101 protein-coding genes, 1 rRNA gene, 3 pseudogenes and 1 riboswitch (2 of these 106 running past the window's edge) are annotated in these 100,756 nt (G+C 33.2%); of the genes and pseudogenes, 13 read left to right on the top strand and 92 right to left on the bottom strand.

Annotation, left to right across the window (positions count from 1 at the left end; translation table 11 throughout):
* The 26 genes from NBE98_RS18060 to NBE98_RS17940 form a co-directional block, all read right to left on the bottom strand.
* A 16S ribosomal RNA gene (locus NBE98_RS18060) occupies positions 1-434 on the bottom strand; it reaches 1,069 nt to the left of the window's first position.
* 531 nt (positions 435-965) lie between these two features.
* Positions 966-1,643 carry an SGNH/GDSL hydrolase family protein gene (locus tag NBE98_RS18055; RefSeq protein WP_250816407.1) on the bottom strand — a complete coding sequence of 226 codons (678 nt, stop codon included), beginning with the start codon at positions 1,641-1,643 and terminating at the stop codon, positions 966-968.
* Between the two features lie 66 nt (positions 1,644-1,709).
* Positions 1,710-2,261, bottom strand: coding sequence for a DEAD/DEAH box helicase family protein (locus tag NBE98_RS18050; protein ID WP_250816406.1), 552 nt, complete (start codon positions 2,259-2,261; stop codon positions 1,710-1,712).
* Positions 2,262-2,442: 181 nt separating this feature from the next.
* Positions 2,443-2,703 carry a TfoX/Sxy family protein gene (locus NBE98_RS18045; RefSeq protein ID WP_250816405.1) on the bottom strand — a complete coding sequence of 87 codons (261 nt, stop codon included), beginning with the start codon at positions 2,701-2,703 and terminating at the stop codon, positions 2,443-2,445.
* 34 nt (positions 2,704-2,737) lie between these two features.
* Positions 2,738-3,937: a hypothetical protein gene (locus NBE98_RS18040; RefSeq protein ID WP_250816404.1), complete on the bottom strand. Its 1,200-nt coding sequence runs from the start codon at positions 3,935-3,937 to the stop codon at positions 2,738-2,740.
* Positions 3,938-4,261: 324 nt separating this feature from the next.
* A complete protein-coding gene (locus NBE98_RS18035; protein ID WP_250816403.1) occupies positions 4,262-4,822 on the bottom strand; it encodes a response regulator in 561 nt (186 codons plus the stop codon).
* A 146-nt stretch (positions 4,823-4,968) separates the two neighbouring features.
* A complete protein-coding gene (locus NBE98_RS18030; RefSeq protein WP_250816402.1) occupies positions 4,969-5,457 on the bottom strand; it encodes a GNAT family N-acetyltransferase in 489 nt (162 codons plus the stop codon).
* A 4-nt stretch (positions 5,458-5,461) separates the two neighbouring features.
* Positions 5,462-6,070: an AAA family ATPase gene (locus tag NBE98_RS18025; protein WP_250816401.1), complete on the bottom strand. Its 609-nt coding sequence runs from the start codon at positions 6,068-6,070 to the stop codon at positions 5,462-5,464.
* A 37-nt stretch (positions 6,071-6,107) separates the two neighbouring features.
* Positions 6,108-6,551: a hypothetical protein gene (locus NBE98_RS18020; protein WP_250816400.1), complete on the bottom strand. Its 444-nt coding sequence runs from the start codon at positions 6,549-6,551 to the stop codon at positions 6,108-6,110.
* 139 nt (positions 6,552-6,690) lie between these two features.
* On the bottom strand, positions 6,691-7,893 hold the full coding sequence (locus NBE98_RS18015) for an MFS transporter (protein ID WP_284703658.1): 1,203 nt from the start codon (positions 7,891-7,893) through the stop codon (positions 6,691-6,693).
* Between the two features lie 23 nt (positions 7,894-7,916).
* Complete coding sequence (locus tag NBE98_RS22620) at positions 7,917-8,099, bottom strand: GNAT family N-acetyltransferase (protein WP_432432672.1); 183 nt, start codon at positions 8,097-8,099, stop codon at positions 7,917-7,919.
* A complete protein-coding gene (locus NBE98_RS18010) occupies positions 8,066-8,536 on the bottom strand; it encodes a GNAT family N-acetyltransferase (protein WP_250816399.1) in 471 nt (156 codons plus the stop codon). The genes NBE98_RS22620 and NBE98_RS18010 overlap by 34 nt, the downstream gene beginning before the upstream one ends.
* 94 nt (positions 8,537-8,630) lie before the next feature.
* The gene (locus NBE98_RS18005; protein ID WP_250816398.1) at positions 8,631-9,023 is read right to left on the bottom strand and encodes a hypothetical protein; all 393 of its coding nucleotides are present in this window, start codon (positions 9,021-9,023) and stop codon (positions 8,631-8,633) included.
* Positions 9,024-9,090: 67 nt separating this feature from the next.
* Complete coding sequence (locus NBE98_RS18000; RefSeq protein WP_250816397.1) at positions 9,091-9,780, bottom strand: DinB family protein; 690 nt, start codon at positions 9,778-9,780, stop codon at positions 9,091-9,093.
* Positions 9,781-9,841: 61 nt separating this feature from the next.
* Entirely contained in the window at positions 9,842-10,537 is a 696-nt protein-coding gene (locus NBE98_RS17995) for an MBL fold metallo-hydrolase (protein ID WP_250816396.1), read from the bottom strand.
* Between the two features lie 57 nt (positions 10,538-10,594).
* Complete coding sequence (locus tag NBE98_RS17990; RefSeq protein ID WP_250816395.1) at positions 10,595-11,392, bottom strand: class I SAM-dependent methyltransferase; 798 nt, start codon at positions 11,390-11,392, stop codon at positions 10,595-10,597.
* A 49-nt stretch (positions 11,393-11,441) separates the two neighbouring features.
* On the bottom strand, positions 11,442-12,341 hold the full coding sequence (locus NBE98_RS17985; protein ID WP_250816394.1) for a sugar phosphate isomerase/epimerase: 900 nt from the start codon (positions 12,339-12,341) through the stop codon (positions 11,442-11,444).
* 64 nt (positions 12,342-12,405) lie between these two features.
* A complete protein-coding gene (locus NBE98_RS17980) occupies positions 12,406-12,957 on the bottom strand; it encodes a GNAT family N-acetyltransferase (RefSeq protein ID WP_250816393.1) in 552 nt (183 codons plus the stop codon).
* Positions 12,958-13,019: 62 nt separating this feature from the next.
* Positions 13,020-13,874, bottom strand: coding sequence for a hypothetical protein (locus NBE98_RS17975; protein WP_250816392.1), 855 nt, complete (start codon positions 13,872-13,874; stop codon positions 13,020-13,022).
* A 35-nt stretch (positions 13,875-13,909) separates the two neighbouring features.
* Positions 13,910-15,154: a nuclear transport factor 2 family protein gene (locus NBE98_RS17970; RefSeq protein WP_250816391.1), complete on the bottom strand. Its 1,245-nt coding sequence runs from the start codon at positions 15,152-15,154 to the stop codon at positions 13,910-13,912.
* Between the two features lie 301 nt (positions 15,155-15,455).
* Positions 15,456-16,337: a class I SAM-dependent methyltransferase gene (locus tag NBE98_RS17965; protein ID WP_250816390.1), complete on the bottom strand. Its 882-nt coding sequence runs from the start codon at positions 16,335-16,337 to the stop codon at positions 15,456-15,458.
* A gap of 321 nt (positions 16,338-16,658) precedes the next feature.
* A complete protein-coding gene (locus NBE98_RS17960; protein ID WP_250816389.1) occupies positions 16,659-18,680 on the bottom strand; it encodes a methyl-accepting chemotaxis protein in 2,022 nt (673 codons plus the stop codon).
* A 117-nt stretch (positions 18,681-18,797) separates the two neighbouring features.
* Positions 18,798-19,616, bottom strand: a complete 819-nt coding sequence (locus NBE98_RS17955) for an MBL fold metallo-hydrolase (RefSeq protein WP_250816388.1) — start codon at positions 19,614-19,616, stop codon at positions 18,798-18,800.
* Between the two features lie 129 nt (positions 19,617-19,745).
* Complete coding sequence (gene apgM / locus NBE98_RS17950) at positions 19,746-20,999, bottom strand: 2,3-bisphosphoglycerate-independent phosphoglycerate mutase (protein WP_250816387.1); 1,254 nt, start codon at positions 20,997-20,999, stop codon at positions 19,746-19,748.
* 38 nt (positions 21,000-21,037) lie between these two features.
* Positions 21,038-21,751 carry a hypothetical protein gene (locus NBE98_RS17945; protein WP_250816386.1) on the bottom strand — a complete coding sequence of 238 codons (714 nt, stop codon included), beginning with the start codon at positions 21,749-21,751 and terminating at the stop codon, positions 21,038-21,040.
* Positions 21,752-21,764: 13 nt separating this feature from the next.
* On the bottom strand, positions 21,765-23,234 hold the full coding sequence (locus NBE98_RS17940) for an SLC13 family permease (protein WP_250816385.1): 1,470 nt from the start codon (positions 23,232-23,234) through the stop codon (positions 21,765-21,767).
* Between the two features lie 359 nt (positions 23,235-23,593).
* Between NBE98_RS17940 and NBE98_RS17935 the strand changes: the two genes are divergently transcribed.
* Positions 23,594-24,511, top strand: a complete 918-nt coding sequence (locus NBE98_RS17935; RefSeq protein WP_250816384.1) for a LysR substrate-binding domain-containing protein — start codon at positions 23,594-23,596, stop codon at positions 24,509-24,511.
* A 35-nt stretch (positions 24,512-24,546) separates the two neighbouring features.
* Here the strand turns inward: NBE98_RS17935 and NBE98_RS17930 are convergent, their stop codons facing one another.
* The 11 genes and pseudogenes from NBE98_RS17930 to NBE98_RS17880 all read right to left on the bottom strand — a co-directional run bounded on the left by NBE98_RS17930 (position 24,547) and on the right by NBE98_RS17880 (position 32,120).
* Complete coding sequence (locus tag NBE98_RS17930) at positions 24,547-24,741, bottom strand: alpha/beta-type small acid-soluble spore protein (RefSeq protein ID WP_250816383.1); 195 nt, start codon at positions 24,739-24,741, stop codon at positions 24,547-24,549.
* Between the two features lie 160 nt (positions 24,742-24,901).
* Positions 24,902-25,288, bottom strand: a pseudogene (locus NBE98_RS17925) (HAD family hydrolase); the annotation flags it as partial.
* 33 nt (positions 25,289-25,321) lie between these two features.
* On the bottom strand, positions 25,322-25,534 hold the full coding sequence (locus tag NBE98_RS17920; protein WP_250816381.1) for a hypothetical protein: 213 nt from the start codon (positions 25,532-25,534) through the stop codon (positions 25,322-25,324).
* Positions 25,535-25,596: 62 nt separating this feature from the next.
* Complete coding sequence (locus NBE98_RS17915) at positions 25,597-26,460, bottom strand: alpha/beta fold hydrolase (RefSeq protein ID WP_250816380.1); 864 nt, start codon at positions 26,458-26,460, stop codon at positions 25,597-25,599.
* Between the two features lie 89 nt (positions 26,461-26,549).
* Positions 26,550-27,800, bottom strand: a complete 1,251-nt coding sequence (locus tag NBE98_RS17910) for a serine hydrolase domain-containing protein (protein WP_250816379.1) — start codon at positions 27,798-27,800, stop codon at positions 26,550-26,552.
* Positions 27,801-27,944: 144 nt separating this feature from the next.
* A complete protein-coding gene (locus tag NBE98_RS17905; protein WP_250816378.1) occupies positions 27,945-28,454 on the bottom strand; it encodes a GNAT family N-acetyltransferase in 510 nt (169 codons plus the stop codon).
* A complete protein-coding gene (locus NBE98_RS17900; RefSeq protein ID WP_250816377.1) occupies positions 28,451-29,113 on the bottom strand; it encodes a hypothetical protein in 663 nt (220 codons plus the stop codon). The genes NBE98_RS17905 and NBE98_RS17900 overlap by 4 nt, the downstream gene beginning before the upstream one ends.
* 119 nt (positions 29,114-29,232) lie before the next feature.
* Positions 29,233-29,589, bottom strand: a complete 357-nt coding sequence (locus NBE98_RS17895; RefSeq protein ID WP_250816376.1) for a hypothetical protein — start codon at positions 29,587-29,589, stop codon at positions 29,233-29,235.
* 434 nt (positions 29,590-30,023) lie between these two features.
* On the bottom strand, positions 30,024-30,632 hold the full coding sequence (locus NBE98_RS17890) for a DUF2812 domain-containing protein (protein WP_250816375.1): 609 nt from the start codon (positions 30,630-30,632) through the stop codon (positions 30,024-30,026).
* Positions 30,632-30,955, bottom strand: coding sequence for a PadR family transcriptional regulator (locus tag NBE98_RS17885; RefSeq protein ID WP_250816374.1), 324 nt, complete (start codon positions 30,953-30,955; stop codon positions 30,632-30,634). Before NBE98_RS17885 ends, NBE98_RS17890 begins: the two co-directional genes overlap by 1 nt.
* Before the next feature lie 253 nt (positions 30,956-31,208).
* Positions 31,209-32,120: a metallophosphoesterase family protein gene (locus tag NBE98_RS17880; protein WP_250816373.1), complete on the bottom strand. Its 912-nt coding sequence runs from the start codon at positions 32,118-32,120 to the stop codon at positions 31,209-31,211.
* A 310-nt stretch (positions 32,121-32,430) separates the two neighbouring features.
* Here NBE98_RS17880 and NBE98_RS17875 point away from each other — a divergent pair, with 310 nt between their 5' ends.
* Positions 32,431-33,030: a nitroreductase family protein gene (locus tag NBE98_RS17875; protein ID WP_250816372.1), complete on the top strand. Its 600-nt coding sequence runs from the start codon at positions 32,431-32,433 to the stop codon at positions 33,028-33,030.
* Between the two features lie 140 nt (positions 33,031-33,170).
* On the opposite strand, the gene NBE98_RS17870 is transcribed toward NBE98_RS17875, so the two are convergent.
* The 10 genes from NBE98_RS17870 to NBE98_RS17825 all read right to left on the bottom strand — a co-directional run bounded on the left by NBE98_RS17870 (position 33,171) and on the right by NBE98_RS17825 (position 41,190).
* On the bottom strand, positions 33,171-33,647 hold the full coding sequence (locus NBE98_RS17870) for an NUDIX hydrolase (RefSeq protein ID WP_250816371.1): 477 nt from the start codon (positions 33,645-33,647) through the stop codon (positions 33,171-33,173).
* 68 nt (positions 33,648-33,715) lie between these two features.
* Positions 33,716-34,477 (bottom strand): DeoR/GlpR family DNA-binding transcription regulator, encoded by a 762-nt coding sequence (locus NBE98_RS17865; RefSeq protein WP_250816370.1) that lies wholly within the window; start codon positions 34,475-34,477, stop codon positions 33,716-33,718.
* 277 nt (positions 34,478-34,754) lie between these two features.
* Positions 34,755-35,315, bottom strand: a complete 561-nt coding sequence (locus NBE98_RS17860) for a GNAT family N-acetyltransferase (protein ID WP_250816369.1) — start codon at positions 35,313-35,315, stop codon at positions 34,755-34,757.
* A 35-nt stretch (positions 35,316-35,350) separates the two neighbouring features.
* Positions 35,351-36,352 carry a hypothetical protein gene (locus NBE98_RS17855; RefSeq protein ID WP_250816368.1) on the bottom strand — a complete coding sequence of 334 codons (1,002 nt, stop codon included), beginning with the start codon at positions 36,350-36,352 and terminating at the stop codon, positions 35,351-35,353.
* Between the two features lie 77 nt (positions 36,353-36,429).
* Positions 36,430-37,080: a Vat family streptogramin A O-acetyltransferase gene (locus tag NBE98_RS17850; RefSeq protein ID WP_250816367.1), complete on the bottom strand. Its 651-nt coding sequence runs from the start codon at positions 37,078-37,080 to the stop codon at positions 36,430-36,432.
* A 200-nt stretch (positions 37,081-37,280) separates the two neighbouring features.
* Entirely contained in the window at positions 37,281-37,655 is a 375-nt protein-coding gene (locus NBE98_RS17845) for a cytidine deaminase family protein (protein ID WP_250816366.1), read from the bottom strand.
* Between the two features lie 411 nt (positions 37,656-38,066).
* Complete coding sequence (locus NBE98_RS17840; protein WP_250816365.1) at positions 38,067-38,579, bottom strand: hypothetical protein; 513 nt, start codon at positions 38,577-38,579, stop codon at positions 38,067-38,069.
* Between the two features lie 89 nt (positions 38,580-38,668).
* A complete protein-coding gene (locus tag NBE98_RS17835) occupies positions 38,669-39,640 on the bottom strand; it encodes a phosphotransferase family protein (protein ID WP_250816364.1) in 972 nt (323 codons plus the stop codon).
* Positions 39,641-39,737: 97 nt separating this feature from the next.
* Positions 39,738-40,691 (bottom strand): amidohydrolase family protein, encoded by a 954-nt coding sequence (locus NBE98_RS17830; protein WP_250816363.1) that lies wholly within the window; start codon positions 40,689-40,691, stop codon positions 39,738-39,740.
* A 217-nt stretch (positions 40,692-40,908) separates the two neighbouring features.
* Entirely contained in the window at positions 40,909-41,190 is a 282-nt protein-coding gene (locus NBE98_RS17825) for a P-loop NTPase family protein (RefSeq protein WP_250816362.1), read from the bottom strand.
* Between the two features lie 329 nt (positions 41,191-41,519).
* On the opposite strand from NBE98_RS17825, the gene NBE98_RS17820 reads away from it, so the two are divergent.
* The gene (locus NBE98_RS17820; protein WP_250816361.1) at positions 41,520-41,996 is read left to right on the top strand and encodes a hypothetical protein; all 477 of its coding nucleotides are present in this window, start codon (positions 41,520-41,522) and stop codon (positions 41,994-41,996) included.
* A gap of 126 nt (positions 41,997-42,122) precedes the next feature.
* Here the strand turns inward: NBE98_RS17820 and bglX are convergent, their stop codons facing one another.
* The 6 genes from bglX to NBE98_RS17790 all read right to left on the bottom strand — a co-directional run bounded on the left by bglX (position 42,123) and on the right by NBE98_RS17790 (position 50,086).
* Positions 42,123-44,333, bottom strand: coding sequence for a beta-glucosidase BglX (gene bglX / locus NBE98_RS17815; RefSeq protein ID WP_250816360.1), 2,211 nt, complete (start codon positions 44,331-44,333; stop codon positions 42,123-42,125).
* 19 nt (positions 44,334-44,352) lie between these two features.
* On the bottom strand, positions 44,353-45,312 hold the full coding sequence (locus NBE98_RS17810; protein ID WP_250816359.1) for an acetylxylan esterase: 960 nt from the start codon (positions 45,310-45,312) through the stop codon (positions 44,353-44,355).
* A gap of 44 nt (positions 45,313-45,356) precedes the next feature.
* On the bottom strand, positions 45,357-46,394 hold the full coding sequence (locus NBE98_RS17805) for a LacI family DNA-binding transcriptional regulator (RefSeq protein ID WP_250816358.1): 1,038 nt from the start codon (positions 46,392-46,394) through the stop codon (positions 45,357-45,359).
* 187 nt (positions 46,395-46,581) lie between these two features.
* A complete protein-coding gene (locus NBE98_RS17800) occupies positions 46,582-48,114 on the bottom strand; it encodes an ABC transporter substrate-binding protein (RefSeq protein WP_250816357.1) in 1,533 nt (510 codons plus the stop codon).
* Positions 48,115-48,225: 111 nt separating this feature from the next.
* Positions 48,226-49,131 (bottom strand): carbohydrate ABC transporter permease, encoded by a 906-nt coding sequence (locus tag NBE98_RS17795; RefSeq protein WP_250816356.1) that lies wholly within the window; start codon positions 49,129-49,131, stop codon positions 48,226-48,228.
* Between the two features lie 19 nt (positions 49,132-49,150).
* On the bottom strand, positions 49,151-50,086 hold the full coding sequence (locus NBE98_RS17790; RefSeq protein WP_250816355.1) for an ABC transporter permease: 936 nt from the start codon (positions 50,084-50,086) through the stop codon (positions 49,151-49,153).
* A 425-nt stretch (positions 50,087-50,511) separates the two neighbouring features.
* Here NBE98_RS17790 and NBE98_RS17785 point away from each other — a divergent pair, with 425 nt between their 5' ends.
* Both NBE98_RS17785 and NBE98_RS17780 read left to right on the top strand, forming a co-directional pair.
* Complete coding sequence (locus NBE98_RS17785; RefSeq protein WP_250816354.1) at positions 50,512-53,775, top strand: GH36-type glycosyl hydrolase domain-containing protein; 3,264 nt, start codon at positions 50,512-50,514, stop codon at positions 53,773-53,775.
* Between the two features lie 62 nt (positions 53,776-53,837).
* Positions 53,838-54,671, top strand: coding sequence for an MBL fold metallo-hydrolase (locus NBE98_RS17780; protein WP_250816353.1), 834 nt, complete (start codon positions 53,838-53,840; stop codon positions 54,669-54,671).
* Between the two features lie 166 nt (positions 54,672-54,837).
* Here the strand turns inward: NBE98_RS17780 and NBE98_RS17775 are convergent, their stop codons facing one another.
* From NBE98_RS17775 to NBE98_RS17735, 9 genes and pseudogenes are all read right to left on the bottom strand, one after another.
* Positions 54,838-55,833, bottom strand: a complete 996-nt coding sequence (locus NBE98_RS17775; protein ID WP_250816352.1) for a dipeptidase — start codon at positions 55,831-55,833, stop codon at positions 54,838-54,840.
* Positions 55,834-56,198: 365 nt separating this feature from the next.
* Positions 56,199-56,660, bottom strand: coding sequence for a 6,7-dimethyl-8-ribityllumazine synthase (gene ribH, locus NBE98_RS17770; protein ID WP_250816351.1), 462 nt, complete (start codon positions 56,658-56,660; stop codon positions 56,199-56,201).
* A gap of 118 nt (positions 56,661-56,778) precedes the next feature.
* Positions 56,779-58,002, bottom strand: coding sequence for a bifunctional 3,4-dihydroxy-2-butanone-4-phosphate synthase/GTP cyclohydrolase II (locus tag NBE98_RS17765; protein ID WP_250816350.1), 1,224 nt, complete (start codon positions 58,000-58,002; stop codon positions 56,779-56,781).
* A gap of 20 nt (positions 58,003-58,022) precedes the next feature.
* Complete coding sequence (locus NBE98_RS17760; protein ID WP_250816349.1) at positions 58,023-58,673, bottom strand: riboflavin synthase; 651 nt, start codon at positions 58,671-58,673, stop codon at positions 58,023-58,025.
* 6 nt (positions 58,674-58,679) lie between these two features.
* Positions 58,680-59,780 (bottom strand): bifunctional diaminohydroxyphosphoribosylaminopyrimidine deaminase/5-amino-6-(5-phosphoribosylamino)uracil reductase RibD, encoded by a 1,101-nt coding sequence (gene ribD, locus NBE98_RS17755; RefSeq protein ID WP_250816348.1) that lies wholly within the window; start codon positions 59,778-59,780, stop codon positions 58,680-58,682.
* 135 nt (positions 59,781-59,915) lie between these two features.
* Positions 59,916-60,029: riboswitch (FMN riboswitch) on the bottom strand.
* Positions 60,030-60,093: 64 nt separating this feature from the next.
* The gene (locus tag NBE98_RS17750) at positions 60,094-60,759 is read right to left on the bottom strand and encodes a P-II family nitrogen regulator (protein WP_250816347.1); all 666 of its coding nucleotides are present in this window, start codon (positions 60,757-60,759) and stop codon (positions 60,094-60,096) included.
* Complete coding sequence (locus NBE98_RS17745; protein WP_250816346.1) at positions 60,749-62,242, bottom strand: DUF1538 domain-containing protein; 1,494 nt, start codon at positions 62,240-62,242, stop codon at positions 60,749-60,751. Before NBE98_RS17745 ends, NBE98_RS17750 begins: the two co-directional genes overlap by 11 nt.
* A gap of 289 nt (positions 62,243-62,531) precedes the next feature.
* On the bottom strand, positions 62,532-63,344 hold the full coding sequence (locus tag NBE98_RS17740) for a GGDEF domain-containing protein (protein WP_250816345.1): 813 nt from the start codon (positions 63,342-63,344) through the stop codon (positions 62,532-62,534).
* 210 nt (positions 63,345-63,554) lie between these two features.
* Positions 63,555-64,245 (bottom strand): annotated as a pseudogene (locus NBE98_RS17735) (Crp/Fnr family transcriptional regulator).
* 133 nt (positions 64,246-64,378) lie between these two features.
* On the opposite strand from NBE98_RS17735, the pseudogene NBE98_RS17730 reads away from it, so the two are divergent.
* Positions 64,379-65,071, top strand: a pseudogene (locus NBE98_RS17730) (YjjG family noncanonical pyrimidine nucleotidase).
* Positions 65,072-65,232: 161 nt separating this feature from the next.
* Positions 65,233-66,561 (top strand): DUF4317 domain-containing protein, encoded by a 1,329-nt coding sequence (locus NBE98_RS17725; protein WP_250816344.1) that lies wholly within the window; start codon positions 65,233-65,235, stop codon positions 66,559-66,561.
* Positions 66,562-66,648: 87 nt separating this feature from the next.
* Here the strand turns inward: NBE98_RS17725 and NBE98_RS17720 are convergent, their stop codons facing one another.
* Positions 66,649-67,821 carry an AI-2E family transporter gene (locus NBE98_RS17720; RefSeq protein WP_250816343.1) on the bottom strand — a complete coding sequence of 391 codons (1,173 nt, stop codon included), beginning with the start codon at positions 67,819-67,821 and terminating at the stop codon, positions 66,649-66,651.
* A 141-nt stretch (positions 67,822-67,962) separates the two neighbouring features.
* Between NBE98_RS17720 and NBE98_RS17715 the strand changes: the two genes are divergently transcribed.
* The gene (locus NBE98_RS17715; protein WP_250816342.1) at positions 67,963-69,342 is read left to right on the top strand and encodes an MATE family efflux transporter; all 1,380 of its coding nucleotides are present in this window, start codon (positions 67,963-67,965) and stop codon (positions 69,340-69,342) included.
* Between the two features lie 485 nt (positions 69,343-69,827).
* A complete protein-coding gene (locus tag NBE98_RS17710; RefSeq protein ID WP_250816341.1) occupies positions 69,828-70,511 on the top strand; it encodes a TVP38/TMEM64 family protein in 684 nt (227 codons plus the stop codon).
* A 65-nt stretch (positions 70,512-70,576) separates the two neighbouring features.
* On the opposite strand, the gene NBE98_RS17705 is transcribed toward NBE98_RS17710, so the two are convergent.
* The 10 genes from NBE98_RS17705 to NBE98_RS17660 all read right to left on the bottom strand — a co-directional run bounded on the left by NBE98_RS17705 (position 70,577) and on the right by NBE98_RS17660 (position 81,579).
* Complete coding sequence (locus tag NBE98_RS17705; protein WP_250816340.1) at positions 70,577-72,508, bottom strand: sensor histidine kinase; 1,932 nt, start codon at positions 72,506-72,508, stop codon at positions 70,577-70,579.
* The gene (locus tag NBE98_RS17700; RefSeq protein WP_250816339.1) at positions 72,486-73,175 is read right to left on the bottom strand and encodes a response regulator transcription factor; all 690 of its coding nucleotides are present in this window, start codon (positions 73,173-73,175) and stop codon (positions 72,486-72,488) included. Before NBE98_RS17700 ends, NBE98_RS17705 begins: the two co-directional genes overlap by 23 nt.
* Positions 73,176-73,236: 61 nt before the next feature.
* Entirely contained in the window at positions 73,237-73,800 is a 564-nt protein-coding gene (locus NBE98_RS17695; protein WP_250816338.1) for a hypothetical protein, read from the bottom strand.
* A 292-nt stretch (positions 73,801-74,092) separates the two neighbouring features.
* A complete protein-coding gene (locus NBE98_RS17690) occupies positions 74,093-76,039 on the bottom strand; it encodes an ABC transporter permease (protein ID WP_250816337.1) in 1,947 nt (648 codons plus the stop codon).
* Between the two features lie 27 nt (positions 76,040-76,066).
* A complete protein-coding gene (locus NBE98_RS17685; protein WP_250816336.1) occupies positions 76,067-76,828 on the bottom strand; it encodes an ABC transporter ATP-binding protein in 762 nt (253 codons plus the stop codon).
* Positions 76,829-77,049: 221 nt separating this feature from the next.
* The gene (locus NBE98_RS17680) at positions 77,050-77,283 is read right to left on the bottom strand and encodes a hypothetical protein (protein ID WP_250816335.1); all 234 of its coding nucleotides are present in this window, start codon (positions 77,281-77,283) and stop codon (positions 77,050-77,052) included.
* A gap of 62 nt (positions 77,284-77,345) precedes the next feature.
* A complete protein-coding gene (locus NBE98_RS17675) occupies positions 77,346-78,860 on the bottom strand; it encodes an alpha/beta hydrolase family protein (protein ID WP_250816334.1) in 1,515 nt (504 codons plus the stop codon).
* Positions 78,861-79,120: 260 nt separating this feature from the next.
* Positions 79,121-80,152: a sensor histidine kinase gene (locus tag NBE98_RS17670; protein WP_250816333.1), complete on the bottom strand. Its 1,032-nt coding sequence runs from the start codon at positions 80,150-80,152 to the stop codon at positions 79,121-79,123.
* Positions 80,149-80,823 carry a response regulator transcription factor gene (locus NBE98_RS17665; RefSeq protein WP_250816332.1) on the bottom strand — a complete coding sequence of 225 codons (675 nt, stop codon included), beginning with the start codon at positions 80,821-80,823 and terminating at the stop codon, positions 80,149-80,151. Before NBE98_RS17665 ends, NBE98_RS17670 begins: the two co-directional genes overlap by 4 nt.
* 60 nt (positions 80,824-80,883) lie before the next feature.
* Positions 80,884-81,579: a cyclic nucleotide-binding domain-containing protein gene (locus NBE98_RS17660; protein ID WP_250816331.1), complete on the bottom strand. Its 696-nt coding sequence runs from the start codon at positions 81,577-81,579 to the stop codon at positions 80,884-80,886.
* A gap of 119 nt (positions 81,580-81,698) precedes the next feature.
* Between NBE98_RS17660 and NBE98_RS17655 the strand changes: the two genes are divergently transcribed.
* Positions 81,699-82,121: a DMT family transporter gene (locus tag NBE98_RS17655; RefSeq protein ID WP_250816330.1), complete on the top strand. Its 423-nt coding sequence runs from the start codon at positions 81,699-81,701 to the stop codon at positions 82,119-82,121.
* Between the two features lie 12 nt (positions 82,122-82,133).
* Positions 82,134-82,586: a DMT family transporter gene (locus NBE98_RS17650; protein ID WP_250816329.1), complete on the top strand. Its 453-nt coding sequence runs from the start codon at positions 82,134-82,136 to the stop codon at positions 82,584-82,586.
* 125 nt (positions 82,587-82,711) lie between these two features.
* Here NBE98_RS17650 and helD read toward each other — a convergent pair whose 3' ends face one another.
* From helD to NBE98_RS17620, 6 genes are all read right to left on the bottom strand, one after another.
* Positions 82,712-84,919 carry an RNA polymerase recycling motor HelD gene (gene helD / locus NBE98_RS17645; protein WP_250816328.1) on the bottom strand — a complete coding sequence of 736 codons (2,208 nt, stop codon included), beginning with the start codon at positions 84,917-84,919 and terminating at the stop codon, positions 82,712-82,714.
* Between the two features lie 177 nt (positions 84,920-85,096).
* The gene (locus NBE98_RS17640) at positions 85,097-86,206 is read right to left on the bottom strand and encodes a Ger(x)C family spore germination protein (RefSeq protein ID WP_250816327.1); all 1,110 of its coding nucleotides are present in this window, start codon (positions 86,204-86,206) and stop codon (positions 85,097-85,099) included.
* Positions 86,193-87,287, bottom strand: a complete 1,095-nt coding sequence (locus NBE98_RS17635; protein ID WP_250816326.1) for a GerAB/ArcD/ProY family transporter — start codon at positions 87,285-87,287, stop codon at positions 86,193-86,195. The genes NBE98_RS17640 and NBE98_RS17635 overlap by 14 nt, the downstream gene beginning before the upstream one ends.
* On the bottom strand, positions 87,284-88,777 hold the full coding sequence (locus NBE98_RS17630; RefSeq protein WP_250816325.1) for a spore germination protein: 1,494 nt from the start codon (positions 88,775-88,777) through the stop codon (positions 87,284-87,286). Before NBE98_RS17630 ends, NBE98_RS17635 begins: the two co-directional genes overlap by 4 nt.
* A gap of 92 nt (positions 88,778-88,869) precedes the next feature.
* Positions 88,870-89,724 carry an SDR family oxidoreductase gene (locus NBE98_RS17625; protein ID WP_250816324.1) on the bottom strand — a complete coding sequence of 285 codons (855 nt, stop codon included), beginning with the start codon at positions 89,722-89,724 and terminating at the stop codon, positions 88,870-88,872.
* A gap of 2 nt (positions 89,725-89,726) precedes the next feature.
* Positions 89,727-90,149 (bottom strand): MarR family winged helix-turn-helix transcriptional regulator, encoded by a 423-nt coding sequence (locus tag NBE98_RS17620; RefSeq protein WP_250816323.1) that lies wholly within the window; start codon positions 90,147-90,149, stop codon positions 89,727-89,729.
* Positions 90,150-90,333: 184 nt separating this feature from the next.
* Between NBE98_RS17620 and NBE98_RS17615 the strand changes: the two genes are divergently transcribed.
* A complete protein-coding gene (locus NBE98_RS17615) occupies positions 90,334-91,440 on the top strand; it encodes a cysteine desulfurase family protein (RefSeq protein ID WP_250816322.1) in 1,107 nt (368 codons plus the stop codon).
* Between the two features lie 37 nt (positions 91,441-91,477).
* On the opposite strand, the gene NBE98_RS17610 is transcribed toward NBE98_RS17615, so the two are convergent.
* The 7 genes from NBE98_RS17610 to NBE98_RS17580 form a co-directional block, all read right to left on the bottom strand.
* The gene (locus tag NBE98_RS17610) at positions 91,478-92,419 is read right to left on the bottom strand and encodes an alpha/beta fold hydrolase (RefSeq protein ID WP_250816321.1); all 942 of its coding nucleotides are present in this window, start codon (positions 92,417-92,419) and stop codon (positions 91,478-91,480) included.
* A 56-nt stretch (positions 92,420-92,475) separates the two neighbouring features.
* Positions 92,476-92,991: a ClbS/DfsB family four-helix bundle protein gene (locus NBE98_RS17605; RefSeq protein WP_250816320.1), complete on the bottom strand. Its 516-nt coding sequence runs from the start codon at positions 92,989-92,991 to the stop codon at positions 92,476-92,478.
* An 86-nt stretch (positions 92,992-93,077) separates the two neighbouring features.
* Complete coding sequence (locus NBE98_RS17600; protein WP_250816319.1) at positions 93,078-93,515, bottom strand: NUDIX hydrolase; 438 nt, start codon at positions 93,513-93,515, stop codon at positions 93,078-93,080.
* 108 nt (positions 93,516-93,623) lie between these two features.
* Positions 93,624-93,821 carry a DUF4177 domain-containing protein gene (locus NBE98_RS17595; RefSeq protein WP_250816318.1) on the bottom strand — a complete coding sequence of 66 codons (198 nt, stop codon included), beginning with the start codon at positions 93,819-93,821 and terminating at the stop codon, positions 93,624-93,626.
* A 56-nt stretch (positions 93,822-93,877) separates the two neighbouring features.
* Positions 93,878-94,192 (bottom strand): putative signal transducing protein, encoded by a 315-nt coding sequence (locus tag NBE98_RS17590; RefSeq protein ID WP_250816317.1) that lies wholly within the window; start codon positions 94,190-94,192, stop codon positions 93,878-93,880.
* Between the two features lie 230 nt (positions 94,193-94,422).
* Positions 94,423-94,869: a GNAT family N-acetyltransferase gene (locus NBE98_RS17585; RefSeq protein WP_250816316.1), complete on the bottom strand. Its 447-nt coding sequence runs from the start codon at positions 94,867-94,869 to the stop codon at positions 94,423-94,425.
* Positions 94,870-95,048: 179 nt separating this feature from the next.
* The gene (locus NBE98_RS17580; RefSeq protein ID WP_250816315.1) at positions 95,049-95,267 is read right to left on the bottom strand and encodes a hypothetical protein; all 219 of its coding nucleotides are present in this window, start codon (positions 95,265-95,267) and stop codon (positions 95,049-95,051) included.
* Positions 95,268-95,627: 360 nt separating this feature from the next.
* Here NBE98_RS17580 and NBE98_RS17575 point away from each other — a divergent pair, with 360 nt between their 5' ends.
* Entirely contained in the window at positions 95,628-95,951 is a 324-nt protein-coding gene (locus tag NBE98_RS17575; RefSeq protein WP_250816314.1) for a rhodanese-like domain-containing protein, read from the top strand.
* Positions 95,952-96,002: 51 nt separating this feature from the next.
* Here the strand turns inward: NBE98_RS17575 and NBE98_RS17570 are convergent, their stop codons facing one another.
* From NBE98_RS17570 to NBE98_RS17545, 6 genes are all read right to left on the bottom strand, one after another.
* Entirely contained in the window at positions 96,003-96,392 is a 390-nt protein-coding gene (locus NBE98_RS17570; RefSeq protein WP_250816313.1) for a DUF302 domain-containing protein, read from the bottom strand.
* 275 nt (positions 96,393-96,667) lie between these two features.
* Positions 96,668-97,873 (bottom strand): DUF401 family protein, encoded by a 1,206-nt coding sequence (locus tag NBE98_RS17565; protein ID WP_250816312.1) that lies wholly within the window; start codon positions 97,871-97,873, stop codon positions 96,668-96,670.
* Positions 97,874-97,904: 31 nt separating this feature from the next.
* Positions 97,905-98,132: a winged helix-turn-helix transcriptional regulator gene (locus NBE98_RS17560; RefSeq protein ID WP_432432671.1), complete on the bottom strand. Its 228-nt coding sequence runs from the start codon at positions 98,130-98,132 to the stop codon at positions 97,905-97,907.
* A 507-nt stretch (positions 98,133-98,639) separates the two neighbouring features.
* Complete coding sequence (locus NBE98_RS17555) at positions 98,640-99,356, bottom strand: ABC transporter permease (protein WP_250816311.1); 717 nt, start codon at positions 99,354-99,356, stop codon at positions 98,640-98,642.
* Positions 99,353-100,195, bottom strand: coding sequence for an ABC transporter ATP-binding protein (locus NBE98_RS17550; protein WP_250817617.1), 843 nt, complete (start codon positions 100,193-100,195; stop codon positions 99,353-99,355). Before NBE98_RS17550 ends, NBE98_RS17555 begins: the two co-directional genes overlap by 4 nt.
* Positions 100,195-100,756: the 3' portion of a MerR family transcriptional regulator gene (locus tag NBE98_RS17545; protein ID WP_250816310.1), read on the bottom strand. 230 nt of this gene lie beyond the right edge of the window; 562 of the gene's 792 nt are visible here — the last part of the coding sequence; its start codon lies off the right edge, out of view; its stop codon occupies positions 100,195-100,197. The genes NBE98_RS17550 and NBE98_RS17545 overlap by 1 nt, the downstream gene beginning before the upstream one ends.

The following is a 100,756-nucleotide window of genomic DNA, read 5'->3' as shown; positions in this document are numbered from 1 at the left end:
CAGAAGACAGAGCTTTACAACCCGAAGGCCTTCTTCACTCACGCGGCGTTGCTGCATCAGGCTTTCGCCCATTGTGCAATATTCCCCACTGCTGCCTCCCGTAGGAGTCTGGACCGTGTCTCAGTTCCAATGTGGCCGTTCACCCTCTCAGGCCGGCTACGCATCGTCGCCTTGGTGAGCCGTTACCTCACCAACTAGCTAATGCGCCGCGGGTCCATCTTGTAGCGGATTGCTCCTTTGATACATTCTTCATGCGAAGCATGTATGTTATGCGGTATTAATCTTCCTTTCGGAAGGCTATCCCCCTCTACAAGGCAGGTTACCCACGTGTTACTCACCCGTCCGCCGCTGGGAACCGAAGTTCCCCGCTCGACTTGCATGTGTTAGGCACGCCGCCAGCGTTCGTCCTGAGCCAGGATCAAACTCTCAATTTAAAAGTTTGAATCTTTTAAGCTCATCGCTTACTTATTTTTAGAAGTTTTTCAACTTCAAAAGAATTGCTGGTCATTTACCTTTATATTCTCTGTTTAATTTTCAAAGACCAATTTGTTTGCCGTCATCTGACAGCTTTTATATCTTATCAGCTTCAAGTTGCTTTGTCAACAATCTTCTTGCTGGTAATTTAAAGCAGTTTTTGTTGTTACTCATATAGGATTAACTGCCTCAGGACTTATCATCCTTTGTCGCTTTGTGTCGGCGACAAGGAATATAATATCATGCTATCGCTATAAGTATTTCCATATAAACGCTTTAATACTGCATTAGGTCCTTTAGACTTCTATTACCTTAACTTTTCTTGATATTCCTTCTATTGACACACTAGGATAAGTATCAGATATTAATCACCTAGCCTGATTTATCCTGTACTTGAATATAACACTTGCTGAAAGCTCGTATGAAGGCTAATGCTATATCTAGAAAATAATAATCTTGTTTACTTTTACTTATATTCTTTAAACTTAAAATCATATCTGCATAGTCTCGATTAAATTCTGAAACATCAATCTCTGAACATAATCTGATGGATGCAGCCCATCGTTTCCGCATCCATCGCCATAAATGATGTCATCAATAACTAATTTATTTCTTTCAAGATATTCCATTATATATTTATAATTATCAACCAATGGAATACTTTTGCTTTTTGCAACATCACGCAAAATTTCAACAACTTCATTTGTATGGTAAATTCTATTGGAGTAATACTCATTGCTATGTACGGATGGGTTTGGGGTTAACAAAACTACTATTTTTCCGTCACTAATCAATTCATCAACAATACTTGCACAATTACTCTTTAGCTCTTCCATTCCATTAATGCGTTTACGGTCATTCAATCCAATTAAAAGAAATACTAATTTATCCTCCCTTGAAATCAAATCATCAAGGTGTTTTTTTATCTGATAGGAAAATGCCCCTCCACATCCTTTATTTTCAACAGTAACTGCACTGTAATTTTGCCGTAAATATTTCTCCAATAATCCCCACCAGCTGTTAGGCGCAACTCTTCTAAAAAACTTTGTCCCATCCTCTTCAAATATCATATCCTCGGTTCTATAGCTCATGGAACTACCCGCACCAGCAGCAATACTATCGCCAATGATCTTAATTTTTATACCTTCTGCTAATTTATCCTTATTCATCAGTTTTCCTCTATAATTATAAATTCCTAAATACCTATAATGCAAAAGCTCAACTTATAAAAGCCTTTACAAAACAAAATGCTCCTTTATCATCTGCGCAACAGCTTCTGCTGAAAGATTAGAATTATCAATTTTGATATAATTATCAAAAGTAATTTCGCCATCCTTGCTGACACAGCGATATCTTGCGTCATCATCCATAATTCTTTGATTCGATCTTTCAATATCTCTTTTAGAAGCTTTATTCTTTAGGCGATTCTCTGTAGAATTCCTTTGAAATCTGGTTTCTTGAGACGCAACAAGCTCTACATAATATATATCCGCATTATACTTTCTAAAAATGCTGCATACATGCTCAACATAATCCCAGTCTGATTGCTGATCAAATGCCCACATATATGTAAAAATCAATCCGTAATTTTCTGAAGCAGCAAATTCTTCAAAAATAATCTCTCTCACACGAGATATAGCTTTTCCATTAAAGTATCCGAAAACCTCTAATATAGGTTCAATTGTCATATGATTATGGAACAGCCTCAAATCTGTAATTTTTGTGAGTTCTTGTCCAACAGTCATTTTACCCACTGCAGCATTTCCAATTATAAACACTAATTTCATAAAAGCCCCCCTCTATACTTTGTTTATGAAAAATGATTATCTAATCCTAATACCACTACCAAACTTGCTTTATAGAGCCTTGCCAGTGTTAGTCTTACCACTTCCAGAATTACCTTTTAGTATTATTAGTTTAACAGCGCCCATCCATTACCTACCCCATCTTTTAAAATCAGCTAAATTACTATTTGATTTTATTCCTATTGTAAAAATTCTTTAGCTCTGATTTACATTCCTGTGGCAGCGCTGTTTTATTCACGCCGTGAATAGCACCCTCCAGAGCTAACAACCTATGAATACACGCAGAAGCATCATTTTCTTGTATTTTCAGCCATGCCTGCTGTGAACCTATATTTTTTAATTCCTCATAAGTAAATATGCCTGCCTCATTTAACTGCCTTTCAATTTCTTTCCCTATGTTAGGTAGTTTTGATAATTCTCCCATGATAAAGCTCCCTTCCAAAATATATTTTTTATTATTAGTTCTCAGAAATCGTAACGCTTCTCAAATATCTGCCTTGTCCATCAACATTGATTGGGGTTGCAACAAAGCCTTCTTTGACTAAATATTCGTTGGCAGCTCCAAAAATTTGGTGCCAAACTTCATTTGCTGTTTCTTTTATATCTACCTTATGTCTTATAGGTGTTAGTGTTGATGCATTAACTTCAAAATTGTCAAAGACTTCCTTTACTATAGAAAAAATATTTATAAGAATACTATCTGATATCTCTTTTACAATTGTAGACAATTCAAAATCATAAAATACTGGAACATTCACCAAAATGGTATTATCCTCATCGTTTATTGTGATGTATTCTAATACATTTAAGAACTGTGCAATATCCTTTTGCTTATCTGACAATTCATTATATTGGGTATTACTACTAATGATGTTTTGTATTAGAATACCGCATTCATATGCAATATTTTTGTTCATTTTATCTAAAGCCTTGTTATACAGCTCATTTGCTTTATCAAATGGACTCGCACTATCAATACTTTTCTGTGTTAGCCTAAAAAATCTGAACATATCTTTTCTTAAACCATTTAAATCTCCAAAACTATTAAAAGTAAATCCAGAACTTCTAAAGTTATTGCTGCTGCATAAAATTTTATTGCTGTGCTTTTCCACTACTTTACTATCCTCGTAGGCAACAATAATATAATCCCTAACTCCAGGCTGAAGCTTAGATGCACAAAAGGTATTTCTCTCGGTAAAAAATTCAAAAGCAGTACCATCAAAGATTATATCGCAGATGATATGATATAGTACTCTCTCATAATTATGGTATTTGGAGCATCTTAGTTTTGAAGCTTCCGCATAAAGCATTTCTTTCATATCAATTATTTTTTTGCCAATTACCTCGCCTATGTCATTTATATAGTTTTCTATATCTTTCACATCTTCCTCTAAAAAAACAGGGAATTTAAGCATATATGTATTATCCTTAGTTTCTATAGCATTTATCAATTCAAGATTATTTATAATATTTGTGATAACTTCCTCTTCAATATTTAAAATCTCTGCTATATCAAATTTGGATATAGCAAATGGTTCATTATTTGCAATCAAATAAAGTACTTCTGGTGCGTATTGCTTATTGCATGCATACTCTGGATTATAACTATCATACTCACCAATATCCCCAAAAAAGTAAAAGTTTAATTTTCTATTCATAGCTCTAGCTTCCCCCTAAAATAGTAAGTAAGTTATAAATTTCCATAACGATAGTTTTATCTTATCACAATAACAATTGATCACCAACTCTGAATTCTTAATTTTCTTTCATTTGTTCCTTATCTTTGATGCAGCAGACTGTGCTTCTATGTTAAGAGTATTATAAAAGTCCATCTAGGCATAAAGTCCTCGCAGGGTAAAAAGTTAAATTGTTATATTCTTAAATTTTTATATTGTTAAATTTTTACCTGCGAGAGAAATGCCATTTTAAAATTACAAACTCCATGGCTTATAGTTAACCATGGAGTTTGTATTGCTCTACATTTAAATTATATTTACCTTTTCTATAATTTTATCCGGTAAAAAAGGTTTTGTAATATATGCTGCTGCGCCTAATTCTATTGCAGAATCAATGACTTCTTTATCTGCTACTGCTGAACACATTATTACTTTAGCATTGGGATAAGCTTTCATAACATTCTGAAGCGCTGTCATGCCATTCATACCAGGCATATTGATATCCAAAAATATCAGATCTGCCTTCTTCCTTTTTAGAATATCTAAAAGTTCATTTCCTTCTGCTGCCTCACCAACAATTTCACACCCATTACCAGCTAATATGGCTTTTAGTGAGTTTCTTATAAACTCCACGTCGTCCACTATTATAACTTTCTTTTTGTTCTTATCCCTTCCAAGTAATTCATCAGTTGACACATTAAAAAAGTCAGCAATGGAACATAACATTAAAATGTCAGGCAATGAATTGCCAGTTTCCCATTTTGAAACTGCTGCTACTGATACCCCTAGCTCAGACGCTAACTTTTCCTGCGTCATATCCTTGCTTTTTCTTAATTTATATATTTTTTTACCAATTTCAATATTCATATATGCCTCCATTTCATGATACAATGCCAGCAACTATTTTGTTAAAGAAGCTATCTACTAATATAACTTTATCATTACAACACTATATCTTCAAACGAAGCGTAGTAGAATAATTCAACTGTTAGTTAAAAAAACCTCCGCAAGTTTTACTCATATTTCTTGCTGCTTATCCATTCATACTTTATATCATCAAGATTTTCTTCGTTTTCATGGCCTCTGCCAATAATTTTAAAGCCATTTCTCTCATAAAATCGTTGAGCTTTTTTATTAATCTCGAAAGTATACAATGTTAAGATGCCATTTGAATTCGCTTTTGCAAGCTCCAAAAACTGTTTTCCAATGCCTTTTCCTTGATAATCAGTATGAATATATAATTGATTTATCTCGGTGTCATTAAAGGCTATCATTCCAACAACACTGTTATCAGCATTAGCGGCAAGGTATATTTTGTTATCTTTACTTAATTTGTTATCTTTACTTAAAATGTTATTTAAGAAGAATACATGATCTTCAAAAGAGTGTATTTCCTTTTGTCCTATTGCTGCTTCCTTACTTTGCCTCCACATTCTTACTGTTTCCTCAGCGTAGGCGGAGTCATATTCCATTATCTTGATATCATCTGTAATTTCTCTCATAAATTTATAATCTCCATGAAAATAATCTAACATGCTTGAGTTGAGTTTTAATACGAAAAAGGTTTTTCTTAAATTTCCCCATTTCATCAGGAAGAAGCTTTATATTGGACATCTCAGCAACTTTTTCTACCACTTCATCAATAGACATATTTTCAGTATTTATATGTGTTTGAAAAACTTCACTTGTCAAATTTTCCAAACATCTATCTATTTGTTGTGCTCCCCAGGAGTTATCACGGTCTCCTCTTCTTTTTAATCTTTTAAGCAAGGTTGCTTTTGAAGCCATTAATGTATAGTGTTTAACGATAATTTCCTGGTTTCGCAAATAACCAACTATTTCATTAAAATACTTTGGATTAACAACAGTCATCGGAATAATTAAGATACCCTCATATTTCTCTTCAATATACTTTATAAGTGAAAAATTAAGTTCTCTCCAAACCTCATAATCCTGAAAGTCCTCTTTATTTTTAATACTTGAAGGCATATTCTTTGAAATGAAAAAACCTAAGTTCTCCGGGTCATAAACATAAGAATTTTCAGTCCTCCTCTGTAGTTCAAAAGCCGTTTGTGTTTTACCTGAGCCGAAAGCTCCATTTATCCAAATAATCATAAATTGACCCCTTAAAATTAATTTATCAAACTATGAGTTACATTGTTCTTCGTATTTTTTTATAGACATAAATAACTAGATTTGCAGGAAACATCCGCTGTTTGAACAAAATAATCATTGCCAAAGCAGCTTCAATTAATCCAATGATAAAAAATATTACATGCAAATACACTACCGTATTAAGCATAATACATTGAACAATAATCCAAATAACTAAAGCCCAACCAAAAACACTGCTTACATAGGCATGAAACTTTGCTTTGTACTTAATTATCAAAGCACTAGCAATATTTCCAAGCCCAATCACTGAAAATAGAATAATGCCAGGTATAAGATAATTATTAAAGGGTGAATTTTTTAGAGCATCTGCCGGCATTCCTCCTGGTCCCTGAGGATTCAAAATAGCCATCATTCCTCCGCCAACAGCGCCTACACCAACAAATGCATGTAAGATAAATAATAAACGGTAAATAATTTTCATTCCCTTCCCCTTCCAATCACTTAAATTAAATTTTATCATAATATTTTATTCGTATTTATTACAATTGTGAACTAAATTATAATAAAAGTGTCCAACCCTCTTGTAGTTACCTACTAAGGGGTCAGACACCTTATGTATTTTAAGAGTTTTTCTCATCATCTACACTTCTATTAAGCACTATAATCATAATAAACATAATCAGGAATATACTGGCTGCATAGAAAGGCATAAGGGCATAGCCTATCCGTGAAGCTAAAACTCCAAATAGTGGCGGCATAAATGTGCTTCCTACATATGCGCATGCCATTTGTACCCCCATGATTGACTGTGAATATTGTGCTCCGAAATTTACTGGGGTTTCGTGAAGTAGGCTTGGATAAATTGGTGCACAGCCTATTCCTGTCATTACGAAGCCCATTAGCAAAGTAACCTGTCCAAAAGGCACCATCATCATAATTATTCCAGTTCCTATTAAAACCTCGCCCAAATATATCATTTGTCTGTTGCTTAGCTTAATTGTAATAAATCCTGATAAAAACCTGCCAAAAGTAATGCCAAAATAGAAAAGAGATGCCCACTTTGCTGCTGTTTCTGCTGAAATTCCATGAGACATAACAACATAGCTGCTTCCCCATAAACCTATTGTTGCTTCTATTGCACAATAGCAGAAGAAGGCTATTAAAGCTTGTTTTGCACCTGGCAGCTTCAAAAGTTCTCTTTTACTCAAAACCTTTTGCTCTTGTTCTTTTCCGCCTGATTCATCCTTATTGGAAGTAGAACTATTAAATGATGATACCTTTTTCCAAAGAGGCAAGGTAACAAGCAATATTATAACCAAGGTAAATTGAATAATTGCAACGGTACGATAACCTGATTGGAAGATAGCTCCTCGTTCTAAATAATAGGACATGATAATGGGGCCTGTCATAGCACCAATGCCCCAAAAACAATGAAGCCAGCTCATATGTTTTGCCTTATACTTAAGTGCTACAAAATTATTAAGAGCTGCATCTACTGAGCCTGCCCCAAGACCTAAAGGGATTGCAAAAAGACATAGATGATAGAACTCACCGCTTAATGAAAATCCCAATAGTGCCCCTGCTGTCATAAATACACTAATGGAGGTAACTAGGCCTGTTCCAAATTTTCTAATAACCTTATCACTAAACAAGCTTGATACAATAGTACCTCCGGCTATAATCATGGACACAATCCCAGCATAAGAAATTGGTACTCCCATACTCTGATACATAGACGGCCAAGCTGAACCTAGCAGCGAGTCTGGCAATCCCAAACTTATAAATGCTATATAAATTATGATTAATAAAACTGTCAATATCATTATTCAATCTCCTTTTTTCTAGTTCACCTATCTAATTGTTCTAATTCATAGTAAGAAAAGTTTGAGCCAAAATGCTCTTGTTCCCCTCTATATTTAAATCCTAACTTTTCAATAACCTTACGAGATTTAGCATTGTTAGGATATGCTATTGCAACTAGGCGCTTTAATTTAATCAGTTTGAATAAATATAAACTTCTTCCTGCCACTCATCTATCCATCCATCATATATAAACCCTAATTTAAGCAGCAGATTTTTAGATGGGATATTTTCTTTTTCAACTCCAGCTATTATTGTGCAATCAGGATAACATGCTTTAAGTTTTGGTAATAATGCTTTTAAAACTTCGCTTATATATCCTTGTCTAGAATAAATTGGATTAATAGAATACCCAATAGCAACAGTCTTTTCTTTTTTCACAAGGTACATATCTCCTAAAAGCTTATCTGTGCCTTTATTAACAATAGCAAGCTGGATTCCTCTTTCTATATTTAAAGGAACTAATAATGCTTTTCTATATTCCTCTTTTGTTAAATTTTTAAAACTTTGATACTTCATCCATTGATCATCGTTTCTATAAATCATGAATTCATCTAAATCTTTTTCTTCAAAGCACCTTAATATACATCTATCTGTTTCAAACATTAAATCACCTCATTTGACTAATAACTTCAATGCTAATTACTTTTCTTTTCACCACATATATAGTCCCTTATGAGTGAATTTTTTTCCTCATCACTTAAAGCAACAAAGGAGGTAAAAGATAGATTTTCAATTTCTCTTTCCCCACCATTTTTAGATTATCGTAATGACAACTACTCGACTTGCAATATGGGCATATGGGGCCAATATCTATTCTCATCTCTTGACCTTCAATCATATCTGAACACTTTCCCACAACAGAATGAAAGCAAGTATTTTCATCCAAGCTAGAACCACATTCTTTTAAGAGTTTATCGAAAATGCAGCTTATTTCCTTAAAAGCTAATTCTTCTATTGCATTCAAATATGCAAAAAATAACCCGTTTTCACTTCTAGCAATAAACTGTCCATAGGAGAAATCGCTTAATAATGGAGTGCTGAACTCTGTTCCACACTCGCTGCACTTAGCCTGAAAAAATGCAATTTCCATTAACTCACTTCCTTATATTAATCCATTTCTCCAAGTGCTAACACCACCATTGTTTTTTGTTTACAAACTAGTCCTGTATCTTGTTGTGTTTAAATTTCTTTTTTGCGCTAAACGATTCATTTAAATGAACTACATGGTGCCTCGTTACTGGCATTAAAATAATACCCGATACACTTTTTCTTCCCCAGAAATCTATTAACCAATTTGAAGCTTCAACATCCAATACAGCGCCTTCATTTATAACATGCTGTAATCTATGTTTTTCAAACTTTCGTTTCATATCTCCGTTTGTAAGATTTCTTATTATTTCTTGTGATTTTCTACCTACAGCTATTCTATAATTTTTCAGCTCAAGCATATTTATGTTTTTGCTAAATTCCAGTATTTCGTCGCCTGTCATTGCATTGCCCGTATCAACTATGGTAGAGTTTATCTTCTCTTTCCAGTTTCCTAAAATAAATACCTGCTCATCTCCTGAAACTAACATGTTCATGGTTATGTCTTCTATTCTAGTAGAGTGCCATAAACCGTAAGCAATTGTACGTCCTTTTTCATTTGTTGCTGATCTAAATGTATATTCATCTAAATCTTCCCATAACTCATCCTCAAATGTTTTTATCAACAGTCCTGACATTTCAGAGGAATGAACCATTGAATGCAAGCTTAAAGCTAAAGTTTTACTTTCTTCGATTTTATCTTGTTTTAAGATTATTTCTCTTAATTGCTTTATATCCTTGTTCCAAGGCTTTACATCCATTTCGAGGTCTCCTACACATATATAAAAATTTGTGAATTTGTTTTGCTAAACAATCCTTGTTTTATTGTCTACTAGACATTCCGCCATGATAGCAAATAACAGTATCTGCATCATAGCTTAATAGTTTTAAAATAGATTTATTTGCGCTGTCAATGTCTAAGGTAAACTGAGGATTTGCAATTACTAGCTGATTGTTTTCCAGTGCAGCAGCATCACCAGTTATCATAGTTTTTTTGTTCTTTAAATATAAAGATATATGCCCTGGCGTATGACCTGGGGTATAAATAACTTCACAGCCTCCACACCAATTTAGAATTTCGCCATCATGTACTATCATATCTACTTTAGCAGGCTTAACTTTTCTCAGGATTTCACAAAAAGCCTCTCCAAATTGTTTCTGTTCTTCGTTTAAAGTATTTTGCAGTGCCTCTGCTTGCTCTAGCCGTAATGACTTCTTTTCTCCTGAAATAAATGGAGCTTCAAGTTCGCTGGCAACAACCTTTATATTAGGATATTTCAATTTAAAATCATCCAAAGCCCCCATATGATCATGGTCGTGATGTGTAATTAAAATTTTAGTAAGCAGGTTGCAATCCAAACCTTCTGATTTAATAGCATCCTCAATTAAAGGCATAAATCCGATATATCCGCAATCAATCAGTATCATTTCATCCTCGTCCTTCAAGATAACAGGATGAATAACATCTTCTATATGTCCAAATTTAAATTTTATATTTAAAACAATTATGTCATTCATAAATTACCTCCTCATCATTACATAACAATCACTATTACAATATACAAATAAATTACATTATGGTTTTTGAGCTAAATACAAGTCCATAGTATCATAAATTTGCAGTGTGCCGCCGAACCTATTTATTGCATCTGCAACTCCATTCTCTAATTTAGTTTTAATATCTATAGACAGCGCTATGTGGTCAGAGTAAGTATTCAATAAGGCTATATAACTATCTGCTGTAAAAGTTCGAGTATTATAAAATAATTTTGAATGGCAGTTTTTAAATCCATACTTATTAATTACATCTATTATTTTCTTACAATTACTACTTTCAAATTCAACAGGTTCTTTATCAAAAGGTTTTAATTTCTTATAAATCTTTTGAATTTCAAGATGTAGTGAATAATTAGTGTGATATACAGAGGGGTGATTCCAAAATAAAGCTAAGACACCACCACTTTTCAAAAGCTTAAAAACTTTTGCATAGCCCACTTCTTCTGGAATCCAATGAAAAGCTGTTGCAGAATAAATTAAGTCAAAGGAATTATTATCAGCATGAAAATCTTCAAAAGCAGTGTTGATTACTTCAAAATTATTATAAGCAGCAAATTTTCTCTTTGAGTATTCAGCTAACCTATCACCGAGTTCAATTGCAGTTAGCTTGCAGTTCGTTTGAAGAATCGGCAAGGTGGCAAGTCCTGTTCCAATGCCTATCTCTAGAGCTCGTTTTGATTTGTCTAAATCTGAATACTTGATAATTTCATCAAACAACTCAGGAACATAGGATGGCCTCCATTTATCGTAATTTGCCTCATCTTCGTTAAACGTCAGCCTCAAGTCCGTAGAACTATGATTATTATGTGTTTTCATTTGTATATCCCCCTTTCAAATAATGACTTTATTTATATGCTAAGTAAGATTAGTTTTCTATTATAGAGCTAATCCAAGAATAACAATTATCTAATTCTTCATCACTTATTAAATCCGATTTATGCTCAAACATTATTTTTACATTCTCATTTACTTTTGTAATAACCCTTAAGTAATTTTCAATAGGTGCCCAACCATCTTCCAACTTTAAGCTTGGCAGCGCAGGAAAATGGCTATTTTCTAAGTTGCCAGAAACCTTAACATTCCATAAATGCACTACTTCAGTATACCTTGCAAATCTATTAATAATATCTCTTTCATTAAAATCCGAATCTATTTTACTTTGTAAGTGAAGTCTTCCTGTATCCAAACATAACTTAACTGCTTTGTATTTTTCTAATAAGGTTTCAAGAAACCCCTCTTCACAAACATACCTATTTAATGCATCAAACTCTAATACAGGAATAAAATTATACTCAATACTTTTTTCTGATAACCACGCAAATAAATTTTCACTGTATTTCTCAAACTCTTTAATGGGATAGTCTGCTTCATATGTATATTCACTTTTATCTGCGAATCTCCAGTTAGTCATATTAAAATCATTTTTCAAAATAACTGGTTTAGGGTAATGAAACAAAATATATTCTGGTTTAGCACCCTTATACTTAAGATAGTCTAACTCTTCTTCGATGTGTTTATAAGACTTCCTTCTTATATCTTCATCCAATGATAAAAACTGCGGATCTCTTAAATTAGATATTCCCGCCCTTAGTGGAAAGTGTATGCCAAATTTAATTCCGTTTCTATCAGTTTCATTAATTAGTTTCTCTATGTCTTTTTCATCTTCAAAAAGACAGGCTTCTATTCCATAAAAATCATCTCTATAATCTCTTTTAAATTTTATTTCATCAAATTTTCCATACATGCCAATCATAAAATTTTTCATTGTTTTCACCTCCAATATCAAAACTAATCTAAAAGTTATCTCCACTAGCTTAAATGCTGATTATTCAAATACTCTTTTCACTTAGATAAACTGATTTATCTAGACTATAAAAAAGTTCTGTTACAGTTTTATCACCCAGTGCCTGAACAATTTTATTACGGCTGAATTTATATTTAAAACCACACTTTTCAATTACTCTTTTAGATTTTTCATTAAAATCAAAGTGGCTAGACCATATTAAATCTAAATCAAGATTTTCAAACAGATATCTAATGAAGTATTGCACTGCTTCAGTAGCATAGCCTTTTCCCCAATAATTTGAATTTAACCTATATCCGATGTATCTCTGCTTTAATTCTTTAAGTGCTTCATCAGGGGCATTTTCATCCATTCCAATGGTACCAATGACTTTATTTTCTTCTTTTAGCACGATAGCAAAGGACAAATTTCTGGATATAAACAATTTCAAATTAGCTTTTATTTTCTCAATATCTTTAATAACCGAACATCCAGCACTAGGATTAACTTTTTCATCGGAGTTTAATTCGTACATATCCCTATAGTCCTCTAGTTCCCAGCATCTTATAATAAGCCTGTTAGTCTCAAATATATTCAAAATAATTCCCCCATTTTTAGGTAGCATGTACTGTTTTCATAGCTGCATTAAAATATTCCAGACTACAGCATTAATTTGTAACATCTGTATTGATCTTGAACCTGAAAACCTGCTTTCAAAGCTGAATTTAATTCATCTTGAGACTCTTCATCAATAAAATATACAACTTCCATTACAGTCCCAAATTCATTATATAACCGCATCAATACTTCATTAACTAAATCGCCTTCAATACCGTTATCCTTATATTCTTTGTCAATAAATAAGCCAAAAATTTCTGATATGTTTTTACTGGTCTTAACAAAAATGCTTGCATGAATCTCCTCGCTTTCCCTTAAGGCAAATATTCGAAAACGCTCTATATCCTTTAGCAAATTTTTGCTATTATAATACATTTCTAAAGGAACGGCATGCTTGTCATGAAACTTAGCATACTCTTCAAAATTACTTATAGCGATTTCTTCTATCTGTTCATTTTTTTCATTTGTTTGTAATTGTAAATTATACAATCTGGTATCAATACTAGATTCAATACATTTAGCATTCTTTTTCTCAAAATATTGATTTGCATTTTTATTAGTAAAAGGCACACCTATAAACAACTCATAACCAGTTAATTGCTTACTTATATAATCAATAAATTCTTCAGCAGTTTGATTATAATCTTCCCCTATCAAAAATTGTATTGTCTGTGCATACTTCTCTTCGCACTTCCAAAAATAGATGCAAACTCCACATAATACAGCTTCACGGTAGCAAGCTATTATGTTCTCCTTATCTGTACTAAGAGCTTTTTCAAAAGCTTCTTTAAGTTCTTCCTTTGATTTTTTTCTGTGGTAACTGGCAAACAAATCATTTTTACTTAATTCCCAGGCAAAATCTATAGCTTCCTCTAACTTATAAATTGTCTTTATCATTGCTTATACCTCGTTAATCATGAATAATTTTGTATTTAAAGACTGTCTAACTTACCTTCAAATACCCAATAGAAAGGAAATGAGAAATGTATGTTTTGAAACACAGGTTTTCCCATATCATTAGTTAATACCGCTGTAAGCCTAATAGGACAAGTATAATGTTCACCTAAAGCACTTTCTTTTAGCGCATAAGATATGCTTCTATGTACAGCAAATAATTTATCTTTAGAGGAAGCCTCTGCTTCAAATAAACTATCAAGGTCATCTAAAACTCTCTTTAAAAGTTTATCTTCTGTTAAGTTTACTTTCAATATACCGCTAACGGTAACCCATGTAACTTCACTTTGCCTTGATGCAATAGCGTGTTCCAAATCTAAAGCAAGTGCACTACAGCTGCTTGAATCAAAAAATTCCTTTATCTCTTCTATCCCAGTACGCCATTGATTATCAGGTTCAATAATATAAGGGACATTATCAGCAGCGAAATATTTGTTTATAAGCTCTTTTGAAACATCCTTTTGACCAAATAGCTTTGTCTCTAAATCTTGTAGTATTGATTTTATCTCTATATCCATCTGATTATTCAAATGCTTGTCTGCAATTGCATTCTGACTGTTATAGCTCTCTATAAATTCTTTAGAGTTTTCAAAACGTTCATCTGGGAAATTTGCTTTAGGAATAGAAAACTGCATGTGAGAGAATTTCCATTTTCCATTATCTTTTAAAAGAACTCCACTTACACGCAGTGGCCACAAATACTCCCTTTGTTCATAAAATCTTTGATGATATGCTAAAGCTAAAACCCAGTTAATAAAGGTGATTTTTTGCTTTGGTGTAAGCTCAGCTTCTTTAGTTTTGTCTTTAATGAAATTAAGATAACTATCATACCTTTCTGGAGTATCTTGAAAGGAGTATTTAACATTGCCAGTAGTTGCAAACCAAGCAACTTCATTTTTACTGTCAACATGTACATTCTCTAAATCTAAACTAACATCTCCCCAAAACTCCCAATCATTTTTAATCAGAGTTTTTACTTGTTCAGTTCCTAAAAATAGCTCCCCAGTTCCTGTGCCAAGAACACATATGTCCTCCCTCGCTATAAAGAGTTCTTCAACAAAATTTTCAACCTTGCTTAAATCTCTCTTTGTATATCCTTCTTGAAATTCACTAAGAACTTTTTTAATCTCATAAGCCTCTTCATTAGAATGTTCAAGGTAACTATTCTTTTCTATGCTTGTGCACAATGATTTATTCAGATATTGTATTCCGTAACTATTCATTTTAAACTTCTCCCCTTCCCCATTAAAACAGCTATTTCTTTAAAATATAATGTTTTTTAGAATCAATATGCTAACATTGTTGTTTAATTGAATCGCTAATATGCCCCATATTTTTCCTAACCTATAGTTTATTTTATCACAGCTATAATTGAACACCAACTCTGAATTTTAAATCTTTTCTATTTCATCTATGTATTTATACAAGGCTCTTAGTCTAATAGTATTGTATAAATTATATAAAAAAGCTCCATGGTTTATAATCAACCATGGAGTTCTTAACTATTAAACACTTAGGCAATATTTATTTTATACATTCAACAACAACCATAGCAAACCATTCTCCCTCAAAAGGAAGCAAATCAAGATCATTTTTTTCTCCAATAGATTCTCCAATAGTTATAATATCTATGTTATCAAAGTTTGCTTGAGCATAGGCCTTTCGTATTCCAGTCTTTATAGTGAATTCCTCTGCTCCAATAATTTTATTATCTTTGCAAAATTCCTTAAGCATTTTAAACCCTTTAGAGTCTTCATTAATAACAACATAACTATCAAGCAATGATTGTCCTGCTTTTAGCACTCTATTGGCTTCTTTCATTCCAGCAGCAGCCATGTTTAACATATTCTGAATTCCACAAAAGGATACCGCAGTATCAACTGTATTATCCTTAAACGGTAGGTTGGTTGCATCACAGGCTATATAGTTTACCTTTGCTTCAGGGTTAGTTTTTTTAGCTCTTATTCTATCATATTTCAGCACTATAAAACTTAAATCCGCGCATATAATTTGTGATTCAGCTTTTAAGTGTTTCACCATTTCTCTAAACAATGCTCCTCTACCAGTTGCTATGTCTAGTATAAATTCACTTTTTTTATGGCTGATATTGTCAATAACAAATTTTTTAGCTTTGTCACCTATTATTATTTGGTTCTGAGGTACTTCTGATAGTTTTTTCTCCATGTCCTCATCATTATACTGCTCATAAGATTCTGTCCAATTATTTGCAAGTTCTTGTTCTACTGAACCAAAATTAATTATGCCTTCCCTAATAACCCAATCATGGCCACCCTTGCAGCTTAATTTACCTTCAACTACCTCACAGTCCTCTTCATTTTCAACTGTCAAACTTAACTCCCCATTACATTTTGGGCATTTCAATAATTTTAAAATTTCTTTATACATTCTTTTATCCCCTTTTAGTAAAAAATAAATAGTAATTTTTTTCTAAAGAATTCATCTTGAGTTCTTATTATGTTATTTTATCACAGCTGTAATTTAACACCAACTCTGAATTTTAAATCTTCTTCTAATTGCACCTTTTCTTAACTCAGTGGTGCTGTCAAGTAAATTCTGTTGTAATAACTTACACAGGGTTAAAGTCCTTGCAGCACAAAAAGTTAACTTGTTAAATTGTTATCTTCTTCTGCAAGAGAAAAACTTTTGTTTAAATAAAAAGCTCCATGGTTGCTTCAAAACCATAGAGCTTTTATTATGTTAAGCCTTTTACTTTATCTTAAATTGATTAACCTGTTCGTTTAGTGATTCTGATATTTCATTTAATTGAGCTGCATAATCTGATACTTCCTGAGAGCTAGCCAGCATTTCTTCTGAGGAAGCTGAAATTTCCTCTGAGGAAGCTGACATCTCTTGTGCAACTGATGAGATAGCAGCAATTTTATCAACTACAATATTCTTAGATTCAAGAGTACTCTTTATATAACTATAAGTATCATCTATCAATGGTGTAATATTAGTAACTGCCTCAAGTATTTCTCTAAAGGAATCAGTTGTCAACTCTACAGATATTACCTGATTGCCTAGAAGCTTTTCTACCTGTTGAGAAGTATTTATCACTTCACCGGTTTCGGTGGTTATAGAACCTACAAGGTCTCTTATTTGCTCAGTAGAAATTCTTGACTGCTCTGCAAGTTTACGAACTTCATCAGCAACTACAGCAAAACCTCTTCCCATCTCTCCTGCTCTAGCAGCTTCAATAGCAGCATTTAAAGCCAGTAAATTTGTTTGAGATGATATACCGTTTATAACCTGAGTAATGTTTCCTATTTGTGAAATACTTTGTGCAAGAACATTTACCTTTTCATTAACTACATTAAAAGCACTGCTTAACTGCTTGAAGGATGCCAGTATATTATCAACATTTCCTTTACCGGCACTTGCCTTTTCCTCTGCACCATCTACATTAAGCTTTACAATATTCATCTTGCTCTGAATTCCGTCAATTTGGTCTGCCAAGCTTGACATATAGTCTGTGATTTCCATAAGCTCATTTGCCTGTGAAGTAGCACCTTCTGCTACCTGCTGAATGGCAAAGGTTACTTCATTTGACGCCGAACTTAATTGACTGGAGGCATTGGCAAGCTGCATAGACATTTCACCAGTGTGTCCTGCCTTTCCTTGAATACTGCTAATAACAGCTTTTAGGTTATTTACCATTTCTCTAAAGCTTATGGCTAAGGTTCCAACCTCATCCTTACTTTCAATGTTTATTTCGTGATATAACTCTCCATTTGCCACCTGCTTCGAAGAATCCGCTAATTTTTTAATTGGCTTTATAACTCCATTTGAAATCAAAACAAGTACAAAAGAAATTATAATAAACGCGCCTATACTAATTATTACTGTAGTATTTATAAGCTCTCTCACTGCTTGTTCCATATTACTTAGTGAGAAACCAATATCAATAGCTCCGATTACTTCGTTGCCTTTTTTTACTGGAACAATAACATCATAAACATTAACATTGTCTTTTTCATAAAAGTAAACTGAAGAATAAGGTTTACCTTCATTAACTGCTGTCTTGCTGCCATCATCATCTAGAGTAATACCTATTCTGTCCTTGGAAGAATGAGCAGCAGCTTTAAGGTTTTTATCGATGAAAAGAGCATAAACAATATCTTCATCCTTATCAATATTAGTAACCAGGCTCTGATATCCTACCTTATCAGTAAAGTTTTGAACCTTATTTGCTAAGATTCCAACTTGGATAACTCCTCCGCTGCTTCTTTTTATATAACCATATTTGTAGTAATCATCCGTTTCTTCACTCTTTCTTATATCTTCCATGAACTCGATTTTTTCACCGCTGAGAACCTGTTGTGCTTTATGTTCCTTCTCGTAGACAGTTCCTATACTGCTTGCCAAATTTGAGTATATAATTTTTCCTGATTCGTCTCCAATATTTATCTCATCAACTTCAAACTGTTTAGCTATGTTTTCTAAATATTGATTATTTATCAATATATCATTATTATTTAGAAAATTCCCTAAATTATTTATATTGCTTTCTACATTAGCATTTATTATGTCAAGTGCTGCTGAACTTATTTCTATTTGTGCAGCTGCTTGATTTGCCAGCATCAATCCATCCTCTTTAAGCTGATTTGTTATCTTATTCTTAGTAATAGTGACAACGCTTACAGTAATAACAGAAATCGCTATTAAAACTACTAATATAGGAATAACTAGAATTTTAAATTTTATTGACTTGTTTTTTATATATGGCATATTGTTCCCCCTAAGTCTGTATAATCTATTAGCATTGAAGATTATACAACATAATATGCCACACTTCAACATTTTTTTCCAATCACAACTATAATTCTACATTAATTTGTATAGAACTTACTTATTAACAAATGCCCCTTTATCAGGTACAGCAATTTCACGAAAATTATTAACCAGCATATCTAAATGCCTTGTCAGTTCTTTACCCTTCATAGGTTCACCATGGCTTGGAATTGCTAAGCTTGGTTTTAAATTCCTAAGAATTCTTACTGAATTCTCTGCAGCTTTCCAATCTGTAGTTAAATACTTTGGCGGACCACTTATCTGTTCTTTATGTGTCATTACAGATAATAAAGATTCCTGCTTGGTAGTGGAAAAAGCATCTGCAGCAATAAGCACGCGGTCTTTTCCACGAAACAGTGCAATGTGCCCTTCTGTGTGCCCAGGAGTATGTATCCAATTCCACTCAGGCATCCCAGGTATACTTCCATCCTCAGGCAGAGCTTCTGCATAAGCAGTTATATCGATACTTTTATGTGGGAAAGTTGGAGATAATTTTGCTACCAAACCTTGGTCCACTGTAGGGTCTCCAACAGGATAATCCTTTTTTCCTGTTACATAAGGCATTTCTAGTTGATGAATATATACAGGAACATTCCATAGTTCAGATAGCTTTATAACTGACCCCACATGATCAAAGTGTCCATGTGTAAGGACGATTGCCTTTGGTTTGCTGTTTCTCCCAAACTTATCCTCAATGCACTCTAATATAAACTTTGCTGAATTTTCAAGCCCAGTATCTACAAGAATATAGTTGTCAGCGGTGCCAATCAAGCAAGCACTAACAATTGTAAAATTCATTACTAATATATCTGGAGCAACTTGTAACGATGTTGTGTTCATTGCTGATAAGCCTTCTACCAACTTATTTCCCATTATAATCGCCTCTTTCTTTTGAAGAATAAATTTCTCTAAATTAGTATGTACTAGTGCTTTCATGGTATTCATTTATGATAAACAGAAAAACCTTGAGATAAATACGTCTCAAGGTTTTTTACTATACTATTATGAACCTACTTTTTCAGTAAACCCTAATAAATCCATCTGCATCATAAAAATATCATTTGCAGTAAGATTGTTTAGGCTGCCGGCCATGAATTGAGCTTCGCCAGCAGAAGTAACGCTGTCTTTTCTAACATCCCCGCCAGCGATAATTGTGGGTACTCCATCACCAGTATGATCTCTTGCCTCACAAGGTGTAGAGTGATCAGCTGTAAAGGAAATATAGCATTCATTTAAATCAATTTTACTTAATATATGTCCAATTACACCATCCACTTTTTCAATCATCTCTTTTTTTACTGCTGGAAGGTTATCATGACCAGCTAAATCTGTTGCTTTAACATGCATCACAACCCAATCATAGTTCTTTTCATTAAGAAGTTCTACAGCCATTTCAGCTTTTCCTAATAGATTAGTATCAAAGCTTCCGGTAAAGCTCTCATGGGTGAAATAGTCCATGCCTACAAGTTTTGCTATGCCTCCGACAGTTAAATCGCCTGCTACACATGCAGCTTTAATATTGTAAATATGCTTAATTGATGGTATATGCTTTTGCTGCCCTGCACCTCTAGTTATAATAGCATTAGCCATTTGAAGCCCTTGAGCATGGCGCTGTTTATTTACAGGATGTTCCTTTAAAATTTTGTAAGAGCGCATTGTAAACTCCCATAAGTTTTTTGCTGTTTTTTCCGCACTGCTTGTATTCTCTAGTGGTCGTGGAATATCAAGCTTCTTTCCTTCTTCTGCCGTACCTGGATCAGTGCAGGATATTTTATCGCTTAGGTCCTTATTTCTTAAAATAATTGCTACTCTGTGCTCAGTAAGCTCCTTTGCAAACACTTGAGTGCCATCAGATAATATTAACCCACTTATAGCCGCTGCCAATTCATTTGTTCCTTCTCTAATTCTGCCAGCACGTCTATCAACAACTGTATAATCCTCCTCAATTGTTGCAAAATTACCTCTAAAAGCAACATCTCCAGGCATTAGCTCCATTCCGGCGCTCGCTGCTTCCAGCGGGCCCCTTCCAGAGTATACCTCATTGCTGTCATAACCGAATATATGGAGATGACCAACATCAGTACCTACTCTTATTCCTGGAGAAATCGGATAAACATTGCCGCACATACCCCTTGAAGCAAGATAATCCAAGTTCGGCGTTTTTGCACTCTCAAGTGGTGTCATTCCATTTAACTCTTGGTTGGGACGATCCCCTAATCCATCTAGTATAATAAGTAATCCTTGTTTTTTCCTCATAGTCTATACCGTCCTACTGTTTAAATTTAATTGCATTTTTAAGCCTTATTAAGCAAGTGCTTGTTCTTTATCATAAATGCTGCAGATAATATAAGCGCTGCTACCCAGACAAATGCTACGTGTGTTTTCAAAGGGTTAAGAATGTTGATAGCTAGCTTTGTCTCTTTGCCGGCACTAATAGTTCCAAAGTCAAAACCGCCAAACACATATCCATCCTTCTCAGTTATACTAAAGGCTTTACCTGCATCAAAATCAACAATATTTAATAGTTCCTTTCCCTTCGGAACAGCTAACTTAGCAGAATAAGCTTTTATATCATTTGGAGAAGTATTTACCACTTTATTCTCTATAGTTAGTACTCCATCTGGGAACGTATCTCCTAATTTAGCCTTTTTTCCTTCGTAAATACTCTCTTTATTCATAGTTACTTCAAAAGCAACCTCGGCTTTCTTTTCATTAAATGTTATAAGATTATATTTTTGATTTCCATTTTCCACTGTCTTTGGCTTCTCTGCTATATTGCCTTTTGAAGCTTCTACCTTTGATATTTTACTTTTACTGTACAGCGGAAAAGCAACTTCACCCTTATCGTTAGTTACAGCAGTAATTTTTTGAACAATTACTGCATTTTTGCCATCTGGTATAAGTATATCTTCTACCTTATCTAGTTTTCCTAAGTCTGCAGCGTGAGCAGTACTAGAAAACATACATAAAAAAGCAAAAGCTAATAGGGAAAAAATCGTTTTTTTCATACCTTTGTCCCTCCTATGCAATTCCTATAATTTTGAACCATGTAAATGAAGCCACCACCATGATTGCCCATTTAGCCAATAAAACTAATACACCGTAAAGCATTTGTTCCAGTACTGTGAAATATCCTGCACCATAATAAATCAAATTAACTTTGCTGTGAGGCGGTAAAGTGATGGTATCAGCTATACAAAATGCCGCTGGAAGAGCTAAAGCAATTGGATTATATCCGGTAGAATTAGCAATACCAATTATAGTTGGAATAAGTATAATGGTTCTTACCGTCTTTGAAGTAAAGAGGAAGTGGCTAAAGCTTGCTATAAACATTAGCACCGCGAAAAGTACGGTAAAGCTCATGTTTTGTATTCCCATCTTTTTAAATACAATATTTAAGCCCCAAGCTGCCAATCCTGTATTATCAAGGGCTACACCTCCTGCATAAGCTCCACAGGCGAATATTAAAAGATTCCAGGATATTTTTGCTTCCTTCCATTTTAGAATTCCTATATGCGGCAGGAAAAAAAGGCCTGCTGACATTATAGCAACCATTACAAGGCTTAACTGAAATCCAAAAACCTTAACCTGCAAACTGTCCATGCACCAAAGAATTAGAGTAACAGCAAATATTAAAAGCGCTTTTTTCTCAGTAATACTCATTTTTCCAAGCTTATTATATTCATCCTTAAGCTTAGTCAAATCAAGCTTTTTTGATTCTGATTTTGGCAATTTAAATAATAGCTTTCCTATAAAAAACATTGCCACTAGAGTTAGAGCCGTTATTGGTGCAGATGCTATAAACCACTTCATCCAAGAAACTTCTTGACCAGTAAGATCCTTTATAAAACTAATGGCAAGAATCTGTGACGATGTAGCTGTAACAATTGCAGCAGTAGATAAATTGTTAGCCTGTATTCCTTGTATCGCAAGCAATTTTCCAAGGCTATTCTTTGGATCGTTAATATTTACTTCAAAGGCCTCCACCACTATAAGTACTATTGGAAACATCATGGCTGCTCTAGCTGTGGTTGAAGGCACAACAAATGCTATCAAGAAATTGATTATTATAAGAAGTGCTAGTACACTATTAACACCTTTTCCAAACTTAGTTATCAAATATAGGGCCATTCTCTTTGCAAGTCCGCTTTTTTCCATTCCAGAAGCTATTACAAATGCCGCAAAAGTAAGCCAGATTACATCGTAACCAAGTACTCCCATGGCCTGTTCCTCGGCCCAGGCTCCTGTTAAGGGCAAAGCTACTATAACAAATAGTGATACGGCATAGTTAGGTATGCTTTCAGTAATCCAAAGTATTAAAGCTGTAAGAAAAACTCCTAATGCCATCTTTCCTGCATAAGATAATCCAGCTGGAGTTGGCATTGTATAAATTGTTGAGAAAATTAATAATGCCAGTGGTAAACCAAAAAACTGCATTTTTAGCTCAAAAGGACTTTTTACCTTTTTAACTTTAACTGTGGTTGTTTCCATAACCCAAATCTCCCCTTTATTAAATTTTAAATTCAATCAAAAGTTAACTATTTGATATAAGGTTTTAACACTTTTTGAATATGTATAAGTTAATAGTTGAACTTAAAACCTCATACATTAATGATAATAGAAAATTATTATATTATCCAATCACATTTAGTTATGGCAATAATAAATATTTTTTATAATTATCATAAAAACTCATATTCATAAATTTTATTTATAAGTGCTGTAAAAAAGCTGTTGATATAGCATTTAATTATGTACTTTATCCATAAAACGGTTTATACTGTAATAAATAATATTTATGTGAAAACGTATAAACATTTTAACTTAAATACAACAGAGGAGGTACAAAAGTGGATTTAGAAACCATTCAAACCTTTTTACTTATAGCAAAGAACAATAGCTTCACAAAAACCTCAGAAGAAATGTTCTGCACCCAAGCTGCAGTCTCTATGAGGATTCAGCGTCTGGAAAATTATCTAGGCTGCAGCTTATTCAGCCGCAAATCAAAAAAAGCTGAATTAACTAAGGATGGCTCCATTTTTCTACCCTATGCTCAACAAATATCGAATACTTTTATAAATGCAAAAGAACACCTGCTTCAGTCAAAGCTAATGGAGCAATCTGAAATCGCTATTACTTCATCTAATACTCCTGGGACCTATATGCTGCCTAATATATTATTCCTCTTTAGGCAAAAATACCCCTTTATTACAGTGGTCAATCATGTGCAATATACTAAAGATGTAATTAGCAGTGTGAGGAATAAAAGCTACCCCCTTGGAATAGTTTCTCAACCCTATCTCTCTGAAACTGAAGAGATATTATGTGAGCCTATACTTGAAGACCCTCTTGTCGTGGTTGTAAATAACGAGCATTCATGGGCGGCAAAAAAAAGAATCTTTTTGAGAGAAATAAAGGATGAGGTTTTTTTGATATCAAACCCTAATACTTCACTTGTACCTTATCTAGAAAAAGTCGGAAGCTTTAAGTTTGCCTCAAAGAATTTGTGTGCAGTTGGAGGTATCGAGGCAATAAAACAAAGCATCTATGACAATTTAGGAATATCAATAATGTCCGAAAGCGCTGTAAAACAAGAACTTAAATTAGGACTTATAAGCAAGGTTGAACTAATTGACGAATTAAAGCTAATGCGTCAAATATACTACATAAAACGAAAAGATGAAAAGCTACCTCTTTCTACGGAACTTTTCCTCAAGTTTGCAAAGGAATTTATTATTTCAAAAGGTAAAGAACCTGTAAATAAATAAAGAGCTAGATTTTTAATCTAGCTCTTAAATAAAAATTATAGATTCTTTTCGTAAGCTTCAACCATTTTCTTAACCATTTGTCCGCCGATTGAACCAGCTTCTCTTGAAGTTAAATCACCGTTGTAGCCTTCCTTTAAGTTAACTCCTACTTCTCTTGAAGCTTCCATTTTAAATCTGTTTAAACCTTCCTTAGCTTGTGGAACTAATATTCTGTTTGATCTGTTTGCCATAATTTTTTCCTCCTTTTTTGTATGTAATTAATTTGTTTGGGTGTTATTATTATGTGCGAATATTTCTCACTTAAACTGATAGATTGGAGGAAATTAAACCATGGTTTTCCACAGGCTAGGTATATTTCGGCATAAAAAAATTGCTCATCAAATGTTTTAATCATAGCACATTTATCAACTCACTTAAGTTTTCAATTTGCACATCTGGAATATATTCCTCTGTCTTTGGGCTCTGCATTCCGCCAAAACCTTGCTTAATCCATATTGTTTTCATTCCAACGGCTTTAGCCGGGAATATGTCGTTATCTAATCGATCGCCAACCATAACTGTTTCAGAAGCATTACAGCCTGATTTCTCAATAGCTATCTGAAAGAGCTTAGTATTGGGTTTCATAATTTGATAATCCCAGGATGAAATTATATATGAAAAATATTTAAAAATTCCCCAGGAAATTAACCTGTCCTCAAGTCCGTCAGTTTGATTTGCAATAATTCCAAGCTTATATTTTTGCGATAAGGACTGCAAAATAAAATAAGCCTCATTATATAGTTTTTCAAGCTCATGTCGATAAGGAGCTGCTTATGAAAAACCAAACTTCTTTACAACTGTTCTATATTGCGGTTGATATGAGACAGAGGCTTCAACAATTTCCTCATATATTTGCTTAGGAGAAAGCCCCAGCATTTTTGCTTCTTTCGTTTCAGCCTGTTCTATGCATCTTTGCGTCCACACATCCTCCTCATTAATTAACGTATAACCAATATCGAAAAATACACATTTTATATCTTTCATTTTGCACCTGCTTCTTAATTATTGGGTTTGTTATAAACTATTCTCCCTCGCTTCAATAATTTTTATTGAAACCAGTATAGCATCTCATTAGCTACTTCATAAGGTTTATCCCAGTGTAGTAAATGTCCAGCCCCATCAATCCTTTTTACTATTGCTCCCGTACTATCCTTAAATTTCTCAACTAATGCCTCTCTAATCTCGGTCATGGACTTTGGCAAGGAACTTTGCAGCAAATAAATAGATTTAGGCAGCTTATAATAAACTGAATCAGGCGGGTAATTATACATTGACTTTATAGCGCATGAAGCAGCAAAACCACTTGCATGATACTTATATTTATCTTTTTCTATTATTACCAAATCCTTTGAAGCCTCTTCTAATAGAGAAGACCATCTTTGATAATTATTCTTCTCTGCTTCAATATGCTCTTGTAAAGTGTCAAAACAATATTCATCAAAGTCCTTTACATAATAATCTATCTCTTTTTGTAAAGAATCTATGTTTTCACCTTTTGAAGCATTATACTTATATTTATCTTTCTTTATGTAATATCCTCCATCTAGCAGCATAGTGTTAATTACTTTCGACGGATAAGCACATATATAGTGGAGTGCGATATCTGCCCCATAAGAATGTGCTAAAAGATAGAAGCTGCCTGGTGTTATTTTTGATATAACCTTATCAACCCATTCAACCATACTGGGCATGCTATAGTCTTCTTCTCTTTCAAATCCAGGTGTTTTCCCATGACCTGGCAAATCTACAGATATAATGTGATACTTATCTTTTAATAACTCACCTATTTCTATAAATGACAGGCTTGTACTCCCTAAACCATGAAAGCATATAATTATTGGATTTCCCTTATTCCCCCAATGATGTAATCTTACTTTAATTCCAGATTCTTCAATATAAATTTCTTTCATTTCTTACTCCTATAAGCTGTTCATATTAGGCCTTGCGGTATATTTTCATACTTCATATTCGTCATGAACTACACTCTTATTTCAAATATTTAGTATACTTTCTTAAGCCCATCAAAACAGAGCTGTCCTTTGTCATCCTTTTCGAAAACATATTCTCGGTCTATCCATGTGTGGTGAAATTTATCAGCGGATATAGGGTAAATTGGCATTACCCACTTATTTTCTTGTACAAAATATAAAAGCTCATTATCTCGTTTAACTTCAAGTTTGAAGCCCTCTTCCTGATATACTCCGGTATATGTATCGTAAACCTTCATATCAAGTTCAGATTTCCTTGGTTTCGATGGACTACTATATTTCTCGTTAAAAATTATCTTGGCTATATTCTCATTGATGTCAAATGAGTTAGAAAATCCATAATTACTTAGTACTAAAATACTAACTCTTTCATCTATATATCTATGGTACTGGTGGCTGAATCCATTACCTCCGCCACTATGTCGAACTCTTCTGCGATTAGTAACTTCATCTATAAACCAGCCATAGCCGTAATTATTCCTAAACGGAGTAAAGATTTCATTCAATGTATTCTGAGAAACAAGTTTATTATTATATAACGCCTGATCCCATAGAATCATGTCTTCCACAGTGGAATAAATTGCCCCTGCTGAAAAAGCACTCATCGTGTCTATCTCACAGCACACAAGTCTTTCACCGCTTGCATAGTATCCGTTTGCTTTGTTGGGCAATATTTCAATATAATCATCAAGTCCAGTGTTATTCATTCCTAAAGGTTCAAAGATATTTTCTTTTAAAAATTCAGCATATGTCTTGCCAGAAACTCTTTCAATTATAACGCCCAGTAAGTAGTATCCGAAATAGCAGTAGCTCCAACCTTCGCCTGGTTCAAATTCCTGAGGTAAATCTTTATAAAGGTCAAACACTTCCTGATGTGTGAATAACCGCTTTCCAAGCATAAGGTATGGATCTACAACTGAAAAATCATTAAAAAGACCAGATGTATGCGTCATTAAATTATGAATTGTTATCCTTTCATTTAACTCAGGATAGTCAGGGAAAAACTTTCTAATACTATCGTTTACCTTTAGAAGCCCTCTTTCCTGTAAAATCATTATTCCCATACATGTAATTTGCTTTGTAAGAGAAGCAATCTTAAATTTAGTTTTAGTTGTAATTGGAACACTATGCTCTATACTAGCCATACCATAGGTTTTATTAAACACAACTTGTTCATTATTTATTACTAACACAGCCCCGCTGAATGGCCATAAACTTGTATATTCATCTAAGTATTGATTGATTTTAAAATAAGTATTCACTTTGTTTACCCTCATTTTCTATTTTAATATTCATGCATCCAATTATTTCAATAGTTTTCATTAAATGCACCATGCTTTTGTTAGATTATATGCTTTATAGATGTATCATCTTAATTTCCGATTAGAAGTATTCCATTTCCAAACTTAATATCTATACTCGTGATATCCCACACGTATTTTTTGAGTTAATGTTTCATTCTTCCAAGGCTTTCTTATTTCAATCAGATTTAAAACATCATAACCCATTTTAGATAAAAATGTTATCATTTTGTCGTTGTTAGGATGTACCCAGTTATAAACCGTATCTCCCCCCAATTCATTTGCTATTTTTTCTGCCTCTTTGTATAATTTCGAAGCTATACCTTTTCTCCTTGCACTATCAGACACAAAGAGAGATTCTGCCCAAGCCACGCTGCCATCAATTCTGCAAACTAAGTAAGCTAACAGCTCATTATTATCATCTTCAGCCACAAAAACAGGATATTTTGCCTCAATATATTCTTTGAATTCTTCCTTTGCTTGGTCTATTTTAGGTGTTGATTTAATTCCTTTTAATTGCTTTAATTCCACTCTAAACTGTGCTATCAATCTTGATATTTTTTCTTCATCATCAATTTTAGCTAAACGTATAAGCATTATATTTTCCTTTCTCAACTTTTCTTCTCTACTTTTTCAAATACAGGCTTGTTTTTAATAGCTTTTATTGTGCCAAACAACTTGTCTTTTTCTAAAGGGATCTTTGTAAAATCTCCATTCTCTGTTTTTACAACAGCTGTATATACCTCAATACTAGTATCTAAAACCTTATTAAAGGCTAAGTCTTCCTTAATGAAGTCTAAGGGCTGACCTGTACTTATGTCTAACTCTACTTCTCTTTTTTGTAAAAGATCAAAATGACCAATGCAGGAGCGGTGTATGCCAGAACCCCAGGAATACGTATAAATTAGTTCTTTTTTTCCGTCCTTATCAAAGTCACAGGTTACAATATCGACAATACCATAACCGCCAAAACTTCTTCCTAGGTTATATAGCTTTCCCTCGTATAGCAGATATGACTGGCTATTTTTTCCGTTCTTGAATATTTGAGCTTTTGTTTCTTTAAATACATTTTCTGGTGTAATATCATGAAAGGCTTCTATATTTATATCGATTTCTTTAATATCATGTTCTTTTGCAAAATCACTAAACAAGGATTTAAATTGATCTATACTGTATTTTGACTTAACCAAGGACTCTTTTGATGCATTAATAGTACATCCAGAAATAAATACTAACAACGCAGCCAATATTAAAAGGCAACTAACTTTTTTCAAAATATCCTCCACCTTATTAATTATTTACAGTTTAAAGCTCATGATAATTCACAAGGATGCACCAATTCCTAATATCAAATTAGTACACTTTGCAAGAACTCTCCAAACAAAACACTCCATCATCTAAATAATATTGAAAGTATTAATAAAACTGTACCGACAGACACTAAACCTATAGTAAAAGTAAGCGATTTACTCCAGTTATTTCTTTGTTCTGAAAGCATTTCATCGCTTGTTTTTCGTGGGTAAACATTATAGTTAACACCTAGATTATCTTGTCTACTTTGCATACTGCCCATTAGGCACGCTGTACCTGCCCCTATGTTTACAAAGGATGCGTAGTACATATAACTAAAAAATACACTAACCTGCAGCTGACCTTTTATAAAACAAAGCAGTAATAGAATAACAAAATTTATAAGCAGCAGTACTGGAATAAAAATAGACAGACTTAATTGACGACTTTCTGTTTTCATTTTATACCTCCTATTAATCATCTTCACCATAATTTTCCTAAACTATAATTTAATTCTATCACATTTATAATTGAACACCAACTCTGAATTTTCAATACCATTGTGTCTATGCCTTGCTCTTAGCTTAGCTATGCAATAAATATTTTTCACACAATGCTTATAAATAGAGAGCATTATATTATTTAAAGCAGAACTAAAATCCTCGCAGAATAAAAAGTTAAATTGTTATAATTTTTAAAACGTTAAATTGTTAACTTTTTCAGCTGCGAGAGAAAATACATATAAGAAAATATAAGAGCCTTATTACCTAAACAACACTTTTAAAAATAACTTTTTTAAAAGTTTCTCTAAAAAAATAAAAGCAAGAGAATCCAATCTCTTGCTTAGAAATGATTATATCGTCCTTCTTGTTATTTTCATATCTCCACCAATAGTTATTCCTCAATATTAGAGAGAGCAGAAAAGGTAGTAATTCTTTTTTGATACTTTATCATTGGTACTGCGCATAACAATCCTAAAATAAAAAACATAATCACCTCATAGGTCACTAGTCCTTTGTCTATATACTGCCACACAGCAAAAATTAAAAGCATTATTGTATATGTCATCCATGCATTTCTTAATGGTTTAAAATAGTTAGCTTTATCAGTATTAGTAGTATGCAGTTTAAACTTCTTGCCATCATTTCTCTTTTCAACAATAAATAATTCTTTGTTATAGCTTCCGGGATTAGTAGAAATCTGCCCCATACCACTTCCAAAAGGTCTCCATTTTATTTTGCCAACTGAGAAATTTAAATTGATATTTTTGAAGAATATATTATAGCCGAAACTTTCAAGAAAATCCCCATATTCTTTAGCACTTTTATAGCTTTTATGTGCAACGAATTCAACAGCATATTGGTATTCATTGGGCTGACATTCTTCAAATTCATAGACCACTTTTCCAGTCTTTTTCAATCTATACCCTTTACATGCCATTTGGTTTAACCAATGTTCCTGAGTATCCACGAATCCGCCAAAAAATCGGTAATATTTTTCCATTATTCTTCCCCTCCTGAAATTTTTTCAGCTATATTGATTAAATCCTTTAACCTGTTTATTTCACCTTGTGCTATTTGTTTTCCAAGCTTTGTAATGATATACTCTTTTTTTCTACCATCTCCATCGTCAACAGGAGTTATCCAATTTCGTTCCTGCAATGTATTGATTGCGCCATAAAGCGAACCAGCTCCTAAGACCAATCGGCCCTGAGTTTTCTCTTCCACAAATTGCATAATTCCATATCCATGTTTAGGTGTATATAAAGACAGTAATATAAAAAAAGTTACTTCTGTTAAAGCACCACTTTTTGCATTATCCCTCAATTCTCTTTCACCTTCTCTTTCAATAATATTACGGTTACTGTAATAACTATATCACTAACCGTAATAGCTGTCAATTGATAATACTTTAAACTTAAACCTTTTTTAAAAATATCTCTTAATATTTTTCCATTTCCTTCATGGTAGAAGCCTTCATTGCACAGCCTGTAGCAAGGATGGTTATGTTGAAAATTCACCATCTTATCTTTGTTCAGCTTTTAAAGAAGTTTATGAAATTACTTAGCTTAGAAATACATTATTCCACCTTTAAAGAAGATACTCTAGGCAGTACAGACCGTCCATTCCAAGTGCCTTCAATTCCTATATCTTTTGGCGAGATATTCTGATAAGCTCCATTCATTCCTTCAATTTCGATACCATAATCTTCAGAAATAGTAACAATAGCGAATAATCCATCCTTATATAGTACTAAGTCCTTTAGAAAAGGATATTTCTTGTGAATATCATTTGAGTAGCAGAAATGTTCATATTGAGGACCAAACCATATATGCGACATAGAATTAAGTCCAAAGTAGTACGTTTGTCCTATTTTTTTGAGAGAATCTCCGTGATTATGCCCATTCACACACAGAAGAACTTTTTTGCCTTTAGAGTTCACACTATTAATTAGATCCCTTACTTCAGCCCTGTTATAAACGCCTCTTTTAGCAAAATCATTTTCAAAACTATGATGTGAAAAGATAATATATGCTTCACTATCATCATTAAATTGGTCATTCAGCCATTTGAATTCGTAATCAGGTAGAATCGGATATATATCTTTTGATTTATCATATTTCTTTTTACAATAAGCTTCATATCCATTGTCTGTTTTTATAAAATAGGTATCTAATACAATAAACTTTATCTTTTCCTTGGTAAATGAATAGTAGCTACTGTCAATTTTAAAAAATCTCATAACATCTTCTCTTGGTAGTAAATCCGAGTCATGATTACCAATTGTATGATAATGCGGCTTCCCTAAGCTATCAAGCATACCAAGCAAAAATCTGTTTTCTTCCTTGGGAATACAAAAATCTCCTAGCTGAATGATAAAATCAACATCTAAATTTTTTATATAAGTTATGAAATTTTGGAGCCTTTCATAGCCATCATGTATATGTTCATAATGCAAGTCACTAAATATTGCAAATTTGACTTTATTCATTGATTTACCTCTCTTCTAATTAAACACAATTACCAATTCTACATATTCTTTATTTATGGATTAGTCACAGCTAAGATGAAAGACTTAAAATAATTATTAAAAACCCTCTTGACTAATTCTAATCCATATGTAATAATTTAATTAAACAAGGTTACTAAACGTAACCATATAACTAAAGTATCCTTAATCATTATATACAATTAGTGTTACATTTATAAATTTATAGATTTATTTCACATAAAGGATACTTTAAGATTTACCTACAAATAATAAAAATGAAATATTAATACATTATTGGAGGATTGATTATATGTCAAAAGATTTTTTAACTGCTGTAGCAGACAGACGTTCATTTTACGGAATTAGCAAGGAAGCAGTGGTTTCAGACGATAGGATTAAAGAAGTTATAGACCATGCTGTTAAACATACTCCATCAGCATTTAACTCACAAAGTGCAAGAGTAATTCTTCTACTTGGAAATCATCACGATAGATTATGGGATATTACAAAAGAAGCTTTAAGAAAGATTGTGCCTGCGGATCAATTTAGTTCAACTGAAGAAAAAATAAATTCGTTCAAGAGTGGATATGGTACAGTATTATTCTTTGAGGATAATACTGTAGTTGAATCTCTTCAACAGCAATTTGCCCTTTATAAGGATAATTTCCCAGTATGGTCTCAGCAATCAAGCGGCATGCACCAATTTGTTATTTGGACTGCATTAGAAATTGAAGGTTTTGGAGCTTCATTACAACATTATAATGAACTTATTGAAACTGATGTGAAGAAAGAATGGAATATACCAAATAATTGGAAGCTAATTGCACAAATGCCATTTGGAAAACCTATAGCTGATCCTGGAGAAAAACAATTTCAACCTTTAGATGAGCGTGTTAAGGTATTTAAATAAATCTACTATATGTAATAAAAAAGGTGCTACCTCAAAATAGAGAATAATCTATAGGTGAGGCAGCGCCTTTTTTTACTAAAGAATTTCACCTTGGCTCTATGTGAACCACTCCTTCTAATGTATTGGAAGGAATCATTTAATTATACTTTTGAAATAATATGTTCAATCCCATCTAGGCTGCTTGATAATTTAATTTTAAAAAATTCAGGATAAAGGTGATAGCTGTCCAAATTCTCAAGAGGCAACCAGTGTAAATGTTCTTTCGCACCTTGCTCACCATAGCTTGCACAGAGAAGTTTCATATCGGAAGGCACTCTCATTAAATAAAAAAGAGCAATTTCATGATAATATTCCTTAGTTATTTCTTCTTGAAAAAAGTGTTCATGAAGAAAGGCTAATCTATCAACTTCAAATTCTATGCCTGTTTCTTCAAGTGTCTCACGAACTACAGCTTCTTCAGAGGTTTCATTTAATTTCACTCTTCCGCCAACTGAATAGTAATACGGTGCACTGTCATTTTTCACCATAAGTAATTTTTTATCACTTATAATAATTGCACCAACCCTATAATTAAACTTCCCGTTATCAGTTTTAAAGGTTAAATCTCGATCTTCCATAGACATTCTCCTTTAATTAATAAAAAATGATTCTTACAAAGTTTATATTCAAATATTATCAATCTTGGCTATATTAACTTAACATTTAACTTTTTCAGCTTATATCTAATCTCATCAGAAAGGTTTGAATCGGTTATTACAGCACTAAACTCTTCTAAGTGTGCAAATCTATAGGTGCTGTCTATATCAAACTTTTCTTTTTCCACAAGCAAAAACGCTTCCTTGCTGTTGGATACAACAAGTTCCTTAGCATTACCATCTTCTAAGGATGCAGTATGTACGCTATTTGTAATTAAGTTAACACCTGCACTTCCCACAAAACCTTTATTAAAGGTATATTTTGATATACTACTAATAGCCTCCGAGCCCAGAACCCCTCCAGACTTGTTATCATACACTCCACCTATACATATTAGTTTTATAGTTTCATTATTATTAAATAGCGGAGGTATTATTGACATATTAGTAATCAGTGTTATTTTTTTATTACTATTTGCTATCAATTTTGCTAGATAAAAATTAATGCTTGAGCATTCTAAAAAAACTACATCTCCATCTACTATAAGCTCAAAAGCTTTTTCTGCTATTACTTCCTTGATGTCTAAATTTGCTTTAATCCTAGTATCAATAGGGCTGCTTTTGGAAAACTTTCTATTTAAGATGGCTCCACCATAGGTCCTTTGAAGAACACCATCCTCTTCTAGCCTTTTTAAATCCTTTCTTATCATGCTTTCTGAAACATTAAATAGTTCACTAAGCTCTTTTACCTTAACTCTACCATTTTTACTAAGTATATTTAAAATTTGTTCCAGTCTCTCTTCAGTAAACATCCAGACACCTCGTCAGTCATTCTCACTTATTACTATTTATTATTATTATTATAACATCACAGCTTAAATATTACAAAACAACTTGAAAACCAATTGAAAGTAGTATAAAATGATAATGAACAGAAACAAATGATAATAAATATAACCGGATTTTTTAAGAGTCATATAATTTAGCGTAATAGGGTAATGCCTAGCGAAATATTTTATATGATTAGGCATCCTTAGAACTAGCTGAGTAACAGCTAGTTCTAAGGATGCCTAATTTTTAATTACATTATTAATTTGTTCCTAAAGCATTGTATTCTTCGTTTAATATTGAGTACACTTTAGCATCTCTAGGTATTCCTCTAATTATCACTTCTTTTCTTAAAGTTCCCTCATAGCTCATACCTAATTTTTTTAACATTTTTTCGGAGGCGGCATTATTTGATTCACATTTTCCTTCAATTCGTATTAGCTTCATATTATCAAAGCCAAAACTAACAATTTCTTTTAATGCTTCAGTTGCAATACCTTTTCCCCAACATTCGCTGTTAATAACTGCACCTATTGAGGCTGCTCTATCTTCTTTAAAATACAAGTTTACAGTTCCTATCACTTTGTTATCAGTCTTATCAACAACTGACCACACAAAGGATATTCCCTCGTCCATTCTTTTAATCAAGTTCTCTAGATGATTACTTGTTACCATCTTATCTTCATGTTTCTCTCTTGGTACATGATTTGTAGTTTCTTCATCAGAAAAAACTACAAATAAATCATCAGCATCTTCTAATGATAATTTTCTTAATAGCAACCGTGGTGTTTCTAAATTTGGACAAGTAGCTTTTGTATTCAATAAATTCACCCCCATCATTAATTCCTATTTATTAATTATATCTTATTCTCATAAAGTTCTCTCATTTTTTCTAATTGTTCTCTAATATCCTTATTTGTTAATTCGCCACTTTTGTATAACATTCCATTGGGAAATTTGAAGCCTCCAAATAAATATTTAAAATTCCCCCTAACTTCCATCATTTTGCTGCGCAATTCAGGCAATGGAATTAAATGACCTTCATTATATAAATCTATGTATTCGCCGCACAGAGTCATCAAATCTCCATCTATTATAATTGGGTTTTGTGTAGCTTGAGTTACAAAAGAACAGCCATAAGGCCCTTCTACCAAAGAAAGTGATGGGCCAAAGGTATTATCTGGTTGAATTGCCTTTGCGTAAAATGATCCCGGTGTTTCACTTTTAATTGAAAAGCAATAGGTAAATAAGCCATGGCCTAAGGACTTATATTCTCTAGAAACTTCATCAAACATGCATGCCGCTGCTGAATAGTATGGATATAACTTTTCTTCATACTTACTACGCATTTTATGCTGAATTTCAGTTAGGAAGGCACCTGAATAGCAGGAATCTAATAAAATATCTACTCTCAGCCTATGCTCATTATTATCTTGGACTATAGATAATAATTCGTCTAATAGCATTTTCCAGTCAATATCACCATCAGTTAATACTAAGGCTCCATCTGCTTCGCGTCCGTGACCAGCATAAGTAATAGTTATTCCACCACCATCCCAGTTTTCATCGTTGTAGAACTGGGAAAACCAGGTACGTATCTCCCCTATTGCTTTTTTAAAATCATTAATAGATGGATTCTTAAGCCGTTGTGGGAATTCATAAGGGGCAGTATCATAATTCTCAGCAGCCCAGTATTTTTCAAAATAATCTACATCTGAAGTAGTATACGCTAAATCTGCAAGTGCACGAGGCCTCATATCAGCATGTATACTGTTTACTAGCGATCTGGTTTTCTCATCTAGCAAAGGTCCACTTGCAGAAATAGATAAGTAAGCTCTATAACGTCTCATCTTTCCCATAAATATTCCTCCAGTTGATTAAAGTAAATCCTTAGATTCCATTTATAATATTAAGTTCATGGATACTCATGATTCTTTTACTTCTCGATAGATTTAATTTTATCTAAATCAGAACTGCAAAGAATCTCCAGGTTGGAAAATATCTTTTCCGCTGACCAATCCCACCATTTCAATTCCAATAAGTAAATAATAAATTCATCCTCAAATCGTTTCTTTATGATTCTAATTGGATTTCCACCTGCAATGTGATATGGTGGAACATTCTTTGTAACTACCGAATTTGCTGCAATAATTGCTCCATCACCTATGTGGATTCCGGGCATTATAGTAACATTCTGTCCTATCCAAACATCGTTGCCAATAACGGTATCTCCCTTGAGAGCTAAATCTTCAAGTGATGGCATTGCCTTTTCCCAACCGTTTCCCATAATATTAAATGGATAAGTAGTTACAGAGTTCATTCTGTGATTTGCGCCGTTCATTATAAACTCTACTCCTTGGGCAATAGCGCAAAACTTGCCAATAATAAGTTTATCTCCTATAAATTCATAGTGGTGGGTAACATGTTCCTGAAAGTTTTCAGCACCATTTATATCACTATAGTAAGTATAATCTCCAACGATAATATTGGGACGAGTAATCACATTTTTAATATAACAAACGCTTCTAATTGCTTCATTTGGATATATAGTACTTGGATCTGGACCGTATTGTAAGCTTTTACTCATTATAAAACCTCATCCTTTCAATAAATAAAAAGACCTTCCCCGCTAAAAGTTAAGGAAAGTCTACAACATACATTACACAGGTGGTCTATGTAGATAATACATAAATGCCTCTAAATACTGGCTTTATATAACATCTTATAGCATCATGAACGCCTTGTCAATTTCTTGCTCCGTTCTTATTGAATATTTTTTATTAGTTTTTACCTATGATAGGGCAATAAATTACCAATAGTAACTACTGTGTCTTTATCTATCATTACAGCACAATTATTATTTTCATCGTGAATTTGACAAATAAATTCTCTGCATCTTCCACAAGGTGGTATTATTGTTTCGTCTTTATAAACCGAAACCAGTTTAACTATTCTGTTTTCTCCAGCAGTAATCATTGACGCAATTGCAGCATGCTCTGCGCAAAATCCCATAGAGGAAGGTGTGTCTATACATACACCAGTATAAACTTTCCCACTTTCAGTCAAAATTGCTGCTGCAACAGAACCGGCATAGGACTTTGCTGAAATTTTTCTTGGATTTAATGTATTTTTAGCAATTTCATATAATTCATCAAATGTCATTTTAATTATCCTTTCAAAATTAATCTCGCTTGTAAATATGAATTGTGAATCAGTTATTTGCCAGAAGCTTTATGTTTATTAGTATTAAACCTCTTACAAAGACGTATAAAACCAATTATAAAAGATAAGCTCATACCAAAACTCAAAACACAGAACAAGTATCTTTCTAAATAAAGCGCGTACAATGTTGCAAAAGAAAATTATAAAATATTTATAGTTACTATTATAATACTAGACAATGTTGCTTTGGATTTTTTGTTACTCAAAATACCCCCCCAAGAATATTTAGTATCACTTCTTACTATTTTGTTAAATCAGACTTATCAACAGAAACAAGAATAATATATCTTTGAAAACCATTCAAACAAGCTGTGCTAATTCTCTCCTTAATCATTTTTTATCTTTCTCCTTTTATTTAACAGTCAACTCTTTTATCTTACCTTCCTCATACTGTTTTGCAGCTGTTACCGTAAACTTTGAATTATTTCTTAAAAACTTATAATCATCAAGTTTAAATATAACAGGAAGTTCATTTAGGCTATAGTTTGCTGCTAAAACAACCTTGCTATCTTTTTTAAAGACTATTACATACTCATCATCATTTACAGTTTGATTCTCCGTATTATGAAAAAGAATATATCCTATATAGGTTTTAGTAGTTGTCCACTCTGTTCCTACTCTGTTATAAATTTCTTGTGGAGGATAGTAGGGAGTAAACACATAACCCTCATCCCAATCAAAATCTGTCAGTTCCTTTATATTTACCTCATTATTTCTACTTACCATTTCTTTTAATTTATCTTTAAAACCAATAAAGTCCGCACTTTTTATTCTTATAGACTGGTAGCTTGGCGTACCAAATATTAAAAATAATATACCTATTATTAGTATCGCTGAAGCTATGGATATTTCTTTTTTCTTCATTAATATAATACCTCCAATGTGGCTTTTGCTTAGTGAGCAGTATTTTAAATGCAACCTTATAGACTAACAAAACAACAAGAAATCGCTTCTTATCCCATCAGCTCTTTTACAGTCTTTATTGCTGCTAATTTATTCTCCTCACAACACTTTGGTTCGTTGTATTGCGCACCTCTAACATAAACTTCAATCAAGTTAAATATAACAGTATATAGCTTTCGCCTTAATTGGGCATTCTCACCCATGTCTAACTCACGACCATATCCCTGCACAAACCATTCACTCATCATATAACCGCTGGCAAAGTCATAGTCGATGTCACCGAAAACTGCCCTATCAACATCTATAATTGATACTAGCTTATAACTCCCGTCAACTTTTGCACATAAGAGATTCCCTGCCCACAAATCACCATGGTTAAGATATGGAGTTGTTATCTCATTAAAAAGATAACTGTACTTATTGAATAAATCATAAACATCTTCCCATTCACTTTCACATAAGAATCCAAATGGCTTACAACTCTTTTCAATCCTGTTTAGTTCGTTAAAAATATAATCTTTCCAGGTATCGTGGCCCTTACCCGCTAAAATCAGTGATACTCTCCCAAAATACTTACCCGTTATTTCATGCATCATTCTCATATAATGCCCAACCCTTATTCTAATAGTTGGACGATCTTCCTGCGGTATTTTTTCGTTGTGAAGTGGCAACGCGTCAATAAAACGGGTTATCATATAATCTCTATCAATAACATTCCGCGATGTATCACATACTATAACCTCTTGGCAGGGAATCCCCTTTTCTTTAAGTAATTCGTACAAGTAGGTTTCCGCCTGCATCATACCATGCTCAAAGTCCATAAGAAGGTGAGTATTAACAGGACCAATTCTAAAAACATAAATCTTCCCTGCGATTGTCACCTTGTAGGTTGTATTAAAAAGCCCACCTGCTAAAAGCTCATATTTTTCAAAACTTTGAGTTGGAAAATGCTTTTTAACCATTAACCTCAAGATATCTTCATCCACTTCCATATAAAGATTGGATTTTTTATTTACTTCCATAAGTTAACTCCCTTTCCATCTATCCATCTTTGGTAAAATTATAAGACCAATTCCAAAGGATTTCCTGGATGTTTTATTTGTTTATTGTATATTATTTCTATTCGACATAGTAGCTTGCCTCTTTTAATCCTATTTCTCTAACTTTGTTTAGCTCTTCAGCGGTCATTAAATTAGCAGTATAAAGATTAAGATATTCTTGCGATATAGTTTGATTAAAAATCAACAAGTCATCCGTGTTTATAGTAACAGGGATTCCTGCATGGTATATTTTTCGAATAGGATGAACTGCATAGCTTTCTACAATGCCAAGCATTACGTTACTGCTTGGACAAATGTTTAATTGAATCTTATGGTCAGCTAGCCATTTCATTATATAGTTTGATTCTGCTGCAGCAATTCCATGATGAACCTCATTAAGTTCCAGTTCTTCGACAGCTTCCATTACATCGTCAGCACTTCCGAACTCTCCCACATGAGCTTTTAACCTAAGAGAATATTCTTTAGCCTTCCTAAAAATTTTTTTAAAGTTTCTTATAGGTTGAGCAAATTCATCACAACAAATATCTACTGATTTAAAAAAATCGTATGAAAGTATTTCATCAAGCTTTGAAAACTCATCTTCTGTATCGCATGCTCTGTCAAATGTAAGCTCAGGCAAAAATGTTGTGTTAGGTGCAAATTGCTGGTTATACTCTTTCAGTATCTTAATAAAAGACTCCATCCCTCCAACAAAGTCTATTTCAGAAGCAGCAAAGCTTAAAGCCAAAACAGTGATATTATCCTTTGAGGCTTGTGCAAAAGCTGCCTCCCAACGCTTTAAATGTCCTTGTAAGCCAGGGCAATAAATCTTGATATTATCAGAGTACCAACTCTGCATATGATTTAAAGACTCAAATTTCCTTGGCGGCTGAGTTATTTCTGCCTTTGCCCAGGAAGAAATATAATCCACCTTTCCACCTCGACCAGCATGGCTATGAATATCGCTTTTAGAAATAGAGCTTAATCTTTCCAGCGATCTTTCTTTTAGATGTATCTCAAAATTTTTATCCAATTTGCATACCTCGCTTACACATAAATTACTACTATATATCAATTCATATTTCTACTTTTAAAAATATTGAAACTTATCTTTATACAACGCAATAAAGTTCTTACATTAATGATGTCATAAAACATCCAATCTTCAAGGATTTTTAGTATATCATTAATGTATTAGATTTTTGGCATTGTATATATTGTAAATTGATTAGTAAGAAAGTTCCTAACAACTACCGAAACAGCTTTAGCTTTTTCATGTAATCAATAGCTTTAGTTTTATTCTTTTTAACAGAAACATATTCTGCTTCTTTTTTTGTGGCGTAATAATCATTAAAGCGTTCTATTGAAAGAATACCTTCAGCAATGGCTTTCTTAACCGCACATTCTGATTCAGTTGTATGACTGCAATTAGTAAACTTGCACGCTTTTGATAATTCAAGTATATCTTCAAAGTCACTGTCTAAATCTTTAGCAGAGTCCATTATTCTAGATACCTTGCTTGATTTTTTCAACGCTTAATTCTCCTCTCAATTTACCAAGTTCTCACTAATTACATTATACATCAATAGTATATTTTTCCATATGCTTGCTTCAGCTTACTTGTAATTATTTTTGCTAAATGCATCCCTATAGGCTATATGCCTTGTAATATTTCAAGCAGACCTAAAGTACTCGCAGAAAAAAAGCTTATTATCCATAACAGATGTAGATTATTAAATCAACACCAGCAATTATAATTTATAAGCGCTTCAAAATATTGTATAATATTATTTATACTAGGATATCCTTCACATTCAATCCTCGTATTTAATATGAAGGAAAAATAAATGGGGGTACTGAAATGAAAAAATTGATAGCCTTGCTCTGTCTTGTTATTATTATGTCTCAAGCTGTTATTGGCTGTTCAGCAAATAACAGTGTGCAGTTCAAAGAATTTTATTCTCAAGTAATTGGCTTTAGTGAAGGCGATGAGATATCAAAACCTGTGCCGCAAGATACTATTCTTATGATGACTAATGAGGATTTCCAAAAATTTAAGGACATATACTTTACACCAAGAAAAATTCCAATGGAGTCACCAGATAAAGAAAAAGCTGTTTTATATTTGCAAATTCCCTCCCCTTCTTCATCAGTAAATGTATATAGTGTTAAAAACATAAATATAAGCAGTAGCACTATAACTGTAAATCTAAAAAAGTCAGCAGCCGCACAAGTAGATGGGAAAAGTGGATTTAATGGTTCATGGAAATGGGTTATGTTTATAGAAATTGACAAAACTGATTTAAAGGATAACATGAAGGTAGTTGTAAAGAAATAAGAATATAAAAATAAGGTAGTACAAATAGAGGGCTATGACCTAAAAGATTTTACCTAATCTTTTAGGTCATAGCCCCTTTATTTTTTTGCCAAAATATATTATAAAAACAAAATCATAAAAAGAGTCTTACACTAAAACAAACTCCCGTTTATTTTGTGTACGGCTGTCATTTCCAACGTAAACAACAAACTCACCCTTTTCACTGGTAAAGTTCATATTAATATCATAGAATCTTAGCATTTCTTCAGTTATTGTAAATGTCACTTTTCTTTCTTCTCCAGGCTGTAGCTCTACTTTCTGGAAGCCTTTTAGTTGTCGTACCGGTCTTGCTACACTTGCTTTTTTATCTTGAATATACATTTGAACTACTTCTTTACCAGTAACCTTGCCCGTATTCTTAATAAGGATTGAAGCCTCAATACTTTCTCCTTTACTAAATTCCCTTTTATTCAATATAACTTCTGATATATTGAAATTAGTATAGGAAAGCCCATAACCAAAAGGATATAAAGGTGCATTAGGGATATCAAGATACTTAGAAAGATATTTCACATTTTTTTGCTCATCGGAATAGGGTCTTCCTGTATGAAATTCACTATAATACACAGGAACTTGTCCAACGCTATAAGGAAAACTCATAGAAAGCTTGCCTGAAGGGTTTGCATCACCAAATAAAACCTCCGCAATTGCATTTCCCCCTTCTGTTCCCGGAAGCCAAACTTCCAAAACAGCTTTTGCTTTCTCGCTGATAGACTTAATTGTAAGCGGTCTTCCGTTAAATAGTACTACAACGATATTTTTGTTTACTTCGTATATTTTTTCAAACAAATCCATCTGAACTTTAGGAATATCAATACTTGCCCTACTGGAAGCCTCTCCGGATTGAATGGCAATTTCACCTAAAGGCATTACTACTACTTCAGCTTTTTTTGCATTTTCTATCGCTTCCTCTAGCAGCTTCTCAGCAGCTTTATTATCCTCTAATATATTTTGATTCTTATGATAAGTGTCTATTCCACTATCAGGATCAATAAAGCCACACCCTTTTGCAAAGGTTACATTATCTATTCCAAGGTTCTTTATTCCCTCTTGAACCGTCACATTTTCATCTATCTTGGCGAATATGGACCATACGCCGGATATCCATTTATTATGGGCATGAGGTCCTATTACTGCAATACTTTGACCTTCCTTTTGCAGCGGAAGTATATTATCATTTTTCAATAAAACCATTGACTCGATAGCAGCATTTTTTGCCGTCTCTCGATGTTCCTTACATAATATAATCTCTGCCTCATCTGCTTCACTTGCATCTTTGTATGGATTTTCAAATAGACCTAACTTATTTTTCAATTCGAGAATTCTCATAACTGCTTCATTAATAAGTGCTTCATCTATCTTTCTTTCTTCAACTAATTTTTTCAAGTTTCCGCAGTAGCATGTTGTCATCATATCTATATCAACGCCTGCTTCCATTGCAAGTGCTGCAGCTTCCTTTTTGTCTGCCGCCATTCCATGGTGAATTAATTCTTCGATTGCTGCCCAATCTGAAATAAGTACACCATCAAATCCCATCTCACCTCTTAAAATATCTCGCATAAGCTTTTTATTGCCTGTAGATGGTACACGGTCTAAAGTATTGAAGGAAGTCATGACTGTAGCACAGCCAGCATCTACACCCGCCTTATAAGCTGGCAAATAATCTTCTCTTAAAGTTCTTTCTGATAACTCGACAGTATTGTAATCTCTACCTGCCATTGGAGCACCATAACCTGCAAAATGTTTTACGCAGGCGGCAATCCTGCCTTTTTCTTTAAGCTCACCTTTTCCTTGATAGCCTTCTACCATCGCTCTTGAAAGACAGCTATTTAAAAAAGTATCTTCTCCAGTTGATTCCATAACCCTTCCCCATCTCGCATCTCTAACCAAATCCACCATAGGCGAAAATGTTAGGTGAAGTCCTGAGGCTGCTGATTCCTTTGCGGAAATGGCTGCTGCTTTCTCAACTATTTCTGGGTTAAAGGTAGCACCTTGAGCAAGAGGAATTGGGAAAATAGTACGATAACCATTAATCACATCTGCCATAAAAAGAAGTGGAATGTGATGAGGCTGCTTCTTCATATAATTTTCTTGAATTCTTCGTAAAAGCTTTGCTCCACCTCCACCAAGTACTGATCCAGCATTTTGAATTTCTTCTTCAGAAAAACCAGCTGTATTATCAGGCCCAGTTAGAACTCCTTCTTTCTCATAATAATAGCTGCATACTTGCAAGAGTTGATCAATTTTTTCTTCCAGCGACATGTCTTCTAGTAATTCTATAAGCTTTTCTCTATTCATTAATTTTCTCCTTTAGAATCTAACCAATCATCTTATATCTCTTTAAAAACTCAAGTTTTTTCTGCATATGAACATTACCACAACCATCATGGCCGTTAAATGGATATACTGCAATTTCTTTTAATGCAGTTATCCTATTATAGGTTGCATAATAATGTTTTGCAGGACAAATGTTATCTTTTAAACCTACCGATGCTAACACCGGACATTGTATTTTATCTGCCATATTCATGGTGTCAAAATAACTTATGGTATCATACACCTTCTCAGCGCGCTCTGGATATCTTCGAATATAATCTGTAAGACAAGCAAAAGAACCATGCTCTCCTTCTATTCTTGCTTCAATATTGCTGTTGCTTGGAACATCCGCCATTGCAAGCTTAGGCCTTCTATCAAGCGCCGCCATTGCCATAACAAGCGCTCCGCCTTGACTTACGCCATGCAAAACAATCTTAGAAGAATCAACTCTTTCGTTGGATTCCGCAAAATCGATTGCCCGCATACAATCCATATAAACAGCTCTATAATAATAATTCTCTTTATCCAATATTCCAAGGGAATTTACATTTTGAAAAAGCCCGCCTTCATAATCTGCATTGCTACCAGTATCCCCGCCTTGTAGTCTGCAATCTATTGCAATCACTGCCATCCCCATCATTAGCCAGGTCATATACTCGTGAGGAACGCCTCTTCCACCGGTAAAACCATGATAGTGTATTAAACAAGGAAATTTTTCTCTTTTAGTAAATGTAGGAATCAAAAACCATCCTTTTATCTTGGTACCATCATAACCGTCATAGGTCAAATCATATACCTTCATATAAGGAGAAGGATATTTCTGTTCCTCCAGTTTTGCATTTAACTTAACTGACTTTGACAATGAAATTGTACTATCCCAGAACTCATCAAAATCTTTCTTTTTGGTAAGCTCAGGCATATAAGACTCATACTCTTTTACCCTATCATCTATATATTTCATACAACTCGCCTCTAATCTGCTTTCTTATTCCATTGATAAGGTTGTTATATTATAGAACTTCTATTTCTACTAGCACAGGAACCTCTTTTTAGCAATGACGCCTCGTATACCAAATGACTTGTCTTACCACCTTGCAGCATTTCAAACAATGCATCTATAGCACCTACCGACATTTGTTCTGCCGGCTGACATATAGTATCTAATGATGGGTTGTAGTATTCTGCTACCTCTATACCATCAAATCCTATAATTGACATATCTTCAGGAACACGAAGTCCTGCAGATATAGCAGCTTTTGCCGCACCAATTGCCATTGTATCAGCCATTGTTACAACTGCAGTCATATCTTTATTACGGCTTATCAGGTTTTTCATCATATTAAAGCCAAATTCATAGCCAGATTCTGATACATTGATGGAAGATATCAATACAGGATCAAATGCGATTCCATTCGCTTCTAGAGCTTTTTTGTACCCTCCAAAACGCAAGCGATTAGGTGTTACAATATTACCAACTGTACTATAGATACATCCAATTCTTCGGTGTCCTAAATTAATAAGATATTCAGTTGCTTTATAGCTTTCGGCTTCATCATCAACAATTACACTTGAATACAGACTTTCATCAACATCTTTTCCTGCAGCAACAGTTAGTAATACACATGGAACGCCAAGCCTATTAAAATCTTCGTTTGTATACTCAAAATTACCACCCATAAGAATTATGCCGTTCAGGTTTCTATCCTGTACTTCCTTAATAGCCATAGACATCTCATGATCTGAATAATTTACATTACGAATTTCCAAATGATATCCTCTTAGGAATACCTTTTGTTCGATGGTGTGAATCATTTTTTGAAAAAATGGATTTGTAATACCTTTAACTAATAGAGCGATTGTTTTAGACTGTACCATTCTCAGACTTCTTGCATTATTGTTCGGTACATAATTAAGTTCTCGTACAGCAGCCATCACCTTTTCCTTAGTTTCATTACTCGAAATACCACTATTATTTAATACTCTAGAAACTGTAGCAATCCCAACTCCTGATAATCTAGCTACATCTTTAATCGTTACACCCATAACTAATTTGTACCTCCATATGACACAAAAATCTACATCTTGAACACATTCTACCATTTCTTCAAATTCAAAACTATAGAATATTACATTAATTTATTATTAAACAGGCAGAGAGAGCCCTAATCATATAAGAATGTTAGATACTCTCTATTATAACTACCTTTTTATTCAACTAACCATACAATAATTATTTTGCAGATAATTTACTATATTGTGATTTAACAGCATTAATAACTTCATCAACACCAGCAGCCTTTAATTGCTTTCTATATTCAGCAACTGCTTTTTTAGGATCTTGTGATGTTTTACCTAAAAGAATTTGAATACCAAGCTGTGAATCAACATTTGCAATAGCTGATAATTGAGAAGAAACACTTGTGCTATCAAAGCTAAATCCAATATATGGACTTTCTATTGCTATTTTAGACCAAGCATCATTTAAAGTATATCTGCGAGGGTCTTCAGTGCTTTGTGGAATGTTAAGGTTGTCCATACGGAATGCCCATCCAGCAAATCCACCACCATCTTTTTTAGCATCAAAGTTTGCAGGCTGCGCAATTTTTCCATCTTTAAGCTCATATTGCTTGCCTTGGATACCATATTGGAATAAATCATAGCATTCTTTATCTGTCATTAACTTCTCAATTAACATTAAAGCTCTTTCAGGATTCTTTGAATTTTTGCTGATACCTGTTGCTGCTCCAACTCCAGTTGATTTAATGAATTTGCTATTAGCTTCTGGGAAAGCGTAGAATTCAGTATCAATTCCTGGTAGCTTCTTTAACTGATTACCATAGTTACCAGTCCAGTCTGGCTGGTGACTAATATAAGAAGCTGACAAGCCGTTATAGAAGTTGTCTTTATCATCTTGTGAAGAAGATAAAATATCTTTTGACCAGTAACCTTTTTTTGCCCAGTCATTCATTTTTACTGCAAAGTTTTCAAATTCATCTGTAAATGCTGGATGGAATACATTCCCCGGATCTTTCTTGCTTGCTGCTAAATACATTTCTGAAGATGGAATACCAGGAGCATCAATCCAATCACCTGTTGTTCCAATAAGCATTCTATAAAGGTCCATTGCTAAGTTGGAACTTCCGTTTAAAGGAACCATTCCATTCTTTAATGCAGCGTCCATATATGTTTCCATATCAGAAACTGAGGAAATCTTTTTAATATTGTTTTTATCCATAATATCTTTTCTTGTTACAAAACCATATGCTGTGTATTCACTATAATTATTTGGAACTGCATATACTTTGCCATTTACTTTTACATTGTTCCATTTGCTGCTTAATTCTGTTTTAAGTTTTGGAGCATATGTATCTATCATATTAGTAATGTCAACAAGTGCATCTTGTTTTGCTAAAGTAGAATATGGAACAGCAGCTCCTGAAGCTACATATGCCATATCAAATTGTTCTCCTGAGGTCCATAATAATGGATATTTGGTATTTACATCTCCCCAATCAATATATTTTACTGAAAGTGTTGCATTAATGCTTGCTTTTAGCTTTTTGTTTAATTCAGCTAAAATATCTTTATTTGCTACACCCTCACCTCCATACAAATACATAACAAGGTTCACTTCTTTTGAAGTATCAACTTTGCCATCCACTATTTTGGTGTCAGAGCCTGTCTGTTTGCTGCCACAACCAGATAAAAGGCTTCCACACATCATCACTCCCAATAACGCCGCAATTATTTTTTTAGTTTTCATGATATCCTCCCTTGAATTTATATTTTTTTGTGATTGCAAATTAACTTTTTTATTTGATTTTCATACTGCAATTCACATTTATTTATAATCAGCTGTATTAACAGCAAATTATTAACCTTTAACTGCACCAATAGTCAATCCACTTACAAAATATTTCTGCACAAAGGGATAAACAAGAATAATTGGCCCTATTGCTACTACTGCCGTTGCCATCTTAATAGATTCAGAGGGCAACTCTGCCGTGTTAATGGAAAGCCCCTGCTGCACTAACAATTGTACATTGGCTTGGCTAACTATCCTTTGCAAGAAATATTGTAATGGATATTTATAGGCTGATTGGATATAAAGCATGGCATTATACCATTCATTCCAATATCCGAGAGTTAAAAACAATCCAATGGTCGCAAGCGAAGGTTTTGCAAGCGGTAAAAATATCTTCCAATAGATATAAAAGTCTCCTGCTCCATCAATTGCTGCAGATTCATATAGGGAATCTGGAATTGCTTTCATAAAATTTCTCATCAAGAATATGGACCACGGGCTCATTATTCCTGGTAAAATCATAGCCCAAATGTTATCTTTAAGGCCAAGTCCATTTACCATAAGAATATAGGATGGAATTAATCCTCCACTAAATAAAGTTGTGAAATATATAAAGAAAGAAATATGGTTTCTATATTTAAAATCATTTCTACATAGTACGTAACCAGCCATTGACATAAAAAATAGTCCAAGAACAGTTCCTAGTACCGCAATTGTTATTGTTACACGGTAAGCTGAAATTAAATTAGCTGAATTATGAAATAAGAATTCATATGCATTGAAACTGATTTTTTTAGGAATCAACTTATAACCCTCTGTTAAGATTTCCTTCTCATTCATAAATGAAGAGGAGATCATAAGCACAAAAGGAACTAAGCATATTAAAGTAAAAATAGTTACAACAATATAGAAGATAATTTTCATTATTAGCTCATCTTTTCCTATAGGCTTTTTCATATTCATTATTTTTTGCATACTCATATTTCCTTTCTATTTAGAATAATGCACTATCAGGCTCAATCCTTTTAACAATAGCATTAACAGTTAACACAAGAATGAGACCGAAAACAGATTGATAGAAACCAACAGCTGCACCCTGTGAAAAATTAAACTGACCAACTAAGCTTCTGAATACAAAAGTATCTATAATATCTGTCTGCCTATATAGCACAGAATTGTTGCCAATCAGATTATAGAAAAGGTCAAATGAACCCTTTAATATGCCTCCAAGACCAAATAAAAATAATAAAATAAAGGTTGGTTTTAATAAAGGTATTATAATGCAACGAATTTTTTGCCAAGCTGTAGCCCCATCAAGTTCTGCTGCTTCATAAATTTCACTGCTAATACCTGTTATAGCAGCTAGATAAATAATCATGCCATAACCTGTGCTTGCCCAAATTTTGAAAAAAACAATTATATATTTCCATATTCCCTGGTCTGAATAAAAATCATGTTTTGCTAGTCCAAAACTCGTTAGTATTGTATTAATAAAACCATGATTAAAATTAAAAAGGTTATATGCAAAAAAACCTACAATGACCATTGAAATAAAATGAGGCAATAAGATGATTGACTGAGATAACTTTTTAAACCATCTACTGCTAATTTCTGAAATCATAATTGCAAAAGCTACTTGAGATATATTCGTCAGCGCTAAAAACGCAAAGTTATAAAGCAAAGTGTTTTTGGTAATCCTCCATAGATCACCTGTCTTAATCAAAAACTCAAAATTTTTAAGCCCCACAAACCTGCTTCCAAAAATACCCTTTCCAATGTTGTAGTCAACAAAAGCGATGTAAGCTCCCGGCATTGGTATGTAAGAAAAAATAATGAAATAAATAATTACCGGAGATATCATAAGAAACAAAATTTTCTTTCGCTTTAATTCATGCATAAAACTTTTTATATGCCCATCAGTTTTTGCCATATGCTAAACCCACCCTTCTAAATATTCATCTTTACATCTGTTGTAATTTTCGCATCATGCTTTTTAAGGAAATGTTTTCATTACTGCATTAGTGCAGTGGAAACATTTCCACAAGCTAGCGAAAATGTTTCCACTAGCTGCAAATATTAACTTTATGAGTAAATTGTATTCGTTATCAACTCATTTGTCAATCAGTTTTTTGTATAAATAATAAAATTTGTTATAATATTATTACATTTTACCTATTCAGGTTGACAAAAAAACCTAATTCTTATATACTTTTATTGATTTTAAAAACATTTTCATGCCATTTTCCTTATTATCGCAAAAACGTTTCCACAAAAGAATAAATTACTTATTTTGTAGAAAGGACTGTACGCAATATGAATAAAATGAACTGTTTCATAGATATTAGGCAGGATAAAATGCTCTATCGGTTTCTTCAAAGTGGCGATATCTTTACATTTACCTATGATAAATTTCTAGTTAATCAACTTCGAGGCAATGTAAAAGATGGTTCTGCAAATAATATTTATCTACGAATTTATGATGGAGATTGTATAAAAGTCTATCCTCTTTTAGGAATTAGATCAAAAAGTACACTTTCAGCAGCTTCAAATTCATTAATCTACGAAGGTATTGTAGAAGAAATAAGCTATAAGGTTACTTTTCATCCGGTGAATCACTCTTGGTTTTGGAACATAACTTTAGAAGGCTCAGACAAGAAGGTTGATTTAATATACGGCCAGGATATTGGTATCGCTGAAGAAAACAGCGTTTATACTAATGAACTTTATATATCTGAATACCTTGGCCATTCTGTCTTTGAAAGTGATAACGGGTATGTTATATGTTCAAGACAGAATATGCCAAACTCCAATTGTCATCCATACATACAACAGGGTGTAATAGGTGCTAAAGCTATTCACTACTCTACTGATGGATTACAATTTTTCGGATTATCCTATAAAGAAACCAATGTCCCTGAGATTTTAACCTCCGATTTGTTAGATTGTAATCTTCAATATGAATTTGCTTATACTGCATTACAAACAGAAAAAATCAACCTAGATGGAGAGTATTCGTTATCCTTTTATGGACTTTTTCTGCCAAATCATCCTGAAGCAGTAAAGGAATTAGAATTTAAAAATCAAATCAACGAAGCATACTTAGAAGCACAAAAGAACTTTGAGGAAGCTAAATTAATAGGCACAATAAAGACCAAAAGTGAATTTTCTATACCTTTTTCATCTCCATCCTTTACAGAAGATGAAATAAACACTTTATATCCAGAGAGAATTTTAGAAGAAAGAAAAGAAAATAGCTTACTCTCTTTTTTCACTAAGGAACACTCTCATGTTGTAACAAAATGCAAAGAAATTTTAACCGAAAGACCTCATGGCACAATTATTATTACACCTCCAAATACAAAAAGTGTTGATAATCACATTATATCTTCAACTCAGTACATGTATGGAGTATTTAACAGCCATGTTGTCATAGGCAACACTGATCTTCATAAAATGATTTCAACCCCAAGAGGTTTTTTAAACATCATGAAAAACAGCGGTCAGCGTATTTACTTACGTATAGATGGAAAATATAGACTGCTGACACTCCCTGCTCTTTTTGAAATGGGAATGAATTATTCAAAATGGTATTATAAGTTGCCAGATGATATTCTTACAATAAATGCTTATACTGCTGTTGATAGATCCGACTTGATATTAGAGGTTTCCAGCAAAAATAACAAAAAATATGACTACATTGTAACCAATCAGTTAGTCATGGGTAATAATGAGCATACAAAAGATATTAATTATACACAAATTCAAGACGGCATCCGTTTTGAACTTGACACAGAAAACTATCCAGGACTACATTATGATCTTACTGTTCCTGGTCAGAACTTCACTTTATGTGATGACCGTGTCTTCTTTGAAGAGGGCAAACCCTTTGATGAGACTTTTTTAACTATTTCCTTATTAGAAGCTGACAGCTTTCAGTTGATAATCAAGGCTTACTTAACAGAAAATGATATTCCACATAATGCAAGTTACACATTGCTGGTAGAAAGGCAAAAAGCTTACGATTTTTATCAAAATTTAATCAATAGCTTTAACTTAGATATCGATAATACAAATAGTAAAGAGAGAATACAAATACTTAATGAGACTATCTGGTGGTATACGCATAACGCTATGATTCATTTTTCAATGCCGCATGGTTTAGAACAGCCTGGAGGGGCTGCATGGGGTACACGTGATGTCTGCCAAGGTCCAATGGAGTTTTTCCTAGCTACTCAAAATTACTCCATTATGAGAAGCATGCTGTTAATTATTTTCTCTCACCAGAATATTGATACAAAAGAATGGCCTCAGTGGTTTATGTTTGATAAATACCCAATTAACGCAGGAGAATGTCATGGCGATATTATTTTCTGGCCGTTAAAAAGTGTTTCAGACTACATCCTAGCATCCGGTGATAAGGATATATTATTTGAGCTTCTTCCTTATGATGGTGCTCCACAGCGCAAGGAAACATTACTTCAGCATATATGTTATGCCTTAGAAAACATTAAAGAAACTAGATTTATTAAAGACACTGGGCTAATAACCTACGCAGGCGGCGACTGGGATGATACGCTTCAACCAGCAAACGAAGAACTTAAAACAAAGTTAGTAAGTTCTTGGACTGTTGCTCTAGCTTATCAAACCTTTAACTCTCTTTCCGAAGCACTTGCAGATATTCACAGTGAGTTATCACAGGAGTTTGCCTCACTAGCTTCCTTAGTGAAAAAATCTTTCCATGACACTTTAATAAAAGACAAGGTAATAGCTGGGTTTTTAGAGTGTGATGATAAATATCGTTATATGCTCCATCCTGATGATGAATCTACAGGCATTCACTATCGACTGCTTCCGATGACACGAAGTATTATTGCTGAACTAGTAGATGAAGATCAAGCAAGAAAAAATACAGCAATTATTCAAAATAACTTAAAGTGCCCAGATGGTGTGCGCCTTATGGATTGTCCTGCTCATTATGATGGAGGAGTTAGTCATCTATTTAGACGTGCAGAACAAGCTGCAAATGTTGGACGTGAGATAAGCCTGCAATATACACATGCCCATATCCGTTATATCGAGGCAATGGCAAAGATAGGTAACGGTAAAGAAGCCTGGAATTCTCTTTTCACTATTAATCCAATACTGATTCAACATAGTGTTAAGAATGCTAATATCCGCCAAAGCAATCTATATTTTAGCAGTTCTGATGGAGCTTACAACGACCGCTATGAATATGAGAAGAACTTTGGATTACTAAAAACTGGTGACATAAAAGTAAAAGGAGGCTGGAGACTTTATTCCAGCGGTCCTGGAATATATATAAGACAGTTAGTCAGCAACGTGCTGGGGATTCGTTTTAATAAAGAAGGTCTTATCATCGATCCTGTATTACCAGCTGAATTAGATGGACTTAAATTCACCTATCAATGTTTTGGACGAACTCTGCATTTTGAATTCCGAATTAGCGAAGCCGGTACTACAAAAGCATGTAATAATAAAAAGGGAATACCATCTTCTCCTATAATAAACCCATATCGAATTAGCGGTATCTTAATTTCTAAAGAAGAGCTTACAAGGTGTGGAGACAATATAACAATATATGCTAAAGCATTTAATTAATTTTCCAGCGGGAGCGAGAGTTTTAAATTACTCCGTGTTTCCGACTAAAAGGAGGTATTTTTATGAGAATACAATTTCTTGGAACTGCTGCAGCTGAAGGCTGGCCAGCATTATTCTGCAGCTGTAATAACTGCCAAAGAGCACGTGAACTAAAGGGTAAAAATTATCGTTCTAGATCCCAAGTATTAATTAACGATGATTTGGTTTTTGATTTTGGGCCTGATTCTTTCTATCATGCAATGGCCTTTGATTTAGATTTTTCAAAGATAGAAACGGTGCTTATGACTCATTCACATATGGATCATCTTTATCCTCTGGATTTAATACTAAGAGGAATTCCATATGCCTATGACAGAGATAAAAATAAAATGACCATATATGGAAACGAAAAATGTGAGGCTTTATATCAAAGAATGCTTGTTGAAGAAGATGATTCTGCAAATCTCAAGGATTGTATAGACTTTAGTTTAATCAAAGCATTTGAAGCATTTAAATCTCATGATTATGATATTCTTCCTCTTAAAGCACAGCATGATCCAAGAGAAAACTGCCTTGTATATAGCTTAACTGACAAAGAAGGAAAAAGATTATTTTATGGAAATGACACAGGAGATATTACAGAAGAAACTTGGAATCATATAAAAACCCTTTACTTTGATGTAGTTAGTCTGGATTGTACAATGGGTGGAACTCCAGGATGTAAGAGTCATATGGGAATCGAGGAAGCTATACTTGTCAGAAATAAGATGTTAGAAGTAGGCTGTGCTGACGACAATACTAAATTTGTAATAACTCATTTTTCTCATAACGGCTGCCTTTTACACCATGAATTAGAAGAGCGAGTTAAAGACGTAGGATTTATAGTGGCATATGATGGTATGGTACTAGATATATAACTCAGATTATAAAGAAGGCATCTAATAAAATACTTTTACCTTGAAGATTGGTTTTATAGCAGAAAAGAGCTTATCCTTTATATTAGGATAGGCTCTTTTAAATTCTTACTTAACTGCTCTTTAACGGATAATAAAGTTTTAGTGTTTCACTAGTAAAGTCTAAAGTTTATTTTAATATCTCTTTATATACTCGTAATACATTCTTATAAAAAATCTTTTCAATGTCCTCTTCACTAAAGCCGGCAGCCCTTAAAGCTTTTTCAAGCTCAGGCATTTTACCTGCATGGTCTATCTCAAGGTTTTGATAAATTCCATCAAAGTCACTGCCCAAGCCAACGCAGTCAATACCAGCCAAGTTCACAACATGACGAATATGCTTAACCATATTATTTATTGTTGAACGAATTTTCATGCCAGGCTCACATTCTTCTAAAAAATCTCCTGCAAAATTTATACCAAGTACTCCACCACGCTTAGCTAGTTCTAAAATCATATCATCGGACATATTTCTGCAATGATTTGCTATACTTCTGACATTTGAATGGCTAGCAACAAATGGTTTTGTGGTGTATTTTAACACATCATAAAAGCCAGCATCGCTTAAATGTGAAACGTCAATAATCATACCTAGCCTTTCCATCTCTTGAACTAGTTCTATTCCAAAAGGGGTTAAGCCCTCCTTTGTATTTGCTAGGTGTGCATCAGGCATGTCACAGTTGTCCATATTAAAATTAGGAAAGCCAATGCAGTTAGGATAATTCCAAGTTAAGGTTATCAATCTTACCCCAAGCTTATAAAGCATTCTTAAACATGCCAGAGAGGAACAAACAACTCCACCCTCTTCAATAGTTAGTACTGCAGAGATTTTTCCTTCCTTCTGATTTTTTATAATATCCTCATAATTTAATGCTAAGGAAATTGAATCTTTATTTTTTTCTAGTTCATCATAAAAACAATCTATCAAACTCAAACATTGCTCCAATGGATTATTGGCTCTTTTAAAATCAACAAACATTGCAAAGTTTTGAAGCAGATAATCACCCTGTTTCATCTTCTCAATATCTATATTTAGATTATTTCTTCTTAAATTAGTATTTTTACCCTTTCTTTGCTCATTTAAAATAACGCTAATAGTATCGCAATGCATATCAACAACTTTCATCTATTTGCCTCCCAACATATTGTAAGCCCTTCAATTAAAATTAACTTATTCATGGTTTTATTTTATCATAACACTAATTAGTCACCAACTCTGAATTTACAATATAAATTTATTTAATCCTTACTCTTAGCACAGCAGTGTAATAAGCATTTCAAACAGACCTAAAGTACTCGCAGAGAAAAAAGTTAAATTTAAAAATTGTTAAATTCTTAAATTGTTAAAAAGTTAAATTGTTAACTTTTCTTTTGCGAGAGAAAAAAGCTGTAGAGAAATTAATTTACCCTACAGCTTTTTAACATGAACTTATAAATTATTTTTTAGCTCTATTACATTGCTTGTCAAATCAACCTTAAAGCATTCTGGTATTAGAACTGCTTTAGCAGGTTAGCCATTTCGATAGCTGTAACTGCTGCATCGTAGCCCTTATTTCCTGCTTTTGTACCGGCTCTCTCTATAGCCTGCTCAATTGTATCTGTTGTCAATACTCCAAATATAACCGGTATCTCAGTTTCTAGAGATACATTGGCAACCCCCTTTGACACCTCGCTAGATACATACTCAAAGTGTGGTGTTGAACCTCTTATTACAGCTCCAAGGCAAATAACTGCATCATACTTGTTTGTTTTAGCCATTTTCTTTGCTGCAAGAGGTATTTCAAAAGCTCCTGGAACCCATGCAATTTCAATCTCGCTTTCCTCTACTCCATGTCTCTTTAAGGCATCTAATGCACCTGATAAAAGCTTGCCGCCTATAAATTCATTAAATCTGCCTACTATGATTCCAAATTTTAATTCTTGTGCTATTAAATTTCCTTCATACATTTTCATTTTTCTTTCTCCCTTCACTCAAAACGCTGGGTAGTTAAGTCGTGCACACTTGCACTGGCAAACTACTTGTTAAAAGCATTTAGACTTTTAATACCTTTGCTTTGGCTCATGATTATATTTATAATTTTATTTTATTATTCTCACTAAAGCTCAACATATGTCCAAGCTTCTGCTTCTTGGTTTTTAAATAATACTCATTTCTTTCATTGTGATTCATTTGAATTGGCACTCTATCAACTATTTCTATACCATAGCCTGTAAGTCCAGCAATTTTCTTTGGATTATTTGTCATAAGCCTTACCTTTTTTACACCAAGGTCAGAAAGTATCTGAGCTCCAATTCCATAGTCTCTAAGGTCTGCTGGGAAGCCTAAAGCTAGATTAGCTTCAACTGTATCCATTCCTTGATCCTGTAACGCATAAGCCTTTATCTTATTTATAAGCCCTATGCCTCTGCCCTCCTGTCTCATATAAAGAAGTATTCCTCGTCCTTCTTCTTCTATTCTTTTCATGGCTGCTGCAAACTGCTCACCACAGTCACATCTTAAGGAACCAAAGGCATCACCTGTAAGACACTCAGAGTGAACTCTTATAAGCACAGGTTCACCGTCTGAAACATCTCCTTTTACCAAAGCAACATGGTGTTCACCATTTAAGGTGTTTTCATAGCCTACCATCTTAAATTCACCATATTTTGTAGGCATCTTTGCTTCTGTTACTCTCTTTACATAGGTTTCATTTCCTCTTCTATAAGAAATAAGATCTGCAATTGTAATTATTTTTAGATTATGTTCCTTTACATACTCCATAAGGTGTGGAACCCTCGCCATAGTGCCATCTTCATTCATAATTTCGCATATTACCCCTGCAGGATATAGACCAGCCATTCTCGCCAAATCTACTGCTGCTTCCGTATGACCTGCTCTCTTTAAAACTCCACCTTCCTTAGGTTCCAGAGGAAATATATGACCAGGTCTTTTGAAGTCTTGTGATGTTGAATTTTGATTAAGAACCTTCGATATGGTTGCAGCTCTTTCATAAGCTGATATACCTGTAGTTGTTTCAATTCCATCTATTGATACAGTAAAAGCTGTTTTATGGGAATCTGTATTTTCAGCCACCATAGGAAGAATGTTTAATTCCCTTAATCTTTCACCTGCAACAGGCATGCAGATAAGCCCTCTGCCATACTTAGCCATAAAATTTATAGCTTCCGGAGTTACTTTTTCTGCGGCCATCAGAAGGTCACCTTCATTTTCTCTGTCTTCGTCGTCTACCACCACTACAATCTTTCCTGCTTTTATATCTTCAAGAGCTTCATTAATTGTATTGAATGAATACATTTTTTATCCTCCTTTTACTTTTATGCAAATCCATTTTCACTTAAAAAGTTATAATCTATACCCTTTTTAACAGGTGCTTGTTCTTTAACTCCAAGGAATTTTTCAATATATTTCCCTATCATATCGCACTCAAGATTTACCTCATCATTAACCTTCTTATGAAGCAGCGTAGTAATATCCTTAGTATGCGGAATAATAGAAACTTTAAATACTGAATCATCTACATAGGCCACCGTAAGGCTTACTCCATCAATGGCAATAGATCCCTTTTGGACAATATATTTTAAAATATCAGAAGAAGCTGAAACAGTAATCCACACTGCATTGTCTTCCTGCTCATAACCTTCAATAGTACCAATTCCATCGATATGCCCGCTTAGCATATGTCCACCTAGTCTGTCTCCTACTCTTAAGGCTCTTTCAAGATTAACCTCATCGCCAGGTGAAAGTCCCTGTAAATTGCTTAGCCTCATGGTCTCTGCCATTACATCTACGCTAAATCTGCCGGTGTCAAAGGAGGTAACTGTTAGACACACGCCGTTAGTGCAGATGCTATCTCCAAGCTTTACACCCTCCAAAACCCTTTTAGCTTTTATATTTATCCTGGCTGATTTTGCAGCTTTGATAACAGACTCAACTCTGCCTATTTCCTCTACTAATCCTGTAAACATTAAAAATCAGCTCTCCTTCTCTATATATCCTTCTACCATTATGTCCTCTCCAAACCGAAGAATATCTATATGCTTAAGGTTTATTGCCTCTTGCATGCTTGCTTTGCCCTGACCGCCTACTGGTGTCTTAGCTGTATTTCCACCAATTATTTTGGGAGCTATAAAAGCATTTATCTTGTCCACAATCCCTTCTTCAAGAGCGGAATAATTTAAATCGCTGCCTCCTTCCAAAAGGATGCTGTCAATTTTTCTTTGACCAAGTTCTTTCATTAAAAATGCTAAGTCTACCCTGCCGTTTTTTAGAGGTGTCTTTATAACCTCTGCTCCCTTTTCCTCAAGAGCTTTCAGTTTGTCATTATCAGCTTTTTCAGTAACGGCTATAATAGTTTTTTTCTCAGATTTAAGGTTTAATACTTTTGCTTCAAGGGGTATTCTTGCGCTGCTGTCTACAATTATTCTTATAGGATCACTTCCACCTTCATTCTCTAATCTGGTTGTTAGTGATGGATCATCTATAAGCACTGTGCCTATGCCTACCATTATTCCTGCCACCCTATGTCTTAGTTCATGAACATACCTTCTGGAAAGCTCTCCTGTAATCCACTTTGAAGCATTTGTATAAGTAGCAATCTTGCCGTCAAGTGTCATGGCAGTTTTCATTATGCAGAAGGGAAGCTTTGTTGTTATGTATTTTAGAAAAATTTCATTCAGCTTTCTTCCTTCTTCCTCAAGAACTCCAGTAACTACTTCTATTCCTGCATCTTCAAGAATCTTGATTCCTTGTCCGGCTACCAAGGGATTAGGATCCTTCAAGCCTACAACTACCTTTTTTATTCCTTTTTCCACAATTACCTTTGCGCAGGGTGGAGTCTTGCCATAATGAGAGCAGGGCTCAAGAGTTACATACATAGTTGCATCTCTAACATCCTCCGCAGCATTTAAAAAGGCATTTACCTCAGCATGATGGCTTCCATAAACCTTATGATAGCCTTCACCAATTATCCTGCCGTTTTTAACTATGACAGCACCTACTAGAGGGTTAGGATTTGTATAACCTGCTCCTTTTTTAGCTAATTCAAGAGCTCTTTGCATGTACTTTATATCCATACTATCACTCCAATCAATTTCTACATGAAACAAAAAACCCTGAGAAATATTTCCCAGGGCGTTAAAATCCGCAAAATATCCTGATTATAAATAATATGGCTAAAAAACCATACACTTATGTATCAAGAATATACTACACATCTTCTTCCATCCAGACTTTACTGTCGGCCTCGGAGTCTCACCGAATCTGCCTTACGGCTCGCGGGCTATACCGCCGGTAGGGAATTACACCCTGCCCTGAAGATTTATTCAATTTTTACATGTTCATACTATCACGATAAAAATGTCCTGTCAATAAGCGTTTAAATTATCATTAGTATAATCCATAGGTTTTATTTATATCTTGAACAAAAATGATTCCATTACCTGGCTCGTTCATTTTTAGCTGGTCATTAATAGAAGTAGAGATTGCTTCAGTCATTTGCTTTTCACATATTATCAGCACAATCTCTTTTTCAGGTTCTATTTCCATAGAAAATAGCTTGCTGGTTTCATGGACTCCAGAGCCTCTTCCGTTGATTATAGTTCCTCCTCTAGAACCTGCCTTAGTTGCAGCATCAATTACAGCTTGAGCCCTGCCTCTATCTACAATTGCCATAACAAGATTATACATTTTACTTTCTCCACCTCTGCTTTCTTTGTCATCTTTGCACGAGCATCTTTTAGTTCCCAATATACTCATAATAGAAGTAGTAAAAGCAATGCCGTGATGCGGTTTATTAAATTTATACTTCTTATTAAGCTCCTCCAGGACAGCATGAGATGTATCTGCTTCTGCTGCCATTAGAACAACTTCTTTTCTAGTCTCTGCTATATCTAAAAATTCCAGAAAGGTATTTTTAATAGTTCCTTTTCCTAAAAAAATAGTACCTCCCGTTATTCCATGTTGTTTTGAATATTTTAAAACATCGCTTCCAAGTCCGAAATTTACAATTACACAGAGCAATTCAAATTCTTTACCTAAAGAACTACCTAGCATCTTGTTCTATGCCTCCCTTTTTGGATTTTATTTTAAATATGAGCCCTAGTATTTGCAAGGTGATTATTGGGGTAAGCGCTACCATGGAAATCATTCCGAATCCATCTCTTAAAACACTAGCCCATTCTATCTTTTCTGCAATCCCCTGAGTAAAAGCAAGTATAAAGGTTGCAGTCATTGGTCCTGTAGCAACCCCGCCTGCATCAAAAGCAATACCAACAAAGAGTTTAGGAACAAAAAAGCTCATTATAATTGAGATTATATAGCCTGGCAAAAGATAATGCCACAGTTGAATTTCTGGCACAATAATTCTTATAACCGATAGTGCTACTGCAAATCCAACCCCAATAGAAAGCGGAATTAATACTGCCTTTCTTTTAACATACCCGCTTGTTACATCTTCTATTTGATGTGTTAATACATAGACAGCAGGTTCCGCTAATATAGTCACCAATCCAATAACAAATCCAATGACTATAACATACCATTTGTTATCTAAAGAAGCAAGATTATACCCAATAATGCTTCCAACATCCATAAATCCAGCATTGACTCCAACCAAGAATATGAGAAGGCCTGCAAAGGTATATACAAAACCTTTTAAAATCCTTTTAAAAGCCCTTTTTTCTAATTTAAATGCTGCCTTTTGGCAAACCAAGAAAATTATAAGCAGCGGAGAAATAGCGATAAAACTTTCAGTTGCAACGCTGGGAATTATACTTATAAAAGGTTCTATAATCGAATTTGATTGAGAAAGGTCAAATCGAAGACTGTTAGAAAAGCTGCTGTTTTTTGAAAATAAGTTCAGAATCATTACGGACATTATAGCACCAACTGATGCTATAGAAACCAAACCAAAGCTATCTTTTTCAGAAGACTTACTATCTTTTTTTAAAGCAGATATACCCATAGAGAGGGCAAGGATGAAAGGTACCGCTAGCACACCTGTAGTAGCGCCAGATGCATCAAAAGCTATTGCTAAAAACTCTGATGAAGTAAATAAAGCTAAAATAAAAACTAGAAAATATAATACGGTTAAAACTTTGTACAAAGGAACATTATAAACTACCCTTATAAAGCCTAAGGCAACCATTATTGCTAAACCTACAGACACCACTATGAGAATGCTCATACTTGATATTCCACCTAAGGTTACTAAAGAAACCTGTTTAGCCAGCACAAGCAGCCCTGGCTCTGCTATTGAAATGAAAAATCCAAGAATGATACCTGCAACAGATATTATCCATAACTTATTTGATTTAGTAAGACTGGAACCTAAAAGATTCCCAAGTGGAGTAACACCAATATCAACTCCAATTAGAAAAATAGATAGCCCAAAAATAATCATTACTGTACCAATAATAAATCTGATTATAAGTGGAGTAGCAAGCGGCGAAATGGTAAAGTTTAATATCAGCACAATAATAGTAATTGGAAGTACTGATGATAAAACCTCCTTTAATTTTTGAGTAAATATATTCATATCTACTTCACTTCCTTTCCTATATTTTTTAAAAGCTTATTAAAAGTCTCAAATTTCATCAAAAAAGCTAAAATTACTTCATTAATAGACGTTTATTCAACTTATTGTTTACTACATGTGTTTTTCTTTAAAAATTTCAATTTTGCTCATTGTTATAGTACCATAAACCTAATTTTGTATCAACCTTATAGATGTTTCTATTTTGTAAATTAAACATTTACCTATAAACATCAACAAAAAACAAGAGCAGGGATTTACCCTGCTCTTGTTTTAATTCAAGCTTGTACTATTATCTAAAATTACTAATATAGTGTAGTTTTTTTGCTCTCTTGCTTATGTACATTTCATCATCGGCTTCCTGAATAAGTTCTTCAAGATGCTTGCAGTTTTTAATATTGTACTCTGAAAAACCCATGCTTATATTTATGGCATAGCTTTTAGAACTATGTGTATTATGCTTAGATATAGCAGCCTCCAATCGAGCTTTTATTCCTTGCATATCATTCATGCAGGCTCCTGGAAGTACAACTAAGAATTCGTCTCCTCCATATCTGCAAATTATATCTCTTCTAGCTAAAGAATCTTTTAGTATCTTAGCTAAGGATGTTAAAAGTATATCGCCTTCAATATGTCCAAACTTATCATTTATCATTTTTAAATTATCAATGTCTATGAATGCAATAAGCATTGATTTTTTAAGAGCTGATACTTGACTCATCTGTTCCCTTATAAGCTCCAAGCCCTTTCTTCTGTTGTAAACCCTTGTAAGCTCATCAGTATTGGCGTATCCTTCCAGTCTTCTATTTGCATGATCATTAAAATCAAGCTTCATCCTGAGACTATCCATTTCTTGCTTTAGCACTGTATTTTTAGATTTCAAGGTTGTTATTTTATTTATGTGTTTTATTTCCATATCATTTATTGCAAAATATAGAAGTGTAATGGACATCGCAACATAAAAATATCCTCTGTACTGATCAAGAATCAATATTCCTTCCATATCATTAGAAAGAAAACCTAATACCTTATTGGATATCGCTAACCAAATTAAACTTAATACTGCGTATGCTGCTACAATCTTTAATGCGTTATGTTTTTTCACTTTACTTCCTCCCTATATGCCTCTTTTTAACACCATACGAATTTATACGTAGGTGCATTAAATTTTAGGGGGGGTAAAAAATAAAAATTAGTCGTAATTTGTAGCAACATGTTAGTTAATGCCGCAAATCTTGAGTCATTTGTTGACTATGTTCAAAAAGAAGACTAAAATTATTTTTCTATCGCTTATAACCTAGTGTATCGCAATATTTTAAAGTGGTTTAATATAAATATTTTTAGCCAATTCTCTCAGCTCATCTATATCTAATATATAGATTTTTTTATCATCGCATTTTATGATTGACTTTGATTCCGTTTCCTTAAGTGTTCTGTTTAAATGTCTATATGTTGTGCCTAAAAATTGCGCAATATCTACATATGATGAATTCAAAATTATACACTCCTCATCTATTAAATGCTCAACTAAATAGCTAGACAACCTATTGATAAGTGGATATACAAAAATTATAGGAGCTATTATTAATAGTTCCATAAAGCTTTTCACTCAAAGAATCTACTAAATGATGCAAAAATTTTACATTATTAAAACACTTTTCTCTAAGTATTGCTGAAGGAATTGCTATCAGATAAGTATCTTCTACTGCATCAACATCGCAAAGTAGGGGAATATTCTTTAAAAGTTCCAAATCTCCAATTGCAATAAAATCTTTATAGAATTTTAAAAGCATTGACTTTCCATTTTCGAAAGGATAATAAACTTTAACTTTACCCTCCACAAGCAAATAGTAATATTCAAGGTGTTCTCCTGATTCTAATATAAATTCTTCTTTTTCATAAAAATGAAGCTGTACAAACTTTAATACTTCATCATCAAATATCTTTTTTATATTGCACTTATTAATATACTGGTCTAAAAGTATTTTATCTGTTATTTTTCTCATTTATCCTCCTACATGACTAATGTCATGTTCTAATATTTATAAATATATTATTTTATTTATAAAGACTTGTAAATGGATTAATCGTTTTTTAGCAGGTATTATGCTTAACACAAAAAAAGTTGGAGGATATATTATGAAATATGAAGTAATATTATTTGATGCAGATGAAACATTATACGATTTCAAAAAATCTGAGCGCGAAGCCTTTAAAACCACAATGCTTGAGTTTAGCATAGAATATGATGAAAGTTATCATTTGAAAATCTATCAAGAAATAAACACAATTCTATGGAAAGAATTTGAAAACGGACTTATTACGCAAGAAAAATTAAAAGTAGAAAGATTTAAAAGATTATCGAAACGACTAAATTTATGTTTTGATGAAACTAGCTTTGCAAAATCATATATATAATATTTAGCCGATGCATCTTTTCTATATGATGATTGTATAGATCTTATAGAGAATTTAAGTAAATATTGCAAGCTTTCTATAGTAACTAATGGCCTTTCCTTAGTTCAAAATAGAAGAATTAAAAAATCTATTATATCAAAATACATTGACGATATAGTAATATCTGAGGAAATATCAATATCAAAGCCAAGCCCGAAAATCTTTGAACATGCTTTAAAGAATATTAATCATACTGATAAAAGTAAAGTATTAATGGTAGGAGACAGCTTAACGTCTGATATACAAGGTGGAATTAACTTTGGTATAGATACATGTTGGTACAACCCTAATAAAATAAGAAATGAAACACCAATAAAACCTACCTATGAAATTTCTAATTTTACTGAGCTTAAAGCTTTACTGCTTAATTCATAAAAAACATCTGCAATTAATAACACAAAAGGTATAGAACTAAATTTGGTTTTATACCTTTTAAATATTTTGAGTAAACCTTTGATTAAAGCAAAAAAAATATTATACTTAATAAAGATAACCTATACCTTCAAAAATAAAATACTAGATAGAGGAATTTATATATGAGAAAAAAAGATATACTTGAATTAAATAAACGCTTAAAAAAAGATCACTGCACCTTCACAAAAATGTGCGGCTGCTATGTTAATGGAGAGAAACATATTATACTTAAATTTAGAGAAACCTTTCTGAACTTAGAGGAGGAAGAATACTTTAAATACCTGGAAATAGCTAAAAAAGTGCTTTCCGGTACTATTGGAAATAATATTCTAGAGCTTAACTTTCCACTTAATGAAGAGCTCATAAATGAGAGTCAAATTTCCCTTATGCAGCTTAAAAGCAGCCAGTTAAAGGATGATGCTCTTCTTGACAGTTTTTATAAAGCCATTATAGATAATTATAATTTTACGGGTAATTTTCTAATAGTTGTTTTTCACGATGCCTATGATATTATTACCAAAACCACTGATAATTCAAAGATAGATGAATCTGAAGAAGTGTATGAATACGTGCTTTGTGCAATATGCCCTGTTTCACTTTCAGAGCCTGGCCTTAGATACTTTGAAGAGGAAAATAAAATAAAAGCCCGTATTAGAGATTGGGTGGTTGAAGCTCCTTCCAATGGATTTATTTTTCCTGCTTTTATAGACCGCAGCACAGATGTAAACTCTATTATGTATTACACAAAAAATCCAAAGGATACACACCCTGAATTAATGGAAAATGCTTTAGGCTGTTATTCAAGACAAACTGCTGCTATACAAAAGGAAACCTTTGAGTCAATTATTAAAGATTCCTTAGGCGCTGATGAAGCTATGGCAGATAAGACTTTTATGGAGATACAGGAAAGCTTAAATATTATGATAGAAGAATACAATTCTACTTATGAAGATACAGATTGTGAACCCATAACCTTAACAAAGAAGGTTGTACAAAATCTCTTAATTGAAAGCGGAGTTCCCGAAGAAGTTACAGTTAAGATTGAAGAATCCTACGTAGAGAACTTTGGTGATGATTTTCCTTTAGCAGAAAGTTTAATTGACTCAAAAGCACTTAAAGCAAATGCCCAAAGAAAAAAGGAAGAACACCTGCAAAAGCAAGTGGAAATACTTCAAAATAGGCTTGAGGAAATTAAGCAAGAGGCTGCTGAAGAAAGGAATCTAGAGGATAATACTACTTCAGGAGAAGCCTTAGAACCTGACTTAGAAGAAACTCAGGCTGCAAGTTCCGAAGATGATAAAAGAGCTGCAAATTATGATGTTATACTTCAAGTAAAACCTGAAAAAATACCACAAATAAAATCTCAAATAATTGATGGTCAAAAATGCATAATCATTCCTATTGACGAGAATGAGCAGGCTACAGTTAATGGTTTGGAGGATTTGATTTAACTATAGACACGGCTGTCTCAAAATATGGTTTAGCATATTTTGAGACAGCCACTTTTTATACTTTATTTTTGTGAAATATTCATTCAGTTATTGCTTTTCTTCTGTCTCCAAGTTTTCTTCAGCTTCCAAAGGTTCTTCACCAGATGCTAACTTGCTGTTTACCTTGTCGGTAAGCAGCTTATAGATACTTGCCGCAATAGGTACGCTTAAAAGCATCCCCATTACTCCGCCTAATCCTCCACCTATGGTTATTGCCGCAAACACCCAAATTCCTGGCAGTCCTATGCTTGAACCAACTACCTTTGGGTAAATGAGATTGTTCTCTAATTGCTGCAGTATAGTTATAAATAGTAAAAACAGTAAAGCTTTGATTGGGCTGATTGTTAAAATCATAAAAGCCCCTAAAGCTGCACCTAAATATGCACCTAATATTGGAATAAGTGAAGTTGCACTAATGAAAGCTCCAACTGTAGCCGCATAAGGAAATCTAAATATGAACATTCCCAAAGTACACAGTCCACCGAGAATAATGGCTTCTATACATTGCCCAGCAATAAAGCTTGAAAATGCTGTATTCGTCACATCAGCTACATAATTTACTTTTTCTATGCTTTTATCTTTTAAAAAGGCTTTCATTACCTTTCTTATTTGTGCAGCTAATTTTTCCTTATTAGCAAGAACATAAATAGCAAAGGTAAGTATGATAATAAAGTTCAGCAATCCGCTTGTGAACGAAGCAACGAATAATAAGGTTGAATTCATTAAGCCACCAAGCACACCTGATGCAAATGATATTGCGTTTTTAATAATTCCATCTATATCTATGTGAAGAGTAGCCAAGGCTTTACCTATAATTTCAGACTTATCACTGCTAGCTTCTATGAATTTCTTAATATTATTCAAAGTGCCTGGAATACCTGAAGCAATTACAGAAATTGCATTTACTAACTGTGGAATAACTATTAATGCTATTATTATTATTATGGCAAGAATCAATAATAAAGATAATAGAATGCAAACAGCTCTTCTTGATTTTATTACAAATTTATTTTTTGATTTTGGAAAGTATACCTTTTCCAGCTTCTTCATGAGTATATTTAAAACATAAGCCACCGCAAGCCCTGAAATCAGCGGTAATACTGCGCTAAAAACACCTTTTAATTCTCCAAAAATCCCTTCAGAATATTTCACTACTAGTACTAGACACGCCGCTAATATGAGATATTTGGCTATACTAGTTACCCTTTTTCTATAATCCATTTCTCAAACTCCCCTCATTTATAGTCACATGTATGCAAGTTCTTTAATAGTCAAGTCATACAAATAACTTCCATCTAATAAAATAATTATAAAGTCTGACTAAGAAGTTAGCAAGCTTAACAATTATATGAGGGGGAAAATATGAATAATTCAAAGATGCTTGGGGTGGAGAGCTGCGGGAAATTGCTGCTGAAATTCTCCGTGCCAGCAGTGATTGGTATGACGGCAAATGCCTTGTATGATTTTATAGATAGGCTGTTTTTAAGTAAAGCTATTGGCATACTGGGAATTTCTGCGGCCACAGTTGTACGCCCTATGCTTATTACAGTTATGGCCTTTAGTCTACTCATTGGAGTTGGTACTTCAGTAACAATATCTCTAAAGCTTGGACAAAATGATAAGTCCCAGGCTGAAAAAGCTATTGGAAATGCTATGCTTCTTGCAGTAGCAGTTTCCTTACTCTTGATTTTACTTGGACTTCTATTTAAGGAGCAGCTGCTTTCTCTATTTGGAGCGAAAGATGAAATATTGCCTCTGGCAAGGCAGTTTTTCATCATATCTTTATTTGGAATACCCTTTCAAACCTTGGCTCACATACTTATAGGAGCCTGCAGGGCTGAGGGTAATCCAAAGCTTTCTATGCTTACCATGCTTTCTAGCGCTCTTTTGAATTTTATTTTAAACCCTGCTTTTATCTTCATTCTAAAGCTTGGAATAGCAGGTTCTGCCTTAGCAACACTTTGCTCACAAGGCATTGTATCCATATGGCTTTTACTATATTTTGCAGGTAAGAACAGTGTACTAAGGTTGAGCTTTAAAGCTGTTTTTCCTGACACAGCTATCTTAATTCAGATACTTTCAATTGGCATGGCTTCCTTTTTAGCTCAGCTGGTTTCCAGTGCAACAATGGTGATCTTAAACAAAAGCTTATATTCTTACGGAGGTAACTATGCTGTTGCGTCCCTTGGAATAATACAAGCCTTAATGATGCTTGTACTTCTCCCTGTTATAGGAATTAATCAAGGCATGCAGCCAATTTTAGGCTACAATTATGGAGCAGGGAATTATCAGAGAGTGAAAAAAACAGTGGGTCTAGCACTGCTCTCCGGTACATACATAACCACCATAGGTTTTATAATTTTAATGCTGTTTCAAACACAGCTTTTCTCCTTGTTTGCTGGGAAGAGTCAGGAGCTTGTTAAGGCAGGTGCCTTTGGAATGAGGCTGTTCTTACTCGTGCTTCCACTGTCAAGCCTTCAAAAAATCGAGTATTTTGAAGCTATCGGTAGTGCAAAAATTTCTATATTTTTGAGTCTGGCAAAGCAGCTACTTTTCCAAATTCCTCTACTTTTTATTTTGCCGTATTTTTATAAGCTTAAAGGTGTTTGGCTTACCGGCGCAGTTTCTGATTTCTTTTCCTGTTTGCTATCAGCAGTTTTTCTAATAGCTGCATTATACAAGCTAAAAAACAAATCCAGACTGCCCATTAAGAAGACTTATGTTTTTGAAAATGAAGCATAAAAGAGTCGAGGACATGTAAAAACTTACACACTTAATCTTCATATTATCTACATAACTCTATAATATACTAAACATCACAAACATATTTCATATATACACAAAATGCACAACATACACAATTATAATTAACTTAAGCAGCTATAATTTAAATGCTTAAAATTAGTTAAGGAGAGGTGATAAATTCTTTAAACATTATAATTTTCTTCATAATTGCTACACAATTATGTATTACAATATATACGTAGTCAGTTATTAAACAATCTACCCTTATAATTGACTAATATAAAGTGTTTTTTTCAAAATCACATCCCAAAGCTCAATTTAACAAAAAGAAGTCTGTGCCAAGAAACAGACTTCTTTTTGTTTTTTTATAATCCTCAGATAAATTTAAGATATTCTTAAAGAATTGCAAGCCTATTTCTTAAGTTTTACACCTCATAATTAATATCAGATTGTAAAATACGTAAGAGAGTTGAGATGGATTTATGAATAATAATAAAAGCAAATTGAAGTTTTGTTTATGGTCATTAATAATAACTGCTGTTATCGGAGCTATAGTTTACCTAAGTTCAAGAGATGTATTAAATTATTTTACCTCTGCTGAAGCCTTTAAAAATTACATCAAAGGGTTTGGAAAAAAATCCTATATTGTTTTTTTCATTATACAGTTTTCAGCTTCAATTTTGGCTCCTATTCCAAACAATGTAACTGCTGCTGCAGGTGCAGCCATACTAGGCATGTGGCAGGCATTTTCTATTAGCCTTTTAGCTACCATGACAGGTTCTTCAGCTGCATTTATGCTTGCTAAGAAATTTGGTAAACCAATTACAGATAAGCTTGTAAGCAGTAAAGTTTCTGATAAATACGGAAGCTTAATAGAAAAAAAAGGCACTGGCCTTTTAATAGTAATGTTTTTTCTACCTTTTTTCCCTGATGATGCTCTATGTCTTTTAGCTGGGCTAAGCAAAATTTCTTTTAGAAAATTCTTTGTCATTATGATTCTTACAAGGCCCTGGGGTATTTGGGGGTCTGCCTTAGTAGGAGCAGGAACTATCTCTCTTACCTGGTGGGGTTGGGTACTGATTATTACAGGCTCCTTTGTAATAATGAAATACAGCAGCAAAATTGAAGAAACAATTGTAAATACTTTTAAGTTTAGGGCTGCATAAATAAAAGAGCTAGTGAAATCTGTATATGATTCACTAGCCATTTTATATTATTTAATCTCTTTACTTTAGGTATTCTTTTTAAACTCCACTGTCACTTTAAATAAATCACCGTCAATGTCAATTTTCATCTGACCGCATTGCAATTCTACTATACTTTTTGCAATGGATAACCCTAACCCAGAACCTTCAGTATTTCTAGCCTTTTCTCCCCTCTTAAATCTTTCAAAAATTTCATTAACATCAAAATCCATTTCATATGAAGACATATTCTTTATCGTTATTACTACCTTGTTGCTTTGTTCAAATAAATGAATATATACCCTTGAGTTAGAATAAGAGTATTTTAATACATTGCTTATTAAATTTTGAAATACTCTCCATGTTCTTTTTCCATCTAAATTTAAGTTCACTTCTTCTACAGGAATATTTACTCTAAAATCTAAAGAAGATTTGCTTATTTTATCTTCAAACTCTCCTAGAGCCTGCCTTAAAAGAGATGCAATATCAATTTTTTCAATATTAAGCTCAATTGCACCGCTAGTAACTTTAGAGGCTTCAAAAAGATCGTCTATAAGTATTTTTAACCGTTGAGTTTTCTTATCTAAAACATCAATATACCTTTTATACTGTTCTTGAGGTATATTATCCTTTTTTAATAGACTTACATAGTTTATTATTGAAGTCAAAGGTGTTTTAAGATCATGTGATACATTGGTTATAAGTTCAGTTTTAAGTCTTTCACTTTTCAACTGACTTTCAACAGATTTCTTAAAGCTTTCCTTCATGCTATTAATATTTTGAGATATCTTTAAAAAATCATGTTCACCAGTTTCTTCTATGAAATAGTCTAAATCTCCAGAGGCTATAGCGTCTGTTCCATTTATTATATTATTTAAGGCTGCTGCTCTTGTTAATATATTTATAGGTACTATCAGTAAATAGGCTATTATATAAATAAGCGAAAGAACAACAATTATACTATTCCTATCAGCCAATCCTATCAAAATGAAGCAAAAGGATACTCCAAATAAGATAGTAGAAGCATACACTAAAAGCTCTCTTTTCATAGTACCCTTAACTTTTAAAGCCCCTCGAGTTAAAGATATAACTTGGTGTACTGTACTTCTCTTTAACTGTTTTGATAACTCTTCTTTATCACGTAGTAATCTTAGTACAGAGTGTATATTGACTATAAGATATAAAGAATATACCCCTACTATGTTAAGTATTAAAAACTGTCTTATACTAATAGGCTTATAAAAAAAAATCACTTTATCCAAATAAAGTTCCATAATAACGCTAACCACAAAAAACATACCTATTCTTGAGTCTAATGGTATTTTTTGATATTTACGTTCTATTTTTATATAAGTACTCTTATAACTTAATTTCACCCTTAAAAATATAACTAAAAATATTCCAGCTGCTAATGATATGCTTCCTAAAATTGCCTCTAGTATAACTCTTTCTCTTATAGAGTTGTAATAGATATAATCATTCTCCATTTTACTATATCCACTTGCTGTTTTAATAAAAATTAAACTACCTTCATAGTTATTTACTTTAAACCATTTGTTAATAATTTCTAATTCGCCTTTACTTTTATCAGCCTTAGGAAACTTTTCTACATGGATGGCATATTGATTTATATAATCTTCGATGTCATTTGTCTCATTAATGTTAGTATATATCTCTCCACTGTTCCTATCTTTCATATAGTATCTTAAAGTTTGCTTTGAATCCACTTTATTTTTAATACTCTCATAGTATGAATTACTCTGTAAAGCCTCCTTATTATCCTTAACTAAAATCTCTACACCCTCAAAATAATTCAACAATTCTAAGGTGAAATGATAACTTTTATAATAGAAGTTCTTCGCAGCAAATTCTCTATATTTTATGAAATCAAAACTAGAAAGTATTGCAACTGCAAATAAATATATACTTATAATAAAGACTGTCCAATATACATACCTATTTTTCAAATTTATATCCAATTCCCCACACCACCTTGATATATTCAGGTTCACTTGGGTTGATTTCAATTTTTTCTCTTAGTCTTCTTATATGAACAGATACAGTATTTTCACCATTGTAAAAAGGTTCATTCCACGCTCTTGTATAGATTTCAGCTATAGAAAACACCTTACCCTTGTTTTCCATAAGAAGTTCTAATACTTTATATTCGATAGGAGTTAAATTTACTTCATCCCCATTTACCATTACGGTTTTTGTATTTCTATTTAAAATGACACCTCTTATCTGTATCTCATCTTCCTCTTTAAAATAACCAAAATTTGTGTATCTTCTCAGTTGAGCTTTAACCCTCGCTACTAGTTCTAGAGGGTTAAATGGTTTTGTTAAGTAATCATCCGCCCCTACATTTAGTCCAAGTATCTTGTCTGTATCTTCCGATTTTGCTGAAAGCATTATAATAGGAATGTTTCTGCTCTCTCTAATCTTAAAAGTTGCTCTTATTCCATCCATTTCAGGCATCATAATATCCATTAAAACAAGATGAATTTCATCTTGTTTTAATGCTTCCAAAGCCTTTACCCCATTACAAGCTTCAATCACTCTTATTCCTTCATTTTTTAAATATATTTCAATTGATTCTCTTATACTTTCGTCATCATCAACTACTAAAACATTATATTTAAGCACCTTTATCACCCCTCGCTAAATATTATAGCATCCTACAGCTAATTAGCCTAAATATTTCATATTATTCCTTCATAAAAAAACTAAATGCATCTTTTGATATTCCACTTACATTATCTATATTTTTAATATTCCTAATATGATATGTTTTATTTTTATAATCCTTTGCTTGGTTATCACATATATAGGCATAATCATAGCTGCCTTCCTTTACCCATTTCATAAACACATAGGCATGACTTGGAGCACCATTTTTATTTCCTGAACTATCCGTTGTAAAAACTATATCTCCAGGCTTTAATTTTTTGTAATCATTATCTTTCTTCCACCCTTTACCTTTTAAAACAGAAATAAGCTGTGCTGTATTTGCTGTTTCCTTTGGAATTGATATATTATTCTTCCTTAAAACTTCTGATACGAAGTATACGCAGGCATTTGAGGTTTTGTTATCATTTAAGGAAATTGCATCCCGAAGTACTATATTTTGATTTCTTTCTTGTTTCATATAGGTGTATATTCTGTTTGATGTATCTAAATTCCTGCCTTTATCTTCTAACGCTTTATTCAGTACTACTATAGATAAAATAAGTATTATTGTAGTTATTGTAATCAATTTTACTTTTTTCATTAAATATGCCCACCCTTAAAATTATTTTATACACATAATTGTATAAAATTAATTTTAAAAATCAGTCCTCATATTTCTTACGATTTCCCTATCAATTCTTACAAATTTCTTAAGACACGAATATATAATAATAAATCCATTTATCAGGAAATTATTTGCTATTGTGAAAATTGGATAATGAAAACTTGCATTACTTGTGATATCGTTACCCGGACCATATATATATAGTAGATTTTTTATTTTTGATGAAATTAGAAACACATACTTTCTTTCATTTTCGTTGTTACTTTTATTAACCCTCTGAGTTGACAATATTATAGTAAGAATTTACCGTTAAGAAATAATAAATCATATATATAACAGTATAGGCCCCAACAGTTAAAATTATTGGCAGTGTCAGGTTTATTCTCATTATCTTTGATAAAAGCGTTGACGCAACAAGGCTATGCATTATTCCAATTACTAATGGCAGTGCGAACACTACAAGTATTTGTTTACTTATAGACTTTTTAATTTCTTTATTTGTTACGCCTATATTTCTAAGAATTTTATACCTGCTTTTATCATCACTGGCCTCTGACAGCTGCTTAAAGAATATTATGCTACCGGTGGCTGCAAGAAATAAAAGGCCTAAGAATGCACTTATAAAGATTATAAGCCCTGAATAAACAAGCCCTCCTTTATATTGCGAATAATATGAGGTAAACTTTAAAAAATCTTCAGCATTTTGCGGAAGTTCCTGTGATAATAAACTTGTTAACTCATTAGTGAGTTCTTCGCTGTCCTTTTTATTATCAGTAACATAACCTCTTATTCTGTAGGCATTGTCTTTTGTAGTGTATTTGTTATAAACCATATCCTTAACAACTACTGCATTTCTCATCATGCCGGAATTAGAAAGCGCATAATTTTTAAAGGTCGTAATTTTCATAGGCTGCTTCTCATTATTTTCACTTATTCTAATAGTTCTTCCTACATAATCATACTTCCAGGTCAAATTTAAAATCTGGCTGAATACAGCTGCTTCACTGCTGTCTTTTAGTTCAATCTTATCCTTTAAGCCTCTCAAATTTGCAATTTCATTATAGTTGCTCTCTGATATTATATAAAAGCTAGCATCATAGGTTTGATTTTTTGAAACGTCCTTGGCTAAATCCGGCCATTGCCCATTTACTTTTGCAAAATTCATATCTAAAGAAGCTATAATTTTATTATTAGGATACTTTAGAATTAAATTTTCCACCTTTTCATCTAAAGACTTATCGTTACTGGCGTAGGCATAAGTAAAACCATAGTTTTTCTGCAAATCCACTGAAAGATCGTAATAAAAACTTGAGGATATTTCCACAGCTGTAAGTGTGGCAGCACTTAATATGGCAATTGTTGCTAAGGTTCGTGCACTACCCTTAATTCTGTATAAAAGCTGAGAGCTTCCAATCATGTTTATGCCTCTATAGTAGGTTCTTTCATTTTTCTTTGAAAGCTTTATGACAAGTAGGGTTAATGAAGAAAAAAGCATAAAGGTTCCTATAATAGTTAGTATTAAAGTTATTAGTATTGCAAAGATACCAAAGCTTGATAAACTCTTGGTGTATATGAAATAGCCACCGCCAATAAATAACACAGATAATAATGAACGAAATACTGATGTTTTAGGTTCTTTCTCTCCTTGACTCTCAGCTTTAAAAAGCTCTATAAGTTTAAACCTGTATATAAGTCTATAACCATGTATTGAAGTTATTAAGAATAATATAAAAAACACAACAACAGTATTTACGATAGCTTTTGAAGGTATCATAAAACTTATATTTGCTGAAAAGCCCATAAGTCTAATGAGCAGCATAATAAACAGTTTTGACAGCAAACTCCCCATAATAATACCTGCTAAAAGTGCTGCAATACCCATAAATATATTTTCATAGATAAGCATTGTTCCAATTTGCCTTTTTCTTATTCCAAGTAGAGAATAAAGAGCGATTTCCTTTTTTCTTTTCTTTATAAAGAAAGAGTTTGAATACCAAATAAATATTGCAACAAAGATAGCAATAACTATGGCTGCTGCCCTAAACACAGTAGAAAAATTAATTGAAGCTCCAACCACTTTATGAACCTGTGTGTTGTACTGTATGGATGTAAAGGTAAAGTAAATCATAATGCTAAATACCATAGATGCAAAGTATAAGAAATAGTTATAAAAGTTTCTTTTTATATTTCTAAAGGCAATATCAAATAAGTCCATATTTTTAGCTCCTTTCTGATAAATTTATTACATATCAGCTAAACCACCGCCTAGTGTCTTAAGCACATCGAGTATTCTTTGAAAGAACTCCTTTCTGGAACCTCCTCTAACAAGCTCTGTAAACAATAGACCATCCTTTATAAATATTATTCTTCTGCAGTAGCTGGCTGCAAAAGCATCGTGAGTTACCATCATGATAGTAGCCCTGTCTTTTTCATTTAAATTGCTTAGAGCTTGGAGTAGCTCTGTAGATGACTTTGAATCCAAAGCTCCTGTAGGCTCATCTGCAAGAATTAAAGCAGGCCTTCCAATAATAGCTCTCGCTGCTGCTGTTCTCTGCTTTTGACCTCCTGAGATTTCATAAGGGTACTTATTTAAAATGTCTTCTATACCTAGGCTTTCTGAAACTTCTTTAAGTCTTTGTTTTATTTCATTTAAGTCTACTTTAGATAAAGATAATGGTAGAACTATGTTTTCTTTTACTGTTAAGGTATCTAAAAGATTAAAGTCCTGAAAAATAAAACCTAGTTTATTTCTCCTGAACACAGACAGTTTCTCATCATCCATTTTCACTATGTCTTCACTGTCTATGGTAACTGTACCGCTGCTAGGCTTATCTATAGTAGAAATTATATTTAAAAGTGTTGTTTTTCCTGCACCTGAAGGTCCCATTATACCTACAAATTCACCTTCTTTAATATTTAAATCTATATCATAAAGTGCAGTGTATACATTTCCTCGTAAGCCGTAAACCTTTCTTAAATTCTTAGCTGTTAAAACATCTTTCATATATTAACCCTCCGTTTTTCGTGTTTCAAGTTATAGTATTATTGTATAAAATTAATTTCTTCTAATCCATTTTATTAGCTTACAAAACTATAGTCATAACTTACATTTTTGTCACATAGTGATTTTATATATCAGGCAGCTAATTCTTAATTTATTTGTATAACATTTTGGAAAAAGTCCTACAAAAAAGCAGGCTTAATTAATCCTAAGCCTGCTATCTATTATCGGTTCATATTTTGAGCAAATTGTTTCATAACTTCCTGTACTTCATTCACATTTTCGGGTTTTAATAAAGAAATTAATTTTGGCATGGATTGTAAAGCATCCTTCTGTGTGAACGTACCTTCTGCTTGTTTTCTAAAGTTGTTTGTAAGCAGCTCTTTCGCTTCTTCAACCTTATCTTCCTGTACTCTTTCTAAAATATATCCTAAAAATCTTTCTTGCCCTTGATTCATTATAAATCCTCCTATAATTTTATACAGAATAAACCTTACCATTCAAAACAAGTATGGTCAACTTAATTTAAATTAACTTTTTTCAGCTCAGGATATCTATTAACCTGAGATTCTAATGCGTCCTTTTCTTTACCTTTCAAGTGATTATTTAAAAAAGCTGTTGTTACTGATTTAGTGATTTCAAGACATCTTTCTGGAGCAGTGTTTCCACCTATACCCATCAGCTCTCGCAGCTGTCTAACATCTATGAGAAACCCCATATCTGTAAACTTCATATGATCACTACCTTCTACGGTGAATAAATTGCCTGAAGACTTAAGAACTTTAGCAAGTCCTATGATATTTTGTGATGCTTTTGTATAAGCTTCCTTGTATGACTCCTCACTGCCATACATTGAAACCATTATTTTTTGTTCCTCTTCCGTCATGCCTTCAAATTTTTTTATTAATGGTTCTCTATTCTGAATTCCTTGAATATGATATTTATCATTTGCAATCATTAAAAATGGTACCATATCTTCTGCCTCATCTTTAGGAGTAACAAAAACAATCCCATCTAAATCAACTGCAGCCTTAATTCTCTTATCATTAATCGCCAGGTTATATGCTACAGCGCCACCAACAGAGTGACCAATAGCACCAATTTTATCAACATTTAGCTTTCCCTTAAAATTAGAATTAATTTTCCCTTCATTTATTTTAGTTAGGCTATCTATTACAAATTTAGAATCATCAGCCATTATTTGAGTAATTATCTCTGCCGGATCTGCTGTATTAAAGTTTGTTGTAGCCTCTTGAGCTGTAACAACTCTATCTGGGAAGAGAATTGCCCAAGATACATAGGTATGGTCTATAGCAGCTACAATATAACCTTGGCTAGCCAAATCCTCGCACTGTGAAGTTTGAACTTCCATCGTTGTTCCTGCTCCATGAGAAAACAGGACTACCGGATAGCTTTGCTCTTTGTCTGATATTTGTAAGCCTTCTTTCGAATTTGTATTTACTAATTTTAGATGGCTAAATAGAAAGTCAGGCATATGGTAACCTGCAGCAAAGGCCTTTAAAAGCTCAGATGAATTGTGAAAGTATCTGTCAAATGCTTTTGAGTCATCATTCTTTGCAGGATAATAGACCTTAATCATCAGTTCCCTCTTTTTAGTTGATTTATCTAAGAAAGGATCCTTTCGATTTTCATCAACTAAATGAAAGTAATTAATACCCACATCATAGCTCCCTGTTGGCTTAGGAAGTTTGAATACAGGAAGAGCATATGATAATAACAATGTTATTATAAGAAATATAATAGATACGCTACTTATTATTACCTTAAGCCCTTTTGGCATTTTAGCATCAAAAGGCTTGTACTTTGTTTTTATTAAGGTAAAAATCACAAAACCAACAACAAATATATAGGAAAAAATCATCTGATATCTAAAACCTTCCAATATACCATGAATTAAAATTAGAAATAGATTTATTCCCACCTCCCATAACCTAACTACTTTTGAAACCTTTTTAAAGCTAAGATAAATAGTTAGTAAGTTTACCAAAACAAGTATTATTTCAAATATCCTCATTATATTCCCTCCTGTATTCCTTATGCTGTACACAACAATTATTAATTGTTATACCTCCTGTATTCCTTATGCTGTACACAACAATTATCAATTGCTTTGCCTAATGTTATGTTTTAATTTATAGTCTTATTGTATAAAATTAATTTCTTCAAATCCATTTTCTTAGCTTACAAAACTATAGTTATAACTTACATTTTTGTCACAAAACAAAAAAAGTGGCGGTGCCACTTTTAAAATAAAATTATTTATATCTAATTTTACTATTTTGAAACCTCGAAGTAATCTAGATGTTTAGGAAATATAATAGTTACTTTTGTATATTCACCATGTCTTGATTCAATTGATATATCATGACCAAGCTTTCTTGCTAGTTTTTTCGAAAGATATAAACCTATACCCGTTGCTCTATAACTTTCTCTTCCATTATACCCTGTAAAGCCTTTGTCAAAGACCCTGCCAATATCTTCAGGCATAACTCCTATGCCATTGTCTTCTATTACGAGCTTTTGGACTTTATCTTCATTTAATCCATAGAATCTAATTTGTCCTCCTATAGAAGTGTATTTTAATGAGTTAGACACTACTTGCTCTAGAATGAATAAAAGCCATTTTTTATCTGTTGTAACCATTAAATCAGTATTTTCAATTTCTATACTTATTTTCTTTGTGATAAAAGTCTTTGCCTGTTTTTTTACTGTTTCCTTTACTAATCTGTTCAGTTCAACCTCATTTATAAGATAGTCTTTCGAGAAATCATTTATTTTAGAATAGTAAAGTGCCTGTTCTATGTAGTTTTCTATTTTATCAAGTTCTTCTTCTATGCTATACAAGATATCCTTATTTTGAGAACTTGAATTATTTTCAATCAGCAATCTTCCTACTGCTATAGGAGTCTTTACTTGATGTACCCATGATGCAATGAACTCTTCATATTCCTTTTTCTGCTCATGAAGCCTTTGCAATTTAGAGTTTTGTTCATTAAATAAAGCTGCAAGCGTTTCATGAAAAAGAACTTGTTCATAGCTTTTAGCCTTTGGAATGCGATATATTATTTCGTTGCTTTCATTTTCTACAATATCATTTAGAGCTTTAAAATAACTTTTATAATATAGAAACTTAGCAATCAAATAAAACATAAAAAAGGCGGTTGAAACTAAATTTATATATAATACATTTGCCAAGCTAACCTTAAATGCTGTATCTAAATAGATTACAGCTGATATAAATACCATAAGCAAGGAAAAACAAAGTATTGAAAGCTTTCTATCTGCTAAAAATTTTGTAAATTTCATAATATTACATACCCTTGGCCCTTCTTTGTTTGAATATAATCGATAAGTCCAAAATCCTCAAGCTTTTTTCTAAGTCTGTTAATATTTACTGTTAACGTATTGTCATCTATGAAACTCTCATCCTCCCATAATGCTCTCATAATCTTATCTCTGCTTACTATTTCTCCCTTATCCTTCATAAGAGTATAAAGAATTCTAAACTCATTTTTAGTAAGCTCCACTTTTCTATCCTTCAATATTACAGAGCAATCCTTAATGTTAAGTACAACCCCGTTATGTTCAATTACATTTGAAAAAGCATTTGTATAATTATAAGTCCTTCTTAAAAGTCCATTTATCTTTGCCATAAGGACGTCCAGTGAAAAAGGCTTTTGTATAAAATCATCACCGCCCATGTTTATAGCCATGATTATGTCCATATTACTATTTCTTGAGGATATAAATATAACAGGAACTTTTGATATTTCTCTTATCTTACCGCACCAATAGAATCCGTCGTAGGAGGGTAAATTTATATCCATAAGAACAAGATGCGGCTCATACTTTACAAAGTCATCAAATACCCTATCAAGTTCCTGTAAATAATATCCCTCATAGCCCCACTTCACAATATTTTCTAAAATTATTTCTCGCATTTTAGGATCATCTTCTACTATCATAATTTTAAACATGAAAACGCTTCCTTTCACTATACATTTAAAATACCTCAGTATTTACTCCAGCTTACAATTTTATCGATACAAATCAGCAGCCATCTTAACTAAACTTTCCTCATTCATAACTTCATAGAAACTGCTTTTCTTTATTATGACTCCCCTTGTGCACAGAGTGTTCAGTGTTCTTAGTAAATGTCTGTAGCTGGTTCCTAACAATTCTGACACTTCAGTGAGATTTTCATTAAATTCTATTCTTTTTAAGCCACGGCTTTCTATTCTTTCGCCAGCAGCTAATATGTAGCTGGCTAATCTATTTTCAAGGGGATAAAGAAGATTTATAGAACTATTTTTTGATATACTTTCTAGTTTTTCACCAAGGGAAGTACATATGTATCTAAGAAACTTTGAATCACTTAAGAGGTTTGCTTTTACATACTCTAGGGGTATGCCTATGCAGTAAGCATCTTCTATAACCTGTACATTGCTGGAAGCGCTTTTACCATTTATAATTTCAAGATCTCCCAGTACTCTAAAATCCTCATAAAAACAAAGCAGTAGAGATTTACCATTGCTAAGCGGAGTATTAACCTTTGCCTTTCCTTCTACAAAAAACAAGAAATAATCAAGAGGCTCCCCATCTCTGCAAATATATTCATTCTTTTTAAAAAGCAGCAATTCCATATAAGGCATCAAATTTTCGCTAAAAATATTGTCAATATTATTTTCTATAATATATTTATTCTTCAAATTATTATCGTAAATTTTTATCATAAGCTAATTTAACCCTCTTTAAAATTAAATCAATTTTTCTTCTTCAAATATGACATATGTCATACTTCTTTGCAACTATTTCATGATAAATTAAATTTAAGGTTAAGGGGGGAAATACTATGAATAACTTAGTTTCATCATTTATAGGTGCCATAATAGCCGTTATGATTTTGTTCAATGGAGCCTTATCAGGTGCAGTGGGCAACTATGTCTCAATAGTTATCATTCACATTATAGGACTTGTATCTATTATTCTTGTAATATTATTTACAAAATCAAAAATTAAATTTAAAGCTAAACTGCCAATCTATTTATATAGTGCTGGTGCTATAGGTATCTTTACTGTTCTTTTTAATAATTTAAGCTTCAAAGCACTTGGCGTGTCTTTAACTCTTGCTTTAGGCTTGCTTGGTCAATCTTTTGCTTCCATGCTTGTAGACCATTTTGGGTTATTTGGAATGAAGGTTATCAAATTTGAAAGAAAAAAGTATATTGGCTTGGTATTTATAACTTTAGGTATAATCGTAATGACTGTTTTTTAGGAGGGCTGCCTTATGTTTTTTATATTGATTTCTATTCTTGCTGGTGTTTCTATTGTAGTTACAAGAATTATCAATTATATTTTGGCAAAAGAAATCGGAAACTTTCAAGGAACTTTGGTCAACTATATTGTTGGACTGTTTTTTTCCTTTATATTTTTACTCTTTGGCGGTGAGTTCTCAAGCATATCTGCTTTAGATTTGAAGTCAATTCCACTCTGGGCCTTTTTAGGGGGTGCTGCAGGCGTTATAGTAATTGTATTGTCCAGCTATATAACTCCACGCATATCTTCTTTCTATCTAACTCTTCTTATCTTTGTAGGACAATTATTTGTTGGTATTATTATTGACTACTTTACTTTAAAGGAGCTTTCCTTTGGGAAGGTTGCAGGCGGTATTTTAGTGCTATTGGGTCTCACTTACAACCTGCTTATAGACAAAAAAGAAGCAGAGAAAGCTGCATTATAATATTACATGCATTCAATCCCTGCTATACACCTTAGAATATAGATTCTCTAATTTTACCCAGAACTTTTGCAGCAGCTAACCATTTAAATGGCTAGCTGCTTTTATTTCCTCATCAAATCCAGCAATTATTTTATGCTGCTCTCATTAAGTAGAGGTGTAAGTCTTCCTTTATAGTACACGCACAGCTTGTGGAGTGCTCTGGTGCAAGCTGTGTAAAACAGCAGTCTTTCTTCCTCACAGCTGTAATTTTCGTCTCCTGCATTATAGATGAGCACTACATCAAACTCCAAGCCCTTGGCTAGATATGCCGGAATAACAATAGTACCGTTTATATATTCATCATCATCCTTGGTTATAACCTTAACTTCAGCCTTATCTTTTAAAAAGCAATTTACCTCATTTGCTTCCTTTATTGTCCTTGTTATAATCCCAATAGAATTATGGCCTTTTTCCTTGTACATCTCTACATCCTTTAAAATTCTATCTTTGATAAACTCTTCACTTGAAAATCCAAGAACAATTGGTTTATCTCCTCTTCTTTCCACATATTCCTCTGTAATTTCTTTATTAAGAATTCTTCTTGCAAACTCAGTAATCTCCAAGGTCGATCTGTAGCTTTTGGTAAGGTTTATTATGCAAGTATTGTCTTGTGGAAATATATGCTCAATATTTTTATAATCTCCTACATTCATAAAAGGGTTTATGGACTGATTTAAATCTCCAAGCATTGTAATGCTGGCATGATTAAACAGCTGATAAAAAATTTCATATTGCAAAGGACTATAATCCTGAGCCTCATCAATAATTACATACTTGATATCCGAAGTTTTTGGAAGATCTCCAAAAATACCCTTTAAATATAAAAGAGGCGGCTGATCTTCGTAATTAAGCTTTCTAGCTTCCAAGGTTTCCAAGGTATAGCTTTTAATTTCAGGTTCAAGGCTTTCAAACAGCTTCTTATAAATATCCATTAAATTAAAAGCTGTAATTCTGTTGATTTCCCTATATATATCCTTAGTTTCTTCTCGTACGGAAGCTATGCTCATTTCCTTGACTTCTAGCTCGTCAATATATGAACCTGTATCCCAAAGCTCCCCGTAAATTTTATTCATACGTTCTTTTTCATAGGGCTTTAAAAGAAACAAAATTCTTTCTTTAAGCTTCTCAAGCCTTTTCTTAAGTGGAAGACTTATATAATCCTTATAATAAAGCTCCTCAAGGTCCTTAGATGATATTATAAGGTTATCTTTAAAGAATATGTCCTTAAAGCTTCTACCCTTCTTTTCAACATAGGCTGCGTATTGCTTTAAAACCTCTATGAACTCAAGTGAAGACTTATACTTAATATTTTTGATTCTCTTTTCATAATTATGCTCCTGCTTTGAGTTTAGGATATATTCCATTAAGTCAGTAGAATCTTCCTTTTTAAAGCTATTGCCAAGAGCCTTATGCATATACTCTTTGAAAGTAGTCTGAAACATGTTGTCCTCTCCAAGCTGAGGAAGTACATTTGATATATAATCATTAAAAATTTCATTTGGTGAAAATATTATTATATTTTGAGGCGTTATTTTCTCACGGTGCTTATATAGAAGAAATGCTATTCTATGAAGCGCAACTGAGGTTTTTCCGCTTCCCGCCGGTCCCTGAACAATGAGATTTTTATACTCTTCATTACGGATTACTTTGTTTTGTTCCCTTTGAATTGTGGTTACTATTGCCTTCATCTTGTTATCGGTGCTTTTGCCTAGTATTTCCTGAAGAATTTCATCATCTATCTTAACATTGCTGTCAAACATATACTCAAGGGTTCCATTGCTGATTTTATACTGTCTCTTTAAGGTTATCTCTCCCTCGATAATTCCTTCAGGACACTTATAGCCTGCTTTCCCGATTTCATAATCATAAAACATGCTTGAAGCAGGCGCTCTCCAGTCATATACAAGAAAATCATAATCCTCAGTTATAAGATTTGAAATACCAATATAATACTTTTCCGCTTTGTCCTCTCCCTTTTCAAGAAAATCAATTCTTGCAAAATAAGGGGACTGAACTATTCTCTCATACTTTTCCTGAAGCCTTTTGCTAATCTCGTGCTTTCTCTTTTGCATCTTCATCCTGTCAATGAAGCCCATGAAACTAACAATCTGCTCCAGTCCATTGTTTACGGAAACTGAACCTATCTCCTGCCATAACTCTCTTTGAGTTTCAATGGCATCCTTCTTAAATTTTCCTCTATAATCAGTCATTTCATCCAGCTGCCTTTGAGCTTCCTTAAGAACCTTTTGCAGCCATTCATTTTCTACTTTCCATTCAAAGTCGTTAATGTTCATACATCCGCCTCCCTTATAATGGATAAATGGGCTTAAAATTCTTCTTAAGTATACTGAAAAAAACAGCTCATTAACAGTCTGTTAATCAATTTCTAGATGTGGTATAATTAAGATGAGGAAGGGAATTATCTTCCTTTTTCTTTTTTAAATATATTATTTCAAAAAGAAGATATCTCTTTAGTAATCTCCCCTTCCAAACTTAGCTATTTTTACAGTAACATTAACATCTATTTCTGAGTTTGAAACAATTTCATTCCAGTCTACCCCTGTCTTTCTTCCATACTTGGCTGCTGCTACTCTTCCAAGCTCTAAGGTATCCACTTTATATTCTGACTTTAAGTTCTCTAAAAAAGCTCTTAATTCCTTTTCCAGGTTAGCTTTAAGCTTATCTTCAGCTTCTTTCTTTTTATCGGGTTTATTAATTAGCATTGCCTCATATTCGTTAGTAATTATATCTCCAGTAATTTTTAAGTTTATTACAAACCTATATTTGTCATTTTCCTTGTAGCACTTAACCTTTCTTTTACTTTTTCCGTAAATACCCAAATACTTATCAGAGTTTTCCTGTATAGTAATAAGACCCATTAGATTGTTTTCTCGCAGTACATTATGCTGCTTAGTCCTTCCCATAGGCAATAGTCCAACCATCTTATCTTCCTTAAAAAGTGCTAGTCCTGAAATTACTATTGTGTTTTCTTCAACTTTAATATACGGGAGAACTAAGTTACGACCTTCTGCATCTAATCTAAGATAAGCATCTATTAATTTATAGTTGTCAGGAAAAAAATTAAGTTCTCTTGAATACCTAATAAGACCTTCGATATAGTCTCCTGCTGAAGGATATCCTTCTAGCTTAGTATTCATAATATCCTCTGCTTTACCCTCACAAATACAAAGCAAGGTAGAATCCTTAACATCCGGATTTCTAAAAAAACTGTCCATAATATCTTTTATTCCATATCTAGCATATTCATCGCTTATGATATATACCTTTTCCAACCCAAGCAAAATCTTTTTATCCAGTTTTCTTTGTCTTTCTTCCCTTAATTCTGGAATAGTTCTACCTCTGCTTGTTACATTCATAGACTCAACTTCATTTTCCGTTACCATATAACGACTAGCAGTTGCTGAACGTATTTTTATTCCTTGTGCATTTTCTTCTAGATCATAGCCGATAGCCGAATTTATAGCTAGCTTTTCAACAGATTCTCTTCTGACTCCAGAAAGAAAAAATGAACTAATAGATATTATAAGTACTATAGAAATAAACAGCTTATATACTTTCATTCTTTTCACCTTTTTTAAAGAAAATTATTATAGCTACTAAAGATAAAAATACAATATTGAAGGTTGCTGTATAGTTTATTGACTTTGATATAAAGCTTCTTCTTGTTGCCTCGTTGCTAATGGTATTTACTACAACAAGAATAATAGGATATAGTATTATGCACATTTTTTTAATGTTAAGTTTTACAATGGCGTTGCTTATAGTATAAGTAAAGCTGTAGTAATTATTTATTATGGTTTTAAAAACAATCATTATCCACATATACATAAAGACAAATCTGAAACTATTTAAAAAAGGAAGATTTATAGTTTCATTCAAAAGCATAACAGAAAAATAAGATTTTAAAGTTGAATCTGGTCCTGCAAAATATGTGGTTAAAAAAGTGATATAAGTATATATAAAGACTATTACCATTACACTTTTTAATGTTGCGCTCTTTAAATTGCTTTTATCTTTCACATTAGGATAAATTAACAGCATTATTTCTACACCAGAATAAGAAAACCCGGTTTCCACACTTGCTTTTAAAATATTTTTAACTCCAGCGCCTAAAACCGGAGAAATGTTTAATAATGAACCATCTTTTAATGCAATTAAAGGAATAATTAATAAAACCGCCGTTAGATAATACATCAGCTCACTTATTCTGCCAACTACTTTTAAACCTAGGTAGGTTCCATAAACAGCTAATATAAGTACAACGATGGAAACCTTCAATACGTTTAAAAACCCAACTATATATATTATTGATAAGTTTATAGCTCCAGAGGTAATGCCAATTAAGTTAATAAAAAATTGTGCAGAAAATAAAAGATTTAAAATTGAGCCAATAAATTTACCAAAGATTTTTTTGCTTATAGATAAAATATTATCCTCTGGAAACTTTTTTGATATATAAATAGTTAAAAGCGCAATATATACAGGATAAACTCCTCCAATAGCAGCAGAAATCCATCCATCCTGTCTTGCTATTTCAACCAATCTATTGGGAAGAGATAAAACACCCACTCCGAAAATAGCTCCAACTATTATATAGGTAAATTCCTGATAAGTAATATCATCTTTTCCTATCTTTTTCATTTTCTTTTTCTCCACAAATATTTTCTAATACTTTTCTGTCTTATGTTGTCTTTATGAGGAATTTCTCCAGGCCTTTCTTTCATTTTCCAAATAGGCGATCTTGTGGCACCATCCTGTAAATCCTTATACTTGTTTACGGAATAATAGGGAACTCCGAAGCTTTCTAAGGAAAGCAAATGCATTATGAGAGAAAACCATCCTAAAGCTATTCCAAGCATGCCAAGTGTTTCAGCAAGAACTAACATTGGGAACCTTATGAATCGTATCGAAAGAGACATTTCATAGTTTGGAGTTACAAAGGAAGCAACAACTGAAATTCCTACTATAAATAAGGTTGTTGGACTCACAAACCTTGATTTTACAGCCATGTCCCCAACTATAATACCACCAACTACGCTTAGAGTTTGGGCAATCTTGCTTGGCAGTCTTAATCCGCCTTCTCGCAAGAACTCTATTATAAGCTCCATTAAAAATATCTCAAGAAAAGCTGGAAGAGCTATATCCATTCTAGACTGCATTATAGGTATTAGAAAATTTATAGGTATTAATTCTGTATTATATTTGATAAGCACTAAATAAGCCGGGGTGGCGGTAATAACTATAAATATTGCTAGAAATCTAATTACTCTGAAAGCATTAGCTGCTACAAATCTGTCGTAATAGTCCTCTACTGAATGAAAGAACTCCATAAAGGTTGCAGGTGCCGTAAGTACTATAGGTGTGCCGCTAGTTATTATAGCTACTCTTCCTTCTAATATTCGTGATACAACTTTATCTACTCTCTCCGTTGAAAATAGCTGTGGAAATACAGAATAGGTGTTATCTTCTATTAATTGCTCAATAAATCCAGAGCTATTAGCATTGTCTATATTAATAAGACTTATTCTCTCTTTTACACTATTTAAAACATCGTTATCCACTACATCTTTTAAATAAATAATACATACATCCGTTTGGGTTCTTTGGCCTAAGGTATATCTTTGAAAACATAAGTTTTTATCTTTTATAGAGCGCCTTATCATGCTCACATTTGTTCCAAGATTTTCAACAAAGCTTTCCTTAGGAGCTCTTGCAGCAGTTTCTATACTGGATTCTTCAATAGCTCTGTAGCTGCCACCCTTTGTATCTACTATCATAAAATTAAGCTGATTGTTAACAAATATAATAGATTTGCCTCTTTTTACATTTATAATTGCTTCATCTATATTTGACATAACTGTAGTCTGACTCATGGCTATATATCTTTTCGCAAGATAATCCGCTAGATTGTCTTTGCCGTTTAAGTTCTCGTCTATGTGAAGCATAAGAGGCTGAAGAATATCTCTGTCGATAATATTTTTATCTACCAATCCATCTACATATACAAGAGCTAAATCCACAGGCTGATCTTTGCCTGCAAGGACATGCTTTATAACAAGAAGACTTTGAGTACCTATTTCTTTTTTCATAAGCTCTATATAGTTTTTTAGATTGTATTTATTATTAATCAATTAAGATCACCTCCTAATTATATTAGTAGTATGTACTTACAAGTTTTTTTAAACAAAAAAGGTAAAAAACCCTTAAGATTTTTTACCATAATTTAAATAAAATATTTAATGTTGTCCTTTGCAAACTCTTCAAATGTGCGAGGCTTTCTACCTGTTAACTCATAAAAATCTTTTGTGATATCTTTTGCTGTTCCCATTCTAGTCATAAAATATAGCGCTATAGTCACATTCACATAGGTCTTATCAAGCCCTCTCTTTTTAATGTAATAGTTTCTATATTTTAAGTATCCAGGCTTTGTATAAGTAATTTTTCTCCCTACTGCTTTGCTTAATATATCTGCAACTTGGAAATAGTCTAAGGCTTCGAGACCAGTTATTGTATGAGCAGTATTTTTATATTTTTCAGGTTCATGAAGCAAAATAGCTGTTGCAAGCCCAATATCCGCTACATCAATAAAACTTGTTTTACTCTTTCCTGCAGGTACAAAAATCTCATGCTTTTCTCTTATTTCAACTGAGTGAATTCCTGATAAATTTTGCATAAAGAATCCAGGCCGAACATGAGCATAAGGAAGATGTAGTTTTTCAATATATTTTTCAATTTTATGATGAGGCGGTATTGTATTATTTTCCACCCCCATCAAAGAAAGGAATGAAACTAATTTAATATCATGAGCCTTCATTGCATCAATGAAAGGGTATAAATGTTCAGGCTTTCCAAGATGAGGTGGTCTCATAAGAAACACCCTATCTACAGCTTCAAGTGCGTTGTTAAATGTGTTGTTGTCGGTAAAATCAAAGTACACAGGTTCAACCTTGTTATCAAATAGTTTGTAGATTTTCTCAATATTTGTAGTTGCAGCGACTACATTCTCTCCCCTAGCCAGCAGTTCCTTAACTATTGAGCTTCCCACGTTGCCTGTGGCTCCAGTTACTAATACCTTCATCATTATCTCTCCTCACTTAGTATTTGATTTGCTTTTTGAAGCAGTTGGGTAAATAGTTTAAATTCTTCATACCCCATTTTTTCCTCGAGAAGCTCTATACCTATAAAATACTCTTTATAAGTAGTCTCTAAAAGCTCTTCTCCTTTTGGTGTAACTCCAAGAGTATAACTTCTTTTATCAGCTATGGATGGTATTTTAACTAAGTAATCCTTATTAACTAATGAATTAACCATATCTGTAACGGAAGGTTTAGCTATCCCAAAGAAGTTACTTATCATCAGAGGAGTGGCTTCTTTATCACTTTTTTCAACATAAATTAAAACACCCATCTCACTTGCTCTTATAGGCAACTCTCTTCTTATATTCATTTGCAAACGACAGAATCTTGTTATAGCATCTTCACAAGCAATAATATTTTCCTTCATAATACACCTCCATATAGTTAGGCTACCTAACTATATCTTATCAAAAAGAAAATAATATATCAATACAAATTAAACCTAAAAGGCTAATAAGAAGCTTATAATTAATTAAAAATTGACATCCAAATTTTACAATGCTATAAATATTACTAAAAGGACTTAAGTAAATCCGAGGAGAAGTAAGATTATGATTTATATGGATTATAACGCAACAACCCCTATAGACAAAAGGGTAGCTGATGCAGTTCAGCCCTATTTATATCAAGTGTTTGGAAATCCCTCAAGCAATCATGAAGCAGGCAGATTGGCAAAAGAGGCTGTAGAAAAAGCTAGAGAACAGGTAGCATTGCTTCTTAACAGTTCTCCTAAAGAAATAATATTTACAAGCGGTGGAAGCGAGTCAAACAATACAGTTATTAAAGGCACAGCTTACTCATATAAGAATAAAGGAAACCATATCATAACCTCTCAAATAGAGCATCCTGCTGTTTTGGCTCCTTGCAGGTTTCTAGAAAGCAATGGTTATGAAGTTACATATTTGCCAGTGGATGAATATGGCATGGTTAGTGTGAGGGATGTAGAAAATGCTATAACTGGTAAAACAATTTTAATTACTATAATGCATTCAAACAACGAAACCGGCACTATACAGCCCATTGAAGAAATAGGAAGAATAACCAGGGAACATAATGTACTTTTTCATACTGATGCCTCGCAGTCTGTTGGAAAGGTTCCAATCGATGTAAACAAGCTGAACTTGGACTTTTTAACTGTTGCAGGACACAAGCTATATGCTCCAAAAGGAGTAGGTGCTTTATACATGAGAAGTGGCATTAACATTGAGCCGTTAATCCATGGAGCTGGTCATCAAGCTGAAAGAAGAGCCGGTACTGAAAATATAGTTTTAAACGTTGCCCTTGGAAAAGCCTGTGAGCTTGCGAAAGAAGCCATTGATAGCAGCACAATAGAAGAGCTTACTCAATATTTCTACAACAAGCTTTCAGAAATATTTGGAGATAAGATTAAGTTAAACGGACACCCAGCTATTAAGCTTCCAAATACGCTGAACATAAGCTTTCTAGGACTTAACGGCTATGAAATAATAGAAAAGCTTGGAGATGCTGCACTTTCAACAGGCTCAGCATGCCACTCTGGTTCAGTTTCAATATCACCAGTTCTTGACGCTATGGGAATTCCCTTCGAAATTGCCCGTGGAGCTGTAAGATTTAGTTTTGGAAGATACACAACAAAAGAAGAATTAGATGCTGTACTTTACAAGCTTCAGCAGCTTTAAATGAGAAAAGGGAGGTTTATCAACCTCCCTTTTAAACTTACCATAAATTATCCTTATGGCTCTCTAAAATATCTATTATCGCCTTTGAAAAGGCTTTTGGTTCTTCAATATATGGAAAATGCGCAGAGTTTTCTAACACAATCACTTTTTTCACTGGTGCATTAATTTTTTTGCAGTATTCCTCAACTAACACAGTTGGAGTTATATAATCATACTTGCCGCATAAAAAATATATAGGTATCTCAAACTCCAAATAGTTGTCCATCATTCTTGAATTAATTACCTCCTTCCAAAGATGTATATCTGAAAAAGCCAAGCCCTTTGGTATATTTTCTATATCTTCTTCTGTATACTCCTCACACTTCTTTGCAATGCTAGGAAAACTTATTTCGTTATGCATCCTGCCACCGAATCTTCCCACATTCTTAAGAATTATAGACAGCTTCGTATCATCCACATTAAATGGCGGCTCACCAATTCCAATAAGCTCATTTACTGCTTCCTCGCAGCCTTGCTGTTTTGCTTTTCCCAGCGCAAAAGCATGGGATATATTTAATGCTTGTGAGAAATCAACAACTTGCCCAATGCTAATAAAGCCATAAAAATCCTCAGGATGATTATGAACCAGGTTAATACCAAGGATAGTTCCCCAAGAATGTCCTGCCAAGTATATTTTATCTTTCTTATACTTCTTTTTTAATAAATGAACTAATTCCTGAGCGTCTGATAACAGCTGTGATAAATTCATGCTGTCAGCTGGTATATCCTCTGAATAGGATTTGCCTGCTCCCCTCTGATCCCAATGTACAACTAAATACTTGTCCTCTATATCCCTTTGAAAATGTTGATGAAAAGGCATCATTGGCAGTCCTGGTCCACCATGCAAAAATAAAATTATAGAATTCTGCTCGCTGCTGCCCCTTGCTAATATCCACTGCTTTGTATGTCCTAAAACAACTTTTTCTAATAAGCTGACCATTCATTTAACCCCCATAGTGCTTAAATTTTAAGCTGCAAGAATATTAATATGAATTTTTATTGTGCATTTAATTTTTTCCATTTTCTTATTTTAGTGCGAAATGATTTGAATGGAGCAACTGTATTTATATGAATCCATTTCCATATTGGCCACTTAGATGGCGTAGACGCTGCCCACCTCCTAATGCCCTGCCCGTATAACTCATCCTTTGAAAAGTTGTTTGTCCACTCAATGAATGTACTTACTAAATCCTTATACAAATTTTTCAGTTCATATAAGGTATAAGCTTCATACTGTTCATAGAAGCTATTGTATAATCCACCTAACTTATTCCACTTGTAGTTTGGAGCAGGTGTTATAACTTCTTTGCCTGAAAGCTCATCTTTATCCCAACTCATAATCAAATTAAGCCACCCAAGCTGGTATGCAAGCATCTGCGCTGGCGTACGATCTACGCCTTCCAGCAATTTGTCTTTATCAGATTCAGTTATATCATCAAATTCTGCAATGAATAACTTTGAGGTTTTCTCAATTTCCTCAATCAATTCTTCTTTAGTTTTATACTCTTGCATAGCGGCCTCCTAATATATAAACAATCATTGTGTCTCACTTTTTACTAACTGTGAGGTAAAACCTCCAACTACGCCTTGCCGAAAGCTTATAGCTCTTTTAAAAACTCTAAAACCTTCTTATACAAAAATGGTTGAATCAAAGGATAGGTTAAATTATCTGGAATCTCCTCAAATAATTTAATTTCACTTATTTCAAAATGAAGCAGACTATCCACTGCTTCTACTTCCGAATAAAATAATTGTCCAAAAGATTCAGTGTAATCAACTGTCTCATCTCTTTCTACAGAATAGGTGCATATTGGCGTCAATTTAAACTTTGTAGCTCCTGTTTCCTCGAATAATTCTCTTGAAGCAGTATCATTAATATTCTCATTTTCTTCTCTATGTCCACCTGGAATTTCCCAAGTATTTCTGTCCTTATGCCTTACATAAAGCCACTGTCCATTAAATTTTGTCATTATAACAGCGAATGCTAATTTATTGTCTTCTACAGTATTTAATTCACAAAAGTTCACTTTAACCATGGTGTGCCTCGCTTTCTTAATTAACTTGTATTTTTAAAGTATAAGTTTGCAGACAATCTAATGGATTAACAAATTCAAACTTGCCATAATCTTTTACAAAACAGGTAATTATTCATTTGTTTGCCTTTCAAAAATCAAATCATAAAAAGTAGCATAACCATTGCCAGCAATAGGAGGTGCAAACACTTGGACAAATCTCCAACCATCTTTAGTATATTTTTCTATAACTTCTTGGTAATCCTGTTCGGGCTTCATTTCTACAATTCCATATTTCAATTCGATTCTCACAATCTTATTTTCATACATAAAAATATCCCCTCTCATTTGATGAATAATATTAGGACATTATGCACTAATATATTTTATAGTCCTATATCTTTTAATAATTCTTTTGCTTTTATTGCATCTGATATTGGCACTTGGATTTGTACAAAAAGCGCACCTCTTGCAATATAAAACTGTGTATCGTTTGCATAATATTTTATTCCCTCAGAATCTAAAACAGATTTCGCTAATGCTACTAATCCTAAATTATTAGTTTCTGCGACTGTAGTAAGTTCTACATATTCAAATTCTTTGTTACTTGGTAGCTTTTCTTCTTCTACTAATTCAGTTCCACAATCCGCACAGATATAATATCCGTCTTCATACTCACTCTTACATTTTGGACAGAACATATATTCACCTCCCATTATCATTCAATAATTGATTAATACTTCAGAATAATTTACAATGATTCATTTATTCCATTATAAAGCATATGGAATCCTATATTCAAATATTTAGTAAATATATGCATAAATTTCCCACCTAATTTCAGCTCTGTTCAAGAAAAATGTTCAAATTTAAAGACAGCCTCGATTGGCTGCCTATTTTGATTCATATTAGTGAAATTCAAAGCACAGTTTTATTTAAACATTTGAATATACCATGTTTTGTAATTATGCTTTTTATAAAAACTTATAATGCCTTCCATATCTTTTGTTGATGAATATATTAAGGACCTATCAATCCCATTGCCCTTTGCAATATGTAATATCTCATCCAATAAACTGCTTCCTAGTCCTGTACCCCTATAATCTGATGCCACATAAATATCTTCTACTTCTATATATAACTGTCCGTTATCAATGACAGCCATATTATCTGCTGTGTGAATTGAACCGTATACAAAACCTATGATTTTACTATCTGATTCAGCAACTAAAAAATACTTGCCAAGTTTAGTTTCTATATAACTTTTTTCAACAGGAATAAGTCCGTGAGTTATGTCTTCTTTTACCCATTGATGTTGTAATAATAAAATATCCTCCAAATCCTCTATTGAGCATTCTCTAATTATAAGTTTCTTCATACTGCTCCTCACCACCTAATTTACACTATTTACAGAGTTAGCTGGAATATAATAATCTACTTTTATATGGTCTGATTTTTTCTCCTAACTAGCTATTAACTTATTATTATTAAACTCGCCTTATTTTACTAAATCTAATATGTAGTGTACTGAAAATAACAACTTGATAAAAAGGTTGTCTATTTTTTAAATTTATACCAGACTACCATTACTATATAAACAAATGAAGAACATATAAATACCACTAATAGTTCCAATAATAATTTTTTCATATCAAAAGTATCTAAAAGAAAATTATATTTGTATCCTATATACTTATGTAAAGCCTTATCTATGCCTGCAGCTATAAAACCTGCTATAAGCAAAGTAATTATATCTCCTTTTTTTATCTTTCGCAAATTGTTTCCCCCTTAAAATCTAACTAATCCCTTTTTTCTAATCACTAATCAAATTATACATTAACTGAACGCTTTTCCATATACTTACTTGAATATTATTTTTATCTATATTCCTGGATACATTCTTGTAAACACAAATTATTTATTTCTTCGCCGAAAAAACAAGAATTTGATAATCGTCCCCAACTCCTGTTGCACAAGATACCCATATAGGGTTTACTTTCGAATTGCTTTATGATATTATTGTATCGTAATATTTGAATATGTAAATTTTAAATAGGAGTGATTGCATTGCAAAATACATTATTATGGCTAATAGTTGCTTTCTTTGCGTTTAATTTCTTTAGGAAGAGATTTTTTATGTTTAATAACAAGAATGTAAAAAACATATCGGCTGATGAAGCTTATAAATTGATAAACGAAAATAAAAATTTAGTTGTACTTGACGTGAGAACAAAAGGTGAGTTTGAATCAGGTCACATACCAAAAGCTAAGAATATTCCATTGCAGCAGTTATCCACTAGAATAAATGAGCTTAACAAGTTTAAATCTACTCCTATACTTGTACACTGCGCATCAGGTGGGAGAAGCCCCTCGGCAGTTAATACTCTAGCAAAAAATGAGTTCACTAATATTTATCACTTAAAAAGAGGACTAATGTCTTGGAAGTATCCTTTGAAATAAAACAAAGCTTGGTTTTAATAACCAAGCTTCTATTGTTTTTAATACTATAATTTATTTAGCATTGTTAATTGCAGCAACCATTATCTTCTGAACTTCCTTAGCAGTTTCACTTAGGTCTTCATGATTTAAAAGCCCAATAAGCTTATCAGGACTAATCATGCCTATTTTGACCGTTCCCTTTTCTTCATATACTACTAGCTTGCAGGGTAAAAAATATCCTACATCTAAATGCTTCGATAGCACTTCCTTTGCCTTATGCGGGTTGCAAACCTCCAATATCATAAAGTTATTTTCAAATTCTATACCCTTTTCCTTTAATTTATCTTTAAAATTCAGTTTCCACAGCACACCAAACTTCTGCTCCTCCAAGCTTTTTATAACGCTTTCCAGCGCTTCTTCAAAGGATTTTTTTGTTTCAACTTCGTACTTAATGTTTTCCATAACTTTCACCTCAAAATATTTTCTATGCCAATCGTAGTATTCTCTCATATTGAAGCTTTTATCAATTAAATATTTACGCCGTGCCAACATGTTTTATTCATTGAAAATTTGCACGCAGACCTAAAGTCCTCGCAGAGTAGAAAGTTAACTTTTTAAATTTTTATATTTTTAAAAAGTTAAATTGTTAACTTTTTCTTCTGCGAGAGAAAAAGCCTCGTTGCATATGTTTACTATAATGACAATTCTCTTTTTCTGATTGAAGACATTATGAGGACTTACAGCAGTAAAAATAATAAGTAACTGTAAAGAGAGCTGATTACAACAAAAATTAATACTATAGGCATAGTCTTTTTTACCAAATCTATAAATGAAGTGCCATAGTGCTCTACTACTATTGCCAAACAAATATGAGTTGGTGAAATTTGCATAGCAATATAGGTTGTACACATAATCAGTATCATTAAGGCTAATCCGCCGCTTGGAATAGTGGCATATGCTAAAGGCAGTGCTATTGCGATCATGCCTTTAGCCCCCGCCACCAATGTACCAAAGAAAAATATTAGCATAAAAATAATTACTGGTGGAATAGGCAAGGCTGAAAAGTATTCAGGTAATCTTTGAATAACCCCTGTAAAAGTCAAAATTTCTTTAAACATCATTATTACAATAGTAGTTAATATTAATTTGCCTTCTATTGCTGATATAAACATTGGTTTTATCTCATCAAAACTAAATTTGTTTATCATAAATGAAAGTATTATAATAGGAAAAACTGCATAGTGAACAGGGACTTTTAACCCTAAGATAATTACTATGATCACCGCAATTGGCCATAGGCTAATTATTAAATTTTTTACGTCTTCAAGTTTGTCAGTTGATTCTTTAATTCCAGTATCTTTGGGAATCTTTTTAACATGCATAAAATATCCTAGCCAAAACAATACAGCCACCATAGGCAGCATTGCTAATACAAAGGCTGTCATATCTATGCCTGAAAGATTTAATGCTAGTAAAATAGTTGAGTATGTAGGTAAAAAGGATTCAGAAATGTGTCTGAAGTAACTAGTGATGAAAGTCTTTTCTTCATTACTTATATAATCTCCTCCAGCATTGTCAACGATTGGAGAAGCTATTAGCACTGCACCCGCAGATGGTAATAAACCAATTATAAATGGTGCAACCATTGCATTTACTCTTCTGCTATTAAATAAATTACTTAAGGATTTTTCCACTAGCAGCAAATGCTCTCTTTTTTCCATCATTCTCTGCAAAAAGGTAATTGTGTAAAAAGCTAAAACAAGATTCGTTGTACCTAAGCTAAAAGCCCCATTCTTCATAAGTTTAATGGCTACTAATGGGTTTATCCCATATAACAAAATTGTACCTAATATGCCCGCCAATATTGATGCATACAAAGGTTTTTTTAGCTTTATTACTATAACTATACATGAAAAAATTAATATCAACTTAATAATGTCCATAATGACTCCTTTGCATTTCTAGAATGTTGTTTTATTCATTGTGATAGTCACATTTCTGACATTGAGCCATTATATGTTCACTTTCATTTTTATGATAAGCTCCAGACCACCTACAAATACTTTGCAAAATAGGCACAACAAATTTACCCTTATCCGTTAGTGAATACTCTACTTTAGGTGGAATTTCATCATATTGTTCCCGTTTTACTATGTTATCTGAAATTAAACTTTTCAAGGTTGCTGCTAATACTACAGCCATCCCCCTAAGACTTTTTATATATAAATTATAATCCTATGCTATCAATTTACAAGTTACTACGAAATTTATTAGTTACTCATAAATTTGCTTATATCTTTCACTACTATAGTTTTTTTAATATACTTTGATTGTTCAATAAGTAATACACACTATTTAAGGAGGAATTTTACTATGGGAGTAAAAGCTTATCTTGAAATCACTATTAAAATCAATAGTAAAAACAGAGCCGCTGCAGCAAAGATTTATTCAGATTACCGCATTCCATTTTGAGAAGATGCCCCTGATGTAAGAATATATAGTGTAGCATAATTTAAAATTACGTCTTCAAAGCCATACAACTAACAGGTTGTATAGCTTTTTATTGAAATCCTTTGAGGGACTCTGGTGGAATTTGAGTTATTTCACCAGAGCCATGACAGTACATTGGCTTATTTGTTCTGTGAGCGTATGTTCTCATGTTTTTCAATTCTACTAAACTTTTGCAAATTATCTTCTCATTAATTTAAGTTATTCTAGATTAATTCTTAATAACTTATAATAGCTGATATAAATCGATACAAACATTATAACGACAAGCGGTATTAAAATGTTGACATCAAAATCTTTACTTGTCAAAAGCTTAAATCCCCATGTGGCAGGAAAAATTCTACTTAAGGTTGCAAGTACTTTTGGAAGCATACTTACAGGGAACATGATTCCAGCCAGCATAATTGAGGGTAGGAATATAAACTGTGACACCATTGTAAGCTTTGATGTGCTTTTGATAAGCAGCCCTAATCCCGTCCCCACTGTCAAACAAACAAAAATAAATATTCCAAGAGCTAGAAAATAAAGAGCTACATTTTCAGGGGTTTTTGCATCAAAGGCAAGTGGCGCTATAAGCAATATCACAAGACTCATAATGTAAAGATGAATAAAAGCTGAGATAAAATTGTTTACTGCTGCTACCCATAATGGTATCCCCCCCACCTTGTAGGCTTTTTTTATTTCGCTACCATACAATTCTACTAATGGTGTAGGTGCTCCTAAAATTGCTCCCATGGTTACTCCGAACACCGTCATAGATTGAATTAACGTATTCTTTGCTTCAGGGTTAATTGATGAAAAAATTCCGCCCATAAAAGCAAAGAATACAAGCGGTACTACATAATAGGTAAGCAATACGCCTTTGTTTCTCATGTCAAGTTTCCACTGTAGAAACACTCCATATAAAAATGCACTCATGATTTTCCCTCCCTTGCTATGTCCATAAATATCTGTTCAAGCGTAGTTCTTTCAATTTTTACGTCAAGAACTATATTTTGTGTTAGCTTGCAGGTTTCAAGCAATTCATACAAGGTATCCCCTATATTTTCAGAAGTAAATACCCAATATCCTTGTTCGCAGTCAGCGTTTTTCAGTGGTCTTTCAGTCTTGATGAGAATTCTGCATTGCTTTCCCATTTCACGGGTTAGCTCGGTTGTTATGCCTATAAAAACAATCTTACCATCTTTGAGAATAGCAATTCTATCGCAAAGGCTTTCCACCTCCGCCATATCGTGGCTTGCCATAATAATGGTTTTTCCTTGTTCTTTTAATTTTCTTATTTGTGAATGGAGGGACACCCTTCCCTCTACATCTAGTCCCGCAGTAGGTTCATCAAGGAATATGATGTCAGGATTACCTATGAGTGCAAGCGCTAGATGCAAGCGCCTTTTTTGACCTGTAGACATTTCTTTATATTGTTTATCTTTTAATTGTTGGAGTTCAAAAATATTAAACAGTTCAAGATTTATTTGCGCCTTGTTCCATTTGCAAAACAATCTATATGCCTCTATTGCCTTAATATTTGCAGGAAGCGATGAGGATTGAAGCTGCACCCCCACTGTTCCGTTTATTGTAATATTTCCACCCTCATATTTTCGAATACCTTCAATACATTCAAGAGTGGTTGTTTTTCCTGCTCCATTTGTACCAAGCAAGGCAAAAATTTCACCACGATTTACAGCAAAAGAGATGTCTTTGATGACAGTATTCGATCCGTAGCTTTTTACTAAATTTTCAATTTGAATAGCTACATTCATCACTCTGATACCCCCATATTCGGAATTACTATCCCTTGATTTTGAAAATAAACATTCAATGCCTTACCAATAAACTCATCAGCCACGGCCTGTGTCTCTCCGTACTGTTTATTCCAGTCTTTTTTGTTTTCGTTGAACCTATTAAGCTCCGGAATCATACTCATATCGCCACCTGTAAACTCCATTATCATGTTCCACCACTCTTTAGCAATTTCTTGCCCCCTATCGCTTTCTGGAGTTTCACCTTCAATTTTAAGCTGTGCAGTTTCCTGGCACAAGCTTTCCCATTTCATAAAAAGTGCTCTTCCGGAATCCTCTGTAAAATTTTTTCTAATGTGTGTCATGAGTTTGTCATCAAACAATTTAATAACCCAGTAGTTTTCATTTTTCATCTGTAATAGTTTGATAATATCAGCATATTTCTCAAAGTCTACAATATGCATTTGTTTAACTTCATCTTGCAAAGCTTCTATTGCCGATAGAGCCTCTGTGAGACTTGATATTTTTTTCTTAATGATTTTTGCCTGTTCATTCAAAAGATTTGCCACCTCTTGGGGGGTA

This window comes from Clostridium swellfunianum (genome assembly GCF_023656515.1).
In the GTDB taxonomy this organism is placed as follows: Bacteria; Bacillota; Clostridia; order Clostridiales; family Clostridiaceae; genus Clostridium_AT; species Clostridium_AT swellfunianum.
This window is presented reverse-complemented; position numbering and strand designations above follow the sequence as displayed.

What these genes read in the sequence shown, in the direction of transcription:
- apgM (WP_250816387.1), bottom strand. Translation starts at nt 20,999, where the DNA reads ATGAGGAAAAAACAAGGATTACTTATTATACTAGATGGATTAGGGGAT.
- NBE98_RS17615 (WP_250816322.1), top strand. Translation starts at nt 90,334, where the DNA reads ATGATTTATATGGATTATAACGCAACAACCCCTATAGACAAAAGGGTA.
- NBE98_RS17575 (WP_250816314.1), top strand. Translation starts at nt 95,628, where the DNA reads ATGTTTAATAACAAGAATGTAAAAAACATATCGGCTGATGAAGCTTAT.
- NBE98_RS17680 (WP_250816335.1), bottom strand. Translation starts at nt 77,283, where the DNA reads ATGAATCAAGGGCAAGAAAGATTTTTAGGATATATTTTAGAAAGAGTA.
- NBE98_RS17605 (WP_250816320.1), bottom strand. Translation starts at nt 92,991, where the DNA reads ATGCAAGAGTATAAAACTAAAGAAGAATTGATTGAGGAAATTGAGAAA.
- NBE98_RS17965 (WP_250816390.1), bottom strand. Translation starts at nt 16,337, where the DNA reads ATGTATAAAGAAATTTTAAAATTATTGAAATGCCCAAAATGTAATGGG.
- ribH (WP_250816351.1), bottom strand. Translation starts at nt 56,660, where the DNA reads ATGAAAATGTATGAAGGAAATTTAATAGCACAAGAATTAAAATTTGGA.
- NBE98_RS17975 (WP_250816392.1), bottom strand. Translation starts at nt 13,874, where the DNA reads ATGATAAAGACAATTTATAAGTTAGAGGAAGCTATAGATTTTGCCTGG.
- NBE98_RS17800 (WP_250816357.1), bottom strand. Translation starts at nt 48,114, where the DNA reads ATGAAAACTAAAAAAATAATTGCGGCGTTATTGGGAGTGATGATGTGT.
- NBE98_RS17565 (WP_250816312.1), bottom strand. Translation starts at nt 97,873, where the DNA reads ATGGACATTATTAAGTTGATATTAATTTTTTCATGTATAGTTATAGTA.
- NBE98_RS17595 (WP_250816318.1), bottom strand. Translation starts at nt 93,821, where the DNA reads ATGTATGAAAATAAGATTGTGAGAATCGAATTGAAATATGGAATTGTA.
- NBE98_RS17870 (WP_250816371.1), bottom strand. Translation starts at nt 33,647, where the DNA reads ATGGAAGATCGAGATTTAACCTTTAAAACTGATAACGGGAAGTTTAAT.
- NBE98_RS17880 (WP_250816373.1), bottom strand. Translation starts at nt 32,120, where the DNA reads ATGAATAAAGTCAAATTTGCAATATTTAGTGACTTGCATTATGAACAT.
- NBE98_RS17805 (WP_250816358.1), bottom strand. Translation starts at nt 46,394, where the DNA reads ATGGGTGTAACGATTAAAGATGTAGCTAGATTATCAGGAGTTGGGATT.
- NBE98_RS17855 (WP_250816368.1), bottom strand. Translation starts at nt 36,352, where the DNA reads ATGGGAAAGATGAGACGTTATAGAGCTTACTTATCTATTTCTGCAAGT.
- NBE98_RS18000 (WP_250816397.1), bottom strand. Translation starts at nt 9,780, where the DNA reads ATGGATGTAAAGCCTTGGAACAAGGATATAAAGCAATTAAGAGAAATA.
- NBE98_RS17840 (WP_250816365.1), bottom strand. Translation starts at nt 38,579, where the DNA reads ATGAAGAAAAAAGAAATATCCATAGCTTCAGCGATACTAATAATAGGT.
- NBE98_RS17780 (WP_250816353.1), top strand. Translation starts at nt 53,838, where the DNA reads ATGAGAATACAATTTCTTGGAACTGCTGCAGCTGAAGGCTGGCCAGCA.
- NBE98_RS17930 (WP_250816383.1), bottom strand. Translation starts at nt 24,741, where the DNA reads ATGGCAAACAGATCAAACAGAATATTAGTTCCACAAGCTAAGGAAGGT.
- NBE98_RS17660 (WP_250816331.1), bottom strand. Translation starts at nt 81,579, where the DNA reads ATGATAAAAATTTACGATAATAATTTGAAGAATAAATATATTATAGAA.
- NBE98_RS17620 (WP_250816323.1), bottom strand. Translation starts at nt 90,149, where the DNA reads ATGAAGGAAAATATTATTGCTTGTGAAGATGCTATAACAAGATTCTGT.
- NBE98_RS17760 (WP_250816349.1), bottom strand. Translation starts at nt 58,673, where the DNA reads ATGTTTACAGGATTAGTAGAGGAAATAGGCAGAGTTGAGTCTGTTATC.
- NBE98_RS18055 (WP_250816407.1), bottom strand. Translation starts at nt 1,643, where the DNA reads ATGAATAAGGATAAATTAGCAGAAGGTATAAAAATTAAGATCATTGGC.
- NBE98_RS18035 (WP_250816403.1), bottom strand. Translation starts at nt 4,822, where the DNA reads ATGAATATTGAAATTGGTAAAAAAATATATAAATTAAGAAAAAGCAAG.
- NBE98_RS17655 (WP_250816330.1), top strand. Translation starts at nt 81,699, where the DNA reads ATGAATAACTTAGTTTCATCATTTATAGGTGCCATAATAGCCGTTATG.
- NBE98_RS17955 (WP_250816388.1), bottom strand. Translation starts at nt 19,616, where the DNA reads ATGGGAAATAAGTTGGTAGAAGGCTTATCAGCAATGAACACAACATCG.
- NBE98_RS17590 (WP_250816317.1), bottom strand. Translation starts at nt 94,192, where the DNA reads ATGTTCTGTCCAAAATGTAAGAGTGAGTATGAAGACGGATATTATATC.
- ribD (WP_250816348.1), bottom strand. Translation starts at nt 59,780, where the DNA reads ATGGATATAAAGTACATGCAAAGAGCTCTTGAATTAGCTAAAAAAGGA.
- NBE98_RS17985 (WP_250816394.1), bottom strand. Translation starts at nt 12,341, where the DNA reads ATGAAAAATTTTATGATTGGCATGTATGGAAAATTTGATGAAATAAAA.
- NBE98_RS17785 (WP_250816354.1), top strand. Translation starts at nt 50,512, where the DNA reads ATGCTCTATCGGTTTCTTCAAAGTGGCGATATCTTTACATTTACCTAT.
- NBE98_RS17610 (WP_250816321.1), bottom strand. Translation starts at nt 92,419, where the DNA reads ATGGTCAGCTTATTAGAAAAAGTTGTTTTAGGACATACAAAGCAGTGG.
- NBE98_RS17555 (WP_250816311.1), bottom strand. Translation starts at nt 99,356, where the DNA reads ATGAGTGCATTTTTATATGGAGTGTTTCTACAGTGGAAACTTGACATG.
- NBE98_RS17920 (WP_250816381.1), bottom strand. Translation starts at nt 25,534, where the DNA reads ATGAAAGATATAAAATGTGTATTTTTCGATATTGGTTATACGTTAATT.
- NBE98_RS17820 (WP_250816361.1), top strand. Translation starts at nt 41,520, where the DNA reads ATGAAAAAATTGATAGCCTTGCTCTGTCTTGTTATTATTATGTCTCAA.
- NBE98_RS18040 (WP_250816404.1), bottom strand. Translation starts at nt 3,937, where the DNA reads ATGAATAGAAAATTAAACTTTTACTTTTTTGGGGATATTGGTGAGTAT.
- NBE98_RS17715 (WP_250816342.1), top strand. Translation starts at nt 67,963, where the DNA reads ATGAATAATTCAAAGATGCTTGGGGTGGAGAGCTGCGGGAAATTGCTG.
- helD (WP_250816328.1), bottom strand. Translation starts at nt 84,919, where the DNA reads ATGAACATTAACGACTTTGAATGGAAAGTAGAAAATGAATGGCTGCAA.
- NBE98_RS17875 (WP_250816372.1), top strand. Translation starts at nt 32,431, where the DNA reads ATGTCAAAAGATTTTTTAACTGCTGTAGCAGACAGACGTTCATTTTAC.
- NBE98_RS17970 (WP_250816391.1), bottom strand. Translation starts at nt 15,154, where the DNA reads ATGAATAGTTACGGAATACAATATCTGAATAAATCATTGTGCACAAGC.
- NBE98_RS18015 (WP_284703658.1), bottom strand. Translation starts at nt 7,893, where the DNA reads ATGATATTGACAGTTTTATTAATCATAATTTATATAGCATTTATAAGT.
- NBE98_RS17990 (WP_250816395.1), bottom strand. Translation starts at nt 11,392, where the DNA reads ATGAAAACACATAATAATCATAGTTCTACGGACTTGAGGCTGACGTTT.
- NBE98_RS17695 (WP_250816338.1), bottom strand. Translation starts at nt 73,800, where the DNA reads ATGAAAAAAGTAAAATTGATTACAATAACTACAATAATACTTATTTTA.
- NBE98_RS17895 (WP_250816376.1), bottom strand. Translation starts at nt 29,589, where the DNA reads ATGAAAACAGAAAGTCGTCAATTAAGTCTGTCTATTTTTATTCCAGTA.
- NBE98_RS17675 (WP_250816334.1), bottom strand. Translation starts at nt 78,860, where the DNA reads ATGAGGATATTTGAAATAATACTTGTTTTGGTAAACTTACTAACTATT.
- NBE98_RS17865 (WP_250816370.1), bottom strand. Translation starts at nt 34,477, where the DNA reads ATGTTTACTGAAGAGAGACTGGAACAAATTTTAAATATACTTAGTAAA.
- NBE98_RS18020 (WP_250816400.1), bottom strand. Translation starts at nt 6,551, where the DNA reads ATGAAAATTATTTACCGTTTATTATTTATCTTACATGCATTTGTTGGT.
- bglX (WP_250816360.1), bottom strand. Translation starts at nt 44,333, where the DNA reads ATGAATAGAGAAAAGCTTATAGAATTACTAGAAGACATGTCGCTGGAA.
- NBE98_RS17790 (WP_250816355.1), bottom strand. Translation starts at nt 50,086, where the DNA reads ATGGCAAAAACTGATGGGCATATAAAAAGTTTTATGCATGAATTAAAG.
- NBE98_RS17720 (WP_250816343.1), bottom strand. Translation starts at nt 67,821, where the DNA reads ATGGATTATAGAAAAAGGGTAACTAGTATAGCCAAATATCTCATATTA.
- NBE98_RS17690 (WP_250816337.1), bottom strand. Translation starts at nt 76,039, where the DNA reads ATGGACTTATTTGATATTGCCTTTAGAAATATAAAAAGAAACTTTTAT.
- NBE98_RS17670 (WP_250816333.1), bottom strand. Translation starts at nt 80,152, where the DNA reads ATGAAATTTACAAAATTTTTAGCAGATAGAAAGCTTTCAATACTTTGT.
- NBE98_RS17745 (WP_250816346.1), bottom strand. Translation starts at nt 62,242, where the DNA reads ATGAATATATTTACTCAAAAATTAAAGGAGGTTTTATCATCAGTACTT.
- NBE98_RS17625 (WP_250816324.1), bottom strand. Translation starts at nt 89,724, where the DNA reads ATGAAGGTATTAGTAACTGGAGCCACAGGCAACGTGGGAAGCTCAATA.
- NBE98_RS17585 (WP_250816316.1), bottom strand. Translation starts at nt 94,869, where the DNA reads ATGAAGAAACTTATAATTAGAGAATGCTCAATAGAGGATTTGGAGGAT.
- NBE98_RS17960 (WP_250816389.1), bottom strand. Translation starts at nt 18,680, where the DNA reads ATGCCATATATAAAAAACAAGTCAATAAAATTTAAAATTCTAGTTATT.
- NBE98_RS17915 (WP_250816380.1), bottom strand. Translation starts at nt 26,460, where the DNA reads ATGAAAGAAATTTATATTGAAGAATCTGGAATTAAAGTAAGATTACAT.
- NBE98_RS17845 (WP_250816366.1), bottom strand. Translation starts at nt 37,655, where the DNA reads ATGACATTTGATGAATTATATGAAATTGCTAAAAATACATTAAATCCA.
- NBE98_RS18010 (WP_250816399.1), bottom strand. Translation starts at nt 8,536, where the DNA reads ATGTTTGAAACAGATAGATGTATATTAAGGTGCTTTGAAGAAAAAGAT.
- NBE98_RS17550 (WP_250817617.1), bottom strand. Translation starts at nt 100,195, where the DNA reads ATGAATGTAGCTATTCAAATTGAAAATTTAGTAAAAAGCTACGGATCG.
- NBE98_RS17725 (WP_250816344.1), top strand. Translation starts at nt 65,233, where the DNA reads ATGAGAAAAAAAGATATACTTGAATTAAATAAACGCTTAAAAAAAGAT.
- NBE98_RS18030 (WP_250816402.1), bottom strand. Translation starts at nt 5,457, where the DNA reads ATGAGAGAAATTACAGATGATATCAAGATAATGGAATATGACTCCGCC.
- NBE98_RS17945 (WP_250816386.1), bottom strand. Translation starts at nt 21,751, where the DNA reads ATGAAAAAAACGATTTTTTCCCTATTAGCTTTTGCTTTTTTATGTATG.
- NBE98_RS17685 (WP_250816336.1), bottom strand. Translation starts at nt 76,828, where the DNA reads ATGAAAGATGTTTTAACAGCTAAGAATTTAAGAAAGGTTTACGGCTTA.
- NBE98_RS17995 (WP_250816396.1), bottom strand. Translation starts at nt 10,537, where the DNA reads ATGAATGACATAATTGTTTTAAATATAAAATTTAAATTTGGACATATA.
- NBE98_RS17810 (WP_250816359.1), bottom strand. Translation starts at nt 45,312, where the DNA reads ATGAAATATATAGATGATAGGGTAAAAGAGTATGAGTCTTATATGCCT.
- NBE98_RS18045 (WP_250816405.1), bottom strand. Translation starts at nt 2,703, where the DNA reads ATGGGAGAATTATCAAAACTACCTAACATAGGGAAAGAAATTGAAAGG.
- NBE98_RS17665 (WP_250816332.1), bottom strand. Translation starts at nt 80,823, where the DNA reads ATGTTTAAAATTATGATAGTAGAAGATGATCCTAAAATGCGAGAAATA.
- NBE98_RS17940 (WP_250816385.1), bottom strand. Translation starts at nt 23,234, where the DNA reads ATGGAAACAACCACAGTTAAAGTTAAAAAGGTAAAAAGTCCTTTTGAG.
- NBE98_RS17795 (WP_250816356.1), bottom strand. Translation starts at nt 49,131, where the DNA reads ATGCAAAAAATAATGAATATGAAAAAGCCTATAGGAAAAGATGAGCTA.
- NBE98_RS17850 (WP_250816367.1), bottom strand. Translation starts at nt 37,080, where the DNA reads ATGAGTAAAAGCTTACAATACGGTCCAGATCCAAGTACTATATATCCA.
- NBE98_RS18025 (WP_250816401.1), bottom strand. Translation starts at nt 6,070, where the DNA reads ATGATTATTTGGATAAATGGAGCTTTCGGCTCAGGTAAAACACAAACG.
- NBE98_RS17640 (WP_250816327.1), bottom strand. Translation starts at nt 86,206, where the DNA reads ATGAAAGTATATAAGCTGTTTATTTCTATAGTACTTATAATATCTATT.
- NBE98_RS18005 (WP_250816398.1), bottom strand. Translation starts at nt 9,023, where the DNA reads ATGGAAATTGCATTTTTTCAGGCTAAGTGCAGCGAGTGTGGAACAGAG.
- NBE98_RS17710 (WP_250816341.1), top strand. Translation starts at nt 69,828, where the DNA reads ATGAATAATAATAAAAGCAAATTGAAGTTTTGTTTATGGTCATTAATA.
- NBE98_RS17765 (WP_250816350.1), bottom strand. Translation starts at nt 58,002, where the DNA reads ATGTATTCATTCAATACAATTAATGAAGCTCTTGAAGATATAAAAGCA.
- NBE98_RS17650 (WP_250816329.1), top strand. Translation starts at nt 82,134, where the DNA reads ATGTTTTTTATATTGATTTCTATTCTTGCTGGTGTTTCTATTGTAGTT.
- NBE98_RS17890 (WP_250816375.1), bottom strand. Translation starts at nt 30,632, where the DNA reads ATGGAAAAATATTACCGATTTTTTGGCGGATTCGTGGATACTCAGGAA.
- NBE98_RS17600 (WP_250816319.1), bottom strand. Translation starts at nt 93,515, where the DNA reads ATGGTTAAAGTGAACTTTTGTGAATTAAATACTGTAGAAGACAATAAA.
- NBE98_RS17570 (WP_250816313.1), bottom strand. Translation starts at nt 96,392, where the DNA reads ATGGAAAACATTAAGTACGAAGTTGAAACAAAAAAATCCTTTGAAGAA.
- NBE98_RS17560 (WP_432432671.1), bottom strand. Translation starts at nt 98,132, where the DNA reads ATGGCTGTAGTATTAGCAGCAACCTTGAAAAGTTTAATTTCAGATAAC.
- NBE98_RS17835 (WP_250816364.1), bottom strand. Translation starts at nt 39,640, where the DNA reads ATGGAAGTAAATAAAAAATCCAATCTTTATATGGAAGTGGATGAAGAT.
- NBE98_RS17750 (WP_250816347.1), bottom strand. Translation starts at nt 60,759, where the DNA reads ATGCTAGGTAGTTCTTTAGGTAAAGAATTTGAATTGCTCTGTGTAATT.
- NBE98_RS18050 (WP_250816406.1), bottom strand. Translation starts at nt 2,261, where the DNA reads ATGAAATTAGTGTTTATAATTGGAAATGCTGCAGTGGGTAAAATGACT.
- NBE98_RS17635 (WP_250816326.1), bottom strand. Translation starts at nt 87,287, where the DNA reads ATGAAAAAGATAGGAAAAGATGATATTACTTATCAGGAATTTACCTAT.
- NBE98_RS17775 (WP_250816352.1), bottom strand. Translation starts at nt 55,833, where the DNA reads ATGAAAGTTGTTGATATGCATTGCGATACTATTAGCGTTATTTTAAAT.